Source organism: Oricola indica (genome assembly GCF_965227485.1).
Classification (GTDB): Bacteria; Pseudomonadota; Alphaproteobacteria; order Rhizobiales; family Rhizobiaceae; genus Oricola; species Oricola indica.
Map to the genome: position 1 here is coordinate 1 of NZ_OZ245747.1, position 112,437 is coordinate 112,437.

The window sequence follows — 112,437 nt, forward strand, 5'->3', positions numbered from 1 at the left end:
TCCGGGACACAGAAGGAGCCGGCGGAAAAGGTCATCAAGGACATCCGCCGTACAACCCGCAAACATTATTCGGCGGAAGAGAAGATCCGCATCGTGCTGGAAGGCTTGCGCGGTGAGGAGTCGATTGCCGCGCTGTGCCGGCGTGAAGGCATTGCCGAGAGCCTCTATTACAATTGGTCGAAAGAGTTCCTCGAAGCCGGCAAGAAGCGGTTGGCCGGCGACACCGCGCGGGCAGCCACCAGTGACGAGGTCAAGCATCTGCGTCGCGAGGCCCATGATCTGAAAGAGGTCGTCGCCGAGCAGGCGCTGGAACTGCGGCTGCTTAAAAAAAGCATGATCGCGGATGGGGGCGACGACGAATGAGATATCCCGCCTCCGAGAAGCTGGAGATCATCCGGCTCGTCGAGCAGTCGCATCTGCCGACCAAGCGCACGCTGGACAAGCTCGGCATTCCCCGCTCGACCTTCAATCGCTGGTATGACCGCTTTCTCACCGGCGGCGTCGATGCGCTGGAAGATCGCAAGCCTCAGCCCGGGCGGGTCTGGAACCGCATTCCCGACGACATCCGAGAAAATATCATCGACCTTGCGCTTGATGAGCCGGAGCTGTCACCGCGCGAACTGGCGGTGACGTTCACCGACACGCGAGGCTACTTCGTCTCGGAATCCTCGGTCTACCGCCTGCTCAAGGCGCAGGATCTGATCACCAGTCCAGCCTTCATCGTCATCAAGGCTGCCGATGAGTTCCATGACAAGACGACCGCGCCGAACCAGCTGTGGCAGACCGACTTCACCTATCTGAAGGTCATCGGCTGGGGCTGGTTCTATCTGTCGACCATCCTCGACGATTACTCGCGCTACATCATCGCCTGGAAGCTATGCACCACGATGAAGGCCGGGGATGTCACCGACACGCTGGAACTCGCCCTGCAGGCATCGGGTTGCGACAACGCCAAGGTGATGCAACGTCCACGGCTCTTGTCAGACAATGGTCCATGTTACGTCGCCGGCGAACTGGCCGATTGGCTCTCCGGCATTGGGATGGAGCACACCCGCGGTTCGCCTTGCCATCCCCAGACCCAGGGCAAGATCGAGCGATGGCACCAGACGTTGAAAAACCGCATCCTGCTCGAAAACCACTTCCTGCCGGGTGCTCTCGAAACGCAGATCGACGCCTTTGTCGATCATTACAATAACCGGCGCTACCACGAGAGCCTCGGCAATCTCACACCGGCCGACGTCTACTTCGGACGCAGCCAGACCATCCTGCAGACAAGAGAAAGGATCAAACGCGAAACTATCAATCAACGGCGCTTGCTGCATCGCAAGGCCGCCGCTTAGAATGAAATCCTGATGGGCCAGAGCCTCCACTAGATCAGGCCGCCGAACTGCTCAAAACCTCTGACGACGGACAGTCGATGCTAATGATGGCTTGCAGGCGCTAGTTACCCGATTAGACGACCTAAACGAGCATGCGGATGACATGCGGGCCACCATCGATCAGTTGTCAACTGAACGCACAGAGGCATTTTCCGAGGCCAGTGAAGTAATAGAAGCCGCAACCTCTGAAGCCGAGACGGTCATTGATGATGTTTCGACAACCGCCACCGGAGTCATTGAAGAAGCCGACGAACTCCTGAGCGCGGTGAAGGAAGAAGTCGCGGAACGGTTGTCCGATATGGTGGCCTTTCTCCAAAGCGAGGCCGCAGAACCTCTTGAAACTCTGGCCGATGCGCTTGATGAGCAGTTGCTCGAACTCCGTGAAAGGATGACAGAAGCTGTTCTCATCAACGCAACCGAAGTCATCGACGAAGAATTCGTGCAAGTTTTACATAATAGAATCAAATCGCTGGCCGAAGAAGTCATAGAGGTCGTGCGCTTACATCTCGCTGAACTCATTGAAGGTGGTGAGGAAAACAAGGCCCAGCGCGAGCAGACGGAAACGGCGATGGAGGCACTCGAAGCGGTCACCGAACCGGTTTTCTCTGCGCTGGAACATTTGCGAAGCCTAGCGGGTACGGTGGGGATAAGTATCTAATATGTCGTTCAACGATGCAAAATCCCAGTTGGAAGAAACGCTGGAAGCAATTCGTGCCCAGCGCGCGGCCGTAGATGACGTAAACAAGGAATTCGTCGAGTCTCGCGACGAGCTCAAGGCTTCGGCGCAGAACCTCATTGAGTTCTCGAATGAGGTAGGCGGTCAGCTGACTGCGGCGATCGAAAGGCTACGGAACCTTTCAGCCGATATCAATGCAGCGGACGATATCACTTCGGCAATAGCCGGTCGTATTGCCGATTGGGCCGATGACTTCCGCTCAAAACTCGACTCAATTGCCGGATCGACCGAACGGCTTGTGCCTGACTTCGAAGTCGATTCGGATCAGATCAAGGCTAATGTCGAAGAATTCGGTGCCGAACTCGCTACGCGTCGAGACAGATTCGAGACGCGCATGACGGAACAGTTGCGCGAAACAATCGGAGAGATCGAAGAAAACCTGAGCGAAGCCGCAAGCACTCTTGAGAAGAGCTATCGCGCTCTTGCCGAAGTTGTCAGCCAGATCATGGATGAAACGGGCGAACGTTTGAAGGAAGTGCTTGCGAGCAAAAAGGAAGCCATTGAGACAAACGATAAGGCGCTTGCTGACCACGCGGAACAAGTGCAGCAAGCGATGCTTGATGCGCTGCGGCGTACGATCGAAGAAACCACGTCCCGCTTGACCGGTCTGTATAACCGCTCAGTAGATTTGATAGCTGACCTTAGCGCTACGGTCTCGAGATTCAAACGCATACAAACGCTTGCCCAGCAAGCAATGGATACATCGGGGATCGGCATGCGGGCCGGCACGAAGTCACTAGAAGTAGTGACAGAAACGCTGAATGCTGTCGTGTAAACACAACACCGTATACCGGCCCCGTACTCATTCGGGGAAAATCGCGGAGTGAAATGAGAAACAGTAATTAAGGGAGCACGGAAGATGAAACCGAAGAAACATTTCTTGATAATACAGGAGTTTTTACGTATCAGCGGAAGAAAGATGCAGGCACCAGCAAAAAGGAAGGGATGCTCGAAACATATAACTAAACGTTACAGAGCAAGTATGATGACCACATTACTTTTCTGCGTATCCGCCCTGCTGCTAGTCACGACCGCAGTTCCCGCCCACGCCCAAGTTGTAATCACAGGGCACGGGATCTTCTCCAACTGCACGGAAGCCTTTGAGTACCGCGATGGCCCGCTCTTCGACATGTTTGACGCCGCTTTCGCGGACTACGACAATGAGGTGGAAAACCGAATTCAAGCGACGATCAGAATGTTCGAGCAACATCGTAAGGACGCCGAATCGGCCTACGCAGCTGCCGATGCGGACCAGAAAAAGCGCATTGCTTTTACGGTTGGCAAATGGCTCTTCTTCGAAACTGTGGGCGGGATGGACGTCTCCAAGCTACCCAAATCCATCACCGATGGCTATTCGAAAGCGCAACTGAAAGTTTTCGAGGAAACGATCAACGCGAGCAACAACCTCAAGGCCGATGTCGCTGCTTCCATCGCGACGGGGAATCCCCCCGACGACATACTCGCTGACCAAGCCACCAGTATTACGCTCAGCATCCTCGGGAAATACTTCGGCCCCGTTGGCGCCTTTCTTACTGGTCTTGGCGAGACGAGCGTGAATGTAGCGATCGACTATTGGCAGACTCAGCCGATCAAGGAGGTCGCCCAACAGGAGGTAGAGATCTTCGCAAAGGCGATCGAGAAAATGCATGCAAAATCGAAGGCAGAGAAGATCTCTGAGATCAACACGGTGAAGAACCAGATCGATGCGATCTGCGGAAATTAGACTAAGCCGTATAGACAGATTCAATCAATTTGAATGCGAAAGCGAGACGAAATTTCGCCTTCCCCGTCGCCGGGCGGCCAGTTTCATTTTGGTCAAATCCTTTATGAACCGCCCCGGGTTTGCCGGAAGCTGGTCGATATAAGCTACGCGGCTATTCCTGACGTTTCCATAGCCGCATACAAGTTTGCTTCGGTCTCTGCTGGCGGCACGTTTCCGATGGGTTCCAGCAGACGGCGGTTGTTGAACCAGTCGACCCATGCGAGTGCGGCATATCCCATGACGTCGAAGCTGCGCCATGACCCACGGCGATGAATGACCTCTGCCTTGAATAGACCGTTGATCGTCTCGGCGAGCGCGTTGTCATAACCGTCGCCGACGCTGCCGACCGACGGTTCGATGCCGGCCTCGACCGGTCGCTCGGTGTATTTGATCGATAGGTATTGCGATCCGCGATCCCAGTGATGCACCAATCCCGCTCCCGGCCGTCGTTGATGAACGGCCTGTTCCAGGGCATCCAGGACGAACCCGGCGTAGGCCGTGCGGCTCACTCGCCATCCGACAATGCGGCGCGAAGGCGTCGATGACAAAGGCGACGTAGACGAAGCCCTGCCAAGTCGCGACATAGGTGAAATCACTCACCTGTTACCCGATAGGCGACGCTTGCACCGCCGTTAGGGCAAAGCATGTCCGGCGCCGGCACGCGGAACTGGCAATTCACTTTGTCCAACGGACATGGCTGGGCCTTGTCGGGAAGCGTGGTCCTGGTCCTTTTGCCACGAATGACGCCTTCGAGGCCCATGTCCTTCTGAGCCTACCCAACTGAATTGATCCACCCTTATGTTTAGAAAACGGAGGACCAACGATGGCGAACAAGCGACACAAGCCGGAAGAGATTGTCACGAAGCTACGGCAGGTTGACGTACTCGTGGGGCAAGGAATGGCCCGGATTGATGCGATCCGGGAAGTGCGCATTATGGAACAGACCTATTACCGCCCCCTCTCGGCATTTGCTGTGCAATTGCCTGCCGGGCAACGGGACGCAAGCAGTATGGCGGTATCCGACACTCCGCACTCCGATCACGTCGCTGTGGCCCATGAAAGCCAAAGGACGGCCAGAAGCGGTGAGCGCCTGGCCGTCCAAGTCACTTGGGGAACGTCACCTCCGAGGCGACGATATTCCCGCGCATTTCCGGTTCAGCTTAAAGGCCGAGTTTCGGCTTGATCCAAGCCGCCTGATCGGCGATCGCCTTGTCTGCTTCAGGTGCTGTTCCGGCGAGGAAATGGAAGACGTGCTGCATTTCCGGGTAGACGTCAAACTTGATCTCGCCGCCCGCAGCTTCGACCTTGGCCACGAAATTGCGGCTGTCATCGAGCAGCGTTTCGTCTCCGCCCACCTGGACATAGAAGGGCGGCAGACCCGAGAGATCCGCGTAAAGCGGCGTCGCCAGCGGATCCTTGCGGTTGCCGTTCTCGCCGAGGAAAGTGGCCGACATGTGCTCGATCACGGCACGCTTCACGAAGTGATCCTTTTCTTCATTGGTCGTCACGGTTCCACCCGTGATTTCCATGTCGGTCCAGGGCGAAATGGGCATTGAGGCGACGGGCAGCGGCAGTCCCCGATCGCGTGCACAAAGCAATGTGGTGATGGCCAGCGCGCCACCAGCACTGTCGCCCGTGAAGGCGATGTGCTCGGGCTTCAACCCCTGATCCAGCAGCCAGGCATAGGCGTCCGTGCAGTCGTTCACCTGACGCGGATGCAGGCTTTCGGGCGAGCGGGTGTAATCCACGATCAGAGCCGGGCACCCGACCGCCTTCGCGATGTGGCCGAACATTTTCCGATGCGAGTACATGGAGCCGACCATATAACCGCCGCCATGCGTGCAAAGCAGCGCGCGGCTCTCGTCCCCGCCCTTCGGCTTCGCCCACATGCAGGGCACGCCATTCGCGACGACCTCGATATAGTCGATGCCGCCGGGCTCTCCCGTCACATCGCCCCAGTGTTCGAACATCGCCCGCGTTTCCTCGAGCGTCATATCCGGGTTGTCGGCCATCGCCGAAACCCATTTCTTGTATTGTTCGCCGAGTACGACGCTTTCCTTGCTAGCCATTAAATGCCTCCTCCTGGTCAAGCCATTGGAAATGAATGGAAATATTACCGAGGCCGCGCCTCGGAACCGGTCTAGTTGTCACCCGCCCATGTGAAGGGTCCAAAGAGACCCTGCGCCATGTCCATGCGGTCGCGCTCAGCGCCGCCAAGCCACATCTGCACGATCTTGTAGTCGCGCATGTATTTCTCGATGTGGCTCTCATACGCATAGCCCGCGGAACCCATCAGCTGCATGGCCCGGTTGGTCACCATCATCGCCGTGTCCCCGGCAAAGGAGCGCGCGGCCGAGAACTTGGCCTTCATCTGCGCTTCCCAGGGCATGCCGTACATGTCGGGACGGGTGACCTGCACGGTGACAGAGAGGTAGTACTGGCGGCTCATCTCAATCGAGCGCCACATCTCCGCCAGCGTGGCGGCAAAAAGCGAGCGTTCGCGCATCGGCTTGCCAGCGATGATGCGGTTCTGCGTCCAGTCCATGCAGGTCTCGAGTACGGCTTCGGACAGGCCCGTCAACCGCGCCGCGCCCGCGAGGCGGCCAAGCCCGATCACATAACCCTTGATGAGCTTGGAGCCCTGTCCCGGCTCGGTGTCGATCCGGTAGCGTTTGGGGATACGGACATCGCGGAACCAGATGTCTGTATTCGCCTCAGAAAAGCAGAAGCCCATCTTCTCGTAGGGCTGCGAGAACTCCAGCCCCTCGGCATCGGCGGGTACGTGGAAAATGCCCACATTTTCCTCGCCGCCGCCGGATTTGGTGATGGCGCAGACCCAGTATCCCATGTGGCCCTTGAGGTGCTCGGACTGGAAATTCTCGGCCGGACCCGCCGGACCCGGCCACAATTTGTGGCCGTTAATCACGTAATGGTCGCCGTCCTCGCGAGCGTTGGTGTTCATCGTCTTGTAGGCCAGCGCCGGGTCTTCGACATTCGCGCCGCCTGCCGGCTCCGTGATGGCGAAACAAGCGGTCCATGCATCGGGACCGGTGATCTTCGGTGCAAATTCCTCAAGCAGGTCATCGCGGCCCGCCGCAACCATGACCGAAATCGCCCAGTGCAGCTTGCCCACCTTGGTCGCGAGCCCGATGTCGGCGCGGGAGAGTTCCTCGTTGATCATCTGGCGCACAACCGGGGAGAGACCCGGCCCGCCATGCTTTTCCGGCAGGATCGCCTTGGTCACGCCGAAATCGTGCAGCTTGGCGTAAAGCCGGTGGATCGTCGCCTTGGCAAGCTTCGGGTCGCGATGCCAGCCACCCTCGATATCGTGACGGTGGGGCATCAGCTCTGCGTCGACGAATTCGCGGAAATGCTCGGCAATCGCGATCTCGTCTTCGGTGCAGAATGCAAGATTGTATTTCTGGCGCGGCTCGAGAAGCTTGTAGCCTCCCGTTCCGCTCGCGCCCGGATTATGCATGCGTTCAAGCATGTTCATGATCGAACTCCTCCTCAAGCCTCAGGCAATGCGTCGTCTTTCGATCGGATGACAGCAGCGCCATCACGAATTCCGTCGACATGGTTTTCCTCACGCACCACACGCCAAGTGACCCGTTGCGTTGTGTTTTCGGTTCTTGTTTGAAAGTGTTGAATGCCGACCCGAGATCGACCGATATATTTAAATATCCATGTATTCTTAGTGTTTCCGCTTCGGAATTTGGTCTCGCAAATATTTTATTTTACAATACATAACTTCATGACTCTCGATCAAAAGCATCATGCGTTTATCGGCTCTTGTATTGACTGTCCGAAAGTATCGCGCCCCACGCCCTGCTTGCAACTGATTTTTCGGCGCTCTCGATTGAGTTTTGCTCACGTGAACTAGGCGCCCACCTCAATTCGGAGCCCCCTTGCAGCCACTCATGCGAAGCTCATTTCACAGCGATGAAGGCTCGACGATACCGACACCACGACTGTCGCCGGGCAGCACAGGACCGTAAGCCAATACTATCAGAAACAGCGTGCGTTCGCCGTCAGTGGGATCCGCCGGCGGCGGCCTGAAACCGGGTGCGCGCGGAGCGCAGCGCGCCGTCGTGGCCGCCGCGCTCCAATGCCGACAAATACCGGTCCCAGTTGCGCTGATCGCCTTTGCGCATCCGCGACCGGGTTCCATAGAAGGCGATCGCATCCGCGCCGCCGGGCTCCGCATTCCACAAGGCATCGCCGGCGATCTCCCGGAACAGATCCCGTTGCGCGTGGCTGCCGCCAATCGCCTGGATCCTGTCCAGAATCGCGCTCATAACGCTCCACGTATCGGCATATTTGTTTTCCCGGTAGCTGACGATGGCCTGCGCCAGCGCCCCGCCAACGTCGCGGTAGGTGGCCGCGTTGTCGTCCGTGCTCGACGCCCCGTATTTGTTCATGGCATCCGCCAGCGATCGCGCGCGGGCGCGATGGTCCGGTTCCTCGCTGCTGGCCAGGGCAAGCACGAAATGGACATCGACGAAGGGCAGCATCAGCTCCTCCTCGCGCTTTGCGGCCTTGGCGGCAATCTTCTGCCAGCGATCACCGACATCGACGCCTCCGAGTTCTATCCTCAAGAGCAGCGACGCATCGTTGCAGACATCCAGATCTTCGGTCGCCTCCTCGTTGAAAACATCGGCATCGAAAGCGGCCAATGCCGCTTCCGCGTCATTGTTTTCATAGTGGAACAGCGCCCGATGCCAGGCGACATGGTAGCGGAAATTGTTCGCGGGCTTCCAGTTACCCTCCATCTCGGTGATGGCGCATACGCCCTCGCCGAACCGGTCGGTGGCCTCGAAGACATGCGCCATGGCGTGAATGCCCCACGGGTCGTTCGGATTCCGGTCGAGCGCATCGCGCACGACACGCTCTGCCTTGTCGTACTCACCGCTTTCCTCCAGACCGAAGGCGTACATGCTGCCGAGGAACGAATATTCCGGGTCGGCCGGGCTCCAGAAGTCCAGCGCTCTGGCCACGCCGTCGCGGATCATCGTCGATCGACCGGTGTAGAAATACCCGAAATGCGCCATCTTGAGCGCGAGCATGTCGCGCGGATACGCACGCGCGATCTCGTCCCAGATCGATGTCGCGCGGTCCAGTGAGCCGTTCGCCCAGGCGAGCAGTGCATTCAGATGCATGACCTCGCGTTCTTCGAGATCGGCCTTCCGCTCAAGGCCCGTCCGCGCTTCCTGCAGCGCCCGTTGAACAAGCGCGCGCGCGCCCATCAACATCATGAAATAGCCGCGCAGGCAGTGCGCCATGGGCATTTCGGGATCGGACTTCAGGAGGCCCTTCAGATGGCCACCGGTCTTGTTGTCAAACGCGAGATACGCCAGCACCGTCCTGTCAAAGCCGCCGGCGGCATCCGGATCGGCACAGGTGAACAGCAAACCGTGATTGTTTTGCGCCTTGGTCATGTTTCTCTTCCCGCTGGTGCTCAGTTGGCAAACGCCTGCATGCCGGTTATCGCCCTGCCGAGGATGAGTGCATGCATGTCGTGGGTCCCTTCATAGGTGTTTACGGATTCCAGATTCATCATGTGCCGTATGACATGATACTCGTCCGAAATTCCATTCGCGCCGAGCATGTCCCGCGCCACCCGGGCGATATCCAGCGCCTTGCCGCAATTGTTGCGCTTGACGATCGAAATGGCCTCCGGCGCGGCTTCTCCGGAATCCATCATGCGCCCGACCCGCAACGTCGCCTGCAGCCCCAGCGAGATTTCGGTCTGCATGTCGGCGAGTTTCTTCTGCACAAGCTGGTTGGCGGCAAGGGGCCTGCCGAATTGCTTCCGGCCAACCACATAATCACGCGCGTAATGTAGGCAAGCCTCCGCAGCGCCCATCGCACCCCATGAGATGCCGTAGCGAGCCTTGTTCAGGCAGCCGAAGGGACCGCGAAGGCCGCGCACACCGGCGAGCATGCGGTCAGAGGGCACCCTCACATTATCGAGCGCGATCATCCCTGTCAGGGAAGCGCGCAGGGAGAACTTGCCGGAGATCTTCGACGTCACGAGGCCCTTCATGCCGCGGTCGAGAATGAAGCCGCGAATGACATCGTCCTCGTCCTTGGCCCAGATGATGAACACATCGGCGATCGGCGCGTTGGTGATCCAGTTCTTCGCTCCACTCAAGACGTAGTCATCGCCATCGCGAACCGCGCGGGTGCGCATCGAACCGGGATCGGAACCGTGGTCGGGTTCTGTCAATCCGAAACAGCCGACCCACTCGCCACTGGCGAGCTTGGGAAGAAACGCCTCGCGCTGCGCTTCCGAGCCATATTCGTAGATCGGAAACATCACGAGACTGGACTGAACCGACACCGCCGAGCGAAATGCGCTGTCGGCCCATTCGGTCTCGCGGCCGATCAAGCCGTAGCAGACATGGTTCACGCCGGCGCAGCCGTAACCCTGCAAGGTCGGACCGAGGAAGCCCAGCTCGCCAAGCTCGCGAAAGACACTGCGATCGAACGTCTCGTGCCGGTTGGCCTCGACCACCATCGGCAGCAGGCGTTCACGGGCGAACCGGCGGGCAGCGTCCTGGATCAGCCGCTCTTCCTCGGAAAGCTGGCGTGACAAGAGAAACGGATCATCCCACTCGAAAGGCCCGTATGTGCTCTTCTCCAAATTGTCGCCAGCGTCTTCCGGGCTGTTGGGCTCAATTGTCGTTTTCTCGCGCATGCTCTTACTTCCTCCATTCAGGCAACCGCAACCGCCGGACCAAACCCGCCGGGCCTCCTTGGGCGACCTTTTGATTTCCGGTGCCGACCATGCGGCAGGTGACTGCCGGCCAAAGCAACAATCAGCGATTTTCCGGTTTCGTTGCGCTTGACGTCAAACGACTTTTATCGATGCTTGATTGAGTTTTTATCAGTATAAACCGCGAAGCGGGCAGGTACGGAACCGGGTCGCGCATGCTCTTACAGGCAACGGAGACGGATCATCATGCGCGGCCGCCGCCTACCGCCACTCAACGCCATACGGACTTTCGAAGCCGCTGCCCGTCACGGCAGTTTCCTGAAAGCCGCAAGCGAGCTCAACGTGACGCCCGGTGCGGTGAGCCGCCTGGTAAAAAGCCTTGAGGAACACCTCGATGTCGAATTGTTCACGCGTTCCCACCGCACGGTGAAGCTGACGGAAGACGGCGAGACTTATGCCGCCAGCATCACACAGGCACTGGATACGATCAGCCTGGCGACGGACCGCCTCGTCCTCGGCAACCAGGCCAATGTTCTCAGCGTATGCTGCCATCCGACCGTCGCGGTTCACTGGCTGCTTCCGCGCTGGGCGAGTTTTCATTCCACCCATCCCGACATCCAGATCGACCTGAAAACGACGCTGATGCCGGAGTCCGTCACCATGGACGCATTCGACGTCGTGATCCGCATCGACCGGAACAGCGACCCAGAAGAGGAACAGGGCTATGTGAGCGAGCGGCTGCTCGACGTGGAGTCGTTTCCGGTCTGTGCGCCCAAGATCGCCGAACATGGGGCATTGGACACGCCAGAAGACCTGAAGAATCATGTCCTGATCCACGCCGCGCTTCGGCCGCATGACTGGAGCAGGTGGCTGGAATCCGCGGGAGTGGAAAACGTGGCGTCGGACAGGGGCCCGACCTTCGAAAGCCTTACCTTGGCCTACAATGCGGCGATTTCCGGCGCGGGTGTCGCCATCGCCATTCGAACCTTCGTCGCCAATGATCTTGCGACCGGCCGCCTGATCAAACCTTTCGAACATGTCCGCAAGTCGACAAGCGGATTCAACATGGTCTACAGCGCCGAGCGCCTTCAGAAGTTCAAGAAGATAAAAGCCTTCCGCGCATGGCTTCTCGAGGAACGGGCGCAGGAGATTGCGGATGAGTTGGCACCGGGAGCGACCTGAAGGCCCGCAATAGCGGCGCGATCCCACCGGCGACTGTGCAAACCTGGATCTGACACTCCGCACCCCGATCAAGCTCTCCGGAGCCTGTCAGATCTGCTAGAGCATCGAGTATCCGAGGCTGTGGAAGTCCGAGGCGCAGGCCCGGTTTATTATCTGGACGTTTTCCTCCGTCAGATAATGATCCAGGGGCTTCTTCTCCGAACTGTTAAGCCGCCCGCCCGTGGGCAGCGCGACATTTGCACGAACCTCCGACAGGAGACCGTTCAGATCGTCATGCAACGCTTCGAAGCGGATGATCCGATCGACCATGACGCCGCTTCCGTCCGGTGCCTCGATGAAGCTCATCTGGGACAGTCGCCTGGTGTTGCTGCGCAAATAGCTATTGAAATCCAAACGTCGTGCTTTTTCGTGGCGATGATGCTTCGGGTTCTGACGAACATTTTCATACTCCGAGACAAGCCGCTCGTATGAATTTCGGACAACGGCGAAGCTCGTCGCATTGCCATAAGTATCGGCTCCGAGCGTCCGCCTGTGCCAGGCCGTCGTCGAGTGACCGGGAATATAGGCACGCATCGGATCCTGTCGCACCGGAAGATAGCGCAGAAACCGGCGTAGCGGTGTCTTGTTACCGGGCGCCCTGTAAGGCCGCAGCAGTTCCTCGATCGCTCCACCCGCCGGTTTGGGAATATGGATAAAAATGAGATTGAGTTCGGGATAATAGGGCAAGGCTCCAATTACCTTCTGTTTGATCCAGGCGAGACCCGCAAGCCGCCGCCACCGGGCGACTGGTCACCGACTGGCTTTCGCATGCGGCGTATGGCGAACAGCCAAACCGCATTTCTGTCACTTGCCCGAATCTGCGCCGAAATCCGAAACCGCGATGGAGAAGCCGGGTGGCGTAGCAGTACGGCGACGAGAGCGCATTCGTCGCCATCCGGGATCGATATCGCCCGAATTCCAAAGCCGCAACGGTACCGATGTCCGGCAGAGTTTTCGTCACGACATGCTGACGGACCTCACTATTAAGCCAAGGCGAGCTTCGGCCCGGCTCCCTTTCGGTGATCAGCGTGCTTCTGTCGCGCTGATAAGGAAATCTCGCGAGATATCGCGCCATTTCTGCAGCTTCGGTCTGACTTCGTCCCAGTCGATTCCGGCCATTAGGCGGTCCGCCAAGGCATCGAAATCGCCGGAATATAAAAGGTCCATCCCGATCGCCCTGTCCTCGAGCCCAAGGAAGCGGAGCATGTTGGTGATGCGTTCGTTTTTACCAACTCTTTTCCCGTCCTTGAGCAGTACCGCGAATGGCCTTTCCATCAGAATGGCGAATGCCATGCCATGAAAGGAGTTCGTGAGAACGAATTTCGATTTGTCGATCGCGTTCAGCCATTGTGTGGGCGTGGGATTCATCAGCCGGTTTCGCGGCATGTGCTGCGCGGCATTCGAGATGAAATCCGCTTGAAGATCCCATCCTTGTCGCGCCGAAAATCGCTCCAGAAATGCGACCGGCAGTTCCTTTGGGTTCTCCAGGCTAACGAAATAAGCCATCAGGAAAGGGCTATCATACGGCGTGTCGTCGCCTTCATTCCGCACAAGATCGATGTAATGGGTCTTTTCCATGAGGAAGACCGGATCGAGTACGAGGGTGGTGTCCTCCCGTCCCGCCCTCCGGCAAACATCGACACCCGCGGCCTCTCGCACCGAAACCTGATCGAAGCGAGCGAGTTTTTCGCGTGCCGCCAACAGCCATTCATCTGTCAGTCCGTCCCACCTCGCGCTGGCTGCATAGGCAATGCGTCTCGACGACGTTGGAACGAAGTCCAGAAAGAAGTGCGGCACCATTTTCGTCCAGATCTGGTCGCTTCCCGCAATATAGATGTCTGCCGCCGGAGGATCGTTCAGGAGATCGTTGCGCGTATAAACTCGCGCCGTGTGATCGACGTGCCTCTCGAAGAAGGTTTCGTAGGGGCGAGCACTGTCTCCTGAGGGCTTGCGCGTCTTGTGGGCGCCCTTTGCAAGCGCGATGGTCGAGTCGAGCGCGTAGAGGTAGAGATTATAGATGCTCTTAATGTATCGAATGTCGCTCAGGCTTTTGGTTCTCACCCAAAAGGGTTCGTGACCAATGTTTTTCAGATAAGCCTGAAGTGCGTAATTCTGGAAAAGGGTGCCATAATTTCCCCCGCGGTAAAGCGCCGAATAAAGAGAAATGATGGCGATTTTCATTGTCAGAACCGGCTTGAAAAGGTGCTTTTGGCAAAGTTGACGACAGAATCAAGGTGTTTGGTACGTTTCCCTGTGATCAGCCGCACCTGACGTTACGTCAGACCGGCCTCTGCCAAATCGGCAAGCACTCCATCCACAGTCGATGGACGCGTGGCCCTATGAACGATGCGATTGTCGGAAGCGGTCACGGCGTTCCAGAGAACCGGCCGGCGGCCGTTTCGGCGCCATTCTCCATCAGGTCGGCGAGCGCCTCGGCCAGACCGCCCCGCATGGCAGGATCGCGCGCAAGCGACGGCAGGAAGACCTCTTCGATGTCGAGATAGCCCGAGACGGTGTCTTCCAGGCTTCCGCCACGGTCCCAGATAGCGCGCAGGCGGTCGGCCATCGGGTCGCGCACATCGATCGGCTGGCCGTCCTCGCCGGTCCCCGACGTGTAGCGCATCCAGGCGGCGACGACGAGGAGCAGGCCCTTCGGCACTCGCCCCGCGGAAAGGTTTTCCGCGATCGAGCCCAGCAGGCGCTGCGGCAGTTTCAGCGAGCCGTCCATGGCGATCTGCCAGTTCCGATGGCGAATGCCGGGATTGGCATAGCGCTCCATCAGCTTGTCTGTATAGGTATGCAGATCGACGCCCGGCGGCGGCGTCAGGACGGGAATGATCTCGTTTGCCCAGAGATGGCGAATGAATCTGGTCAATGCCGGTCGCGCCACCGCCTCGGAGACGGTTTCCGCGCCTGCCAGGTAGCCAAGATAGGCAAGTGCCGAATGGGTGCCGTTGAGGCACCGCAGTTTCATGTGCTCGTAAGGCCGGACATCGTCCGTCAGTTCGACGCCGACCGCGCCGAGATCGGGTCTCGTTCCATCGACGAAGCGTTCCTCGATCACCCATTGGCGAAACGGTTCATGGAAAACGGGCGCGGCGTCGTAAACCCCGGTCTGTTCGGCCAGGCGAGCGATGTCGGCATCGGTGGTGGCGGGCACGATGCGGTCCACCATCGTGCACGGAAAGCTGCATTCGGCCTCGATCCAGCCGGCCAGATCGGCATCCATGCGCCCGGCGAGTTCCAGAACGAGACCGCGCAGCATCGCCCCGTTTTCAGGAAGGTTGTCGCAGGTCAGCACCGTGAAGGGGCGCAGCCCCGCCATTCGCCGGCGGTCAAGCGCGCGGCACAAAAAACCGATGGCGGATACCGGTTTCGCCGGATCCGCGAGGTCCGCGACAATATCGGGATGGGCGAAATCGAGCCGGCCCGTCGATGGCGCGTGACAGTACCCCTTCTCGGTCACTGTGAGCGACACGATGTGCGTTTGCGGGCGCGCCATGGCGTCGAGAACCGCTTCGGGATCCTCCGGCGCGACGAGGACCGATTGCACGGCGGTGCCGACGTGAAGCGTCTCGCCTTCGGGGCCCAGTTCGCACGCGGTGTAAGCGCAGTCCTGCGGCATGAGGCGGTCGCGCAGATCTGCATGGCGCAGGCTGACGCCGACAACGCCCCAATCGCCGCCGGACTTCGCCATCGCCTCTTCGAGATAGATCGCGCCATGGGCGCGGAAGAATGCGCCGAGGCCAAGATGGACGATACCGATTCCCGGCTGCGGCGCGTCGCCCGGTCGGTTCAGGCGCGGCAGATCATCCGGTTTCCCGCTCACAGACGATACGCCTCCTTCGCGAGGGTTGAGGTCATCTCGTGTGCCATGATTTCCGCCTCGTCCATGTCGAGCCGGCCGTCTCCGACGAGATTGGCGAGCCAGGCACAGTCGATACGCCGCGCGACATCGTGGCGGGCGGGGATGGAACAGAAGGCGCGCGTGTCGTCGTTGAAGCCGACCGTGTTGTAGATGCCGGCGGTCTCGGTGACGATCTGGCGGAACCGCATCATGCCTTCGGCGCTGTCGTAGAACCACCAGGGAGGGCCGAGTTTCAACGCCGGGTACACGCCGGCAAGCGGCGCCAGTTCGCGCGCGAAGACCGTCTCGTCAAGCGTAAAGAGGATGATCGTCAGGTCAGGGCGCAGGCCAACGGCGTCGAGCAGCGGCTTGAGCGCGCCGACAAAATCGGTGCGCACCGGAATGTCGAACCCCTTGTCCCGGCCGAACTTCGCCAGCACGCCCGGCGAGTGATTGCGCCAGGAGCCGGCATGGATCTGCATGACCAGCCCATCGTCCAGGCTCATGCGCGCCATCTCGGTCAGCATGTGACCGCGGAACGCATCCGCCTCGTCCGCCGAGAGATCGCCCCCGAGCGCGCGGGCGAAGAGGGCTGCAGCCTCGGCCTGCGGCAAATCCTCGGTGCGTGCCGTGGGGTGGCCATGGTCGCTTGCCGTTGCGCCATGCTCCTTGAAGAAGGCGCGGCGGACCCGGTGGGCTTCCAGATAGCCGGCCCATGTCGTCGTATCGCATCCGGTCAGTTCGCCGAACTTTTCGATATTGGCGGCGAAACCGTCGGCTTCGGGGTCGATCACCGTGTCCGGCCGATAGGTGGTGATGACGCGGCCGGACCAGCCGGATTCGGCGATCTTGCGATGCCATTGGAGGTCGTCGAGCGCGCCTTCGGTGGTCGACAGCGCCTCTATGCGGAACCGTTCGAACAGCGCGCGCGGGCGGAATTCGTCGGATGTCAGGCGCTCCGAAATCGCGTCGTAATAGGCATCGGCGGTCTCCGCCGAAAGGCGCTCGGTCATGCCGAACAGGGTTTCGAAGGAGTGATCGAGCCACAGCCGCGTCGGCGTGCCCCTGAACAGGTGATAGTGGCCGGCAAAGAGGCGCCAGATCGTGCGACCGTCGGTCTCCACCGGTCCGCCATCGGCCCGGGCGACGCCGAGATCGGCGAGGTCGATGCCCTGCGAACACAGCATGCGGAACACGTAGTGGTCCGGCGTGACGAAAAGCTGGGCGGGATCGGGAAAGGGTTCGTTCTCCGCAAACCAGCGCGGATCGGTATGGCCGTGCGGGCTGACGATCGGCAGGTCGGCAATGCCTTCGTAAAGGTGTCGCGCGGTCGCGCGGGTCGCCGGATCGTTCGGGAACAGCCTGTCGGGATCAAGCAGTGGCATGTCGTCTCCAGTAATGAACCATCATGACCTAACCGAAAGCGAGGTTGGGAAGCCAGAGCACGATGGACGGGAAGAACAGAAGCGTCAGCACGAGCACGAGGATCGCGGCCAGGAACGGCACCGACTCGCGGACATAATCTTCGATGCGGCAATCGAGCAGGCTGCACACCGTGTACATCGCCACGCCGACCGGCGGCGTCATCGAACCGAGCGTGACGATGGTCATCATCAGAATGCCGAAATGCACGGGATCGACCCCGACCTTTTGGACGATCGGGACGAAGATGGGCGTCAGGAGCAGAACGAGGATCGTGCTTTCGACGAAAAGGCCCGCGACGAAAAGGCTGACCAGGATAACCGCGACGATTGCGACCGGATTGGTCAGGCCCTGCAGCATGGCGCCCGCAATGCTCTGCGGGACCTGCAGGAAAATGATCGCAAAACCGATCATCCCGGACATCAGGATGATCAGCATGATCAGGCCGATATCGGATATGGCGTGCCCGAAGGCGCGGCCCATCTTTTCGAGTGTCAGTTCACGGTGCGCGAGCGTGCCGACGAGAACGGCATAGACCACGGCAAAGGCGCCGACCTCGGAGGGTGTGAACAGGCCGCCGCGAATGGAGACGATCAACAGGACGGGAAACAGCAAGGCCCATTTCGCCTGCCAGGTCGCGGTCCCCAGCGCGGCGGCTGTCGGCTTGGCGCTGCCCTCCACACGATAGGAGCGCTTGCGGGCGACGAGCCATGCCGTCGTCATCAGGAAGAGCATCATCAGGATGCCCGGTACGATGCCGGCGAGAAACAGCCGTCCGATCGAGACCTGCCCGACATAGCCATAAAGGATCAGGCCGATGGAGGGCGGGATGGTTGCCGTGATCAGCGAGGAGAGCGCGATGACGGCCGCAGAATAGCCTTTGGAATAGCCCTGCGAAATCATTTGCGGGCCGAGAACGCGGGCTTCCATCGCGGCGTCGGCGACGGCGGACCCAGAGACGCCGCCCATCAGCGTCGACAGGATGATCGAGACCTGCGCCAGACCGCCGGCCATCCATGCGACGGCGATATGGGAGAATTTGAACAGCCGGTCGGTGATCCCGCTTTCGTTCATCAGGTGGCCGGCCAGCACGAAGAAGGGCACGGCCAGAAGCGGGAAACTCTGGGAGACCGTCGCGATCTTCTGAACGCCGATCGACATCGGCATGATGTCGGAGGTGGCGAAGAACACGAAACCGGACAGACCAATGGCAAACGCCACCGGCGCGCCGACGACCAGCAGGACGATGAAGACGAGACCGATCGCCAGCATGGTCAAAGTTCTCCCGGTGCGGCGTCCTGCCCCTGCGGGCGGGAAAGGATCAGCATCTGGCCGCCGGCGCGGTTGCGCCACGCCTCGCGCGCATTGGCGAGGATCGCCAGCGTCAGGAAAATGCAGCCCACCGGGACGGCGATCGTGACATAGGCGTAGGACAGGCCGCTATCTCCGAACTGGCGTTCGCGATTGAGCATGGTCAGCTCGTAGCCCTCCCAGGCCAGCACGGCCATGAAGGCGATGAAGATCGCCGCCAGGACGGTCTCGACAATCAACCGGTTGCGATGGCCGGCATAGCGGATGAGCAGATCGACGCCAAGATGGGCGCGTTCGCGCATGGCGCGGGTCGCGCCGACGAAACAGAGCCAGATGAACAGGAGTTGGGCGAGGTCGACGGACCAGATCAGCGGGTGACCGAAGAACCGCATCACCGATGCGATGAAGACGAGCACCACGATCACCGCAAGGAGCCCCGCTCCGGCCGCGAATTCGATGCGCGCGAAGAGGCGCCCCATTGTCTGTCTCCTCCCGTAAAAAGACAGGGACGGCATGCCGCCCCTGTCCAGTCGCTTCCCTGCGGATGCGGGTTCTACTCGGCAGCCATCGCGCGCAGCGTATCACGCAAATCGCCATAGCCCAGCATGTCGTAGACCCCGGCAGTCGCTTCCCGGTAGGGCGTGACATCGGGAGCGGATATCTTGATGCCCTTGGCGGTCAGGTCGGCCTCGATCTGCTCGAGCGAATCGCGCGTTCCGTAGGAGGCGATATCGCCGGCTTTCAGCGCCTCATCACGCAGGATCGTCTGCAGGTCGTCCGGCAGGGAATCGAACCACTGCGCCGAGGTCACCATGCCGGTGATCAGGTTGATGTGCCCCGTCTTGGTGATGTGGGTGATCACCTCGTCCAGCTTGGCGCCGGTGATGGCGGGGAACTGGGCCTCGGCAGCATCGATGACATTCTGCTGCAGAGCCGAATAGACCTCGCCCCAAGGCATCGGCGTCGGCGTCGCGCCCATCGCCTTGATCGTCTCGACCCAGACGGGCGCGCCCGGTGTGCGCATGCGGACGCCTGCGAGATCTTCGGGACCGTTGATTTCCTTGTTGGTCAGGAGGTGGCGCTCACCCTGCCACCAGTTGAAGCTCAGCACCTGGTGTCCGGATGCGTCGTGCAGCTTGGAAACCCAGTCCTCGAACATGTCGGACGTGACGACCTTGCGGATGCCGTCATAGCCGGATGCGAGAAAAGGCGCGCCGAGGACACCGAACTCCTCCTGGAAAACGGCGAGGCGTCCGCCATCGACGATGACCGCGACCGGTGCGCCGGCGCGGGCCTGTTCGAGGACGTCCTCATCGGGGCCGAGCTGCGAGTTGGGGAACAGCTTGACTTCCAGACGGCCGCCCGAAGCCTCGGCGACGTTGGACTGGAAGGCCTCGAGGCCCTTGTAAAGCGGGTCCGACTGCGCGAGCGCCGTGTTGACGCTGAGCGTATAGTCGGCGGCCAACGCGCCGCCGGCCGCAAAGGTCATCGCCGCAGCGGCAATGACGGACTTGATCTTGAAGTGTTTCATCGGTCTTCTCCTCCCTGACAACGCCGGATGCGGCGCATCTTCGTTTGACGGGAGACTAGTATGGTAGTATATCTTGAGTCAAGATGACAGTTAAACCAGACCTAGAATACAGCCTCGAATTGGGGGCGCCTCCACGCCAGGCGACCATGGGAAGCCATGTCTTCGACGTGTTGCGCCAGGCGATCGTGCAATTGAAGCTGAAGCCGGGCAACGCCGTTTCGGAAACGGAAATCGCCCGCCAGCTCGGCGTTTCGCGCCAACCCGTACGCGAGGCGATCATCAAGCTCGCCGATGCCGGGCTGGTAGAGGTTCGCCCGCAACGCGGCACCTATGTGCTGCTGATTTCGAAACGCGAGGTCGAGACCGCACGCTTCCTGCGCGAGGCGATCGAGGTGGCGATCGCGCGCAAGGCGGCGGAACGGATCGACGCCAAGGCCGCGTCCGACCTCAGAGCCTGTCTCGAACACCAGAAAATCGCCGAACAGAGCGGCGTCTACACGGAATTCCTGCGCCTCGACGAGCAGTTTCACCAGACCATCGCACGCACCGCGGATTGCGAAAGCGCCTGGAAAGTGCTTGAGGGACTAAAAGCCCAGATGGACCGGGTCCGGTTCCTGTCTATTCCGATGGCGACTCCGGTCGCCACGCTGATCGCCCAGCACGGCGCCATCGCCGAGGGCATCATTGCCGGCGATCCGGACAAGGCGGAAGCCTCGATGCGCGTTCATCTGCGCGAGATCTTGAAGTCGCTGCCGAAGCTTTCGGCGGAACATCCCGACCTGTTCGTGGAGTAACTGCCGGGTCACCGGCCAAGAAAGACCGCGGGGGACAAGCCGCGAGGGGAGAGGAACGGGAATGCGACGCACTTGGCGCTGGTTCGGGCCGCAGGACAGAGTGTCGGTGGACGACATGCTTCAGGCGAGCGTCGAGGGAGTCGTATCCGCCCTCCACCACGTGCCGACCGGAACGGTCTGGTCCAGCGAAGAGATTTCCAAACGCCAGGCCGAGATCGGCCGAAAGACCGATGGCAGTCCGTCCGGGCTCGCGTGGGAGGTGGTGGAAAGCCTTCCCGTATCCGAAGACATCAAGAAGCAGAGCGGCGACTGGCGCGCCCATATCGAGACTTACAAGGAAAGCCTCGCAAACCTGGCGGCGGCCGGTATCTCGACCGTCTGCTACAATTTCATGCCGGTTCTCGACTGGACCCGCACCGATCTCGCATGGCGATTGCCGACAGGCGGAACATGCATGCGATTCGACTACGCGGATTTTGCTGCCTTCGACATCCACATCCTCAAGCGCGACGGTGCGCGCGACGATTTCCCTTCCGGGATCGCCGATGAAGCCGACGCGCGCTTCGCCGCGATGAGCCAAGAGCGCAAGACGCAGCTGGCGACGAATGTGGTTTTCGGCCTGCCCGGCGCGGCGGAACACATGACGCTGGACCAGGTGAAGACGCATCTCGGCGAATATAGCGACGTCACGCCGGAGCGGCTGCGCGCGCACTTGATCGACTTCCTGTCGGAGGTCGTACCGGTCGCGGAAAAGCTCGAAATCCGGATGTGCTGCCATCCGGACGATCCGCCCTTCGGCCTGCTCGGCCTGCCGCGCGTGATGTCGACCGAGGCCGATTACCGAACGGTCCTCGAAGCCGTGCCGAGCCTGTCCAACGGCATCACGCTGTGTTCCGGTTCGCTTGGCGCGCGCCCGGACAACGACCTTCCGGGGATGATGGAACGGCTCGGCGACAGGGTGCACTTCCTGCATCTGCGCAATGTGAAACGCGAGACCGACGCGATGCGCGGCTCGTTCCACGAAGCCGAGCATCTGGGTGGCGACACGGACATGGTTGCGCTGATCGCGGCGGTGCTCGCCGAGGAATCAAAACGGCGCGCGGCGGGGCGCGCCGACCAGTCGATCCCGTTTCGCCCCGACCATGGCCAGGACATCATGGACGATCTCGGCCGCCGCGCGCAGCCCGGCTATCCGGCGATCGGCCGCATGAAGGGGCTCGCCGAATTGCGGGGCATCGTCACAGCGCTGTCGCATGACCGTTTCGGCGCCGCGAGAACGGACCGAAGCTGACGGTCAGGCCACGCGTTCGTAAACAAGCCCGGCGCTGTCGTGGAGGACGATGGGTCCACCGACATAGGCGTCGTCGATGGAGGGCGTCTTGAGAACGAGACGCCATCCCATCCCCTGAATGCCCGGAACCGGCAGCGTGAGCGGATCGAACTCGCCGGTTTCGCCGCCTTCCATATGCGTTACGGTGAAGACCTGTTTGCCCTGGGGACCATGCCGAAGGCAGGAGAAAACGGTGCGCCCGTCCACCGGTCGCAGATAGTCGAACGTGTCGTTTGTTCCCAGATTGTCACGCAGCCATGAATTGGATCGCCGAAATTTGCGCAGCGCCAGCATGAAGCCTGTCTGGCTCGGATCGAGCAGCGGCAGCGAGTGGGCGACATTGCAGTATTCGTGCATGTCGTCCATCCACGCCCGCGCGATCGCCTTCAACTCGTCAGGCGTAAAGGTTTCCGGCCCCGCGAGTTTCGGCTCGACCGCATTCAGGAGGCTCGAAATCTTGTCGAGGTCGTATTCGGTGACCTCCACCAGCGCCGGCAATATCTCGAAGAAGCGCACGAGTTCCTCGCGCGTCGTGAAGCCGATCTCCTTCAGGCGGCGAAAGTTGGACGGCACCGAGTAGGAATATTCGTCCACCTGCCATTTCAGCGAGATCGCCTCCTCGGCAACCACCTTGACGCCATAGCGGTCGTCCTGGTTGCGGATGAAACCCCAACTCGCCCGCGCCGCCGCGTTCAGGAAATCCATCGGCACGCCGGGCAAGGCCGCATAGGTGAGCATCGAGACGGCCGGATTGTCATAGGCCGTATCGAGAATTTCCATGCGTGTCCGTCCGAGGCGGGTGTTGATGTTGAGCTTCGGATTGACCTGCGTTCCGCGGCGCAGCGTGTCATGGTTGGCGGTTCCCGAAATCCAGTTCGCCCCGTATTGCGCGATCTCGCGGATTCGCCAGTATTTCGACAGCCAGAAGCCGTAGATGAACGGCGTGTTGTGGGCGAAGGTGAGCGGGCCCCACTGGAAAATGTCCTCGTCACCCAGATTCTCGATCACGGCGCGATAGGTGGAGGACAGTTCCCAGTCCTCCTGCGGCCAAGGCCGGCCGTCCTCGAAAATGAACCAAGGCCGGAACCGCGTGCCTGCGACTTCCTGCTCCACCTCCGTCATCTGGCGAAGATAGTCGTCGTCATGCTTGAGGGACTGGGTGTGCGGATCCCACCATTTGAAGTCCTGCGCCCCGTCGATACGCACGCCGTCTGCGCCGAAATCGACCTTGCGGCGCTGCATCTCCAGCAGGATCGCGCGAACCGCCGGATTCTTGTATTCGAGATTCTGGCCGTACATGTTCGGGCCGGCGAAGAAATGCGGATTGAGCGCGTCGAGGCCCTGATTGTCGGCATGGCCGAAGACCACGTCGAGCACCATCATCTTCGGCTTTCCCGGGAAATTGTGCAGCACGGCGGCTAGATCGGCCAGTTCATCCGGCCGGCCGCTTTCCAGAAGCACCGGATTGACCGCGCCCATCCCCGAAATGACGACGTCATATCCCCAATTGGTCGTGTCCGGCCGTGTCAGGCCAACGGTTACGGACTGGTCCGTTCCGTCGGCCTCCTGCCAGAAATCGGGCCCGGTCTCGTAGACCGTCGTCGGCTCGACCGGCAGCAACTGGACCGCGTCGTAGCCGAGGTAGAGCGCATCGCCCTGTTCCAGCGGCAGCTCGGCACGCAAGCGATCGGACAGACGTTCGAAATGCCGCGCGAGGCTGGCCAGCGTTCCACCCGCCGTGGCGGTGGGAACATGGATCTGCAGGATGTTGGTCGGTGGGCCGAAACGATGCGGTTCGTCACCGGCGAGCGCCTCGTAATAGGCCCGGTCCGCGCGCGCCGCCTGCATGGTTCCCAGGTCGTAAAGCTCGGCGGGCGCCATCGTGCCGAATGGCAGCGACGCGGCCAGCGGATCGAGAATACGGTGCCAGTCGCCCGCTGCATCACGCCATGCGAGCGCATAAAAATCCCCGATTTCGCCACGCGTGCCTGCCTTGAGACCGGCGACGCTGGCGAAGGTATGGGCCTCGTAGCGCATTACCGGGAGATAGACGCGCTCGAATGTGACGGTCTGGTGCGCGCGGGTGAGATCGATATCGCCGACCGGAGACAGGACTTCGAGGAACACATCTCCATCGGGAACCCGATGATCGAGCAGTTCCGGTGTCCAGAATCCGAACTCGACGCGGTCGCCGACCTTCTGCGCTCCGAGCCGGCGCGCGATGAGCGCTTCGGCGTCGAAGGCGGTCGGCTGCGTCGTCAATTGCTCCCGGCACCATGCGACAAGTCTTTCTGTAGCCTCCGTATCGAGGCTGGCGCGGTCCTTCAGGGACATGGTTGTCTCCCGTGCTTTTCGGGCCGTGGAGACCCCTTTTCCTCAGGTCTTCACATCCGGCGCGGTACGGCCGGTGTGACGTGTGATGCCGGCGATCGTATCGGCGGCGGCGATGACGTCTGCCAGGGCCTCCTGCGCGTCACGATGCATGCGCGAAGGGTCGGATTCGACGTCCTCAAGATACACACGCAACGTCGCACCGACGGTTCCTGTTCCCGACAGGCGGAAAACGATGCGCGCGCCGCCCTCAAAACCGATGCGTATGCCCTGTTTATCAGCGCGCGAGCCGTCGACGGGATCATCATAGGCGAATTCGTCCGCCGTCTCGACCGTGAGCCCCGCAAAATCCTTGCCGGGCAGATCGGCGAGCTTGACGCGCAGTTCATCGACCAGCGCATTCGCCTTGTCGGCGTCGACGCCCTCGTAATCGTGACGCGAGTAGTAGTTGCGTCCGAATTCGCGCCAGTGTTCGTTCATGATCTCGGCGACGGACTGGCGTTTGACGGCGAGGATGTTGAGCCAGAGCAGCACCGCCCAAAGCCCGTCCTTCTCGCGCACATGGTCGGAGCCCGTTCCGGCGCTTTCCTCGCCGCAGATCGACACGCGGCCGGCGTCGAGCAGATTGCCGAAGAACTTCCATCCGGTCGGCGTCTCGTAGCAGTCGAGGCCCTTCGCCTCGGCCACCCGATCGAGCGCGCGGCTTGTCGGCATCGACCGGGCCACGCCTTTCAATCCGTCGGAATAACCGGGCGCAAGATGGGCGTTGGCGGCCAGAACCGCGACGCTGTCGGACGGGGTGACGTAGATGCCGCGCCCGACGATCATGTTGCGGTCGCCGTCGCCATCCGAGGCCGCACCGAAATCCGGCGCATCGTCGGCGAACATCACGTCCATCAATTCCTTCGCCCAGATCGGGTTCGGATCCGGATGTCCGCCGCCGAAATCCGGCAGCGGTTCGGCATTGACGACACTGCCGGCCGGCGCGCCGAGATTTTCCTGGAGAATCGCTGTCGCGTAGGGACCGGTCACGGCGTGCATCGAGTCGAAACGCAGGCGGAATCCCGACGCCAGCAAAGCGCGGATCGCATCGAAGTCGAACAACGTCTCCATCAGAGCCGCATAATCGGCCACCGGATCGACGATCTCGATTTCCATACCGGCGAGGTCCGTCGTGCCAATGCGCGACAGGTCGATATCCTGCGTCTCGGCAATATCGTAGGCGGTGAGCGTACCGGTCGCGGCGAAGATGCGGTCGGTGACCTCCTCTGGCGCCGGACCGCCATTCGGCATGTTGAACTTTACGCCGAAATCCTCATCCGGACCGCCGGGATTGTGGCTGGCCGACATGATGATGCCGCCATCGGTGCCGCGCAGCCGGATCAGATTGGAGGCGGCGGGTGTCGACAGGAGCGCGTTGCGCCCGACGATCATCTTCCTGGCGCCGGAAGCGGCCGCCATGCGCAGAATCACCTGAGCGGCGCGGTCGTTGAAGTACCGGCCATCGCCGCCGAGGACGAGCGTCTTGCCCTCGACGCCACCGATGCCGATCCAGATCGACTGGATGAAATTCTCGAGAAAATGCGGGCCCATGAAGACATGCGTCTTCTTGCGCAAGCCGGAGGTGCCGGGTTTCTGGCCCTCGATGGGCGTCGTCTGAACAGAGATGCGTTGCATGGCTTGCCTCCTATCGGCCGGATTGTCGCATGATGTCGGCCGCGCGCGCAAAGCGATCGTCCGACGAGAATGCTGAGGCGGGAACCGGCAGGCGCCGTCGCCAGTTCGGATGCTCGAAAACGGTGCCCGGAAGATTGGCCTGTTCCTCCAGCCCCAGAATATCCTCGGCCTGAAGCGCGACAAGCCGGGAAGCCGAACGTCCGAGGAAAGCGTGAAGCGCGTCCAAGCAGCCCTCGTGATTTTCGATCGTCCGGCCAAATGCCTCGACATCGTCGTGGCGGGCGTGCCGCTCCCGCTGCGCCGCCTCGCCATCCATGTGCCCGATCCTCGCGCGCCAATCGATATCGAGCCCCTTGCGCCAACCACGCCAGGTCGGCAGGTCGTGCGACGCGAAGGATGCCAGCGTCTGGGGATCGTAGGTCGAGGAGTTACGGAAACCACGGTCGCCCTGCCATTCGCGCTCGAAGACGGCGACGCGGCATCCGAGAATGCCGGAAGCGTCCAGATCGGCGCGCAGCCCGTCGGGAATATTGCCGAGATCCTCGCCGACGATCGATGCGCCGGCGCGCGCCGCCTCGATACGCGCGACGGCGAGCATCGCCCGTTTCGGCATCATTACATAGAGACCAGGCAGGCCTTCCGGACACCAGAAGGCGCGATCGAACCCCAGTATGTGATCGATCCGCAAGAGGCCGGAAAAGCGGAACTGCTCGCGCAGCGTGTCGGCAAGAACCGAAAAGCCGCTTTGGGCAAGCGCCAGCGGCGATAGCGGCGCGACGCCCCAGACCTGACCATCAGCGGAGAACGCGTCGGGCGGCGCACCGAGCGACACGCCGCGCGCGAAATGCTCCGGATCGGCCCAAGTCTCGGCACCCGAGGGATGGGCGCCGACCGCCAGGTCGAGATAGAGCCCATAATGCATGCCGGCGCCATGCGCTTCCCGCTGGGCGTCGGCAAGCTGAGTTTCGGCACGCCATTGCAGCCAGGCATGAAAGCGCACGCGGTCGTCATTGGCGGCGGCGAATTCGCGCACAGCGGTCCCGTCGCGATCGCGGTACTCCTGCGGCCAGTCCGTCCAGTACGCGCCATGCACGTCAGACAGCGCCTGATGGATCGCGAAGCGTTCGAGTTCCTCGCCGCGCGCCGAGCGCCAGGCGTCGAAGGCCGGATCAGCCGGGCCGGCGCGGTAAAGCGCATAAGCGTCATTCAGCGCCTTGCCGCGCCGCGCGAAAGCCTCGGGATATTCGATCAGTTCGCTTTCGTCGGAAGCGCCTTCCTGACCCGTCTCGATATGCATGACGTTCAGATGGCGGCGGCTCGACGGCGCGTAGGGGCTGTAGTTCAGCGGATCATTCGGAAAGCCGGCATGGACCGGATTGATGCCGAGAAAGCCCGCGCCAAGTCCGCCCAATGCACCGGCCGCGCGCCCAAGGTCGCGATAGGTGCCGAGGCCGCCTCCGGCCTCAGGCCGCAATCCGTAAAGGGGCAGCGTGACGCCCCAACCGCGCGGCGGCTCCGGCAGGCGGTCCGGCGCGGCCAGCAAGGTGGTGACAGTGCCGCCGACAAAAAGCCGGTGTCGCCCCAGGGGAAGATGCCCCGGTTCAAGCCGGCCTTCCGCCCTGCCCTCGCGCAGCGAACCGTCAGCGCATTCAAGCCGCCATTCGACCGCGTCCTGCGCGGCCATTTCGAGGGCGGGCGCTTCGTCAGCGCGAACAACCATCCATTCGGGCAGGATGCGGCGTTGCCGCGCCTCGGAGAGTGATCGAAGGGTATCGGCGGCATCGCCATCGGTTTCAGCGGCGAGACCGAGCGCCGCAAGCACGGCGCGAATGCTGTCGTCGGGCGCTTCCCGCCACTGCCCCGCGCCGTCGTGAAAACGCCAGACAAGGCCCGCGGTCTCCGCCAACGCCTCCAGCGCCTCACTCATCCGGTCTTCTCCAAAACGAGAACCACGACCGACGCCGCCGACACGGAGACCTTGCCGCCATGAACCGTTTTCGGTTCAGTTTCGGGATGGGCTGTGTCGATCTGCAGGCTCCATGTTTGTCCGGCGGGATCATCGGGAACCGCGACCTCGACATCCGGCCCTGCGTTGAACACGGCAAAAACCGCCGCCTCGAGCGCCGCATAGGGCGGCGTGCCGGACGCCGTGCGCAACTCGGCGCAGACGAGGCGCAGATCCGGGTCATCCCAGTCCTCGCTCGTCATCGGCGTACCGTCGGCGCGGCTCCAGAAAAGGTCTTCCTTGCCGTCCATGGCGCGTTCGCGGGCGTGCAGGAAACGCTTCTGGCGCAGAATCGGATGCGCCTTGCGGAAGGCGATCATGCGCTTCGTGAAATCGAGGAAAGCGTCGTCGCCGTTCTCCCAGTCAATCCAGCTGATCTCGCTGTCCTGGCAATAGGCGTTGTTGTTGCCGCCCTGGCTGTGGCCGATCTCGTCGCCGGCGAGAATCATCGGCGTGCCCTGGGCGAGGAGCAGCGTCGCCATCATGTTGCGGCGGCGGCGCTCCCGAGCCGCGAGGATGCCGATGTCGTCGGTCTCCCCCTCGACACCGAGATTGAAGGAATAATTCTCAGAATGGCCGTCGCGATTGTCCTCGCCATTCGCCTCGTTGTGCTTGGAATTGTAGGCGACCACATCCGCAAGCGTGAAGCCGTCATGGGCCGAGACGAAATTGACCGAAGATGTCGCCGGACGTCCGGAGTGATCGAATTGCAGCGCCGACCCGGTCAGGCGATCGGCAAGGTCGGGCGCCCGGCCGGGATCGCCGCGCCAGAACCGGCGAACGCCGTCCCGGAACCGGTCGTTCCATTCCATGAAGGGTGGCGGAAAAGCCCCGAGCTGATAACCGCCGGGGCCGATATCCCAAGGTTCGGCGATCAGCTTGACCTTTGTCAGGACCGGATCCTGACGCACCGCGTCGAAGAAGGCCGCGCCGCGATCGAACCCGGCGGGCGTACGCCCGAGTGTGGAGCAGAGATCGAAGCGGAAGCCGTCGACATGCATTACCTCGACCCAGTAGCGCAGCGAATCCATGACCATGCGCAGCACCATCGGATGGTCGAGATTGAGCGTGTTTCCGGTGCCGGTATCGTTCACGTAGTAACGCGGGTTTTGTTCCAGCCGGTAATAGGACCGGTTGTCGAGACCGCGGAAGCTGAGCGTCGGACCGAGTTCGTTGCCCTCTCCGGTGTGGTTGTAGACCACATCCATCAGTACCTCGATGCCCGCCGCGTGGAAGCGGGCGACCATGGTCTGGAACTCGGCGATGTCGCCCTCGTGCAAATAACGCGGCTCGGGCGCGAAGAAGCCGATGGTCTGGTAGCCCCAGTAATTGGTGAGGTTGCGCTCGACTAGGAAGCGGTCGTTGAGGAAGGCTTGCGAGGGCAGGAGCTCGATCGTCGTGATTCCGAGATCGACGAGATAATCGAGCATCGGTTCCGAGGCGAGGCCCGGGAACTTGCCCCGCGGCTGCGCATCGGGATGCAGCTGCGTCATGCCCTTCACATGCGCCTCATAGACGATCGTCTCCGCGACCGGCGTGTCCGGTGGCGCGTCGTCGCCCCAGGAAAAGGCCGGATCGACGACGACGCATCGGGGCATGAAGGGCGCGCTGTCGGTCTTGTCGTAGCTCAGATCGTCACGCTTGCGGCTGCTCTCGTATCCCATCAGCGCGTCCGACCATTCCGGATGGCCGGTCAGGCGCTTGGCGTAAGGATCGATCAGCAGCTTGTTGGGATTGAAACGATGCCCCTCGTCGGGGCGATACGGACCGTATGCGCGGTAGCCGTAGAGCTGTCCCGGGCGCAGGCCCGGAATGTAACCATGCCAGACATCGCCATCGCGTTCGGGCAGATCGAGGCGCGCAATTTCCTTCTTGCCGTCTTCCGAGAAGAGGCACAGCGTCATGCGGCTGGCGTGTTCGGAAAACACCGCGAAATTGACGCCGTCGCCGTCAAAGGTCGCGCCAACGGGCGCCGGCCGGCCGGCGCAGATCGAGAAGTCTTGCGTCATGGATGCTTTCCGAGGCTTTCGTAGAGCGCCGCATAGCGCGGCGCGGAGGCGGACCAGCCGACGGGGTGGCGCATCGCGCGGCGCTGCATGCGCTCCCAGGCGGGCTTGTCCGCAAAGAGGTCACACAGCCGCCCGAGCGCGTCGGCAAGCGAATCCGCTGTTACGGGGAAGAACTGGAATCCGGTTGCGACATCGGCAACCAGCGCCGCGTCATTGGCGCGGATAACCGTGTCGGCCAGCCCGCCTGTCATAGCGACGACCGGGATCGCGCCGTAGCGAAGCCCATAGAGCTGGGTCAGGCCGCAGGGCTCGAAGCGGGACGGCACGATGACAGCGTCGCCGCCCGCCATCATGCGGTGCGACAGCGCCTCGTCGTATCCTATGCGGACCGAAACCTGCGGCATGCCGTCGGCCGCGTTTTGCCACGATGCCTCGAGCGCGGCGTCGCCCGATCCGAGCAGTGCGACCTGGCCGCCGCGCGCGACAAACGCCGGCAGCGCGTCGAGCAGCAGGTCGAGGCCCTTCTGTTCGGTCAACCGCGAGATCACCACCGCAAGCGGGCCTTCGGTATGGGCGAGGCCGAATTCCTCGATGAGCATGGCGCGATTGACCGCCTTTTTCTTCGGCGATTTGAAGGGGGAGATTTCGGGATCGGTCTGCGGGTCCCAGAAGGTCTCGTCGATGCCGTTGAGAATGCCGACCAGATCGGCGCGACGGCTGCGCAGGACGCCGTCGAGCCCCATGCCGAATTCCGGCAGCATCAATTCGCGCGCATAGGTCGGGCTCACCGTCGAGAGCTTGTCGGCATAGACCAGCCCCGCCTTGAGCGCATTGATCGCGCCGTAATATTCGAACCCGTCCGGCTGGAACCCCGACGGCGGCAGGCGCAGCCCTTCCAGCCGTGACGCCGGGGCCATGCCATGAAACGCGATGTTGTGGATGGTCAGCAAACTGGGAACGTGGGCCGGCGCGTCCATTTCGCGCAGATAGACCGGCGCAAGCGATGCCTGCCAGTCATGCAGGTGCATGACTTCCGGACGCCAGTCACCGACGCCGTCGGCCGCGATAGCGGCGGCGATCCAGCTCAGCGCGGCGAAGCGTTCTGGATTGTCCGGCCAGTCTTTCCCGTCGGGTCCGAGATAGATCGCGCCCTCGCGGTCGTAGAGATGGGGCGCATCGAGGACCAGCAGGTCCAGCCCGGCGACCGTCGCTTCGAGCAGGCGCGCCGGACCGCCCATGAGGTCGGCATCCTCGCGAACCACACGTTTTCGTTTCAGAGCGGCCATGACGGAAGGATATCCCGGCAACAGCGTCCGAAGCTTCCACCCGGTCTCCAGCATGGCTGCGGGTAGCGCGCCCGCGACGTCGGCCAGTCCGCCAGTCTTGATCAGCGGCGCGCATTCCGACGCCACGGACAGCGCTTGCCTCATCCGGCGGCTCTCCGATCGAGCATTTGCTGGGTGATCAGGGTGATGCCGTTTTCGCTGACGCGGAACCACTTGGCGTCTTCCTCCGGATCCTCGCCGACGACGAGACCGGTCGGGACCACGACGCCGCGGTCGATGACCACATTGCGCAACCGCGCATTCCGCTCGATGACCGCGTAGGGCAGCACAACCGCATGTTCGAGGACCGAGAAGGAATTCGAATGAACCCCGGTGAACAAGAGCGAGTTGCGCACTTCCGTGCCGGAGATGATGCAGCCGCCGGAAACGAGGCTCGAGACGGCCGTACCGCGCCGCGCTTCCTCGTCATGGACGAATTTCGCGGGGGGTACGCTCTCCGAATAGGTCCAGATCGGCCAGTTGCGGTCCCACAGGTCGAGATCGGGCGTGAAATCGGTCAGGTCGATATTCGATTTCCAGAACGCATCGACCGTACCGACATCGCGCCAATAGGCCGGTGCCTCGGGCGTGTGCTTGACGCAGCTTTCGGAGAAGCGGTGCGCCATGGCCTTGCCGTTCTTGACGATGTCGGGGATCAGGTCGCCGCCGAAATCATGCCGCGAATTCGGATCGGCGGCATCGGCGAGCAGCAGTTCGCGCAGAAAGGGCCAGGAAAAGACATAGATGCCCATGGAGGCGAGCGCGACATCGGGATCCTCCGGCGTGCCCGGCGGGTCGGCCGGTTTTTCCAGGAAATCCGTGATGCGATCATTCGTGTCGATGGCCATCACGCCGAAGGCCGTCGCCTCCTCGCGCGGCACCGTCAGGCAGCCGACCGTGACATCGGCGCCCGTTTCGACATGCTGGCGGATCATCACCTCGTAATCCATCTTGTAGACGTGATCGCCCGCCAGGATCAGCACATAGTCCACATCGTAGCTGTCCACGATGTCGATGTTCTGCGTCACCGCGTCGGCGGTTCCCATGTACCACATGTTCTCATCGACGCGTTGTGAAGCCGGCAAAATATCAAGATATTCATTGCGTTCCGGCCGGAAGAAGTTCCAGCCCCTCTGGCAATGCCGTATGAGCGAATGCGCCTTGTACTGGGTGGCGATCGCCATCTTGCGAATCCCGGAATTCAGGGCATTCGAAAGGGCGAAGTCGATAATTCGGGTCTTGCCGCCAAAATAAACGGCGGGCTTGGCGCGGCGGTCGGTCAATTCCTTTAGCCGGCTACCTCTTCCACCCGCGAGCACAAATGCCATGCTCCTGTTCGTTAACCGGGAAATTGCCATGGTTGCGTCTCCTCCCTTGGTCACGCCTCGAATGCCAGAATAACGGTCGACAGCGGAGGCAGTGTGACACGCGCCGAGGCCGGCTGGCCGTGGTGTCCCTCGCCTGTCGCGGTCACGCCGCCCATATTGCCGCGATTTCCGCCGCCATAGATATCCGCATCGGTGTTGAGCGCCTCGCGCCACCGCCCGGCTGCGGGCAAGCCGCACAACCAGTCCCGGCGCTCGACCGGCGTGAAATTGCAGATCGCGACAACCGGCGGATCATCGGGCCCGCCGAGGCGGATCCACGCATATATGGAATCCTCGCTCGCATTGGCTTCGATCCACTGGAAGCCGTCGCTTTCGCAATCCTTGACGTGCAGTGCGGGCGTCGCCCGGTAGAGCGTATTGAGATCGCGCACCAAGCGCTGCACGCCCTGATGGTTGGGATACTGCGTCAGTTCCCAGGCGACCTCGCCTTCGTGGTTCCATTCCGTCGGCTGTGCGATCTCGCAGCCCATGAAAAGGAGCTTCTTTCCCGGATGGGCCCACATGAAGCCGTAATAGGCCCGCAGATTGGCGAAGCGCTCCCACTCATCGCCCGGCATGCGCCCGAGCATCGAGCCCTTGCCGTGCACGACTTCGTCATGGCTGATCGGCAGGATGAAGTTCTCCGAAAAGGCGTAATGCAGGCCGAAAGTCATCTGGTGGTGATGGAACTTCCGGTGGATCGGCTCGCGCCCGATATAATCGAGCGTGTCGTTCATCCAGCCCATGTTCCACTTGTAGCCGAAACCGAGGCCGCCACTATCGACCGGCCGCGACACGCCGGGAAAGCTGGTGCTTTCCTCGGCCACGGTCATGATGCCTCCGACTTCGCCATAGACTGTGGTGTTCATGCGCTGAAGCATGGCGATGGCCTCGAGATTCTCGCGTCCGCCGTGCTTGTTGGGAACCCACTCGCCTTCCTTGCGCGAATAGTCGCGGTAGAGCATCGAGGCGACAGCATCCACGCGCAGCCCATCGACGTGATATTCCTCCAGCCAATAGAGCGCGTTGGACACCAGATAGTTGGCCACTTCGACGCGGCCATAGTTGAAGATCAATGTGTTCCAGTCTTGATGGAACCCCTCGCGCGGGTCAGCGTGCTCGTAAAGCGCCGTGCCGTCGAAACGGCCGAGACCGTGCGGATCGGTCGGGAAATGCCCCGGCACCCAGTCAAGGATAATTCCGATATCCTTTTCATGCGCCGCCTCGACGAGGTCGCGAAATTCATGCGGCGGACCGTGGCGGATGGTCGGTGCATAGAGCCCGACGGGCTGATAGCCCCATGAACCGTCGAAAGGATACTCGCTGAGCGGCAGGAACTCGATATGGGTGAACCCCATATCATGCACGTAATCGACGAGTTCGACCGCCGCTTCCTTGTAGGAGATCATCCGGTTGTCTTCGTCGTGGCGGCGTTTCCAAGACCCAAGATGCACTTCGTAAACGGATATCGGCGCGGTCCGGGCGTCGCGGCCGGCACGTTCCTCCATCCAGCTATCGTCTTTCCAGCCATAGCCCCCGATGTCGCGGACGATGGAGGCATTTTCCGGCGGATGCTGGGACCCGAAGCCAACCGGGTCGGCCTTGAGCGGCTGTACCGTGCCGTCGGGTCCGACGATGCGATATTTGTAATGGGTTCCTTCGCCGACTCCGGGAATAAAAATTTCCCAGACGCCGGTGGAGCCGCGTCGCCGCATGATATGGCGGCGGCCATCCCACCAGTTGAACTCACCCACCACGGAAACGCGTTGAGCGCTTGGCGCCCAGACCGCGAAATGCGTGCCGTTCGTGCCCTCATGCGTGATCACATGCGCGCCGAGCACCTTCCAGAGACGGCGATGGGTTCCCTCGCCGATCAGGTATTCGTCCATCTCGCCGATCACCGGTCCGAAGCGGTAGGGATCGTCGAACTCCCAGCTTTTTCCATCGGCCGAGCCGCGCAGGCGATAGGGCTCGCCGGACGGGATCTCGCCGTAGAAGACCGTCGGCGCGCCGGGAAGGGGCGAAAGTTCGACGGTGGCGGATGGTGTTTCGGCAGCCAGGGACTGCGCGCCGGGATCGTGCGCGATCAGCCAGGTCTTGCCGTCTGTTTCATGTGGCCCAAGCACGGAGAACGGATCATCATGCGTGCCGTCGGCAATGCGACGCGCCGTCTCCTCTGTGATCAGGCTTGCGATCGGTTCGGGTCTGGATTTCATGGCCTAAGGCTATCTGGCTCGCACCGAATAGCAATAGCCAAGAACGCTTAGCCGCTATGATCCGATCGGGACGGAGTGCGCCGACCAGACGTCTTGCATGTAGCCGCGGATGGTTCGGTCGGAGGAAAACCAACCGGTACGCGCCGTGTTGAGCGCCGCCATCCGCATCCAGCGTTCCTGGTCCAGATACACGCCATCGACCTCGCGCTGCTTGTCGTAATAGGACGCGAAATCGGAGCAGACGAGGAAGTAATCCGACCAGCGCAGGTTCTCCACCACGTCCGCGTAGCGGTCGGGTTCGCCGGGCGAGAAGACGCCGCTCTCGATATCGGCGATGGCGCCTGCGAGTTCCGGGCTCGCCTCGATGGCCTTGCGCGCGTGTTCATCGACCGCACGACGCTCGATGACTTCCGGTGCGGTCATGCCGAACAGGAAGAAATTGTCTGCGCCGACATGGTCGCGGATTTCGACATTGGCGCCGTCCAGCGTGCCGATGGTCAGAGCGCCGTTGAGCGCGAATTTCATGTTGCCGGTGCCCGACGCTTCCTTGCCGGCGGTCGAAATCTGTTCCGACAGGTCCGCGGCCGGAATCAGCCGCTCGGCAAGCGTGACGTTGTAGTTCGGAAGATAGGCGACCTTGAGGAGATCGGATGTCGCCGGATCGGCGTTGACGGTGCGGGCGACGTCGTTGATCAGGTGAATGATCTTCTTGGCGAAGATGTAGCCCGGCGCGGCCTTGCCGGCGAAAATCTTGACGCGCGGCGTCCAGCCGGCGTTCGGATTCTCGCGCATCGCGCGCCACAGCGCGATGGTCTCGAGGATGTTGAGATGCTGGCGCTTGTATTCGTGGATGCGCTTGATCTGGATGTCGAACATGGCATCCGGATCGAGCATGATGCCCTCGGTCTCGCGTACGAAATGCGCCAGCGCAACCTTGTTCTTCTTCTTGGCCTCGGCGTATTCGTGGCGGAAACCGGCATCCTCGACATGCGGCTCCAGCTCCGACAGCCGGTCGAGATGGCCGACCCAGTCATTGCCGATCGACTTGTCGATCAGGCCGGAAAGCGCCGGGTTGCACGACAGCAGCCAGCGCCGCGGCGTCACGCCATTGGTCTCGTTGACGATGCGGTCCGGATGCAGACGGTTCAGTTCGGAGAAGACCGTCTGCTTCATCAGGTCGGTATGCAGCGCCGACACGCCGTTGATACGGTGCGCCATGATGAAGGACAGTTCGCCCATCTTGACGTGACCATGCTCGATGGCGGTGACCTTGCGGGTCGGATTGCGGCGCGCATGCAGATCGTCGATCCGCTCGATCAGGCGAAGATGGCGCGGCAGGAGCGATCCCATCAGCCCTTCCGACCAGCGTTCCAGCGCCTCGGGCAACAGCGTGTGGTTCGTGTAGGACAGGCAGCCGCGCGCGATATCGACCGATTCCTCGAAATCGAGCCCCTTGTCGTCATGCAGCAGCCGAACGAGTTCCGGGCCGGCGATCGCCGGATGAGTGTCGTTGAGCTGGATGGCGACCTTGTGCGGCAGTTTGCGCAGGTCATCATACTCGGTCAGGAAGCGGCGAAGGATGTCGCGCAGCGAAGCGGCGGTGAAGAAGTATTCCTGCTTGAGCCGAAGCGCCTTGCCCTGCTCGGTGGTGTCGTCTGGATAAAGAACGCGCGAGATGGTGCGCGCCAAAGCCTCGGGTTCTGCCGCGGCTGCATATTCGCCGCGATTGAAGCGCTCCAGGTCGAAGATGCGCGTCGGCTTGGCGTTCCAGAGGCGCAGCGTGTTCGCCCATTTGCCCCGCCAGCCGATGATCGGCGTGTCGTGGGCGGCGGCGATGACACGCTCTTCGGGCTGCCAGACGGCCTGATCGCCGGATTCGACAACCGAACCGCCGAAGCCGATCTCGAAGGTCGCCTCGGGACGCTCGAACTCCCATGCATGCTTGCCCGACAACCAGGTCTCCGGCTCTTCGACCTGGCGTCCATCGACGAAGCGCTGGCGGAAGAGGCCGTGTTCGTAGCGGATGCCATAGCCATGGGCGGGGCAGGCGACTGTCGACAGGGAATCCAGGAAACAGGCTGCGAGGCGGCCGAGGCCACCGTTGCCGAGGGCGGCGTCCGGCTCGTTTTCCAGCACTGCCTCGAAGGAGATGCCGAGTTCCTCGAAGACTTCCTTCGACCGGTCGAGCAGGCCGAGATTGACGATCGCATCCTCCAGCAGGCGGCCGATCAGGAATTCCATCGACAGGTAGTAGACCCGTTTGTGCTGACCGGCATAGGTGGCGCGCGTGGCGTTGAACCAGGGATCGACGATCCGGTCGCGCACGGCCAGCGACAGGGCCACCCGCCAGTCATAGATATGGGCGTGGGCGGGATCCTTGCCGAGGGAATATTTGAGATGGTGCAACAGGCTGTCGCGCAAGTCGGCTTCTGTCATGGTCTGTCCCCTGCCGATAAAAGCAATGATCGGCGAAATCGGATGGAAATGGTCTTGGGAGGCCAAAGCGGTTTAAACGATTGTATCGTCAATCGTGGTTTCGACTGCAACCCGAATGATCGGCGACGGAGGCTCCATCGCGCAAAAAACTGTTTGTGAAAGCCCGGTGTTGCGCGCCCGCAACTTTTCCGCCGCCGCAACGGTTTCCATTTGCACGGAAAACGCACTAGAAGGCGGCAAAGAGACATATTCACAGAGGCGCCGCATGGCCGACAAAACGATACGATTGCACCAGGGAGACCTGTCGGACGAGGCGGCCTCGCGCTACAGCGACAGTATCGCCATCGATACCGAAACGCTCGGTCTCAACCCGCATCGCGACCGGCTGTGCGTCGTCCAGCTTTCGCCCGGCGACGGAACGGCCGATGTGGTCCAGATCGCCAAGGGCCAGAAGAAGGCGCCCAATCTCGTCAAGCTCCTGCGCGATACGAAGAAGACCAAGATCTTCCATTTCGGCCGGTTCGACATCGCCGTCCTGAAACATGCCTTCGGCGTGTCGACGTCGCCCGTCTTCTGCACCAAGATCGCCTCGCGGCTGACGCGCACCTATACCGACCGGCACGGGCTGAAGGATATCTGCCGCGAACTGCTCGGGGTCGACCTGTCCAAGCAGCAGCAATCGTCGGACTGGGCGGCGGAGCAACTGAGCGACGCGCAACTGGAATACGCGGCCTCGGACGTGCTTCACCTGCATGCGCTCATGGCTGTGCTCGAGGAGCGCCTCGAGCGCGAGAACCGGACGAAGATGGCGCAGGCCTGTTTCCGCTTCCTGCCGACCCGGTCCGAGCTCGACCTTGCCGGCTGGGACGAACAGGACATCTTCTCGCACAGCTGACGCGACAATGGCCGAACCCCTTCTGATTTTCGACTGCGACGGTGTCCTGATCGACAGCGAGGTGATCTACCTCGATGTCGAATTGACCTTCCTGCGCGATCTCGGCATCTCGGTCGACTGGGCCACCTATGTGCGCGAGTTCATGGCGCTTGGACCGGCGGAATGGCGGATCAAATATGCCGGGCTCATCCTTCGGGAGACGGGCGAACCGCTGCTCGACGCCGGCTTCGAGAAGCTCAAGGCGGAATCACGCCGCCGCGTCGCCGAAGGCATGAAACCGGTCGAGGGCGCGCAGGCGATGCTGGAAGGACTGACGCAGAAACGCTGCGTCGCCTCGTCGACGCAACTGGCTTTCCTGCACCGAAAGCTCGACCTCGTGGATTTCTCGCGGTTTTTCAGTAAAGGCGTGTTTTCCGGCGACATGGTCGAACACGGCAAGCCCGCGCCGGACCTCTTCCTGCATGCGGCGCAGGCGATGGGTCATGAAAACAGCGACTGCATCGTCATCGAGGACAGCGCCAACGGCGTGCGCGGCGGCAAGGCGGCCGGGCATTTCGTGATCGGGTTCACCGGCGGAAGCCATTGCCGCAAGGGCCATGGCGACATGCTGGAGGAGGCTGGCGCGGATCTCGTGATCGAGAGCCACGACGCGCTTTCGGACTGGATATCAGCCGAATTGCGGGCTGCCTGATCTCAAGACGCGCCGGACCGGGCGAAATCTGCTTCAAGCTCCTCCGGCGAAAGGCTTCCCGGTTCGATACCCTCAACGACGAGTCGGCGCCCGAGATCGCACAGGAACCGGTTGACCGGCACGGGCACGCCGTTCAAACGACCGAGCAGAACGATTTCGCCATTGAGGTAATCGGTCTCGATGGACCCGGTCCCGCGCAGGAGACTTTGTGCCGAAGACGAACCGGTTCGCTTGACGCCCTCAACCTCGACGATGCGCATCAGGTCGTCCTGGCGATAGTCATCCGAGACTGCGATGCCGGCCGCGGCCAGTACCGCCTCGGCCTCGGTGCGGGCAGCCTTTCCCAGAGCGGATTGCCGACCTTCGCGCCCGCATGCGGCATCGAGCACGTTTGTGAGATTCATCAGCAGCTTGCCGTATTTTCCGGCCATCACGTCGTCATCGGGGAAGCCGGCGAAACCCGCGCCGTCAAGCGCCCGGCAGACATCCGTGACGACCTGGTCCACGCCGGACGGGTAGCGCCCGATATTGAAGACACCCCGCTTCGGCGCGCCGTTGATCACGACCTCGCCCGGCCGGACATAATCCGCCGGCATCATCACCACGGCTGCGTAGACATTCTCGAACAGGCGAAGGGCGAGACGCTCGTTTTCGATGCCGTTCTGCATGCAGATGACGGGCTGGCTCCGAACACCGCAAATCTGCAGCGCCTCAAGCGCGGCTTTCGTGTCTTGCGTCTTCATCGTCAGGAAGATCACGTCATCGGAACGGAATTCGATCTCCTCGGGCGACGCGACGCAGGCGAAGCGAACCACCTCGTCGCTGTCCGGCGTGCGCAGCCGCAGGCCGGTGCCGCGGATTGCTTCCAGTTGAGCCCCGCGCGCGATGCCGACGACCTCTCGGCCGGATTGCGCAAGGCTTGCCGCAAGACCGCCGCCGATCGCGCCGACGCCGTAAAACACGAACCGCATTCAGATACTCCCGATTTCGATCATTTTTCCGACCCGGGCTTGGCGAAGACACCGACCCGCGCCATCACCTCCTGCGGGATGTCGTAGGTCGACCTGAGATGGTGGTCGGTCTTCAGGCCAAGATAGTCGCGCTGGATGAACAGGACCCATGCCCGGTCGGCGGCCTCCTGAACGAGTTCGTCGCGGTCTCGGTTCGACCCCGGCGTCGCGTCATGCCGGCGCAGCGCCTCCAGCGCTTCCTCCAGCCGCCTGCCGATACGGCCAAGAGCGGAGGCTGTTTCCTGCATGATTTCGTAGCCGAAGGCGTCGAATCCCTTGTCGGCATTGACGTTTCGGCGGGCGAGAGATCTCGGCGGGCGCATGTTCGAACTGGATCGCGATTGCTTCTGCGACGAAAAATCGGTCCATGCGCCGCGCCCGTCAACCGCATGGCACGAAAAAACCCGCCGGACGCTGCCGTCCGGCGGGTTCGTGTCAGCTATCGCGGGAGGCTTAGTTGCCTTCGCGGTTCTTCAGTGCGGCGCCGAGAATGTCGCCGAGCGATGCGCCGGCGTCGGTCGAACCGAACTGTGCCACGGCTTCCTTCTCCTCGGCGATTTCCAGCGCCTTGATGGAGACGGAGATGCGACGCGTCTTCTTGTCGAACTGCGTGACGCGGGCATCGACCTTCTGGCCGACAGCGAAGCGTTCCGGACGCTGTTCGTCACGGTCACGCGACAGATCCGAGCGGCGGATGAAGCTGTCGACGTCGTGGTCGACCAGTTTCACCTCGAGGCCACCATCGGTCACCGCAGTGACCTCGGCGGTCACGACCGCACCCTTGCGCAGTTCACCCGACGCGGCGGCTTCGCCGATCGCATCGCGGCCGAGCTGCTTGATGCCAAGCGAGATGCGCTCCTTCTCGACGTCGACGTCGAGAACCTGCGCCTGGACCACGTCACCCTTGTTGTAGGTTTCGATGGCCTGTTCGCCCGGCATGTTCCAGTCGAGATCGGACAGGTGAACCATGCCGTCGACATCGCCGTCCAAGCCGATGAACAGACCGAACTCGGTCTTGTTCTTGACCTCGCCCTCGACGACAGCGCCCGACGGGTGGCTGTGCGCGAACGCTTCCCACGGATTTTCGAGCGTCTGCTTGAGGCCGAGCGAGATGCGGCGCTTCTGCGGATCGACCTCGAGCACGACAACCTCGACTTCCTGGGAGGTCGAAAGGATCTTGCCGGGATGCACGTTCTTCTTTGTCCAGGACATTTCGGAAACGTGGATCAGGCCCTCGATGCCCGGCTCGATCTCGACGAACGCACCGTAGTCGGTGATGTTCGTGACCGTGCCGTTGATCTTCTTGCCGACCGGGTAGTTGGCGCCGATGCCGTCCCACGGATCGGCCTGAAGCTGCTTCATGCCGAGCGAGATACGGTGGGTTTCCTGGTTGATGCGGATGATCTGGACCTTGACGGTCTGGCCGATCGACAGGATTTCCGACGGGTGGTTGACGCGACGCCATGCCATGTCGGTGACATGCAGCAGGCCGTCGATGCCGCCGAGATCGACGAACGCACCGTAATCGGTGATGTTCTTGACGACGCCCTCGACCGTCTGACCCTCTTCGAGGTTCTGGACGATTTCCGAACGCTGCTCGGCGCGGCTCTCTTCGAGAACGGTACGGCGCGAGACGACGATGTTGCCGCGGCGCTTGTCCATCTTGAGGATTTCGAAGGGCTGCGGGTTGTGCATCAGCGGGGTGACGTCACGGACAGGGCGGATATCGACCTGGGAGCGCGGCAGGAAGGCCACGGCGCCGTCGAGATCGACGGTGAAGCCGCCCTTGACCTGGTTGAAGATGACGCCTTCGACGCGCTCGCCGGCCTCGAACTTGGCTTCGAGCTTGACCCAGCTCTCTTCGCGGCGTGCTTTCTCGCGCGAGAGAACCGCTTCGCCGAGGGCGTTCTCGACGCGCTCGACATAAACTTCCACGGTGTCGCCGACATTCAGCGTACCGTCCTTGGCCCTGGCGCCGAATTCCTTCAGCGCGATACGGCCTTCGACCTTCAGGCCGACATCGACAATCGCCATGTCTTTTTCGATTGCCGTGATGACGCCCTTGACGACGGAACCTTCCGAGGTGTCGCGATCTTCAAAGGACTGTTCGAGGAGGGACGCGAAGTCCTCCTGACTGGGATTCATATCCGACATTAATACTCCTGGGAGCCCGGGATTATGCTTCGGGCAAAGCGCCGGCGGGTTGGTGTTTCGGTTCTCCAAACTGCGATCCGGCCCTGAAACATCTCGTGGGCCAAATCCGGCGCGGTGATCGCTGTTCGGAATTTGCTAGCTGTTTTCGTCCAAAGCCGCGTCGACATAGCGTCTCGCGGCCCGGAACGCGGCTTCTATAGTCATTTCCGACGTATCAAGCAAGTGCGCGTCCTCCGCCGGTTTCAGAGGCGAGTCGGCGCGGTTCATGTCGCGTTCGTCGCGCTTGCGGATATCGGCGAGAATGACGTCTTCCTGCGCCTGGCCGCCATTGCCGAGAATTTCGTGATAGCGGCGGCGCGCGCGCACCTCCGGCGAGGCGGTCACGAAGAGCTTCACCGGCGCATCCGGACAGACGACCGTGCCGATATCGCGGCCGTCGAGCACCGCGCCGTCGCCAGTGGCGGCAAAATCGCGCTGGCGATCGACGAGGATGCGCCGCACGCCGGGCATGACGGCCACTTTCGAGGCCGCCTCGCCGATCTCGTGGGCGGCGAGCACGTCGCGATGCATGTTGGCAATATCGAATGTGCGGGCCGCCTGCATCGCCGCCGCCTCGTCATCGAGCGGCAAGCCGGTGTCGAGCATCGCTTTGGCGACGGCGCGATAGGTCAGGCCGGTATCGAGATGGCGAAAGCCGTAATAGGCGGCTAGGCGGCGCGACAGCGTGCCCTTGCCGGATGCGGCCGGCCCGTCGATGGCGATTGCAAATGTCACGGCGAGACCTCCATCCCCGCGCCCAGCCCGGTCATCAGATCGACGAATCCGGGAAAGCTGGTCGCGATAATGGAGGCGTCGTCTATGCGCGAACCGTGTTCGGCCGCAAGGCCGAAGACCAGGAAGCTCATGGCGATGCGATGGTCGAGATGCGTCTCGACGACGGCTTCCTCCGTCATTGCACCGAGGCCCTTGCCGCCGGGATGGCCGCGGACCTTCAGCCAGTCGCGCCCGGCGGAGCAGTCGACGCCGTTGACCTCGAGGCCGTCGGCCATGGCGGCCAGCCGGTCGCTTTCCTTGACGCGCAACTCCTCGATGCCTTCCATAACCGTCTCGCCCTCGGCGAAACTCGCGGCGACCACGAGGACCGGGTATTCGTCGATCATCGAGGGCGCGCGGTCGGACGGCACCAGAACGCCCTTCAGATCCGACGACCGGACACGCAGATCGGCGACATCCTCGCCGCCCTCGTTGCGCTCGTTCGTCACATCGATCACCGCCCCCATCTCCAGAAGGGTGGTGATGAGGCCGGTGCGAGCCGGATTCATCATCACGTTTTCGATGGTCACGTCGGAGCCGTGCGTGATCAGCGCCGCCACGATCGGGAAGGCGGCGGAGGACGGATCGCCGGGCACCGTGACGGTTTGGCCCGCGAGATCACCCTGCCCCTCGATCGCGATACGGCGCGCGCCGGAGGAGTCCGTCTCGATTTCGATCTGCGCGCCGAAAGCCCGCAGCATGTTTTCCGTGTGGTCGCGCGTCGCAACCGGTTCGACCACGGTCGTCAAGCCGGGCGTATTCAGACCGGCAAGCAGCACGGCCGACTTGACCTGGGCCGATGCGACCGGAAGCGTATATGTCACGGGATTGGCGGCGCGCGGACCGTGAAGGGAAAGCGGCAAACGATCGCCTTCCGCCGCCTCGACCTGAACACCCATCAGGCGCAGCGGTTCAAGCACGCGGCCCATCGGGCGACGCAGAAGCGAGGCGTCGCCGGTAAACCGGGTGCGCATGTCGTAGACGCCGGCCAGGCCCATGACGAGGCGAACGCCCGTGCCCGCATTGCCGAAATCGAGGGTATCCTCGGGCTCCAGAAGGCATCCGTTGCCGACGCCGCGGACGACCCATTCCTCGCCAGACTTGCGAATGCCGGCGCCCATGGCGCGCATGGCGGCAGCGGTGGCCATGATGTCGTCGCCTTCGAGCAGGCCCGATATCCGGGTCTCGCCGGAGGCAAGCCCCCCAAGCATCAGCGCGCGATGGGAAACGGATTTGTCGCCGGGCATTCTCACCGCGCCGGACAGGGCGGAGGAGGCACGCGCGGAGGCGGGTTTGGCAGGGCCGGATTGTGACACGTTTGAGATTCCGGTGGCTTCGTGCGGTCGGTTTCCGCGCCTAGCACAGGATCAGACCAAAATCACCTCGCGCGGACGCTTCGGCGAAGCAAGCGCCGTATCGTCAATTGGCCTTTGACAGGCAAATTCTTTGCCGCTATGGACCGGCGACATTTTTCAGGACAAAAAGCCCCTGTTATCGCCGCCGATCCGTGCGGAACACGAGAATTCACAAGGACGCGACCGTGGCAAAACCGGAACTTGGAACCAAGCGCATCTGCCCCGAAACGGGCCGCAAATTCTATGACCTGAACAAGGACCCGATCGTCTCGCCCTATACCGGCAAGACCTATCCCCTGTCCTATTTCGAAGATACGAAATCCGAGATCATCGAGGAAAAGGCCGAGGAAGCCGAAGAGACCAAGGCAGAACCGGCCGACGAGGAAGAAGACACCGGGACCGCGGAAGTCATTTCTCTGGAGGATGCCGAGGAAGACGAGTCCGGCAAGGACGATAACCTGCCCGACCTCGGCGACAACACCGATGACGACGACCTCGATATCGACGACGACGACGATGACGACACCTTCCTCGCCGAAGACGAGGACGACGATGATGACGACGTCAGCGACATTATCGATGTCGCCGGCGGAGACGACGACGAAAGTTGACGAAAAGCGCGTCGCGGGGACTTGATCTTGCCGCGGCGCGATTGTATCTGACCGCGATCCGCGGGCTCCCCAAGCCTGCCGCGATATTGACGGGGCCATAGCTCAGCTGGGAGAGCGCCTGCATGGCATGCAGGAGGTCAGCGGTTCGATCCCGCTTGGCTCCACCAATCCAATCCACTAAGTTACTGAAATCGAACGAGTTTGGAGTGCCGACACTACGGGTGCCTACTTCCGTGCCTACTTTTGGTTTGGTCTTCGCTCCGGTAGGCCTCAATCACGCTTCCGTGATAGGCCTCCGTTTCCGCTCTTGCGTTGCGCGCGCTTCGTCCAGCATTGTCGGTTGACGGCAATCACGGTCGCGTGCTGATTAACGGTCGCGGCGAGACATACCACGGATCAGGAGATCCGATGTCTAATCGCCGCAAATCCCTCATCGAAGCCGACCGCCTGCAATTCGTCCAGGACGCCACGGACGCGCATCACAGGCTTGCACCGCATCTGATCGCCCTCTCGCCCCTCAGCGATGACTACAAGGCTGTTCTGCGGCTTTCCAAGGCGCTACGGGCGGCAATCCGCGACGTGACGGGCGATGATCCAGAATGGTGCAAAGTGAAGCCGGGAGCGTATCCGGGGCGCTAGTCGGGCCGTTCCCATGCGAGCCTGATCTGCCGTTCCGTCTTCCGGTTCGCTTCAACCGATCGCTTGTTGTTCTCGGCAAGGCTCACGATTCCATTTCCGACCTCTGCGGCACGCCATCCCGCCTGTTTCGCCCATGCCGCTATCTGGCGAAGATCATGCGCGAATGGATGATCAGGATTAGCGGCGGCTTCGATCAATTCGTCCGCTGCCTGTTCCGGTGTCATACCGGCCACCTGGAGGCGATCAAACACATCGAGGAACGCGTCCTCCATCGCTTCCTCGCATTCGAGGGCACGGTCGGGAAAGTCGCCGTCATGTCGCGGGGCGCGGATCATTACCCCGTGAGTTCATTCCGCAGTTGAGTGAGCAATTCAGCGAGTTCGGCAATACTCTTGTCGATTTGGTCGCGTTCGTTTTGAAGCACAGCCAAACGGATCTCACCAATCTTCAGCGCGGCAGATAGCTGGCGGCGATTGTCCTCCGGATCGTACATTTCGATCAATCGCTTGATGTCGAATAGCGAGAGGCCGACGCGTTTGCCTAGCGTTATCAGCTTCAGCCGCACTCGATCCTTGCATGAGTACACGCGAGTCCGGCCTATTCTCGTCGGGGACAAGAGACCTTTGTCTTCGTAGAAACGCAGCGCGCGCAACGTCACTCCGAATTCGGCGGCAAGTTCACCGATGCGGTAGGTCTTATTCTGTTGACTACGCGGTGTTGTCATGGCGACAGATAAAACCGCCCGGCGCGTGAGGGCAACCGGGCGGCTTATGCGAAAAGGAGTGGGGGAACTCCTTGGCCTCTATTTAGAACCACGCGGACGTTCGTTCAAGCCGATGCCGAATCCGTTTGGCTCTCTCGGGTGGAGTCTCAGTGTCGTCTGCCCGGCGCCTTACGCGCCGCACTCTTCGGAAAGTCTATTTCGAAGACGGCTCTTGTGGCGTTCGGCTATGCCGGGAATGGCAATCAGATCCCAGAGAAGCCAAAGGGCCGGCCAGTCGGAGCGTGTTGCTCAGATGATGGTGGCGCGGATAGTTACGGCTTGCGACATGCCAGCTTTCAAACTGGAATAAATCTTAGTCGCCAAACGCAGGCAAAATCTTGCTCTGTAAAATTATTGTGCATCCTGCCTGCATCATTACCCTAAGGAAATGCGACTCGCGTCGTTCTTCGAAACCCAATGTGTTCAGGGATACTCTCGTGGCGACTGACATATCCGGAACTGTGCAGTTCAGGCTGGGGGAAACTTTAGCGGCAATTGAGAGGGCGACGACAAATTTCGAGATTTTCAAGCAGTTGAAGGCGACGGGGATAGCCTATGAACTGCCGAATTTCCTCGTTGCGCTGAGCCCCGGAGACAGGCGACAGCACTTTAGCCGGCGCGTAATCCTGACAAACTGGAATCCCGAGCTTCTCGTGCTCATGGTCGAAAAAAATCAATGGGGCATTTCAGAAGCTGCCGGTGTCATGTACCGCAGCGGCGTCCCCATCTCGCTGCTTATCTCGGATTTCATTGCTACAGACGACAAAGAGAAGCAGTCAAATCTGCGGTCAATGGTGGCGTATGGAATCGACCGAAAGGTGTATTGTCCTGTTCAGGTAGGCGACGGATTGCGGGGGGCAGTTTCATTCGCAGGTACGCGCGCGCCGGTTCAACCAAATGAAATCGCGGAATTGTTCCTGGTCGCAGCGAATGCGTTCGCCAAGGCTATAGAAATGCGAAGCGATGAACAGCCAGACACCCCGCTGAATAGCCGAGATTTAAGAATCCTTGGATTGCTTGCAATAGGATTGACGGCGGATGCCGTTGGCGAGGAGGTCGGGATCACCAAACACACGGTGACGTTCCATTCAACCAATATCATGCGTAAGCTGGGCGCGAAGAACAAAGCCCACGCGGTTGCAATTGCATTGGCAAACGGCTGGCTCTCGGCGGACGCAATCAGTGCCTAGTCGGTGCGACTCACTGTGAAAACCGAAACATCAAGAGGCCGGCAACGATAAAGGCCAACGCGATTGCGCCGACAAACATGATTGTTAGATGCTGTCTCCGGTTCTTTGATCCGTCTTTAGATAGCCGTTCCCGATCAGTCACTCGCGCAGAATGGGCCGTCCAGCGTGATGCCGAGCGCCGACAAGGAAGGGCTGATCGCTCAAAGGAAGGGTGAGAAGCAGGCTATTGAGGCACGCATACGCGAAACCGGCTGCGAATCGCCGTACCTGTCTGGTTGACCGGAAACCAGCACGGCACGACGCAAGGCGATCTACGAGGAACTGCACCCGGAGACGAAACCGACGAGTGAAGGAGGCGGCGGTCGGAATAACGCAACTCGTCGCCAACTTGGCGACGATATAGCCGACCGCTTCACCTCCGACACGGCCAAGGCCACGGGCAAGAGCGAGCGGGCCATCCGCAGTGCCGGGGAACTGTTGAAGCAGATCGAACCGGCGCACGGTGCTAACCAGAACATTGGGGGAGGCGACTCTCCTAAAGTTCAGACAAGGAAATCCGCAGCGATCGCCGCAGGCATGTCGCCAGATCAGGCAAAGCAGGCCGTCCGCGTCGCCAACGCGCCGAGGGGCTTTTATCATTCGCGCATTATCTGACTGCACGAGCGCAAAGAAAAGCCGCCGGCATAATAGGGGGGGCGCCGGCGGCTTTGTGGGGGAAGGGGGAAGTTCCCTTGCGATTTATCTGGTGAGAAGCGGGAACGAGTTCAAGTCCTCTCCCCGCGCTCGGCAGTGTCAGTGGTGAAGCGGCTGGCGGTTTTCTGGGTCGCAAACTTTGCGAGCCAAGCCGCCGTTTCGTGTTTCCGAATGCCTCGTCTCCGGATGCATTCGTGTTACGTTTCGGCGGTTGCCTTCCATCCTGCCATGAGCGCGTCCATTTGCGGGTCTGTGAAATCGTGCCAGTGGTCAAACGCCTCCGCTATCCATCGGGCCTTGGCGCGAACGTCATCCGGATCGGTGACGGGGTAGGACAGTATCTGACATTCAATGTCATGCACCTCCCGGAACAGAGGCATGGCCTCTGCTTCCAGCGCCGCCACGGTAGGCGAATCGCCGCCTTCGGCGTCAAAAACCCGCTCTGTCTCCGCCATGTTCGCGCGATAGATTGCACTGCGTTCCCGCCAAGCGGATATCAGCTTTTTGAAAGCGCCGGTCATATGCCTGCCCTCCGAAGGATGGCGTTTAGGTTTTCGTCGGCCTGCCGTTGGCGTTCGATTGCATCGGCGGGGAATGTTCCGGGCGGAGCCATGCCGACAATTAACGCGGTGATTTCGTGCGGCTCCTGCACGTTGTCCCGGATGGCGCTAAGGCCGTTCAGATGTTCGGCCTTGATCCGTGCCGCCTCGGCGCTGGTCGGATAGCAGGACAGCATGGCAAGGAATGCCCGTTGTGTGGCCTCCTGCGCCGCGTCGGCTTCCTGCTTGGCCGTCTCGAATGCGAGGCGCGCATGGCTGCTGATAACCGCGTCCAGCGCATAGCGCGCGCGCTCCTCGATTTCGGCAAGGTCGCCATAGCGGGTTTGCGCTTCATCGTGTGCGGCGATCAGCCGTTTGATTTCGGCTGTGTTGCCTTCCGCGCGGGCGGGGCCGGCGGTCGCGATCAGTGTTGCGGCTGTGCCTGCGATGGCTTTGCGTCGTGAAATGGTCATTGGTTCAATCTCTCGAAGATCTGGAAAGGGGAAGCCGCCAGCCGCATGGGCCAGCGGCTCGGCGCGTCAATCGGTCGTGTTCGCGATGGTGAAGAACGAAGCCCAAAGCGCCGCCGCGTCGGTCGGCAAGAAATCCTGCTGCTGCGGATAGCGATCCGCCAGCCACTTGGCCTTTGCGATCAGGTCGCACCGTTCGATAGCAGGGAAGGCAAGAACGTTCTCTTGCGCTTCCGCCCATGCGTCGATGCTGTCGGCCTCGGCGGCTTCGATCCGCTCCCATTCTTCATCGGAAACTGTCGGACGCTTTTCGGAACGGGCGCGATCCTCCGCGTGGAAGGGCGCGCTGACTGCCTCGTAAGCCGCCTTGGCTTCCATTTCGATCGCGATAAGGCGGGTCAGTTCGGGATTGATCGCGGGGATTTCTGCCTTGGCTTTGGCCGACGTGGTGGCGCCGCCGAGAGCCGCAATTATTCCGCTTGCAGATAACGTAATGGCATCGCGGCGCGTGCTGTTCAGTGATAACTTTGATTCTGCCATGTTCGGAGTTCCTCTCTGGTTGATGGCCGGGCGGGTGAGCGGATTTCCAAGGCCAACTCCCCGCCCGTTTTCATGCTGCTCAGGGGCGCTTGCTCTCTTCCATGCGATGGTGGATGAAGTCTTCAATCTCTTCCCGTGTGAAATACTGGATCTGGATATCGACGGGTTGGATCCACTTGCGACCGGGCCATGGAGCGACTTCAAACCATTCTTCTCCGGCGCATTCGCGTCGAATAATTTCATGCACGGTACAGGTGCCGAGTGGGATTTGATGTGCGTACCAACCATCACCGGTAAACTTGGAGGAGGGCTTGAGATACTCCCACAAGTCCCGCGTGGTGATGCCGGCGGTCTCTGCTTTCCGCGACGCGTTATATTTGGCTTCAACGTCAACACCATCGACATTCATCATTACGCCGGATGAAAACCATTTCGGATTGGCACCCGCGTCGCGAAGGTCAGCGGCGAACATGTCAACAGTGTATGCCTCGGAATGGGCCGCTGTCGGCCCGTACGCGGCGAGCGCGGGAACGGCGGACATGGCCTTGAGAAGCGTTCTCCGGTTCATGTTACGCCGCCTCCAGTTCTCGAATTTGCGCTTCGATGTGGCCCCGTTGGCGGCTCGCGCTCATGCCGAACGGCAGATATTGCGTGTTGACCATTTCCTCGCGGAGCCGTGCCACGCGGCGGGCCTTTTCATCGGCTGGAATGGCCGTGATCCGGGCGGCTGCCTTCGCCTCGCGCCATGCCTCTGACAGGCACCATGCGAAGCACTTCCGGCCAATGTCGTTGAATGTGAAGGGATTGCCGAGGCGGTATTGCGTGCGCATCAGTTCCCATGCGCGGGTCATAATTGCCTTGCGGTCGAACGGAATGGTATTGGCGTGATTAGCCATACGATGATCCTCCTGTGATCGTCGTTTCGGTTAGGGCCGTTGGGAAGTTGGCGCTTCCCTTCGGTCTGTTTTTTTGATATCAAATAATCATGGCCAAGGCAATATCTGATATTAAAAAATCGAGAGGCAGACCGAAGTCGGATACGTCGCCTTTGATGGTCCGCGTCGCAGCAAGAGATCTCTCCGCATTGGACGATGCCTTGGCAGATGAACCGGACAAGCCGTCCCGCCCTGAAATGGTGCGGCGCATCCTCCGGGATTGGCTGATCGGCGCGGGTTATTTGAAGGCCGGCGAAGAAAGCGACGGCAACGGCCGATAGGCGGATTTGAAAAAGGCGCATGGAACAGCCGCGCAACCGCTAGCGTTTTGGAACTGACCCCGTTCAGATCGCCGCGAAAGCTCAACGGCTGGAAGGAGGGCGAGTTATGGTTGATGAAAAGAAGGTCGTCGACGAAAAGAGCGCCAAGCAGGGCGGGTCAGGCAGGCGTGCCCTGTATATCCTTGTGGCCTCAGTGATTCTCGCAGTCGCCGCCTACGTGCTTTTGGTTCCGATGGGCCCTGACGGGGAAGACATCGACGCCGGCAGCACCGAAGCGGTCGTAATCCCGGAAACCGAATAGCGTCAGACCAGGAACGCCGTCACAATCGCCCCAGATTGACTCAGGACGCGCGTTTTCCGCTGACGGGTATCAGAAGCCGGAAAGCCGAGACGGCGCTGTGTGACTCGCTGCGAGTCAAATCGGCCACAATCTGAATATGGTTCCTGGGCTTCGTCGACCGAAGTCAGTTGTCAGAAGTCGACGAGCCGCTATCGGCAGGTTCCTCTGTCGTGGCGGTTGGCTGCTCTGCTGGCATTTGCGTCGAAGAGCCGCCGAACACACCACCTCGCCAAGAGGCGACGACAACGAGCACGATGATGATTGCACCGATAATGATAGTGTTTCTGCTCATCAGAAAATCCCTCCCGACGTCCGGCACTGAGTGCCATTTCGTCTGGTCAGTAATTCTTGGCAGAATCGATGGCGAAAACGTGACGTCTAGTTTCGAGACGTCGCCGTTCAGAGCGTAGGCAAGAATTCGAAAGTCGTAAGGTGGCCCCTCTCTTTCATTCCTGCTAGCCTCAAATTGGTTACTACCCCAGAAAACGGGACCCGATATGCGCTGCGCTCTATTTGTTTTTGTGTGTCTGTCACTGGCGGGATGTGAGACAGTCGAAGAAGCAGCCGCAAGAGACGACGCATATTGTCGAAGCCTGTCAGCGCAGCCGGGAACCGAAGCATACGTGAATTGCCGTTTCATTTTGGATCAACGCCGCAAGGCCGCCCAGAACAAGGCAGCCGAGGCTTGGGGCCAAGCGCTCGGCGGGGCTCTAATGCAATAACGGTCGCGCTACACAACGCGCCTTCAAGGTTCCGGGCGACGATCAATGATCGTAATGCGAAAACGGCACAAAGTGAGACAGAGGACAGATTGCGGAAATGGAAGCGCTTCGGAGATTTACGCAGACCACATCGGAATACAGTTCCGAGATCAGACGGATCGCCTACGTGGTGGATGTCGATCGGTTCTTTCAAGCCATGGGCCACGATTGGAAAGAGGAAAAGACCGATTTCGCGAAGGAGCGCGCCGAAATAAGTTTCGCCACGGTCGAGCAGTCCGCCCGGGAGCACGGGTATGCGATTGTCGAGATTCCTTAATCCGCCATCTGGCAGGACTGACGTATGCGGCAGCTGATTGCGATTTCGCTGGTCTGCTATGCCAACGTGGGGTGGGCTGCTGATTTCTATGAGATCGAGGTCGCCCACAATGATGAGGTTTTCGTCATCAACGGCGAGGTCTACGAGGCCCAGACTTACTGCCTAGGGTGGGAGGAAGGCGAAAGCGTGATGTTCCTTTCCGGGAGTCCATACGGCGTGTGCGTTTCCGCCGAACTGCTGAACCTGGATCGGCGTGAAACCTGCAACGTCTGGTGCGAGTAAAGACCGAAGGGGACAACCTTCGACTATCTGGCGCCCGCAATCGCTCGTATCGTTCTGGAGACGCAAATTTAGGCGTTCTACGGTCAAGCCCCGGCCCTTTCGTCAAATAACCGCTTTCCAAGGCTATCTAACGGCTGCTCGAGAGGCCCGCTCGGTCTGCAGGCCGGAAATGGTGTGATCGTAGGTTTCCGTTCTCGCTCGTCCCATGCTGTTATTCTCCGCTCAACCCAAGGGAGGAACGCATGGAGATCACGCAAACGACGATACGAACCATTGAGAATGGCTACAGCGTCGAAATGCATCTGGGTGATGCTGAGGACACTACGCAGCCCTTTCTGGCCTTTCGAGTGCATCTCGAAGCGCATCGAGCGGGACACCCGCAGTTTCGAGAATTGCAACAAGGAGCCCTTCATCGTTTGCGAGACGAAGTAGATCAGCAAATCCGGGGCCTTTGATTTCCTTGATCTTCAAGGCGTGTATGAGGCCCGGAATTGTACCGTCTGGGTTTTCGATCTTCTCCATGACGTATTTCCTTTCCTGATTATGGGAAATCGCCGGAATTTCGGCTAGTTTCGGCTTGGTGCGTTTGCTATCGAATGCCGTTTTTGTTCCGGTGTCAGCCCTCGGAATGCTCAGTCAGAAAACGCTGAAGCAGGGTTTCGAACCTGACCAGCGTTCCTGTCGTCAACAGCGCCGACGCGTTGAGGCCATCTTCCAGTGAATCGGGGATTGGTTCGTCACACCAATCACGGAAAATCGCGTAACCTGCGTCCGGATTGCCTTCGCCTATAGTCTCGAAAATTTTCCGGTTCAATTCCGCGAGTTGCGCTTCCAGTTCGTCGTCGGTCAGGTGCGCATACGGTTTGGCAGTATCCGTCTTGCGCTCAAGGCGCTGTAGCCGGGTTTCTATGCTGCTGATCGTTGCCATTTCGAGAGTCCTTTCTGTTGCTCTAGACGTTCCAGCCGTTCGAGAATTTCGCCTGTCGTTATCGCGTCCTTCTGCGCGTTGACGATCGAGACCAAGGATTGCGCCTCCGCCGGCGCCAGTTTTCCGGCCGCGACCTCTTTTGCAATTTGAGCAATCGCCTGCTTCACACCTTCTGTGCTGGAGATGTCTGGCAGATCAAACTCGACCGTGCGAGGAACCGGTGCCGGGCGCGGATGAACAAACGGCGCTGCCTTTTCGGCCGCCCAAGCACGATCTTTCGCGTCGGCGGCCTCATCACGCATGATGCCGAGCATATACTCAACCGGCGTGACGCCTTCCTCCAAAACCGCAGAAAGCACCTCCGCCGTTTTCTTGTTCGGGCTGCCAGGTTTGCGACCTGAGCCGGGTCTAGCTCCGCCTTGCTTAGCCATGGTTTCTCCTGATTTCTTTCAATTGCCCTGTGTCGCCCATATGACTCTCAGGACGCGCGTTTTCTCTGGCCGCACTTCGGGACTCGGAAAAGCCTCGTGCGATTCTGGGGGCTTTCTGGGGCGATTGTGGGCGCATTACTGTTCTGCCGCTCCGTCTCGGTTTGGTCGGACAGTCAATTCGAGCGGTTTCTTCTGTTCCGGGCCGAATTCCTCGGAGTCGCCGGGGGCAGTCGCGACAATGCCGTTCGAGATCAGGAAGGCATAGATACGCTTCAATGCCCGCTCGCTGGTAGTCCCCAGTTCGATCGTGTTCGCGAGATCTCGGGCAATCTCCGGATCATAGAGTGCGTCGCGAAGCGTGTCCCGCGCCTGCCTCGCCGTCATCGTCCGGAACGCTCTTCCCGCGATATCCGCCAACGCATAGCGGCTGGAAGTGCGCCCACTCTTCACGGCAAAGACGCGCGAGGAAATCTGGTTGAGTCCGGTACCGAGATAGGATTCCACATCAGCGAGAGGATTTGTGTCCATGGATTGACCCGATGGCCTGGGAACGATCCTGTTCTTCTCGATCGCACGCGCCAGCTTCTTCGCCGCCGCGAACCGCTCATTGCCGAGGGCAAGCTTGAGCGCAGCGGCGTTTTCTTCGAGGTATTTTCTCGGATTTGTGGATTCCAGTGCCGTATCCCAAACGTTGCGGGCCAGAGCCGTCTGCGCGTCCTCGGTCTTGAACCCGTTGACGATCCGCTGCATCCGTTTCGGGTTCTTGATCGCTTGCGCCACTGCCTGTTCCGGCGTGGCGTTCAGGTTTTCGATCCGCGCCACTTCACGGGCAAATACCGAATTCTCGATGGCTCGCTTGCGGGCAATAAGCGCCGAGCGACGTTCGGCAACGGCCGAAAGCGCCCGTTCCGTGTCCGAGACACGCTGCCTGATTTCCGGGAAGTCGTTTAGGACGCCGGCATTCTTTCGCACCCAGGAATTGATCAACCCCGGCTGGACTACCCCGTCACGCACCGCAAAATGGTAGAGATCATCGAGCGCAGCACGCTCCATCGCGACGCGGGCAGTAGCGCTTTGCGGGAATATTTTCTTGAACTGGTTCGCCGCTGTCTCATTCCAACCACTGAAGAACTCGCGCGCTACTTTCTCGTCGGGAACAGCATAGGCTCCCGCTACATCGGTCTTCAACACCCGCGCCGCTGCACCCTGCTCATAGGGCAATACATAATCCTCGCGATAGAGCCGCCTGAACTGCTGTAGGTTCCGCGCCAGGTCGGGATCGCCAACCTCCTCGATAAGCTGGTCCGTCGCGGCGTCGATCTCTTTCTTGAGCTTCTGGAGATACGGGAGACGCTTTTCGCCCGTTGGCGTTCGAGCGGCTTCGCGTATGTCGGTGGTGACGCGCGTCCTCAGCTCCATGAGATCGACGATCGATGCGGTATCGTCCATGTTGCGAATGTCGTCGACGATGCCACTCGGCACGGCGGACGTATCGGAAAGCTTCGAGCGAGGCTCCACGCTCTTGACCAGCCGTTCCTTGACGCTAGCGAACGGGAATCTTGCATCGGTTTCGTTGAGACCCATCTGGCGGGCCGTGAGCGCCATCTCTTCGCGCATGTCGCCACGACGCAGGATCAAATCATCACGGATCGCGCGTCCAAGCTCCCGTTGGCGCTTGCCTGATCGCAGACTGTCACTCACGGCAGCTTGCCGTTCATCAAGTCTCAGAAGCTGATCGTCGGCTTTCGCGGTCAACCCGGAAACTCGTCTCTTCCCGGCTGCGAATGCCTCGTCCAGGTCCGTTCCGCTATTGGGTGCCATATCTCGCACGGCTCGCGAGATCGCTGCGTCATTGCGGCTATATCGTCTTGCCGCATTGTCGAGATCAGGGCCGGACAACCCCGCCTCGAACTCACGTTGCGTGGCGATAAATGAAGGGTTCTCGGTCGCCTCGGCTACCGATGGCCGATAGTCGGGCGCCACATCGAGGATCTCCAGGGTTTCGTCGACCGCCCTCCGGCTTTCCGGCGTCATATTCCGTTCGACTTCGCTGACGATCTGTCGTTTCTGTCGCTTTGCCAGTGCCTTCGGCGAGAAGCGCTTGCGGGCGGCTGACGCCACCCTGCGCGTGGGACCGCCGGTCAATGCCCAAAGCGTTCCCGGAGCTGCAATGCCTCCGGCTGTCGCGCCAAGGAATTCGGCAATGTCACTTCCCGGTGCGACGTCCTTTGCAAGCTGTGCGCCCATGCCGGCCCCGACAGTCGAAACCAATTCGCCGGTTGCAGCCGTTCCAGGTGCCGCGGTTACGCTCGTGGCCATTCTGTTGGCGGTCTGCCCGAGCAGGCCGGTACTGCCAGCCGTAGCGGCGGCGATGCGAGGGGCCATCGCGATTGTCACGCCTGCCGGGATGGTATTCGCGCCGACATACTCACCAACGGTGCCGGCCACATGTCCAACCGCTGTCTGAGCTTCCGGCACTTCCATGATCTCCCGATCAATGCCGGGTGCTGCGGCCTCCAGGGGGCGCTTGAACTGGTAGTCTATACCGAGCGCTTTGGTCGCCGCGTTCGCCAGCGTTGTAGGCGCGTTGACGGTGGCATAGAGTCCGCGATTGAAATTCTCGCCGAACTGCTGGATTACGTCCGTGATTGCGCCACGATCTTGTCCAGCCTCGGTCTTGCCGCCCCGGTACGCGCCAAGCGACTGTACAGCCGTGTCTATGTCCGGCGCATCGATCTCAAGGGTGCGCCCGTCTGGGGTCTGAAGTTCAAAAATCGGCATTGGGCTTCTCCCGAATACGGGTGCCATCTGGAAGCACTGTCCAGCCGTCAGAATCAGCTTCTGGTGTCGGCTCCATTGTTTTCCGTTCTTCCGCATTATTCGGAACGCCTAAGCGCGCTCTGGCGGCTCTGACGCTGCGAAGTGTGGCGGTGTCGGCCTGGCGCTGTTCGATCGGCGCGCGAGGATCATCCGTGCCGGCTTGCGCCTCTCGTTCAATACGCGCCAATTCGCGGTCGAGGCTGCGAAGAGACTGCTTCAGGGTATCGGGTGCCGTGAGCGCGCCGCGCGGGACAAGGTTTTCGATACGCTGCTGTTCGGCGACTGGAAACCGCGGGTTGAGGCTGAGAGACCGGACCAAGTCGCGCTTGAACAGTTCGAATTCCTGCCCCGCCTGAACCTGATCCGGGAATGTCGCCATATCCCCTATATTGCCGGGAACCTGACCGACGGTGTTCGAAAGCCCGGTTGCTACGGTCGAACCGACGCCGGTTGCCTCATCGGCCATATCGTATAGGCCGGAACCGCCGGTCGTGTTCTGCGCGGTCTCGCCGCTTGCCGGATTATCCTCGTTGGCGTTGCCATAGTCGGGCTGTTTGAGCGGAACGATTTCGTCGGTCGCGAGATCGACAATCACGCGCTCCCCGGTCTGCGGATTGACGGAAATCGACTTACGCCCGGAAGCCAGTGCAAGTGCCGTATCCGAATCGAAGCCCTGAAGCTCGAATGCACGGATCTTCTGCGAGATGGCGCTGGACGTTGGAAACCCAAATCTGTCCATTCCGCCTTCCGCTTTCCCCTCAGCCAGTTCCATCTGGAAGTCCTGGGAAGCAAGGCGCTCTTCGCGCTGGAATTCACGGGAATCGGTTTCGCGCTCCCGTAGCCAACCACTTCGGATTTTCTCCATCATGATTTCACGCTTTGCCTTTGCGCGCTCAACCATGCTCGTTCCGACGCCTTCAGCTGCCCCGGCCGCCATGAATGCTAGTAATCCGCCTGCCATCGGTCAGACCCCTTTTCTGTCTTGAATGTCGTTTGTCCCTGCCGGGAAGAAGTACTCGACCGGCTGATGCCGGATCGGAGATTTCGTGCTCGCGAGGTATCTGAGCGCCCGGCTCTGCAGTTCCGCAGTCGTATCCGCGATTTCCTGAATGACAGCGAATTCGTCGGCGTCCGGCGAAACAACGAGACCGGCCATACCGCCACGGATGCCCCAGAGAGCGCTCTCGACGATCGAGAAGAACGCAAGCGCATCCTCGACGCTGGCGCACTCGACAGCGGATGAACGCCTACAGGCGATTGCGAGAAGGTCGACAGCCTCTTGCGGGTTCTCGCATTCGACGACAGCGGTGAGGTAGTCGCGCGCGATTGACTTAGCGGAGGGCCCAATCATGCGGCACCGTCCGGCTGGCAATCACGATCCGCAGGAACAAGGCGAGAAATTTCAATCTCGACCAATTCACGGAAGGCGACAATCTCGCGGTCAATCGTGCCCGCATCGACACCGGCCGTAGCCAATCGCCTGCGAAATGTTGCGATCTGCCTTCGCCAATATGCCGCTTGGGCCTTCTCGGAAGGCTGCCGACAGAATACATCAGCGACGTGCCGTGCTTCCCCAACCCGGGCTGTGGCCGGGAAAGCGATCACCGTCGCTGAAGACGTCCATTCGATCAGGTTCAATTGCTTCATCTCAGTAACCTCCACTTGCTCGCGCGTAAGCACTGGATTCTGATCCTTCAGAGCCCTTTGAATCTTCAGGTGTTCTATTCAGGTAGTTCTGAGTCAGGTGTTTAGGTCGCACGGGTGCAACATCGAAACTGAGCAGATTTGCAACATCGAGAGTGTCACCATTTGCAACATCGAGGCTTTTTCGATGTTGCAGGTTTGCAACCTCGGCGGCACGATCCCGACGCTCGATTAACGCGTCTTTGGCGTCTTCCTCTCGGAGGATCTTTGCATCCATGACTGCGCCGATCCGGTCCTCCCGGAAAGTGTAGAAATACGGCTCGCGCCTGTTCCTGCGACCGCGATCAATCCAGACTGGACCACTACGATCTTTGCGCTTTAACTCGCCGGTGAGCCACTTGAGGCTGCGCATGACCGTATGCCGGGAGACCCCAATCTGAGCGGCTATCCGGTCGATGGAAGGATGCGCTTGGCCAGTCCGGGCGTTGACGTGCTGCATGACGCGGAAGGCGACACGGAAGTCGATATCCGAGACTTCAATATCACAGGACATGGCGTCGAGGATTCGGAGCTTCCACGAGGTGAATGAACGGCGTTCCTCTTCGGTGATTTCGGGCTCTTCCATCAGCCGGCCCTCCGAGCGAACTCGCCAAAATAGTGTCGCTCAGCAGCACACCGCGCTTCGATAGCGGCTTCTTTGCACTCGAACCGTCCGAGCTTGATGTTCTTGCCGCCAACGCCGATCTCCGCGCCCCAGAGCAAGCCCGTGAGCGGGTGCACGCCAACCTTGCCGGAAGTGTTGCGGCTGCACTTACCGCGATTGCGGGCGTTCTCCGCCGGAGTGCAAAGCCTGAGATTTCCCCAGCGGTCATCATCACGGATGCCGTTGATGTGGTCGATGACTTTGCCCTTGGGCGGCAGCTCTCCGGTGACGAAAAGCCAGATCAAGTGGCTCGCTTTGTAAGGCCAATAATCGACAAAGACGACGTTATATCCGTTGCTGATCGTGCCTGCGATATCGCCGGCACGCTTCCCGCCACGCGATTTTGCATGTCGAATTTCGCCCTTCTGTGGGTCTATTTCGAGCAACTCAATCTCTCGGTCGCGAGTGAGCTTCGGACGCCCCTTTGCGCGCTCTCGCCGAATGCGATCTGCCTTGTTCTTCCCCGGCAGTTCGCATTGCCTTATTGTTCTGGAGGCGATATGTTCGCTTTGTTCCGAAGCCCCGCCCAGAGCTATGGAATTTGAAGCCCCGGCCGTTGTGCCGGGGTTTTGCTTTTCGTGATACATGGCAGCCTCCCGTCACGCGGCTTCCGGCAGGGAGTTCAGCCAAGCCTCAGCCTCAGCCCTGAGAATGAGAGTCCGGCTTCCGGCCTTACGGGTTTGGATTCGTCCGGCCGCAATCTCGCGATAAAGGGTCGAACGACTGATGCCCGCCCATTCGCAGAAGCTGGTGACGGCGAACGCGCCGTTCGTAGCGGGGGAGTCAACCGGCGGGCCGGTTATGCGGGGAGTGTGGCCACTGGTCTGGTTAACGACCTTTGTTTCTCTCTCGTGGTCCGGCTTGGTTACGCAGGAACGTTCGTTCTGCCAGTACTGCTGGCTCTCGGTCCCTGCCGTGCTGCTTAGAAGTGTCTTCATTGTCGCTTGTCCTCGTGCTGCGCCGCCGTGAAGCGGCATGGAACAAGCGGGAACGTGCCCTTTTTTGTGTGGATGGTCTTCCGGTAATACCAGTAATTACAATGGCTTAATTATCGGAATTATCGGAATTATCGGAATCAAAAGATTCCTCGTATCGGCGTAATGCTTCATTGATGTGGGTGGCGATTGTTGACGGCGCCGGCTCTGTACGCCATTCACGTGCGCACCACTCGGCCATGCGCTTCGAAAGGGTGGATTTGTTGAAGCCATATGGCTTGTAGGATGACACGTTTCCTTCATTAGCAATCTGTTCTACCGCCTCGGAATAGAACGATTCCCAGTCGTATCCATGAGGCCGTCCGGGTTTCGCACGAGCACGATTTCGGGTCTCCGCACATTCGGCTTCCGATTCTGGTGCACCACTCTCTTCATTGATATCCAGTCTTGCAGTGCCGCCGTTTCCCTGAGATCTGCGGCCCCCTGTTACTCGCTGAGCCCACTGGTCAAGTTCACTGCTGTCGACGAAAGGGACTTCGTCTTGGTACCTCTCCCATTTCTTAGAGTGTCCCGTGAGGTCTATGGGATGCCCTTCCATGATCAGGCCGAATTCGAATTTGTCTGCCCCCCATCCTCCTGCCGGCAACGACATACTCTCATTGTCACCGTCAAACCGAACTCTGACTTGAACTTCGTTCCGCCTGAAAGCGCGGCGCAATTCAGCGGACGCCCGCATCTGTCGCCATGCTTTGTTTTCTGAATTGTCCCGGTGTTCCGGAACGCCGAATCTCCGCTCGTAGTACGCGTCGAACGCTTCCTTGAGATCGATACAGCCCTCGGGGATTTTTCCAGGCATCGCTTCACCTCGCGTACGCACCTCTGTGGATCGTAGGGAAACCGGTGGTGCTCCCGGCTTGTCGGAAAATCGTCCTATCCCTGCGAGTTTGTTCTATCCGTGAAGGGCAATCACCTTCGCGCCGGTCTGCCCGGTGCAGTATCTCGCCCATGCTTCCATCAGGTCACGGCGCTTGTTGAGCGCATCGCCGCGCCGGTAGGCCTGTTCAACGGCATTGCCTACCAAGTGCGCGAGTGCCGCCTCCGCAACTTCGCGCGGGAATGAAGTCTCATCGCCCGCCCAATCACGGAAGCTCGACCGGAAGCCATGAACGGTAATTCCAGTCGCGCCCATGCGCCGTAAGAGCAACTCCATCGCCATGTTCGAAAGGGGCTTGCCGCGTTTCATGCCGGGGAAAACCCAATCGCTTATCCGAGCCTCATGAAGCGGGTAAAGAATTGCCATCGCCTCATTGGTGAGCGGCACGGTATGAGCGCGGCGCAACTTCATTCGTTCTTTCGGCACGTTCCAAGTTCGGGCTTGAAAATCAATTTCGTGCCACTTTGCGTTGATGACTTCGCCGGTTCTGGCCGCTGTCAAAATCAGGAATTCCAGCGCACTTGCCGAAGTGGCCTCGCGCTCGCGCAACCGGCTAAAGAATTCCGGAACGTCTGCATAAGGGAGAGCGGCCAAGTGCGTCACGGTCTCCCGCTTCCGGCGCTTGGGAAGAACGTTATCAAGATTGCCGCGCCAGACCGCAGGGTTTTCGCCAGTGCGCCAGCCCTTCACTTTGGCATAGTTCAACACCCGCTCGATTCGTCCGCGCAACCGTGTCGCCGTCTCGGGCTTTTCGGTCCAGATTGGTTTCAAGACATGCAACACGTCAGCGAAAGTGATTTCTGAAACGGGCTTGCTTCGGATCGCCTTGCAATAGGCGTCGCCGAGCGTTTGCTCCCACTGGTAACGATGCTTTGCATTTGTCCAGCCGGGCGACATCGCGTCAATATACGCGTCTACACATTCGGCGAAGGACATTTCCCGTTCTTTGGAGTGTTCCGCCACCAAGTCGCCGCCCTTGGCGGCAATCGCCCGATAGGTGGACGCAACGTCCCTCGCATCGGCCAAGCTGATTTCAGGATAAGGGCCTAACCCGATCTCTTTCCGGCTCCCGCCCTTGGGCGTCCATATGAATGACCAAGACTTAGCCCCGCTCGGCTTGATCCGCAGATACAGCCCGCCACCATCGCTAATCCGACCCGGCCCGGTCGCTCCCTTGGCTTCTCTGTCTTTGAGTTTATGGATGGAGCGGGCCATTTGAATTCCCCTCAGTGCCTACTTCCGTGCCTACTTTTGGACCGGGATAGCCCGACACGTCCTGAAACAACATAAGACGGAGAAGGCAGAAAAGCTATGGTATGCAGGGCATTTGGCGAGACGGCTGGGGATTACCTGAAACAGTGGTTCGGTGGCGCTTGGCTCCACCAAATCCCTCCGGGGACGACGATTTTCCCGACATTACTATAACCGGACGTCGTGGCAGCGCCGCTGTTCACCGCGTGTTCGAGAGCATGCATTCCCGAAATACAATTCGGCTCACAAGCTCCGGCGGCATGTACCGAGGCGTGCGCATGGCCGATCGACGGCGCAGCGGATAACCCGGATTATCGCGCGTGCAGAAAAAATCCGGGACATCTTCAATTTTTCGTTTCCATACTGTAACATTTCGCGAGTAAGAGTTTGCCAGCGTACGGATTTGGCCCATGCAAGACGACATGCGAGTACTTCTTCATCCCGCCCGCGCCGAGCAACTCATGATGCTGGCGGAGAAATGGCGGTGCAACTCCAGCGAAGCCGTCGAGCGGCTGATTCGCGATAGCATCGCCCAGGGCAACCTGCCGGACACGACCCCAGGGCTTGAGGTCGCGGCGTTCGGAAATCTCGTCGCCTTCAAGATCGATTTCGACCGGACTCCGCCAATGTCCTGGCAACAGGCCATGAAGATCAGCCATGCGCTCGGCCAACTCGTCAACGGCAAGAACGACGGCTTTCGGGCCGCCTACAGCGCCGATACGAGCCTTATCTTCACGCGCACCGATGACGGTTTCGCCATCAGCTTCACCGCACCCGACAACAGGAAGACTGTGACGGTGACGACGAGCATTCTCGACGACCTCTCGCGCCAGTTCAACGCCGCGGCGATGAAGGCGCAGGCGAACAAGACAGGCCGCCCGGGAAAGCTGCCCTCAGCGGATCAATCGGCCGAAATGCGTGCCTAAGAGGTCGGATCGCGACCTCTAGCGACCCGAACCGCCGTCGCGCGCGCGCAACCTCGCATAAAATACTTCCGACAGTGTCAGGAAGGCCCGGTCGACCTCGCCCGGCTCCCATCCGGCATGGATAGCCCAGTCCCGAACTGTTTCCATGTCATCGGCAAGCGCGCTGTCCGCGCGTGATGCGTCCAACGCGTTTTCGAGCATCGCGACGACCTCCGCCTCATCATGGCCGGACTTCAGCAGGTTCGAAATCAAATCCTCGAACGCGGCCATGATCGCCGCTTCGCAGTCGCGGTCACGTCCCCTGTAGGGCGCTACTTGTTTCGGCGGTGAAATCGTCATTCTTCGCGGCCGCGCAAATCCAGCTCCTTGTCGTGACTGCGAAACCGCGCGCGACAAAGCCAGATAATGCTCGCAAGATTTTGCCATTACGTAAAGTCCACCTGCCTGTCCTGCAGCGGTTTTCAAAAGGAATGACAGGGCCTTTTCGGCCTTTTGCCGAGTCGCACCCTTGCCCGTTGCGATCGACGGAGATTGCACGAAACGAAAATATCCGAAAAGAAATCGTGACAAATCGATGATTTTCGCGGATAAGCGCGCTGAACATTTTCGGATCCACCGATGACGCCGCTACCGCCACGACATTTGGACATTCTGGAGATCGCCCGGCGTGACGGGCGGGTCGACGTTGAAACGCTCGCGGAACGTTTCAACGTTACGGCGCAGACAATCCGCAAGGATCTGAACGAGCTCTGCGAGGCAGACAGGCTGCAGCGCGTGCATGGCGGTGCGGTATTTCCGTCAAGCACGGTCAATCTCGCCTATCTCGCCCGGCGCGAGATCGCGGCACCCGGCAAGACGCACATCGCCGACCACGTCGCCAGCCTCGTGCCGGACGGGTCCTCGCTGATCCTGAATATCGGCACCACGACCGAACAGGTCGCCCATGCCCTGCGCCGGCACCGAGACCTGATGGTGGTGACCAACAACCTGAATGTCGCCATGATCCTGCACGATGCCGAGGGCGTCGATGTGGTCGTGTCCGGCGGCATGGTGCGGAAGACCGACGGCGGCATCATCGGCGAGGCCGCGGTCGATCTGATCCGGCAATTCAAGGTCGATTTCGCGGTCATCGGCGCCTCCGCCATTGACGAAGAGGGTACGCTGCTCGATTTCGACTACCGGGAAGTCCGGATCGCCCAGGCGATCATGCATCAGGCGCGCAAGACGATCCTCGTCGCCGACACGACCAAGTTCGAGCGGCGCGCGCCGGTGCGGATCGGCCAGCTGACGGACATAGACATATTCATCACCGACGCGCCGCCGCCGCCTTCGATCGCGGAAATCTGCGCGGCCGCGGAGGTGGAACTCATCATAGCGGGAGACACCCATGACTGACGCCACACCGCATTACGACATCCTCGTCATCGGCGGAGGCATCAACGGCGCGGGCATCGCGCGCGACGCCGCCGGACGGGGCTTCAGCGTCTGCCTTTGCGACAAGGGCGACTTCGGCGGCGGCACGTCATCGGCATCGACCAAGCTGATCCATGGCGGATTGCGTTATCTGGAGCATTATGAGTTCCGGCTCGTGCGCGAGGCGCTTACCGAGCGCGAAATCCTGTGGTCGATGGCACCACATATCATCCGGCCGCTGCGCTTCATCCTGCCCTATCACTCCGGCCTGCGGCCGGCATGGTTGCTGCGCCTCGGCCTGTTCCTCTACGACAATCTCGGCGGGCGAAAGCTCTTGCCGGCGACGCGGACGCTGAACCTCGAAACGGATGTGGCCGGCAAACCGCTGAAGGGCAATTTCCGCAAAGCGTTCGAATATTCCGACTGCTGGGTGGAGGATTCGCGTCTCGTGATCCTCAATCTGCGCGACGCGCAGCACAAGGGCGCGACCATTCATGCGCGCACCGCAGCCGAGAATGCGCGGTTCGATGATGGCACATGGCATGTCACGCTCCGCGACACGGAAACGAACGCGACGCGCGAGATTACGGCATCGCTCGTCGTCAACGCGGCCGGTCCATGGGTGGACGAAGTGCTCAAGCAGGTCTTCGGCCTCAACGACGCGCATAATGTGCGCCTCGTGCGCGGCAGCCATATCGTCGTGAACCGGATCTTTGACGACGATCGCCCCTATATCTTCCAGAACGCGGACGGGCGGATCGTCTTCGCGATCCCCTACGAGGAGGACTACACGCTGATCGGGACCACCGACTCCGAACAGGATGCCATGGACGGTCCGCCACGGATCACGCCGGAGGAGACGTCCTATCTTTGCGCGGCGGCAAGCGAATATTTCTCCAGACCGGTGACGACCGACGATGTGGTGTGGACCTATTCCGGTGTGCGCCCGCTTTACGACGACGGCGCGTCCAAGGCGCAGGAAGCGACGCGTGACTACGTGATCCGGCGCGAGAAGACACTCGGCGGCGGCACGTTGATCAACATCTTTGGCGGCAAGATCACCACCTATCGCAGGCTCGCGGAATCGATGATGGACGAGATCGAGGAGACGATGGGTGCACGCCGCGCGGCGTGGACGAAAGGCGCGACGCTGCCCGGCGGCGACTTTCCCGTCAAAGGGTTCGGCGATCTCGTCGCCCGGCTCGGCAAAGGACGCGACGGGCTGGATGCCGAGCTCATCCGCCGACTTGCCCGGCTCTACGGCACCGATGCGGCGGACATTATCGGCGATGCCAAAACGCCGGACGGCCTCGGGCTCGACTTCGGCCATGGCCTCCATGAAGCCGAAGTGCGGCACCTTATGCAGAAGGAATGGGCCCGCACGGCCGACGACGTCCTTTTCCGGCGCACGCGCCTCGGCATCCGCATGAGCGAGGCGGAGCGAGAGGCGCTGGCGGACTGGATGGCAAATCAGCGCACGGGCGGATAACCGTCTTGCCTTGCGGTCAGCCCGCATTGCAGAAATCAGTGCCAAAAACGCTGTCCGGAGGGAAAATGAGGATGAAGAAGTGCTTTCTTGCCGCGCTCCTGCTGCTGACCGGCGTTGTTTCGGCACATGCACAGCCTGGCGATCCGATTGCGGGTGAGAGCACCTTCGCAGCGGATTGCTCCCGCTGCCACCGGACGCCTGACAGGATCCTCCGCAAGATCGATGGTGACACTGACGAGGAAAAGGGCGCATGGCTGGACGTCTTCCTCGATGATCACCACCTGCAGGACATAGGCGGCAAGGACGATCTGATCGCCTATCTCGTCGGCCTCTAGCGCATGACAAAGGCAATCATCGCGATCGCTATTCCCAAGGCCAGCAGCCTGAAATTCCGGATGATCAAGCGATCCTTGGCGGTTGCAGGTCCCGCGCGGTAGTCGAACCTTTCGTAGCGAATGTTGCGTGGTGGAACGCCGAGCCCCGTCAAGCCACTGCACACGGCGCTCATCATGCCCCCCGGACCGCAGATCATCACAGCCGTGTTTTTCGGATCGATTCCGTCGAGAATCTCGACAAGATGCTCCCGGCCAATCGGCCCCTGCCTGTACGCGGCGCCGATCGGGCCCCGGTCGAGCAGGATCATGGCCCGCGCATCAAGTTTTTCCAGATACGGCACAAAGCTTTGCGGGTCGACAAGCGCATCGGCATCCCGTGCAGCATAAGCGAGCCGCACCGGTCGAGGGTCGGAGCGTTCCGCGAGGTTTTCAAGCATGGAAAGGATCGGAGCAAGGCCGACACCGCCAGCAATCAGGACAATCGCATCGCAATGCCTGTTGGCCAAAGTGAAGCTGCCATGCGGACCGTCGATGGCGGCACGGGTCCCGAGTTCGATGGCGCCTATGCCGCGCGTAAAATCGCCCGCTTCCTGGATAATGAAACGGACTTCCCCCTTGTCGTTCGGCGCGGATGCAATCGAAAAAGGGTGGTCGAACAGCGGAAAGCGGCGCGGGGCGAAAGCAATCCAGGCAAATTGGCCGGCGTCATGCTCGAGTCTGCTTGCCGTCACGCTTCGTAACGTGATTTCCCACAGCCTGTCGGCGAGTTTGCGTTTGTTCGAAACCACCCAACCCTCCCCGCGCATCCGGCGCACCCGCACCGTGTAGACCCCGACAGCCAGCCCAAGAGATCCCAGCGCAAGGGCAATCCAGTAGATGCGCGAAGACAGGCTCGCTGCGTAGGTCCCGACGTGCAGGAGGTGCATGAGCGCAACGATTGCGGCTGCGACGGCCATCAAGCCGTGACTTGCGCGCCAATACTCGTAGGAAACCGGCAAGCGGTCGCGGAGCATTCCAAGCGGCACCATCAGAACCACCAGCACGAATGCGATGACGCCGGTCGTGTTCGAAGGCGCCGTGAACAGCGCGACAAGGTGGTTCAGGATTGAATGCGGCCGCGTCGGATCGGGCGGCAGGAGGAAGAAAATCGGATGTGCGATCACAAGGACAACGAGCAGGCGCGCCGTCCACTTGTGAAACGCCATGGTGATATCTATGCCGATGCGGCCGGACAGGAATTCGAAACGGCCGCTGGAGACCAGTTGCAGGAACAGCATCACGGCGGCCACGATGCCGAGGGCGGACGCCGTTTCGGCCCATACACCGACCGGCTTCTCGGTCAAGGCGGCCAGCAGCAGTGGCAAGGCCGCAACGACGGAATAACCGGCAATCAGCGCCAGTGGAGATATTCCGGGCCTTTTTTCACGGCCACCATTCGATTTCATGTCGTGCGGCGCCATTTCTCTTCCGGCTGTCAATACGCGCGATTCTTATCGCGATGGCTGCCAAGCGACAGACCATAAAATGTCGCAAGGTCAGTTTGTAATATTCCGCTCCATCAGCCTGACATAAAGGCCGGGGGCGAGGCGGCTGATCCACCAGGCGATGCGGGCGACGCGCCCGACCGGGATCATGGCGCGGCCGCGGCGAACGCCATCGAGTATGACACGGGCGGCCTGATCGGCATTCATGTAGTCGATCCCGTCGGCTGCGGAGCCTGGGCGCGCGATACCGCCCGGGCGGTTTTCCGGGTTACCGAGATTGGTGGCGACGAAGGACGGCGCGGCGATATGGACGGAAACACCATGCGGCTTTTCCTCCGAGGCGAGCGTGCGGAAGAAGCCCTCCAGCGCGTGTTTCGACGCCGAATAGGCGGAGCGGCGATGCAATGGCGCGAAACCGGCTACCGAGGAGATCGCCAGATGCGCGCCTCCAGCTTCGCGAACCGCGCGCAACAGCCCGGCCGCGACCTCGACCGCCCCGAAATAGTTCACGTCGAAGACCTTGCGGTGAACTTCGGCCGGCATGTCGGCGAAGAGGCCGATTTGTGTGATGCCGGCATTGTAGATCACAAGATCGATCGAGGGGCGCGAGGCGACGATCGCCGCGCAGGTCTCGCTGACCTGATCATGCTCCGTCAGGTCGCAAGGCCAGACGCCGACAGCATCGCCGAGATCCTTCGCTTTATCGAGTTCCGCACCCGGAAGGTCGAGGATCGCGACATGCCATCCTTCGCCGAGCAGACGTTGCGCCAAGGCGCGCCCGAGCCCGCCCGCGCCGCCGGTGATGACAGCCGTCTTCAAAGCCCCACCGCCTTGCGCCAGAGATCGAAGACCTCCGCACTGGTCCGTTCGGGCACGTAGCCGAATTCTGTTTTCAGTTTCGTGTTGTCGAGTACCGGACGGAACTGCAGAAATCGCACCTGTTCAGGACCGTAGCGCGACAGGCCGAGCGGCCGGGCGATGCCGAGAGCAAGCTTCAGCAGGCCCGGCGGCAGCCAGCGCACCCTCTTGCCGAGGGCGCGCGCCAGATCTCGGGTCCCGAGCGCTCCGTCGCCCGCGACATTGAAGATACCGGGCGGCCCGTCGGTCGCGGCGCGTTTCAGGATGCGGGCGAGATCCCGCGTCCAGATGAAGACGAAGGGGCTGTCGGAGCCGCGAATGCCGAGCAAGGGATCACGCCGGAAGAGCGCGGTAATCTGGTTCTCGATGCCCTCGCCCAGTACCGTGCCGACGCGCAACACGACCTGCTCAAGCGCGGGATGGTCATGCCGCGTCTCGGCCAGCATTTCCTCGACCAGCCGCTTATGATGGGCATAGGCGAATTCCTCATTGCCGCGCAGGGTGTCTTCCTCGCGCAACGGCACCGGATTGTCGGCATGGTATCCGTAAGCAGCCCCTGACGAAGTTACCACGATGCGGCGCACGCCATGCGCGATGCAGGCGTCGACAACCTTGCGGCTGCCTTCGACATCGACGGAATATTCGAGTTCCCGCGTCGAGCCCGTTGGCGGCGTGACGATCGAGGCGAGATGGACGACGACCTCGGGCTTCCAGTCGCCGATCACTGCGAGCGCATCATCGCCGCGCACGTCCAGCGGCCGGTATTCGACGCTTTCGGGCAGTGTCTTCGGCGGGCGAATATCCGTCGCCAGAACGTCGTCGCCATCCTGCATTTCGGCGAGCAGGGCCTGGCCGATCCCTCCGGCGGCCCCCGTGATCAGAATGCGTGTCATCGCGCCGCCTCGGTACGGGCCGTCAACCATGCGAGGCCAAGGCCAGATACCGCGTGCCAGATGCCCCAGAAGGCCGCGACGACCGCCATGCCGCCCAATCCATGGAAAAAGGCGAAGATCAGGATCAGGCCGAGCCCGGAATTCTGGATACCGGTCTCTATGGTGATGGCGCGGCGATCATAGGGGCTGACACGCGCCAGCGTAGCGGTCGCAAAGCCGCCGCCGAGCGCCAGCGCATTGTGCGCGATGACCAGCGCCGCGACCGCCCCGATATAGGCGAGGAAGAAGCCCCAGTTCGCGGCAAGAGCGATGACGATAAAGGCAATGAAAATCACCATGGAAAGCATCTGCATCGGCCTGCGGATGCGCGCCGCGATATCCGGCTTGCGGGCGTTGAGCAGGATGCCGAGGCAAAGCGGCAGGACCAGCATCAGGAAAACCGTGACGGCCACGGTCACCGGGTCGATTGCGGTTTCCTGCAGGATCTTGCGCGTCGGCGCGTAGAGGCTGCCCCACAGGCCGATATTGAAAGGCGTCATCACGATGGCGGCGACAGTGGCGACCGCCGTCATTGAAACCGACAGGGCCGTGTTGCCGCCGGCGCGGTGGGTGATGAAGTTGGAGATATTGCCGCCAGGGCAGGCCGCGACAAGGATCAGGCCGAGCGCGATGGACGGGCGCGGCCCGACCGCGAGAATGAACAGGAAGGTCAAGACCGGCAGGACGACGAATTGCGACAGCAGGCCCGCCACAAGCGGTTTTGGCGCCCTCAGGAGCGCGTGGAAATCCGCAGGCCTCAGGTCGAGCGCGATGGAAAACATCACGATCGCCAGGATCGCATTCAGCAGGGTCAGCGAGCCGGGGCTGAAATTCAGGAGAACGGTATCGATATCGCCCGACATCACGCGGCTCCCTTCAGCCTGGCGATGCGCGACGTAACCGCGTTCCTGAACGTCGCCTTGTCGACGTAATAGGCCATGCGCGGCAGATCGATATAGTTCATCCCGCCGGTCGCCCGATCGAAGCCGCCTGCCTTTTCAGCCTGCATCGCCTTCGCCGCCGCCGTGCCGTCGCGCAGGCCGCGTATGTAGCGCGCGACCATTTCGGCCTGTTCGTGACGGCCCTGCCAGCCGAGGCCGGATGCCTCGACCATACCCATCAGGAACAGGTCGTCACGGTCCGGATGCATGCAGTTGAGGAAGAGATGCGGCGCATCGCCCCGCCAATTGAGCAGGGCGTCGTCGATGAAGGGGTAATGGAGCTTGTAGCCGGTGGCGGCGAGGACCATGTCGTACTCGCCGCTCGTCCCGTCCCGGAAGTGCACGGTCCGACCATCGAAGCGCTCGACATCGGCGCGGATCCTGATGTCGCCGTGACCGGCGTGGAACAGGATCAGCGAATTGACCACCGGGTGGGATTCGTAAAGCTGGTAGTCCGGTTTCGGGAAGCCGTATTTCTGCGGGTCGCCGACGAACCATTTCAGGATCATCGCGTCGACCTTGCGCTTGAGCCACATGGGGAGCTTTATCGCGCCGCCCATCGTGTCGGCAGGCTTGCCGAAGACGTATTTCGGGACGAAATAATAGCCCCGCCGCATCGACAACTCGCATGAAACGCCGTGATGGATCGCGTCGACGGCGATGTCACAGCCGGAATTGCCCGCTCCGATGACGAGGACGCGCTTGCCGTCGAACTGGCGCGGCGAGCGATACCGGCTCGAATGGATCAGTTCGCCGGTAAACTCGCCCGGAAAGTCCGGCATGTTCGGTTCGGAAAGCGTGCCGTTGGCAATCAGGACGCCCGCGAACAAATCGTCATGCGTCTCGCCAGCATTGTCGCGCCATGTCACGCGCCAGCCCTCGCCATCGCCGCCCAGGGGCTCGACGCGAAGGACCTCGGTCTCGAACAGGAAATGCCGCCGCAGATCGAACCGGTCGGCGAAGTTGCGGAAATAGGATTTCAGTTCGCGGTGCGACGGGTACTCGGCGACCGCGTCGTCCATCGGGAAATCGGCGAATTCCGTCATCGTCTTCGACGAGATCAGATGCGCCGTCTCGTACATGGTCGAACGCGGGCCATCGATATCCCAGAGACCGCCAACATCCGAATGCAGTTCGAATCCCCGGAACGGGATGCCCTGCTCGACGAGCGTCTTCGCCATGGCGAGGCCCATCGGGCCGGCACCGATCAGCGCGTAGCTGTCACGGTTGCGAACGCCCTCCTCCGGCGTCCGGCTTTCAGCTTGCGTCATGTTTCCTCCCCGGGCTTTCGCGTCCCGATCCAAGTCTAGTATTGAACGATCGTTCTATTTAATGCAAGCTGGATTTCATGACCGACGCCAAGGCCCCGCCGCGCAAGCGCGCTCCCTCCAAGCGCTCCCTCGAAACGCGCGCCCGCATTCTCGATGCAGCGGAAGTGCTGTTTGCCCGAGGCGGCTTCGACGGCGCATCGATGCGCGATATCGCGACGGCTGCCGATGTGCCGGTGGCGCTGGTCAATTTCCACGGCGGCGCGAAGGAGGACCTTTTCGCGACCATCGTGGCGCGGCGTGCGGACGCGTTGTCGCAACGGAGACTTGCCGCGCTTGCAACTGCAAAGGAAAAGCAATCCGCCCCTGACCTGCGCGACGTGCTCGATTGCTTCATCCGGCCCTATATCGATCTCGCGAGGACCGGCGGACCGCAATGGACCGCTTACGCAAGGCTGATCGCCCATGTGTCGGCGGATGAACGCTGGCGGCCAATCAGCGAACGCTGCTTCGACCCGACGGCGGCCCTCTTTACGACCGAACTCGCAAGGCTTTTCCCCACCGCCGCGCCGTGCCGGATCGCGGGAGCTTTCGTCTTCTCGATCTCGGCGATGCTTTCGCTCGCCACTTCGCGCTGGCGCATCGAAGCCATGGCCGGCGTGCCGCAGGGCGGGAATGGCGGCATCGACGACTGGGCGGATGTCCTCATCAATTTCAGCGAAGGCGGCTTCCGGTCCGTGATGGCCGGCGCTTAAACCGCAGTCTCAGGCGTCGTCGCCTTCGGCGGCGCGACGGTCGGCGGCCAGTTGCGCGCTGATTTCGGCCGACACCTCTCGCACACGCTTTCCGATGCGTTCAACCACATCCCGCGCGGCCGACTCGTCGGCGATCGTGACACAAAAGGTGCCGATCGGGCTGGTGCCGCCGTCGAAGATCGGCGCGGCAATGCCGGTAACGCCTGGCGTCACTTCGCCGGACGCGACGGCATACCCCCGGCGGCGGATCCGACGCAGTTCCGCCTGCACCTCGTCCAGTGTCGCGCCGAGGCCGACAGCCTCCATTTCGGACCGGTTGGCCTCGACGATGGGTGCGAGCTTGCGCCTGTTGAGGGCCGACATGACTGCCCGCGAGATCGCGCCGCGCGCCAGCGGCAGCGGACGGCCGCGCGGATAGTCGTTTTCAAGGTCCGGCGTCGCGGATTCCGATGCAACGACGAGAAGCTTGTTGCCGTACCAGCGCACGAGAAGCGCCGCGCAGGGCCAGGCCGCGGCGAAGGACTCCATGTGGGGGCGGGCATAGCGTTCCAGCGTATCGGACTTGCGCACCAGGAAATCGAGTTCGACGACGCGCGGGCCGAGCGCGAAACCGCCGGTGGGCATCGATGTCACGAAGCCCGCTTCCCTCAGGATCTTGAGATAGCGATAGAGCGTCGGCCGGCTGTAGCCGAGTTCCTCCATCATTTCGTCAGGCGTCCATTCAAGACGGTCCTCGCCGAACACATCGAGCAACGCAAGGATGCGCTCGAGACTGTTCTTTCTTTCCAAGAATCGCCCCCCTTGTCGCTGCGCGCCGCATTCATCTCCGGCTTCGCGCGCATCGGAATTCCCGCGTCTTAGCGGGGAACGTCAGGCGATGAAAGGGAATGTTCAGTCAGCCCTTGGCGTCGAGCAGGAGTCCCGGACGATGAGGTCGCCGTGCAAAAGTGTCGATTCGGCGGGCACGGTGCGCCTCGGCAGATAATCGAGCAGGTGCGCCATCGCCAATTCGCCGATCTGCCCTCGCGGCTGACGGATCGTCGTCAGGGACGGGGAGATGTTGTGCGCGAAAGGTATGTCATCGAATCCGATCACCGAGAAATCGCGCGGCACGTCGTATCCGCGCGACTGCAGCGATCCGATGACGCCGATGGCCGTGCTGTCGTTGTAACAAACGAAGGCGGTCGGCAGGCTGTCGCGGATGAACAGACGCTCAATCGCCGAGCGCCCGCCCTCGCTGGTGCCATCGCCCTGGATCTTCCAGAAGGAACTCTGGTCGGAGGATTCCGACAGCGCCATGCAATATCCCCTGTAGCGGTGATCGGACGCGATTTCGCCGGAGGGTCCGGAGATGAAGGCGACCCGACCGTGCCCGAGCGAGATGAGATATTCCGTTGCGACTTTTGCGGCGGCGACATCGTCGACGCCGACATAGGCGATGGCTTCCGTACTGACCGGGCGCAGCACCGCAACCATCGGCGGCAACGCCGCCTCGGGGTTCTTCGGCCATCCGGCAACGGGTACGTGGCCGGTAAGGAGGACGAGACCGTCGGCCATGCCCGTCGACAGGAAGCTGAGATACTTCTCCTCAAGGCCGACATCGCCCTCGGTGTTGCCGATCAGCACGCCGTAGCCGCGGCCATTGGCGACCTTCTCGAGCCCCGTCAGGATGCCCGGAAAATTCGGATCGGAAATCGATTGCGCCAGCACCATGACCATGCGCGAGCGCTGCATGCGAAGGTTCTGCGCCATGGCGTTCGCGGTGTAGCCGGTGCGCGCGATTGCGGCCGTGACCTTCTTGCGCGTGCTTTCGGCCACTTTTTCCGGCGAGCGGATGGTTCGACTGACCGTGGCGATCGAAACGCCGGCAATCTTGGCGACGTCCTCGATCGTTGCGGGCCTGAGTGGCTGGGTCTTCAAGTCTTGTGATGTCATGTGCTCGCGAACCGCGCACAAGAGGCGCCGGGAATCGGTGCCGGGAATGCGCACAATAGCCAACCTTCATGTCCATGATAAGGTTCACAGGCGCTAATGAAAAGGTTTACATAATTCGTGAAAAGGTTTACAGAAGATACGCCGATTGGGAAGTCGGCCTGCTTTGGGAGGAGCGCGCCGTGCTGACGACAGCCAGCGGGAACACATCTGTGCTAGCCGCCGAGCGCGTCAGCAAATCGTTCGGGAGCGTCCCCGTCCTTTTCAGCGTCTCGTTCGACATCAGGGCTGGCGAGGTCCACGCGCTGATCGGCGAAAACGGCGCCGGCAAATCCACTCTCATGAAAATTCTGTCGGGTTTCCACGACACGACGTCGGGCACAATCCGCCTCGATGGCGAAACCCTGACCCTGCCGCCGAACGGACAGGCGGAAGCGCTGGGCATCGTGCTGATCCACCAGGAGCTCAATCTCGCCGAACAGATGACGGTCGCCGAGAATATCTATCTCGGACGCGAACTGACGAAGAACGGTTTTCTGAACCGGGCCGAGATGGCGCGCAGGGTGAGCGACATGCTCGCGGAAGTCGGCCTCGATATTTCTCCAGGATCGCGCATCTCGGAGCTTTCGATCGCGCAGAAGCAGATGGTCGAAATCGTCAAGGCAATGAGCCGCAACGCCCGCGTCCTCATCATGGACGAGCCGACCGCGGTGCTCACCGAGGCGGAGACCGAACTTTTCTTCAAACAGGTCCGCAAACTCAAGGCGGGCGGAACCGCCATCGTCTTCGTCTCGCACAAGCTCCACGAGGTCAGCGAAATTGCCGACCGGGTCACAATCCTGCGCGACGGTCAGTGGATCACGACCAAACCGGCAGGCGAATTCACGCTGGACAGCATGGCGCAGCTGATGGTCGGCCGCGAATTGTCGGACTTCTATCCGCCGCTCAACGAGGCCGATGTCGATGCCGACGTGGTGCTGGCGGTCCGCAATCTTTCCACGCGCAATCTGCGCGATATCTCTTTCGAGCTGCGCAAGGGCGAAGTGCTCGGTTTTTCAGGCCTGATCGGATCCGGCCGCTCCGAACTGTTCGAGGCGATCTGCTGCCTGCGGGACCGGGACAGCGGTACGGTGCTGGTCGACGGCCGGGAGACGAATTTCTCTTCCGTCGCCGAAGCCCGCGATGCGGGAATCGTCTACCTGACCAAGGATCGCAAGGAAAAGGGCCTCCTGATGGAACAGGGCATGCGGCCCAACATGACGCTGCTCGCCCTGCCGAAATTCACGCGGCATTTCATGCTCGACCGGGCCGCCGAACAGGCCGCCCTAGAGCGCGGCATCCGCCGCTTCGACATTCGCACGCGCAATCCGGACATCAAGGCGCGCGAGCTCTCCGGCGGGAACCAGCAGAAACTGCTGCTCGCCAAGATCATGGAGGCCGATCCACGCGTCGTCATCATCGACGAACCGACACGCGGCATCGATGTCGGCACCAAGCAGCAGATCTACCACTTCATCGCGGCGCTCGCCGCCGAAGGAATGTCGGTCGTGGTGATCTCGTCGGAAATGCCGGAAATCATCGGTGTCTGCCACCGCGTCCTGGTGATGCGCTCGGGACGGATCACCGGCGAGTTGACCGGTGACGCCATCAACGAAAACGAAATCGTGCGTTACGCCGCCGGATTGAAAGAGGAAAGAACCCGTGTCTGACACCGCAGCGCCCCGGTCCGCCAGGCTCCGCATGACCGCCATCGATTTCAAGACGCTCGGCCCGGCGATGGCGCTGATCCTGCTTTGCGTCATTGGCTTCATGCTGAACCCGGCCTTCCTGAGCGAGGGCAACATCACCAACCTGCTGACCCGCTCGGCCTTTATCGGCATCATCGCCGTCGGCGCGACCTTCGTCATCACCGCAGGCGGCATCGACCTGTCCGTGGGCTCCATGGCCGCGGTGATCGCCGGCGTCATGATCATAGTGATGAACAATTCGATCGACACGTTCGGCGCCGGTGTGACAACCGTGCTGATCGGCTGCGGCTGCTCGGTCCTGCTCGGGCTCGGCGCCGGCTGGATCAACGGAACGCTGACCACAAAGGGCAAGATCGAAGCCTTCATCGTCACGCTCGGAACGATGGGCATCTTCCGGTCGCTGGTCACCTATTTCGCCGATGGCGGAACGCTGTCGCTCAATTTCGAAATCCGCACGACCTACAGGCCGGTTTACTATGACAGCTTCTTCGGCCTGCCCTTCCCAGTCTGGGTGTTCATCGCGGTCTCGATCGCCGGTTGGGTGCTGCTCAACCGCACAGCGTTCGGCCGTTACTGCACGGCGATCGGCTCGAACGAGGCCGTGGCGAAATACTCCGCGATCAAGGTCGATCGCATCAAGACCTGGACCTATGTGCTGCAGGGCCTCTGCGTCGCCCTGGCAACGATCATCTATGTGCCGCGGCTGGGGTCCGCCTCCTCGTCGACGGGCGTCTTGTGGGAACTGGAAGCCATTGCCGCGGTGATCATCGGCGGAACCGTTCTGAAGGGCGGTTACGGGCGCATCGGAGGGACCATACTCGGGGCGCTGATCCTGACCACGATCGGCAACATCCTGAATTTCACCGACATGATCTCGAACTACCTGAACGGCACCATGCAGGGCCTGATCATCATCGTCGCTGTGTGGCTGCAGCGTGGCGACTGGACGAGGCGAGGTCCGCCGAAAACCTGACCAAGAATTCGCGCGTCGAACCAGGAAGCGAACCGACGTCGTGAAGAGCCGGGCGTTCCCGGAACGGGGAAGCTCACCAAAGAAAAGTCAATGGAGGAGTTAAAATGAAATTGAAATCGGCCTTGATGGCCCTGGCTGTGGGCGGCGCCCTCGGTCTGGCCGGCGCGGCGAACGCGCAAGAGAAGATCAAGATCGGCGTGTCCTACCCGACGCCGACCCATGCATGGGCGGCGGGCATGAACTGGCACGCCGAGAAAGCCGAGGAACGGCTCGAGGCGCTCTATCCCGATATCGACCTGATCCTGGTCAACTCGCCCGATCCGGGCGCCCAGGCCAGCGCACTCGAAGACCTCGTTTCGGTTCACCAGATCGACGCGCTCGTCGTCCTGCCGTTCGAATCCGAGCCGCTCACCGACCCGGTTCTCAACGTCAAGAAGACCGGCGCGCTGATCACGGTCGTCGATCGCGGATTGAGCCAGCCGGGCATCGAGGACATCTATGTCGCCGGCAACAATCCGGAGATGGGACGCGTCTCGGCGGAATACATGAAGGGCCGGCTCAAGGACGGCGACAACATCGTCATCCTGCGCGGCATCCCGACCGTGATCGACAATGAGCGCTTCGACGCGTTCATGGCCGGCATCGAAGGCTCCGGCATCAATGTGCTCGACCACAAGCACGCCAACTGGAACCGCGACGACGGTTTCGAGGTCATGCAGGACTTCCTCAGCCGCTTCCCCGATATCGACGCGGTCTGGGCGCAGGACGACGACATCGCGATCGGCGTGGTCGCCGCCCTCAAGCAGGCGGGACGTGACGGCGACGGCATGTTCGTCGTCGGCGGCGCCGGCATGAAGGAGACCATCAAGGGCATCATGGACGGCAACGAACTCGTGCCGGTCGATGTGCTTTATCCGCCGGCAATGATCGCGACGGCGATGGACGTGACGGTTGCCGCGTTCAAGTCGAACGGCCCGGTCGCCGGCCGCTACATTCTCGGCGCGACGCTGATCACGCAGGAAAACGCGGATTCCTTCTATTTCCCGGATTCCCCCTTCTGATCCGGACCTGAAAACTGCTACCACTGTGCGGGGGAAGAGCGATCCTCCCCCGCACACCAAACAGAGGAAAAGTTCCATGAAGACCATCAAGGGCCCGGCCCTGTTCCTTGCACAGTTCGCCGGAGACGAGGCACCGTTCAACTCCTGGGCGTCGATCACGAAATGGGCTGCCGATTGCGGCTACAAGGGCGTGCAGGTTCCGAGTTGGGACGGACGCCTGATCGATCTCGAAAAGGCTGCCTCCTCGAAGGACTATTGCGACGAATTCAAGGGCGTGGCCGCCGAAAACGGCGTCGAGGTCACCGAACTCTCCACCCATCTCCAGGGCCAGCTCGTCGCCGTACATCCCGCCTATGACGAAGCCTTCGACGGGTTCGCGGCGCCGGAAGTGCACGGCAATCCCAAGGCCCGCCAGGAATGGGCCGTCCGGCAGGTCATGATGGCGCTGGACGCCTCGCGCAACATGGGTATCGGCGCGATGGCCAGCTTTTCCGGCGCGCTCGCATGGCCGTTCATCTATCCCTGGCCGCAGCGGCCCGCTGGGCTTGTCGAAACCGCATTCGACGAGTTGGCAAAGCGCTGGCGGCCGATCCTCGATCACGCCGATTCGTGCGGCGTCGATGTCTGCTACGAGATCCATCCGGGCGAGGATCTGCATGACGGGGTGACATTCGAGATGTTCCTGGAACGGCTCGGCGGACATGCCCGCTGCAACATGCTCTACGATCCGTCGCACTACGTGCTGCAGTGCCTCGATTATATCGACAATATCGACATCTATGCCGACCGGATCAAAATGTTCCATGTCAAGGACGCGGAGTTCAATCCGACCGGCCGGCAGGGTGTCTATGGCGGATTCCAGAGCTGGGTCGATCGGGCCGGGCGGTTCCGCTCGCTCGGCGACGGCCAGGTCGATTTCGGCTCGATCTTCTCGAAGCTGACGGCCAATGATTTCGACGGCTGGGCCGTGGTGGAATGGGAATGCTGCCTGAAGCATCCCGAGGACGGCGCGCGCGAAGGCGCACAATTCGTCTCGGATCACATCATCAGGGTGACGGAGAAGGCGTTCGACGATTTCGCAGGCGCCGGCACCGACGAGGCCGCCAACCGCCGCATGCTCGGCATATCGTAAGGACAACAGGAAGGACAGAAACATGACCGAACGCATTCGGCTCGGCATGGTGGGCGGCGGACGCGACGCCTTCATCGGCGGCGTGCACCGCATCGCATCGCGCATCGACGACCGCTACGAACTGGTCGCCGGCGCGTTTTCCTCGACGCCCGAGAAATCGAAGGCGTCTGCCGCCGATCTCGGCGTTGCGCCGGACCGCGCCTATGGCGATTTCGTCGAGATGGCGAAGCGCGAGGCACGGCTGAAGAACGGCATCGAGGCGGTTGCCATCGTCACGCCCAACCACATGCACTATCCGGTGGCGCGCGAATTCCTGAAGCGCGGCATCCATGTGATCTGCGACAAGCCGCTGACCTCGACGCTGCCCGATGCGCGCAAGCTGGCCAAGGCCGCCGAAAACTCCGGCGCGCTGTTCGTGCTGACGCACAACTATACCGGCTACCCGATGATCCGGCAGGCCCGCGAGATGGTGGCCAAGGGCGAACTGGGCAAGATCAGGCTCGTCCAGGTGGAATATGCGCAGGACTGGCTGTCGGAGCCGCTGGAAAAGACCGGCTCGAAACAGGCCGGCTGGCGCACCGACCCGGCGCAAACCGGCGCCGGCGGCTCGACCGGCGATATCGGCACCCATGCCTTCAATCTGGCGAGTTTCGTTTCTGGCCTCGAACTGGAGCAGCTTTGCGCCGATCTCGACAGCTTCGTCGAGGGACGGCAGGTCGATGACAACGGCCATGTGCTGATGCGTTTTTCAGGCGGAGCCAAGGGCATGCTGTGGTGCAGCCAGGTCGCGCCAGGCAACGAAAACGCATTGAAGCTGCGCATCTATGGCGAAAAAGCCGGACTGGAATGGGCGCAGGAAGACCCGAACTATCTCTGGTACACGCCGCTCGGCGAGCCGAAGCGCCTGCTCACCCGCAATGGCGCGGGCGCGACCGAGGTCGGCCAGCGGGTCAGCCGCGTGCCGGGTGGTCATCCGGAAGGCTATCTGGAAGGTTTCGCCAACATCTACACGGAAGCGGCGCTCGCCATCGCGGCGCATCGCGAAGGCAAACCCGTTCCCGGCGAGGTTACCTTCCCCGGTATTGCCGAGGGTGTCGCGGGCGTCGCTTTCGTGACCGCCTGCGTCGATTCCTCGAAGCGCGGCGGAAGCTGGGTCAGTTTCGGCAATTACGTGAAATAGCCCGCGTCGCGAGGAATGGGCCGCGAGCGGAGGCCTCGGGGTGAGACTGCGGTCAGTCGGTTGTGAAACCGACGCGCAGTCCGCCCCAGTGACGTCCCTTGACCATGATCGGCGAGGAGAGGTCTTTCATCAGCTGAAACTTGCCGCCGCCCATGTCGCGGCGGTAGGTCTGCAGCAGGAATGTCTTGGTGTTGCGGCCCGCCGCCAGCCCGGTCCGGTCGCTGAAGATCCGGCGATTACGGCAGTTCGCCGCGTTCCACACGGGATCGTCCGACTGCGGGCTGGAATATTTCCTGTTGTGCGTGGGCAGATAGCCGTTCCGATCGATGGCTGCACAAAACACGACGCGCGGATCGACGCCGAGAAAGGCTTCCTGGATCGGCGGCATCACGGCGTCGGTAAACTGCGTAAAATCGGTCAGGACCTGCTGCGGGTTCGATCCCGGAATCGGACGATAGCGCTCGTCGAACAAAGCGGACATGGAAATCCGGCCCGCATTGACGGCATCCTCGAAGATCCTGGCCGTTTTCGCCGCTTCGGCGATGCAGGCGCGAATGATCGGCGTGTCCGCCGTCTCGATCCCGCTTTCCTCCACCAGCAGGATCATGTCCTCGGAGAACGAGACGAGATGCTCGAACTTCGTCGTGGTGTCGGCGAGCTTGGCGGCATTGTCCTGGGCCATGCGGTCGAGGTCGGTCACCTTCTCGAGGACGGAGCCACAGATCATGTTGGCGCGTTCCACCGGTTCGCAAATACCGGATATATCGGCAGTCATCGCGGCGACGTTCTCGCCGAATACATGGAACTTGCGCAGATCAGCATCGATCGTGGCCGACCGGTCGACTGCGGCGGCAGCCTTTTCGGCGTTCGACCGGTTCTGCTTCTGCAGCACCTGAACGGATGCGCTCAGATCGCGCAGCCGGGTTATGATGTCGCGCGAGACCTGTTCGGTCTGGTTCGCCAGCTGGCGCACAGATTCGGCGACGACAGAGAAGCCGCGCCCGGCATCGCCCGCATGGGCCGCCATGATCCCGGCATTGATCGCCAGCATCTGTGTTTCGGTGGCAATCCCCTGGATGGATTCGGAGAAACCGTAGACTTCCCTGAGCTGATCGACGACGGCATCGAATTCGCCGAAGACCTCGTTCGAGGACTCCGCCATGTCCTTGATGTCGCGTATGGCGCCTTCCAGCGCTTTTTCGATCGAGCCCGTCGTGTCGGTCAGTCCGTCGCGTACCGAATTGGCGGAATTGGCTGCCTCACGGGCGACGCTCGCGGCCTGCCCGCTTGTCGAGGCGATCTCGTGCAGCGACCCGGTCAGCTCGTGAAAGGCCTGTGCCTCCTTGGCGATATCACCTGCGACATCGCCGACCGTTCCGGACGTATCCGCGATATTGACCGACAGGTTTCCGAGCCGCGCGCCGACCAGCGACACGGCGCGCGCGAGCTTGTCCGTGTCGGTAACGTCGGGAGACTGTGCGTCTTCGCCCCGCTGCGGCCCGTCAGCCGCGAGCCTGTCATCGTCGTTCAGGACCACGCGGACGCCGGTCTGATAGTGATTTGCCATCGGTTCCTCCCGAAATCGACCCATCCGTGGGCCGGTTCGCATCCGCCCGCGCATGTCGGGTCCTTGCCCCCAAAAGTATACCTGCAAATTGTTGCGTGAATCTTGACCGGGATTTCTCGCAGTGAGCTTTCGCCCATTAACCGTGAATTATCCGTTCACCGGGATAATCCGCGAAATACATGGGGCGAACATGCAGACGAAACCGGTGACAGCACAGGAAGACGACGTGACGCGGCTCAAGCGCCTGGTGTCCCGGCTGGGCCGTCAGCAAGCGCATATCGAGGTCATTCTCGCCTGTATGTCGCAAGGCATCGCGCTCTATGACAGCCACCGCCTCCTGCTTGTCGCAAACCGGCGCTACATGAACATCTACGGGCTGCGCGAGGAAATGGCCGTCGCCGGAACCCCGCTCGATACGATCGTGCAACTTCGCAGCGATAACGATGCCTATCCGGCCGAGGAGCAGGCCGACAGCGCCGCGCGCTATATCGCGATGACGCGGGGCGACACGCCCTCTCCGCAGATATTCCGGCTTCGCGACGGGCGCATCATCTCGGTCAATTGCCATCCGCTGGAGGGTGGGGGATGGCTGAGTACGCATGACGACATCACCGAATTGTGGACGCTGCAGCGCGAAGTCGAGCACATGGCGTTTCACGACCAGCTTACCGATCTCGCCAACCGACGCCTGCTGCAAAGCCGCCTCGACGCAGCCGGCGGGGAGGCTGACAACGGCCACCCGTCGGCGCTGATCCTGATCGACCTCGACGAGTTCAAGGCGGTGAATGACAGCCATGGCCACATGGTGGGAGACGAATTGCTGCAGGCGGTTGCCGGAAGACTGCGGGACGCCGCAGGCGCGGATTGCCTGGTCGCGAGGCTCGGCGGCGACGAGTTCGCCATTCTGTGCGCTCAAGCGGATCTGGAAAGCCCTGCTGCGCGGGCGGAACACATCGTCACCGCGCTGCGCAAACCCTATGACGTGGCCGGGCTGGAACTGCGCATCGGCGCCAGCGCCGGCGTGGCGCTGATCGAACACGGAATCGACGATACCGGACGATTCATCGCGAATGCCGACAAAGCGCTCTACACCTCGAAGCGCACCGGCAAGGGATGCGTAACGGTTTTCGGGTCGTAATTTCCGTAAGCTTATACTTACTTAATGAATATCCGACTGCAAAATCGTGCGGATCAACCGGTGCGCAGAAACGCGTCCAGCGTGTGCTCGAGCCCGACATCCACGAGAATTTCCTCGAGATCGTGCAATGTCGATGGCGACGCCCCACCGAAGGCGTTTTGCATGATCTTGGTGACTTCCATCAGGCGCTGGCGGCAAAAATCGATCTTTTGCATCGCGACGATCTGTTGCGGCGTCAGATCCTCGCCACCAATCGGCAGGTCCTCGATCTCACCCGCGATCAGGGCAAGCTCCTGAACGAGCAGACCCACCAGTTCGGACTGGTGAATTTCGGCCTGCTCCCGGAGCTTTCGGACCGGGTTTTCGTCCCGGTCAAATTCATCAAAAGAAATCGACATCGCCGACGCTCTCCAGCTCCCGTTTGATTTTCTTGGGTTCCGGCTCGGGAACCGCCATGCCTATGAATTTCTGGCGCGCCTTGCCGGAAACAGGGGCGAATTCGACCCGCCGTCCCTGCAAGCCGCCGAGGCTGGTCGAAACCAGCGTCAGGCCCTCATTCGTGACGAAATTGGTCGCGAATTCCGCATTCTTGGCGCCGGCATCGCTGCGTGCATCGAGCACGCGGGCTCCGCCGAAAAGCTTGACCTGCAGGCGGCTGCGCAAGGCACCGCGCTCGAACAGGCCATTGAGCAGTTTCTCCATCAGGAACACGCCGTATCGGCGCGACTGATCGGACCCGTCGCGATCGGGATTTCCAGGCAGGAGGAAATGGTTCATCCCTCCGACCCGCGCGACCGGATCGAAGATGCAGGCGGCCACACAGGAGCCAAGCACCGTCGAGATCACCGCACCTTCAGCGTCCGAAACGGCGAAATCGCCCTGGACGATCGGGATCTTCTGGGTCGTACCGGTAATCAATGGAGGCGTCCCACCACCGATTCGATCGACTTCTTGAGGACATCCGGCGTGAACGGCTTCGCAATGACGTTGTTGACGCCCAGCTTGACCGCGTTCTGAACCACCGCGCCGTCCTTGCGGCCGGTCAGGATGATGAACCCCGTCTTGGCCAGCTTGGGATGAGCCCGGATCGCACGCAGCAACTGGAACCCGTCGATATCAGGCATGTACAGATCGGAGATCGCCAGATGCACCGGTTCGGCGTTCAGCTTCTGGAACGCCTCCCGCCCGTCCTTGGCGACACTTATGTGTTTCACGCCCATTTGCTGGAGAGCTTCGACCGTTACCATGCGACTGGAAATATGATCGTCGACGACCATGATCCTCAAGACGTCAAGCACAGACATTTTGTTTTACCTCCATACGAGCGCCGAACAGGGCATTCGCGATTTCTTTCAAGGGCAGGATCTGAATGGCGGCGCCGATTTTGGCTGCGGCAGCCGGCATTCCGTAAACAAGACTGGTCGCCCGATCCTGGGCAACGGTGTGAGCGCCGGCATTCCTGAGCGCCAGAAGACCTTCAGCGCCGTCGCTGCCCATGCCGGTCAACAGCGCGGCGGCGCATTTTCCGCCATAGGCGGCGGCGACCGATTCGAACATCACATCAACCGAGGGACGATGGCCGGACCGCAGTTCGCCGGCAACGATGCGGCATACCCGCTCCATGCGGCCCGCGACCGTCAGGTGGCCGACCGCGCCGGGTGCGATGTAGACATGGCCCGCGCGGAGCGGCATCCCGTCCACGGCCTCGAAGACATTCGGGCTGCACAACCGGTTCAACCGCTCTGCGAAGCTGCGGGTGAAATGTTCGGGCATGTGCTGGGTCACCAGGGTCGGCGGGCAATCCGCCGGAAAGCCGGTCAGAACCTCGGTCAGTGCTTCCACACCGCCCGTCGATGCGCCGATGGCAACGACATCGGGACCGGAGCGTGATGCGCCGCCCCCCGGATTCGAAACCGGCACCTGCGCGGCAGGCGCCCCAACCGCCTTGCGCGCCTTGATGATCGCTTTGGCGGCGGCTGCCGCCTTGACGTTGTCGCACATCTCCTTGAGCGCCGCCTCGTCATCCATGCGAGGCTTGGGGAGACAGGAAAAGGCGCCGAATTCGAGCGCGGCGACCGTGGCGTCGGCCCCCTTGCGTGTCCAGCTTGAAATCATCACGACCGGCATCGGGCGCAGCCGCATCAGACGCTCGAGGAAATCGAGGCCGTTCATGCCCGGCATCTCGATATCCAGCGTGATCACGTCGGGATTGAGCGCCTTGATCATCTGGCGCGCCTCTTCGGGATTGGCGGCCGTTCCGACAACACTGATATCGGGATCGTTTTCGAGCACCGCCGCGATCAGCTTCTGCATGGACGGCGAATCGTCAACGACGATCGTGCGTACGGTCATCGAACTCCCCCTGACGGCTCATGGATGTAGCTGGTGATCCCGATCTGCCGGAGATCCTTCGACACCGGGCCGCTGACCCGTTCGGAATGGCCGATATAGAGATAGCCGCCCGGCTTCAGCACGGAGCAGAAACGCGTGAAGATACGGGCCTGCAAATCCTGTTCGAAATAGATCAGCACGTTGCGGCAGAAGATCACGTCGAATTTCTGCTTGAACGGCCAGTCGGCGAGCAGGTTGAGATAACGGAATGCGATCAGTTCGCGCAGTTGCGGACCTGCTTCGGCCTCGTCGCCGGCACGCCGGAAATAGCGGTCGCGAACGGCCGGCGGCATGCGCGAGACCATCTCGGCGCTGTAGCGACCCTGTTTCGCCTTCTCCAGAGAATTATGGTCGATATCGCTCGCTAGGATCTTCAAATTGTGCCTGGCAGCGTCAGGAAATGCCTGCAGGACAGTGGCTGCGATCGTGTAGGGTTCGCGACCGTCAGAGCAACCAGCGGACCACAGACGCACCGATTCACCATGGCTCAGGCGACTGGCGAGGTCGGGCATGACGTCGCGTTGCAGATGCTCGAAATGATGCGGCTCGCGGAAGAAATTCGTCACGTTGGTCGTGATGGCGGAGATAAGCTCGCGCCGCTCGCCGTCGCCGGTCGGCGATCCGACATGGTCGAGATAGGAGCCGAAGTCGGGCATATGCAGCCGGCGCAGGCGCTTGACGAGGCGCGAATAGACGAGGTCGCGCTTGGCATCGGACAGGTTGATGCCGGACTCGTCGCGCACGAGCCTAGATATGGCCGCGAACTGCTTGTCCGTCAGGACATATTCGCGGCTCGGATCGGGGCTCGCTACCGCCTCATTGACCGCCGGCATCATGCAGCTTGCAACTCCATGTCGGGCGTAATCGCATCGAGGCAGATTTCGCAGATGATGCGCTTGTCCATCACGATGACCCTTCGGAACATCTCGCTTGCCATGGACGGACTGACCTCCGGCACCGGGCGCAGGTGATCCGGTCCGACATCGAGGATGTCGGATACGGAATCGACCAGCAGGCCGACTGTCTTTTCGCCGACCTGAACGACGATGATGACGTGGCGCTCGCTGGGCGTGCTGGATCCCATGCCGAGCCGGGCGGACAGGTCCATGATCGGCAGGATCGTGCCGCGCAGATTGATCACGCCAACGATGTATTCCGGCGAATGGGGAAGCCGTGTCGCCTGACTCCAGCCGCGGATTTCACGGGTCGAGGTGATCTCGACACAGAACTCCTGGTCGCCGACGCGGAATGCAATGAACTCCTCGCCGCCGACCGTCGTCTGTTCATGTTCGTCTTGCATAGTGTTCACCCTGCCATGGATTGAATGATGGGTGCGCCAGGATCCTCGGCCTGGTGCGAAACGATATGATCGCAGTCCAGGATCAGCGCGATCTGACCGTTGCCGAGAATGGTGGCGGCGGCGATGCTGGGCACGCGCTTGTAGTTGGATTCGAGGCTCTTGATGACGACCTGCTGCTGGCCCTCGATCGAATCGACGACGAAAGCGCCCATGCCGTTCTTGCCGCCCTCGACCACCATGATCGTGCCCCTGGTATAGTCGCTGCGCGGTTCGGCGAAGCCGAGCTGGGACCCGACGTCGATGATCGGGATCAGTTGATTGCGCATCTTCACGACACGGCTGTTCCTGCCGACCGTGTAGACATCGCCCGGCTTCAGCGTCGCCGTTTCGAGCACCGCCGAAACGGGGAGCACCAGCGTCTGGTCCGCCTCCTTGACGATCATGCCGTCGAGGACGGCGAGCGTCAGAGGCAGGCTCATCGAGAAGAGCGATCCGTTGCCCGGATCGGACGAGATGTTGACGCGGCCGCCCAGCGACTGGATCGACTGGCGCACGACATCCATGCCGACACCGCGGCCCGAAACGTCGGTGATCGCTTCGGCCGTCGAAAAGCCCGGCGCGAAGATCAGGTTGTCGATATCGTCGTCGGAGAGCTTCGCGTCGCGGGCGACGATTCCCTTCTCCATCGCCTTGTCGAGCACGCGTTCGCGATTGATGCCGGCGCCGTCATCCCTGATTTCGATGACGATACGACCGGAACTGTGATAGGCGGACAGCCTGACCGTGCCCTGGACCGGTTTTCCCTTGGCCTCGCGGGTTTCCGGATCCTCGATACCGTGATCGACGGCATTGCGGATCATGTGCGTCAGCGGGTCGATCAGTCCCTCGATGACCGTCGTATCGACCTCGGTGTGCTCGCCTTCGAGTTCCAGCATGGCCTTCTTGCCAGTAGCGGCGCAGACCTCGCGGATGATGCGCGACATGCGCATGAAGACCGGTTTGACCGGCTGCGCGCGGATCGCCATGACACCACTCTGGATCTCGCGCGTCAGATTCTGCAACTCGACCAGAGCGAGCGCGGCGGGAGACGCATTGCCGAAGCCGGCCTGGCCGATGCGTTCGGCCAGCATGGCCTGGTTGATCACCAGTTCGCCCATCAGGTTGATCAGGCGATCGACCTTCTCTGATTCGACCCGGATCGTCTGGCTCGCCTTCTTGACTTCCTTCTTCTCGGCGCGCTGCCCCGCGGCTGCGACGGCTTCCACGATGGCGGGGTCCACAACCCGCTCCTGCGGTTCGTCCGCACCAGCGGCAACAGTGGCGGGAGCACCGATATCGGCAGCCTCAAGCGACCCGATCAGGTCGGCGACGGGGTTTTTCGGCTCTTCGACTTCCGGCTCGGGATCCTGTCCGAAATCATCGATATCGGCACTCGGCTCGGTTTCATCGAGCGTTTGCAGGAACGCATCGAGATCCACGCCGTCATCCATGGCAGCTGCGCCTGTCTCCTCGATGGAAAGGGCGCATTCGCCGTCCACCCAGTCGAACACCGCCTCGATATCCTCGCGCGAACGGTCCGTCTCGATGTCGACCTGCCATTTGAGATAGGTCTCGTCGGGTGTCAGTTCGCTGAGCTTCGGCAGTTCGGCGCTGTCGCAGGTCACGCTCAGCGTTCCCATTTCCGCCAGTTCGCGGAAGAGACGCAACGGATCGTGCCCCTTCAGATAGAGGCTCGCATGCGGCATGAACGAGATGCGGAAGCTGTCGCCGGACGGTGCGTCGCTGACACCCAGATCGCCGAGGTCGATCATGACCGGCGCGAAATCCGCCAGCGCATCTTCTTCCGCAGCCGCCTCTTCGGCATCACCGAGACCGAAAGATGCCTCCAGTTCGCCGGCCAGAGCCGAATTGTCCTGCGGCTCAGCACCGGTACGCTCCGCCTCGATGACGTCGGACAAGACGTCGACCGAGCGCAGTAGCAAATCCATCCGGGTCTCGTTGACCTGGGAAAGATCGTTGCGGATCACGTCCAGCGCGTTTTCGAACACATGCGCGAAGGAGACCAACGCGTTGTAGCCGAAGGCGCCGGCACCGCCCTTGATCGAATGAACCGCGCGAAAGACGGCGTTGACGGTGTCCATGTCGGGGCCCGACGACTGGATCTCGTGCAATCCCGTCTCAAGCTCCGCCATCTGGTCGGCGCATTCGGCGAAGAATGTTTCCTTGATGTCGTCCAGGCTCATGGGTTCCGTCCTACGGCATCACGCGGTTGACGGCCCGTGTCAGCTTCTCGGGATCGAAGGGCTTGACGATCCAGCCGGTCGCGCCGGCACTCTGGGCGCGCTGTTTCTTCTCAGGCGCGCTCTCCGTCGTCAGGACGAGGATCGGCACGCGGTTGTACTGTTCGGAACTGCGGACGTTCTCGATGAACTCGAAACCGTCCATGACCGGCATGTTGATGTCGGTGATGACGACATCGGGCTGGGATTCGCGCAGTTTCTCGATCCCGTCGGCACCATCCTCTGCCGTCACGACGTCGAAACCGGCGCCCGAGAGCGTGTGGCGAAGCATTTCCCGCATCGTCCGGGAGTCATCTACTGTCAAAATCTTCTTAAGCATGATTGGCGTCCCCTACTTCCAAATCAGCGGCCGAAAGGCCGAGCGTATCCAGATTTTCCTCGAAAATTGTCGATCGTCCGCTCCAGGTCAGCGGCATGCCGTCCTCGCGCCATAGGCGGGCGGCGGACATCAGGACCTGGATGCAGGGCGTGTCGATGCGTTCGACGGCGGTTGCATCGACAATAAGCGCGTTGGTGCGGGCGGACAGGATCGCGTCCGCGATCTGCGTGGCCGTTTCGCCCTGCATGCTCGCCGGCAGTGTCATCACGTAGCCGGCTTCGCCTTCTGCGATGCAACTGGCCATCGGATTTGCAGCTGATTTGCGTGCCATGATCTAGAACTCTCCCCATTCGTCCTTGAGAGCGGCGTTGCCGACGGTGCGTCCGCGATAGGCGGCCGGCGCCCGCTGCGGCGAACGGTCGGCGGACCGTACGTGCCTCGTTTCCCGATGCGCGCGATATGGCTCGCGCGGGGCGATTTGTTCCGAAACCCGAAATACCGAGATCAATTGCGCAAGATGCTCGATTTCCTCGGTCAGCGAATGACTCGCCGCGCTGGCCTGTTCGGCCATCGCCGCGTTCTGCTGGGTCACTTCATCCATTTCGCCGACGGAGACATTTAGCTGCTTGAGCGCGACGGACTGCTCGATCGCGCCATTGGCGATCACCTCCACGGCGCCGGAAATCTCTACGACCTGCCCGGCAATACGATGCAGCGTGTCGCCGGTCTTGTTGACCAGTTCCGAGCCGGTCGCGACCTGGCCGGATGATTTGAAGATCAGCTGCTTGATTTCCTTGGCCGCTGCGGCTGAACGCTGGGCCAGTTCGCGTACTTCCTGCGCGACCACGGCGAAGCCCCTGCCGGCATCGCCGGCGCGCGCCGCTTCGACCCCCGCATTGAGCGCCAACAGGTTGGTCTGGAACGCGATCTCGTCGATCACCGAGATGATCTGGCTGATTTCGGTCGCCGATTTCTCGATGTCGGCCATCGCCTCAAGGGCCTTGGTGACGATGCCGCCGCTTGCTTCCGCATCTTCGCGCGCCGTGTTGACGAGCTTCATGGAGCTCTCGGCGCCTTCCGACGATTTCTGGACCGTTGCGGTGATCTGTTCGAGCGTCGTGGCCGCTTCCTGAAGGGACGCGGCCTGCTGCTCGGTGCGCCGCGACAGGTCGTTGGAGGCGGTAAAGATCTCTTGCGACCCGGATTCGATGCCGGTCGCGGTCATGGCGATCTTCTCGAAGGTGCCGGAGATCTTGCCAAGCGCCATGTTGAAATCGACGCGCAGCCGTTCCAGCTCGCCATCGAAGGGCTCTTCAATGTCGCAGTCGAGATCACCTTCGGATAACCGGCTCAGCGCCTCTGCGAGGGCGGAAACCGCAATGTTCGTCTGCTCGGCCCGATCCGCCAACTCGGCGTCGCTCTGCGCCTTGATATTATCGGCGCGCTGGCGGTCCATCGCTGCCTGACGTTCGGTTTCGAGCTTTTCGGCTGCCGTTTCACGGAAAATCGTCAAGGCCTTTGCGATGCTCCCGACCTCATCGCCGCGATGGGTATAGGGCACCTCCTCGTCGCTTTCGCCATGCGCAAGATCGGCGGTGTAGCCGGCGATATTGACGAGCGGGCGAACGACGGTGCGGTGAAGCGCAATCAGGAAGCCACCGATCATCAGCAATGCGACGCCGAAGGCGGCATGGAAGACCCATCCGAAGGCCGCCATATCCGCTTTGCTGTCGCGTTCGACCGAAGCGAGATAGGTTTCGGCATCCTCGGAGGCGCGCACCATGATCGCCTTGTGCTGGAGGAAGCGCTCCTTGAGGATATCGAGGGACTGCTTGATCTCGGCTGCGCCGAGACCGATTCCGCCGGAGTTTTCCAACTTGGGAAAGAAATTGTTCTCCGCCTCGATCCAGAAACGGTCGAGGACCGTCGGCGAATCGACAGTGATGAGCTTGCGGATGTGTTCGGGAATCTTCGCCTTCTCCCAGCGCTGGAGCTGGTCGAAATAGGCGTCCTTGTGCGTCCGGTATTCCGCGAAGTAGCGGTCCCGGTTCCAGGGTTCCTGCGAGGCCTGCACGATCGTCAGAAAGGCTTCGACGATGTAGGAGGAGGGCGGCAGGATGTCGGCGATCAAATCCTTAACGACAGTGATGCTGTCGTAGGCGGCGCTGCCGATGCTGGTCCGGTTTTGCCGATAGTCGGAAACAGCGAGCAGGACGAGAAAATTGACCGCAATGACGACGGCGAAAAGCTTCAGCCCGTTGGACAGGTTCCAACGGCTTTTCGCTGGCGCGCGGCCACGCGTCGCAGAATTGGCGGGATTTCCCATGCCCAAGCGGTCCCAAGAAATGGAAGTAGATCGCACATTCCGGATCTGCCGGGACTTGGATGGGCTTCATGCCGGGCTATAACGCCACCAAGCACGACTAGGTAATCCCATTTACGTTAACGAAAATTAAATTTCCTAAAGGACGCTATTGATGTCCAGGATACCCAGCCGCACCGCCGTCGTGATCGCATGCATCCGATTGACGGCATTGAGCTTTTTCGTCGCGCTGATCAGGTAGTGATTGACCGTGTGGGTCGACAGCGAAAGGATGATCGCGATCTCGTCGCTTGTCTTGCCCTCCGCGCACCAGCGCAGGCATTCGCGTTCGCGGACCGTGATGCGAATTTCCGTTTCAGGGCGGGCTCTTGCGCCAATCGTGACCTGATCGAAAACGACTTGCAGAAGCCCCTGGCAATGCAGCACTTCCTCGGCGCGCGGCAGGTCCTCGTCCGATGCGGACTGGGCGACGTACAGGAGCGTTTCGGCCGGCGTGCTTCGGCGGAAGAAAACATGGAAGCGAGACCGGGCCAGTTCAAGCCAGGCAGGGTCGGCCTTGCGCGCGGTGTGGCGGATGACGACCGGATCGCTCGAGAAATCCCATATATAAGGGACGGCGCGGTCCAGCAATGCGCGCGAGAAATCTGAGCTCTCGTCGGACAGGATGTCGGACATGAAGGCGGAGACCTGCGGATCGAGGGTCGATTCCGTCAACTCGACGCGAAGCCCGTTGATTCTGATCAGGCGATAAATCGCATATCGCCTCGAGCTGACGATCGTGTTTATGTCCGCGACAATTCGGCCGCAATCAACAGTCTCATTGGATAAGCCATCGATTACGGAATCCGGAATTCGAGCTGTCGACATTGAAGCGTTCCGCGTGTTTTCAATTCGCTCAGGAGTACGCTTCGCCGGGAGCGGCGAACAGGTAACTTCCCATATGTTGCCGTAACGGTTTCGACCGTAACCCGAAGCGAACTGTCTTTCCAGCCAATCGGCGAAACATACCGTTTCAACTCCTTCCGAATAGCTCCGCGCAAGCGAATAGCGGCACAATGGCGGTCGAACTGTTCAGCCGACCGGAGGAAAAAGCGTGGCCGCACCCAGCAGTCTTGTCCGGTACTCCGTCACCGGGGCGACCGCCTGTGTCGCGGCGGTTGCCGGGGTTTACCTGCAAATCATGCTCGCGCAGCCGTCGAACTCGGCGACCGATCCACATGGCGCCTCGCATGCGAGCGGTGACGGGGTCAAGTTTCCGCCCATGGCGGTGCCGATCTACTCGCAATCCGGCAAGGTCGGCTATTGCGTGATGCGGGTGGAATATGACGACGCGCGCGGCAACGCCGATGAATGGCGCATGGCCGTGTCCCAGGTGACCAACGACCTCTATCTTCAGTTCACCGCCGTTCTCGAGAAGAATGCCGACGGACCCGAAGTGTGCGCAACACGTGTCGGCATGCGGACCGACAAGTTCGTCATCTACAAGGCGGAGTTCTACGAACAGATCGACCCCAACAAACTCGAGTGATCACGTTCAGCGGTTTTCCGAGGATTCGAAGCGGGAATCGCCCGGCACGCGCACGGAATTCTTGTCGAAGAAATCGAGCTGTTCGATGAGCACGTCAGCCACGACCTCGCGCCCCGCCGTCTCGTTGGCGATTTCGCGCAACCGCTGCATGGATTCGCGCAAACGCGACCAGCCGTCCGGGTGGGCAAGCTTGTCCGCCTCGGCGTAGAAATGCCGGCTGAGGGCATCCAGCATCACAGTGTTGAGCGGCAGGCCCAAGGCCGCCTCTTCCCTGGCGATCGTCTTGACCGTGAACCGCCCGGTCACATAGCCGACGATACCGGTTTCGTTGACATAGGGAATGGCGAACAGGTCGGTCTTGAAATCGTTGTAGCGCGTGTGATCGACCGCGACCGTCCCGTCGGCGGCCGGTTCCGGCGCCATCTGCTGGCCGAGATAGATGCCGCCGAGCGTGACCGCGGCAACCCACAGACCGAAGACCACCTGACCGATCATTCGTAACCGGCCGGCAGTCGCGAGACGGAGGTATAGGTGCCATCGGATTCGGCACGCTCGATCGCGTCACCGAGAATCCCGATGACATCACGCGTCGCCGTCATTTGGGCGCGCAACGCCGCGGCGTTGCCCTCGACCTTCTTGCGCAAAGCACTCAGCTCGGCGCGGATCTCGTCATCGATCTCGAAGCGCGCCAGTTCGCGCGAGACGATGTTCAGTTCGTAGAGGCAACGGTTCTTGCGCGTGTTGGCGGCAGTCAGGTCGATCACCGGGTTGGACCGCAGCATCCTCGTTTCGGCCTCGATGGTTTCGCCGATGCGCGCAAACAGGAGCTTGAGCTGCTTTGCGCCGAGAACGCCCTTGCGCTGAGCGGGCCGCGTAGCTGTCGTCATGCCGGTCTTCCTTTCATCGCCATCCTGGCGGTCAGCCCTTCTCATCCGGCGTGGCGAGCTCCATCATCTTGCGGATGAAGTCGCGGCTGATCTCGTTGGTGCCGGTGCGCGCCGCATCGATGGCGCGGTTTTCTTTCGGCGTGGCCTCGGCGTCGTTGATGCCGGAAATCGCTGCGACATCCTCGCCGGAGCGCACGAAATAATTCGAGATCTTCTCGGCGACGCCGAAATCGGCCGTCTTGACCACCTGGCTGGCGATCTGCTCGGCCATCATGGATTTCCAGACGCCGCCGGCAAAGCCGCCGCCAAAGAAGCTCTCACCTTCCTCGCCCATCATGTCGGTGATCATGTTGGCCACGAGCAGAGCTTCGAATTCCTTCGCCGCTTCATGCGCATCCTTTCCCTGATGCACCCGCGAAAGGTGCCTGCCGATTTTCGAGACTTCGGAAAGGATGCTCGACGCGTCGGTGCCTCCGGCGGCACCCGCAAGGCGCGTCTCCACATTTCGCGCGCGCTGCGGATCGGCCGCGCGCGCAACGTCGAGAATGAGATCCGATGGAAAATCGACCGCCATGCGTCTCCTGCCGCCGGACATTGAACTGCCTGACGATCAGCCTAACCCGCCAATCTTGCTTGAAGCTGACAGATAGCGCGCGAGCCGCTGGTCGATCGTCTCGGACTGGGCTGCGTTTTCGCCGGCGCGCGCATCCGTGGCGCGCTGTTCCGCGTGACGCTCCTCGATCGCCTCCAGCTTTTTCTTCTCGCGCAGAAGCTTGCGACCCGCCTCCCCGGCATGCCGTTCGGCGTCGGCCTTTTCGATCATCGTGTTCTCGAGGCGACGCGCGACGAGATCCGGGAACAGGTCGAGGACGGGATTGCCGCCGGAAAGAGCGCGTTGGAGCTCGCGGATCGATTGTTCCGCCGACGCGACGCGGTTTCGCGCATCGGCGAGGTCGCGTTCGCAGACGGCCTTGACCGCGCGCTGCAAGCGCAGGAGCCGGCCGAAATCCGTCCTCTGCCCGTCCATCTCAGCGCAGCCCGTACATCCCGGAGAACCCGTCGCCGAAAAGGCTCAGCATGTAGGGCACCGAGAAATACATGATGGTGAGCCCGATCGCGAGCACGAAGGGCAGCGATATGAAGTAGATTGGAATCTGGACCGACAGCTTGTTGAGAAGACCGACGCCCAGATTGATGATGATGGCGAAGCCGATGAAGGGACTGCCGAGGCGCAACGCGACAAGGAAGCTCTCGCGCAGAACATCGACGAGATCGACGAGCAGGATGCGGGTATCGGGGAAACGGTCCAGCGGCATGATATCGTAGGAGCCGAGAAGCGCGCCGATGACGACGTGATGAAAGTCCAGCGTGAAAAGGATCATCAGGGCGGAAAGAGACAGGAAGGCGGTGAGCGCCGACTGCATCTCGAAGCCGTCGATATTGACGCCGAGCATGCCGCCATAGCCGATCGACATGCCGACGCCGGTTATGATGAACTCCAGGGCGAGCAGATAGTAGCGCGCGATCAGGCCGAAAAAGGTGCCGATGATCGTCTCGCTGACGATCAGGCGCAGCAAGGTCGCCGGGCTTGGATCGGCCAGGAAATCGCGCATCTGCACGCCGATGATGGACGAAACGGCGACGGCCACCGCAAGCGCCGCCAGGATGCGAATCTGCGGCGAAACACGGGCGCTCGACATGCCCGGCAAAACCATGAAACACGCGCCGACGCGGCAAAAGACGAGAAACGCGGCGAGGATATCCGCCGACAGCGCGGCGATCACGAGACGGTCCCGAGGATTCTGATCTCCATGCCCTTGCCGATTTCGAGATGCGACAGGACCGGGGTGTCGGGGTGCATGCGCTCGACGATCATGCGCACATAGGGGCGTGCCTCGGGCGAGGTGACGATGGCGAAGCGCCGGTTCTGCTTCTTGTAGCCCTCGATCACCTTGTTGATGTCGTTGCCGAACTCCTCCAGCAATCGGGGATCGATGTCGAACTGGTGAATGTCGCCCTTGGCGTCGCGCTTGAGGCTTTCGCGGAACACCATGTCCCAGCGATTGCCGAGCCTCAAAACATGAAGCACGCCATGCTCGGTGATGTCGCCACACAATTGTTGCGCGATGCGCCCGCGCACATGCTCGACGATCGTTTCCGTGCGACGCGTCGACGGAGCGATCTCGGCGACGGCCTCGATGATCAGAGGCAGATTGCGGATCGACACGCGCTCGGCGAGCAGCAGCTTGAGAACCGCCTGTAGTCCCGGATAGGAGGAATGGGTCGTGCAGATTTCCTCGGTCAGCTTGCGATATTCCGGGTCGAGCCGCTCTACGACAGCCTTCATGGTCTTGTAGGAGAAGAGCTGCGGCAGGTTGTTGCGGATGACCTCGCTGAGATGGGTCAGCACCACCGCGACATTGTCGGCGGTCGCGATGCGCGCGGTCTTCAGATCGTCGGCGAAGGTCTCGGGCACAGACAGCGCATCGATCCCGTAGGCGGGTTCCCTGACCTTTTCGAAGGGGATGCCCTTGAGCTGGGCGGGTTCCGCGAACACCATCAGTTCACCGATCCTCAGATCGTATTCGGCGACGACGGTGCCGTGAACCTTGATCTGATAGACCTTCGGCGAGATCCCGTAATCGTCGGTGATCTGGATATCGGGAACGATGAAGCCGTAATCGGTGGCGAAGCGCTTGCGCATCTTCTTCATGCGGAACGCCATTTCCTGCCGGCTGGGAACGAGCTTGGCCGCCAGTTGCTTTCCAAGAACGAGTTCGAGTTCGGTGGCGCGAAGCGATTCCTTGATCGAATCGCGCTCCTCTTCCTCGCGCTGGGTGCGGGCGTCGTCGACTTTCTGCTGTTCCTCGGCCGCGCGGCGCTGGGCGGCCAGCGGGCGCATGTACCCGATCCCGGCGAGGATACCGGCGAGCGCCATGAAAGGAATAAAGGGCAGCCCCGGCATCAGGCTCAGGGCCGCGAGCATCGCCGCCGCCACGAAAAGCGCGCGGGGATACTTGCCGAGCTGGTCCAGCACCGCCTTGTCGGCGGAGCCGATCGTGCCGCCCTTGGAAACGAGAAGACCGGCGGCAAGCGAAACGATCAGCGCGGGTATCTGCGACACGAGGCCGTCGCCGACCGAAAGCTTGGTGAAGACGTCCACCGCCTCCGAGATCGACATGCCGTGGCGGGTGTAACCGATCACGATGCCGCCGACGATGTTGATGGCGGTGATGATCAGTCCGGCGATCGCGTCGCCACGCACGAATTTCGATGCGCCGTCCATCGAACCGTAGAAGGAACTCTCCTCCTCCAGTTCCTTGCGCCGGGCGCGGGCCTCCTCGTCATTGATCATGCCGGCCGACAAATCGGCGTCGATCGACATCTGCTTGCCTGGAATGGCATCGAGCGTGAAGCGCGCGCCGACTTCCGCGATACGCGTGGAGCCCTTCGTGATGACCAGGAAGTTGACGACCACCAGGATGAAGAAAACCACCAGCCCGATAACGAAGTCGCCGCTCATCACGAAGCTGGAGAAGCCCCCGATCACATGCCCCGCAGCCTCGGTGCCGTGCTGGCCTTCCGAGAGGATGGTGCGCGTGGTCGCGATGTTGAGCGACAGGCGTAGCATGGTGGCGATCAGCAGGATCGTCGGGAAGGACGAGAAATCGAGCGGTTTCGAGATCCACAGCGCCACCATCAGGATCAGCACCGAGAAGGCGAGCGACAGCGCGAGGCCGAAATCGATCAGGAAGACGGGTACGGGAAGGAACAGGATCGCCAGCATCACGACGATGCCGATGGCGAAAGCAACATCGCGCCCGTTGGCTATCTCGGGCTTGCTGGCGACATCAATGCTGGCCAAGGAAACTGTCTCTGCCGGGGCTGGAGTGGCGGTTCATCCATCCGCGATATCACGCCAGCCTTGCGCCAGGCTTTGGTCGCGTGGCGAGACGGGTCAGAAACCGGTGGCGATGCGGCTGAAGACAACGTCCGTAAGTCGCCCGATCTGCGAGCCGATGAAGGGCGCCGACACGGAGACGGTCAGGAAGATCGCGATGATCTTGGGCACGAATGTGAGCGTGATTTCCTGGACCTGCGTCAATGCCTGGACCAGCGCGATGCCGACGCCGACGATCATCGCGATGAGGACGGCCGGCGCCGATGTGACGAGGACCGTCCAGATCGCGAATTGCACGATGTCGAGGGCGTCGGCCTCACTCATCAGCTGATCGTGACGCCGCCGCCGATGACCACCTGCTCGCCATTTTCGAGCACGGCGGCGATGCCGTCGTCGAAGACGCGCACTTCCTTGATTTCGCCCGTAACCTCGCCGTCGGGCGTCGTCAGCGTGCGCCCGATGATCGAGCCGGCCTGCTGGAGGTAGCTCATCTGGATCAGGTCATCGAGTTTGTTGTTGGTCTGGATTCCCTGCTCGACATTCGAGAATGTCGCGAGCTGGGCGACATATTCCGTGGAATCCATCGGCTCCGTCGGATCCTGGTGCTTCAGTTCCGCGACCAGGAGCTTGAGGAACGACTCGTAATCGACCTGGGACTTGGCGGTCGATACGGCGGCCGTCGATGTCGCGCTGGTGGCGCTGGTTACCTCGGTCATGCTGCTTACCCCGCTATCGCTTCCTTCACCGGCGCGGTTTCCTTCAGGACCCTGACTGCGGCCGGATTGTTTTGCAGGATCTCTTCTTCAATGGCATAGAGGCCGCGAATGGTTTTCAGCGCCTCGTAGTATTTTTCCTCGGTTACCAGCCGATCCACGTGTTTGAGCTCGGTGAGGATCTTCTGGTTGCTGAAGGCCGCGATGAGGGCGGGCAGGCTTTCGCGGAACAGCGGCATCGCCGCTTCCTTGTCGTTGGGCGACATCACCATCACCTGGACGATGAAATAGAGCTGGCGCAGCGGCGTGGTCGCGTCCTCGGCCTGCAGGACATGGTTTTCCAACAGGAACTGGACGTCGTTCAGCAACTCCAGCGAGACCTTGCGGTCAACACGGATCACCGCACCATTGATGAAGATGCGCTCATTCGCCTTCAGAAATATCTTGAAAGAACTCTTCATGACATTCCGCCCCTGATGATTTTCGTGATGTCCACGATCCCCTTGATGTTGTCGGACTCGTCTTTTCGGATCTTGTCTGATTCCCGAAGGATCCAAATGCCGATGGAGATCAGGTTTGCCCGCAATTCCTTGGGGAGCGCATTGTCCGGACTTGCAAGATCCTCGAGCAATGCCGACCAGAGCCGGATCGTGAAATGGATGGCGTCCACGCGCGCGAAGGATTTCGGTCCCTCCCGGTCGGCCTTTTCGAGAAGCTCGATCGACTGATCCAGCAGTTGCCGTTCGCGCTCGCGGGCGTCGGCGGGAGAATCTTCTTCGATCTCGGCGTATCGCAACATTATCATTTTGTACCGACCATGGTTGTTTGCTGACGCTACGTTAGAGGTAATTCATGAGAGAGAGCTGCTGGATGCGCGCGGTGACCGAATAGGACACCTCGATCTGCGTCAGAAGCGTGTTGAGCTCGATCGACTTCTCGTAGGGATCGACCGATTCGAGCTCGCTGGCGAATGTCTCAAGCAGCGATTTCTGCGAGATCAGCGCTTCGTTGGCGCGCTCGACGCGCTCCTGGACAAGACCGACCTGGCCCTGAAGCTCAGTCAGGCTGCCAGCGGCGGTTCCGGCATTGGAGATCACGTATTCCGATACGCCGGAAATTGCTTCGGCACCCATTGCGCTGTCATAGAGTTCGGTCGCGACGACGGACGCCAGCATCAGATGCCGAAACGAACTTTCATTGGCGCTGACGGACGTATTCGCGGTGACCTCCGCCGAAATCCGCGACACCATGACCTCGTCGGTCGCCGACGACATGTTTGTGTTCCAGCCGGCGCCGAGGAACATCGGCTCGACCTGCGTGGTCATGAAATCGTCGATCTGCGCACGGGTGATCGAGGCGGCCGCCGCGTCGTTCTTGCCAAAGCCGAAATAGGTCTGGAACGCGGTGTCGAACGCCGCCTTCGCGCCACCGGTTTCGTAGTCGCTCATCGGCTTTTCGTCGGCGTTGAGGCCGGAAAACACAAAAACGCCGTTGACCTGCGTGTTGAGAATCGAGGTCATCTCCGCGATGACGTTCTCCGCTGTCTGACGGGCCGCGTAATTCTGTCCGGAATGGCCCATCACGATACCGACCGCATTGGTCAATTCGTCGGCGAGGTTGTTCATCCGCGTCATGCTTTCCTGCGTCGCGGTCAACCTGGTACCGACCTGCTCGTTGGTATCGATCAGGCGCTGGGTATGGTCGATATCGGCAACGAAGGAGGCGAGTTTGCGGGTCTCGGCGCCAAGCGCCAGACCGACGTCGTTATGCTTGCCATTGACGACCTCCTGCTGCAGGCCCGGCAGGGAGCCTTGCAACCTCGCCGTGCTGTTGCGCAGAGCGAGGGATACGGCGAGCGAGGAAATGGCCGAGGTCTTCATGGCTAGTTCACCGCCGCCATGAGGACATCGAGCATCTCGTCGACCGCGCGAATGATGCGTGCCGAGGCCTCGTATGACTGCTCGAGATTGATCAGAATCGCCATTTCCTCGTCGATATTGACGCCGGTGGCGGATTGCAGCGCACCGTCCAGCCTCTCATAGAGGGCGGTCTTGGAATCAGCGGCTTCCGTCGCGGTCTTGCGCAGCGACTCCAGCCATCCGAGTGAGGATTCCGCGTAGCCGGAGACCGAATAGATGCCGGCGATGCCCGCGCCGATATCCGTCGGCAAGGGATCGTTCATGCGCTCGGCATAGTCGATCAACCGGTCTGCATAGCCCGCGCCGCCGGTGGTGTTGGCGACATAGGCCGCGCCGTTCGCGCCGCCGTCACGCAGAAGTTCGGGATCACCGCCAATGGAGGGGTCGAAGGCCGCGTTGACAGAGAGCGTCACGGCGATACCACTGCTCACCGTTCCCGTTGCAGGGATGGCAGGACCGCCCGCATAGGTGAAGAGACCGGCCATCGCCGGCGCCATGCCGCCACTTGTATCGGTTTCGGCGAAGTTCGTGACCAGACCGCGCGCGACCTCGTCGAGCTGGCTCTGCAATTGCACAGCAATGTCGTCGCGCATCTGCACCATGGCGGCGAGCGAGCCGACGGAATCGGTGTTGGCCCCGTCGCCGCCGATGATCGGCACGCCGTCGATGCGGATCGCGTTGCCGGTCATGCCCGGCGAATAGGAATTCAGCGGTTCGAAGGTGACCGAGCGAGGCACCGTCTCGAACAGGGTCACACCCTGCCCGGTGTAAAGCGCGTAGTCATTGCCGTCCCGCTGCACGACGGAGACCGGGACAAATTCGGAGATCCGCTTGAGTATCGTGTCGCGCTCGTCGAGGGCGTCATTGATGTCGGCGCCGACACGGGTTCCCTGGATGACCTCGTCATTGACCTGCTTGAAGGACACCAGGAGATCGTTCAGCGCGGAGACGGAGTTCGAGATGTCCTGGTCGATATCGCCGCGATACTCCTGGATGGCGAGCGACGCGCTGTTCAGCCCGTCTGCGACCTCCTTGGCAGAATAGACCGCCGAGGATGCGAGCAGAGTATTGGACGGATCCGACGAATAGAGCTGGAGCGCGTCCTCGAATGCGGCGAGGAGCGTTGAAGGCGCTGTCGAATTATCGGTCCCGTTGACCAGCCTTTGCAGGCGATCCGCGCCCGAACTGATGAATGATTGCGCGGTGCTGTTGGACAAGGCGCGCAGGCTGTCGCGAAGCAGGTCCTGGTCGCTGTTGCGGCGGACATCGACGACCCGCGCGCCGTTCAGGCTGCTGACCACAACGGCGTCGCGTCGCACATAGTTCTCGTTGGACGCCTCGGTGATATTGCGAGTCGTCACGATCGTCTGACGCGCGGTATTCATCAAGGAATTCTGCGCTGTCCTGATCGCCGCGGTGAGAGACATGGTCAGGCCACCCGAACGGTCCGGTCAATGCGCCGGCACGCGGATCGACCAAATATGGGTAAGCGAAAGGTGACCATCATCCATCAGCGCTTGAGGTTCAACAGGACGTCCATCAGGTCGGAACCTGTCTGGAACACCTTGGAGTTTGCCGTGTAGTTGCGCTGAGACTGGATCATCTCCGTGAGTTCCTCGGCGATATCCACATTGGACGACTCCACCGCACCCGACACGATCGAGCCGTACTCGCCCTGCGCCGCGAAACCGAGGCGGATTTCTCCTGAGTCCTCGCTGGCCTGGAACACGTTGCCCGACAGGGAATCGAGCTGGTCAGGGCTGTTCACGCTCGCCACGGGTATACGGAAAAGAGGCTGCGAGGAGCCGTCGGTGTATTGCGCGTAGACGATTCCGTCGTCGCTGAAATTGACACGCTCGATCGTCGCGGGCGCGTTGCCGTTGATCGTAATATCCACGTCCACGAAGCCGGTCGAAAGCTGGGTCAGTTCCGAGAGATCGATTTCGAGCGCCGCGCCGTCCGGGACGTTGACCGTGATCGATGTCGGGCTACCGGTGGCAAGATCGCCCGTCACCGGATCGAAGCTGATCGTTTCCGTTTGCAAGGCCGCGGAGGCATAGGGGAACGAAGTATCCGCCGCCGCATCGGCCTGGTCGTAGATCGCGACTTCCCAGGTGTTGTTCGCCGTCTTGGTGTAATAGACGTCGAGGATGACCTGTCCGCCGAGATTGTCGTAGGCGACCATCGAGGCCTTGTGCGAAAATTCGGCGCCGCTCGCGTTCGATGACGGCAGGCTGCCGGTCACGATTTCCGACGAGGACGGCAGGTTCGCTTCAAAGAGCGCCTCCGTCGAAGGGGATGCCTCGAGGTCGCCGCTGTTGATCTGCACCCGCTCAAGACCGGCGAAACCGTTGACCACGACGGACGGATCGCCATTGGCGTAGCTGTAGCCCGAGAGATAGTAACCAGCGGCGTTGACGAGTTCGCCTTGCGCATTGGGCACGAAGGAGCCGGCACGCGTCAGGAAGGAGTTTCCATCGTTGTCCTGGACAACGAAGAACCCGTTGCCGTCGATCGCCAGATCGGAGGAGGAATTCGAAGGCTGGAGGACGCCGTCCTGGGTCACGGCCTGCCGGACCGTGGTGACGACGCCGCCCGAATTGTATGTCCCGGTCGAGCCGTTCACCACCAGCGTCGAGAAATCGACGCCGAACCGCTTGTAGCCGTTCGTGTTTGCGTTGGCGATGTTATCGGCGATCGTCGATAGCTTGCTGGCCTGGCCCTGCATTCCGGACACGCCGGTCCGCATCATTCCGTAGAGGCTCATGAGGACATCCCTCCGTTTGCATTATCGAGCGATCGTAGCCTCCAAATCTTGTCCGAACCTGCCCGCGGCTGCCGAGACCTGCTGGCGCGCCTCTTCGGCAGCCTGCTGCTGCTCGATCGACGGCGCCTCAAGTCGGTATCCGAGGAAGCGCTTGGAATCGATGATCTCGTAGCCGAGCGTCTTGCGCAGCTTCTTGCGCAGTTTCGAGATGTGGCTCTCGATCACGCACTCCTCGACGTCCTGCTCGAACAGGCCGTAGACGGCGTTGTAGATCTGGCTGCGCGTCGCGCGGCGGTCGCCGTTGGACGCCAAATATTCGAGAATGCGGCGTTCCCGGCGCGGCAGCGGAAAGCTCTCGCCATCGATCTCGGGATCGCGGCCGTCCGTATGGACCCGGAGGCGGCCGAACTCATAGGCGGAACTGCTGGTGTCCTTGCGCCGACGTATCGCCGTGACCCTGGCCAGTATTTCACGGACGTGAACCGGCTTGCGCACGACATCGTCCGCACCGATTTCGAACTGATGCAGAATATCGGGTAGCGAATTCTGTTCCAGCAGCGAAATAATCGGCGCCTTGGTGGCAGACCTGATCTGGCTGACAGCACAAAAATCCCCGTCTGTACTTCCAACCAGGAAAGCTTCAATGCTGTTTAATTCACTTGAGCAAATCGATTCCAGCCAAGCCGGAAGTTCTTTTCCCAATACTCCAAATACAGGGTAACCGATACGTTGAAACATTCCGCCAAAACCTTCTAGCACAAGGCTTCGGTCGTCGATGACGACTATCATTTATCATCCCCCGCCCGAATCAGTTCATTGTTCGGCCTTTCCGGCATAACGGAGCCAAGAATCTATCCACAATCGCGATTTTTCGCGTATTGCGTCATTTGATTTTTTCTGAGTCAAAACGAATCGGTTGATATGGCGATCTGACTACCTGCCGCAGAAACTCTTCGCCGCGGGCGTCCAGTTTCCAACGCCCGTCGCCACCATGTTGGTGATCACGCGGCAGACATACCGTTTTTGCGCGGCATTGTTATCCGGGCCCGCGTGATATCGCGCGACGGCCATCGACCAGGTTTTATGCTTTTGTTTCAAAGATTTGAGGAATGCGGCGGCGTACATGACATTGCGGCCCGGATCGAACATCGCCTTGTCCGACGGAAAGTTCTCGCGGTGATAGTAATGGTTGATCTGCATGCATCCGACATCGATCAGGCGAGCACCATGGCGGCGTGCATCCTCGAATTCACGCATCGCATCGTCAACCGAAACGGGAAATTTCGTCTTGCCTTCAATGTTCATCGCGAAGGGATGCAGGCCGCCCTTGAGGCCCGATTCGGTCAATCCGACGGCATAAAGAACACCGACCGGAACGTCATATGCCCGCGCGGCCTCTGTGACGTAGCGTTCGCAGATGCCCTGATGCTGCACCGGGGAGGCGGCGCGGGCCTCAGATGAGAAGCCTGCCATCGTCGACGGCAGTGCCAGCATCGCCAGAATCGCGGCCCGAACGGCCGTTCGGCAGGTCGCCCTGGGAGCGCTGGCGATTGGATTGACCGGATTCATTCGACGTATTTCCGCGATTGTCATGGCCGCTCCATTGCTGGCCGGAAGCATCCCGGTTCTGGCCCGCGATCTGTTGCTGCTGGCCTGCCGTTTCGGGACGGTTGGTTGTGACGCTGATTTCGGATGTCTGGATGCCGGCGGCCCGCAATGCCGAGCGGATGGCGTCGGAATCGCGCGCGAGCATCTGGGCCGTCTGGTCGGATTCCGCACGGATCGACACCCGCATTTCGCCGTCCACGTGATGCAGCCGGACATTCACCGTGCCGAGTTCGACGGGATTGAGTTGCAGGCTGATCGCCCGCACCGGGCGGCCCTGACCGGAAGAAGTTGCGACGACGAGGCGCGACGGCGCGAGTTCCTGGAGATCACGGGCTACGGCGTCGGCGACCTGCCCTGCGGCCGAGCGCTCACCGCCTGTCGCAAGCGGCTGAGCCGACTGGACAATCGGAACGGTCGCCGGCTTGTCAGTCGCGGATGGCTGGGCGTTGCCGCTCATCGCCGTCGAAACGCGCGGCGCGGACGGCTCGCCGCTTCGCACACGTGTTTCACCGGCTTCCGCAGCTGCCGTTTTTCCGCGCGCTGTCACTTCCGCGCCAACGGACGGCGCCGCCTCGCCACTGCGCGCTTTCGGGGTTTGAGGCGCCACTGGCTTGGAGGCCGACGCGTCGTTTTGTAGCACAGATGATACCGGGGAAGACCTTCCGGAACCCTGAGTTTCCGGGGCCGGAGGAGGAACCTTGCCATCAACCGCAGCCCGTCCATCGTTGCTGGAAACAGGTGCGGCGCGTCCGGCGGCAGCGACCTGCTCATTGGAAACAGTGGCTTGCGCGGCGGACGCCTGGGTGGTCGGCGTCCGGTCATTCGCGGGCTGATCCGTCCGGGAAGAGGTCTTCCCGTCGCCGACGGATTGCGGCGACGCGGACTGCGCTGCATTGGCGTTATCCGACGCGTCGATCTCGCCCTTGCTGAATACGGGCGGCACGTCGCCGCTCTTCTTGTCGGCCTCCGCCTGCTTGTCAGTAGGTGCCACGCTCTCTTCGGAGTCGGTGCCTTCGGCGGCTTTCCCATCCGGCCCGGCCGCGACGTTGGCAATCACGTCCACCGGCGCTTTCGTTTGCCGGTTCGCCTCCGGCGACGCCGTGGCTTTCTCGTCCGCTTTGCTCAGGCCGAGATCCGCGCTTGCCTCGTCATCTGTATCCGCGCTCTCGGCATCCTTGGCCTCAGTAGCCGCGCTTTGCGTCGGCGTGCGCCAACCGATATCGGCGAACAGCCGGTCGCGGCGGGCATGTCCTGTGATGACCTGTTGCGGCTCGTCTTTCGGGGGCGTTTCAGAATCCGCTGCCTGATCGCCCGATCGCTGACCGTTCGACCCGATTCGGCCGAGCGTATCCGCGAAGTCGGCGGCCTTCCCACCAGAGGCCGGCGCTGCCGACGCCGTTCCCTTTTGCTGGAGGGCGGTGGTCGAGGCGAGCGCCGCAACGCCGTTGCCGATCATTGCATTTCCTCCAGCATCTGGTCGATATTTTCGAGCTTTTCGCGCGCGCCGCCGACGAATTCGTCGAAACCGCTCAAACCCTTGTCCTGTTCCTCGTGAACGGATTCACGGAAGATCTTCTCGCCGCCGGGGACCGGCTTCGAGGGGATTGCCGCCGTCACGGTCGGCTCCGGATCGGTGACCGCCCGGGCGATTGCGATCACAGCGTCGAGAAGGTTGCGGTCGCTATCCGCCAGTTCGGACCGGTCGATGCGCTGAAGTTCGTCGGCGACCTTGTCGACATTCTCCGACGTGACTTCCGAGATACGCGCATAGAGCACCTGCCGCGCGCCGATCTCCGGATCGATTTCCGGCGCGTCGGCCATTTCCGTTTCCGTTTCGGACAGTTCGGAAATCCTGCGAACGAGTTCGGTGTTGCCCTCAACCGTGGCCTTGCGCATCAGCCGGACGGTCACCGCGCCGCGGTAGGGTTCCGGCATGAACTCGATAATTTCGATGGTTTCCGTCATGTCCATGACATCGTCCATCTCGACGACGGCGTTGACGAACTCCTGGGCGAACTGGATCGCGTAGGGCGAGGCGATGTAGCGGCGCGCGTAGCGGCTCGCCACGCGCAGGAAGGAGACCGGGTCCTGCCGGCGCTTGTGGATCGTCATGAGGCGGCGCAGTGCGGCCTCCTCGACCAGCGTGCCGGGCGCCAGAAGCCGGGCGGTGTCGAAGTCGATACGCGCCTGCTCGTCGTCCTTGGTCACGAGGCCCCGGACAAGCGCGAGCGAGGCGCCGAAGAGGCCGCCGATGCCGACCGGATCCACATCCTGCAGCCGCGACGCGGCAGTGCGGCCCGCGCCTTTCTGATAGACCAGAACCGCGACCGCGAGACGAACGATCTCGTCGTCTTTCTGGCCGAGATCGGCGATGCGCGACTCCAGCGTCTTGGGGTTTCCGCCCGCCATCGCATAGGAAATCAACGCCCTGGCGTTTTTAGGGGCCCTGAAGGCGGCGGCCTCCATCGTGCGGAATCCCTCGTCGATCAGCTTCACCATCTCGCGCTGCATGCCGAGGGCCGACTTGTCGCCGTCGGCGATCTCGTCGTGCATCCGCTGCAGCGAGCGCACCATCTTGTAGGGTTCGAGCGCGAGCCCTTCGGCGGCCGCCGGGACGATGCCCGTCAGCATGCCGGCGCAGGCAGCCGAAAGCAGGAGACGTTGCGGCCCGGTCATCCCGTTTCGACCTCGACCATCACCTCGATGCGGCGATTTTTCGGCGAATAGGGGTCATCGGCATCGAGCAGCTTGCGGTCCGCGAAGCCCGAGATTTCACGAACACGCGTATCCTCGAGGCCGCCACGCAGCAGCATGTAATAGGCCGACTGCGCACGCGAGGCCGACAGCCGCCAATTGTCGTAATCCTTGGAGCGGAAGGGGCGCGCATCGGTGTGGCCGTGAATGCGGATGCCGCCTGCTTCTTCGGACAGGACGTCGCCGATCTTCTCGAGCGCGATGACCAGATCGCGCGACGGAACGGCGGAGCCGATCTCGAACATGGAGATTTCGAAGGCATCTGTCAGGGAGATCAGGACTTCGCCATCGACGGCCTTCACGGACAGCTCATCAAGAACAGCCGCATCCTCGCCGAGCGCTTCCGCGAGCTTTTCGGTTATGTTGACGCGCAGCTTCTCCGCAGCGGCCTCGATGGCATCGACCTTTTCCTGCGTGGCGATGGCCTTGGCCAATTCCTCGTCGGACTTGCCTTCGATGGCTGCCGTCTCCATCGCATCTTCGCCCGCCGCATCGACCTCGGCGACTTCGGTGGTTTCGTCCGTGATGCCCATCCGAGCATCGAGCAGGTCCTGGGCGTTTTCGCCGGTTGCGGCGACCTCTTCGGCGGCTTCGGCGGTCCCGGCCTCGTCGACGCCTTCCGTTTCGAATTGGCCGGCGAGTTGTCCCATATCGTTTGAGGGACGGACTTCCTCGTTCCAGAAATTCGGCGAGAACGGGTCCATGAAGGCTTCGCCGCCCTGGGCGTCGTTGACGGCGTCATTGCCGTTGCGGCCGCCCTCTTCCTCGATATTACGGATCTGTCCGGGGGCCTGATGGGTGGCGATCTCATCGAGCACGGAGAAAGGATCGGCAAACAATTGCGAATCCGTCGCCGACTGCTCCTCGACCTTTTCGGATTTCACAGTCTCTTCTTCCGGAAACTGCTCGTTGGGGGCCTGAACCTCGATTTCCTGGACGCCCTCGGCGTCATGCAGGCCCTTCACGCTTCGATTGCGGTCAACCAGCTTGACCGGATTGAAGTAGCTGGCGACGGCTTTCTTGGTTTCCTCGTTGGCGGCATTGATCAGCCACAGAACGAGGAACAACGCCATCATCGCGGTCATGAAGTCGGCGAAAGCGATCTTCCAGGCGCCGCCGTGATGGGCGTGTTCGCCCTCACCACCACGCTTGATGATGATGATTTCCTGAGCTTTTTCCTGGTTTTTCTCCTGGCCGTTCACGTCAGCGCCTCCGCTATGAGACGATCCGCTTCGGCGAGCCGTGTCGCGATCACGGTCTTGTCGATCCGGGCGACCAAATCGACGCTTTCATCCGGCATCGGATTGATCTGGGCGGCATCGCCCTCCCAGGCGTTCTGGAACGCCAGCACCAGATGCTCGGGACCGTGCAGATCGAATGTCACCGCGTCAGTGTCGTCCAGAAGCCGGGCGACCATGTCGGACAGGGCCGCGACCGACTGTTCCACGAGACCTTCGCGCAAGCGGCCAGCCAGAAGCGGCGCAAGTTCCGACGCCAAGGTTTCCACGATCTCCTGCTTTGCCTTTGGCAGCGATTCCTTGAGCAGAAGATCGAGCGCCTCGCGATGCGCCATCTGAAGGCGTTCGATCTCCTCGCGATGCGCCTCCTCCAGCGCGGCCTGCGCGGCTACGCCGTCGGCGGCGGCCTGGTCGATATCGTCGAGGCCGGTTTCCGCAGGCGAATCACCGGCGGGGTGTTGCGGCAGATCCGGAACGGACTGCCCGGACGCGCCTGCCGCCGGAATGTCGTCGAGGTCCGGAAGGTCGAGGTCTTCGAGCGAGCCGATGTCGAGATCTTCCAGATCGCCGATTTCACCATCGTCGGCGAGCGGCGCGGCGGCGAACGGATCGATCTCCGTTTCGGTACCCGTCGCGGGTTCGAGGCCCATGAAACCGATCGGCATGTCGAGCGAGGAAAACTCTTCCTTCGACGACGCCGCATGCACGAGCGGCTCGAAACCCGGCGCACTGTAGACCGGCGGCGCCGGTTTCTCCTCGGCGAAATCCGGCAACAGGCTCATCAGGCTGGAGCGGGCCACGTTACGCCGCCTCCTGTCTCACCCAGCGCCGCAGGATCGAGGCGGCGCGCTCCTCGTCGAGATCGACGATCATGGTGAGGCGTTCTTCCGGCGAGGGACGCATGCGCGCCAGGAGGTCGCTCTGATCGGAGGATTGCGAGGATGGCAAGGGTGGCAGTTCCGGCAGGCCGTCGAGGCCGCCGATATCGTCGCTGCCATAGGACGGGCCGAGCGTGGAATCCTCCAGCGCCGGCAGGTCGTCAAGACCGGACGACGAGGAACCGGAAGGTAGCGCGGCGACGGGCGACTCGCCCCTCAGCACGTTGATCAACGGACGCAGCCCGAGGAAGATGACGAGCAATGTCGCGCCGACAAAGGCGAGCGCGTTGATGAAGGTGCCGAGATGCTCGCCCAGAACATCCATCGCGCCGGCCTCCTGGAGCGGGATGCCGTCTATTCCTTCCATGAAGTCAACGGCCGTCACCTGTACCATGTCGCCCCGGCTGTCGGACACGCCCGCGGCTGCGACAGCCAGCTGACGGATCTCGGCGAGCTTGGCGTCGATCTGAGCGGCGTCCGCGTTTTCGCCGAGCGTTTCGGCGATACGGGCACGATTGACCACCACGGCGATCGAGAGCCGATCGACGGAATAGCCACTGCTGACCGTGGCGATCCGCCTGGAGTTCAATTCGTAGTTCGTCGTTTCCTCGCGCCGCTCGCTGCGCTCGGACGATTGCGGTGAAGCACCGTCGCCCTGAGTCTCGTCTGGAAGATTCTCCTCGACGGATACCGGATCGCCGCCCGCCTTCTGGGACGAAGCATCCTCGCTGCGCACCACCTGTACGGACCGTTCGACGCGCGATTCGGGATCGAAGATGGTCTCCTCGACCTGGCGCTGATCGGTGTTGATGTCGGCCTGGACGGAGACGCGGAAATTCATGTCGCCGAGATAGGGGGCGAGCGCCTTGTAGACGCTGTCCGAAACCTCGTTCTCGACGGTCGACTTGATGCCCAGCGTGCTGGTCGCCGTGCTGTTGAGGGGATCCTCGCCGGCGGCGAGCAATCGGCCGGCGGCGTCCAGAACGGTGACGTTCTCGGCTTGCAGGCCCGGAACCGCGGCCGCGACGAGATGGCGGATCGAGAGCGCGCTCGATTCGGCATTGGCGCCCTCGTAGCGCACAACGACCGATGCGGTCGGGGTCTGTTCGGCGAAGCGGAAATTGCCGCGGTCGGCAAGAACGATATGAACGCGCGCGCCCTTGACGCCACGAATCGTCTGGATGGAGCGCGCGATCTCGCCTTCGAGCGCGCGCACCCGGGTCACTTCCTGCATGAAGGCGGTCAGGCCGAGCGAGCCGAGATTGTCGAACAGCTCGTAACCGGTGCCGGAACTGTTCGGCAGGCCCTTTTCGGCGAGGATCATGCGCGCCCGGCTGGTCTTGCCGGCAGGCACGAGGATCGACGTGCCGTCCTGATTGACGTCGTAGGAGATGCCGGCATCGGCCAGCGCCATCCCCATGCGCGTGATGTCATCGCGCTCGAGGCCGACATAGATCGGCTCGAAAGCCGGACGATTGAGAAAATAGGCGGCGGCGCCGACACCGATCATCACCGACAGCCCGACCGCGACCAGAATGGCCAGCTTGCGGGCGCCAAGCGCCATCAGATTGTTCGCGACCTGCTGAAACTGCTCAAGCACTGCGGCAACTCCATATCCCCTTACGGAGATAGACCGCGAAACTTGTGTGAGAGTGTCTTGACCGTTGTCAGGCGTGCCGCCTGGCCCGACTGCCAGCTCTGGAACAAAGCAAAGCGGGCGACCCGAGGGTCACCCGCCTTGAATGGATCCGCTGCGGCTGACTTTCGCTCTTACTGGAAGAGCGACAGGATGGTTTGCGCGTTGGAGTTGGCGATGGAAAGCGCCTGCACGCCGAGCTGCTGCTGAACCTGCAAGGCCTGCAACCTCGTCGATTCTTCGCTCATGTCAGCATCAACCAGCTGGCCGACGCCCCGCTCGACCGCATCCATCAGGCTGGACACGAATTGCTGCTGCATGTCGATGCGGGACTTGGCCGCGCCAAGGCTGGAAGCCGAGGTCGTCATGTCCTGGAATGCCGAGTCGACCCAGGAGATCATGTCGTCGATATCGTCATCGTCCACATTGGCGGCGGTGATATCGAGGGTGAGAACGGAAATCGTGGCCGTACCGGCGCCGGTGGTGGTCGTCGTCGTGTCGAGGATACCGGTGTCACCGGAAGCGTTGACGAGTTCCGTGG

At 61.4% G+C, this 112,437-nt stretch carries 114 protein-coding genes, 1 tRNA gene and 2 pseudogenes (1 of these 117 only partly in view); 31 read left to right on the forward strand and 86 right to left on the reverse strand.

Going from position 1 to position 112,437, the window contains the following annotated elements:
• From ACQK2M_RS00005 to ACQK2M_RS00020, 4 genes are all read left to right on the forward strand, one after another.
• Window positions 1-1,340 (forward strand): IS3 family transposase gene (locus ACQK2M_RS00005; RefSeq protein WP_425416083.1). Its coding sequence is split into 2 segments (ribosomal slippage), with 1,341 coding nucleotides annotated over them: window positions 1-325 and window positions 325-1,340; the frame shifts between segments, so codons are not numbered across the junction. This gene is flagged as partial in the annotation.
• A gap of 142 nt (window positions 1,341-1,482) precedes the next feature.
• A complete protein-coding gene (locus ACQK2M_RS00010; RefSeq protein WP_425416084.1) occupies window positions 1,483-2,037 on the forward strand; it encodes a hypothetical protein in 555 nt (184 codons plus the stop codon).
• A 1-nt stretch (window position 2,038) separates the two neighbouring features.
• Window positions 2,039-2,890: a hypothetical protein gene (locus tag ACQK2M_RS00015; protein ID WP_223479202.1), complete on the forward strand. Its 852-nt coding sequence runs from the start codon at window positions 2,039-2,041 to the stop codon at window positions 2,888-2,890.
• 84 nt (window positions 2,891-2,974) lie between these two features.
• Entirely contained in the window at window positions 2,975-3,838 is an 864-nt protein-coding gene (locus ACQK2M_RS00020) for a hypothetical protein (protein WP_425416085.1), read from the forward strand.
• Between the two features lie 143 nt (window positions 3,839-3,981).
• On the opposite strand, the pseudogene ACQK2M_RS00025 reads toward ACQK2M_RS00020, so the two are convergent.
• Window positions 3,982-4,643, reverse strand: a pseudogene (locus ACQK2M_RS00025) (IS3 family transposase); the annotation flags it as partial.
• A gap of 57 nt (window positions 4,644-4,700) precedes the next feature.
• Here ACQK2M_RS00025 and ACQK2M_RS00030 point away from each other — a divergent pair.
• Window positions 4,701-4,829 (forward strand): annotated as a pseudogene (locus ACQK2M_RS00030) (IS3 family transposase); the annotation flags it as partial.
• Between the two features lie 208 nt (window positions 4,830-5,037).
• Here the strand turns inward: ACQK2M_RS00030 and ACQK2M_RS00035 are convergent.
• The 4 genes from ACQK2M_RS00035 to ACQK2M_RS00050 all read right to left on the reverse strand — a co-directional run bounded on the left by ACQK2M_RS00035 (window position 5,038) and on the right by ACQK2M_RS00050 (window position 10,577).
• On the reverse strand, window positions 5,038-5,946 hold the full coding sequence (locus ACQK2M_RS00035; RefSeq protein ID WP_425416086.1) for an alpha/beta hydrolase: 909 nt from the start codon (window positions 5,944-5,946) through the stop codon (window positions 5,038-5,040).
• A gap of 71 nt (window positions 5,947-6,017) precedes the next feature.
• A complete protein-coding gene (locus ACQK2M_RS00040; protein WP_425416087.1) occupies window positions 6,018-7,373 on the reverse strand; it encodes an acyl-CoA dehydrogenase family protein in 1,356 nt (451 codons plus the stop codon).
• 535 nt (window positions 7,374-7,908) lie between these two features.
• Window positions 7,909-9,315, reverse strand: coding sequence for a tetratricopeptide repeat protein (locus tag ACQK2M_RS00045; RefSeq protein WP_425416088.1), 1,407 nt, complete (start codon window positions 9,313-9,315; stop codon window positions 7,909-7,911).
• A gap of 20 nt (window positions 9,316-9,335) precedes the next feature.
• Window positions 9,336-10,577: an acyl-CoA dehydrogenase gene (locus ACQK2M_RS00050; RefSeq protein ID WP_425416089.1), complete on the reverse strand. Its 1,242-nt coding sequence runs from the start codon at window positions 10,575-10,577 to the stop codon at window positions 9,336-9,338.
• A 264-nt stretch (window positions 10,578-10,841) separates the two neighbouring features.
• On the opposite strand from ACQK2M_RS00050, the gene gcvA reads away from it, so the two are divergent.
• Window positions 10,842-11,777 (forward strand): transcriptional regulator GcvA, encoded by a 936-nt coding sequence (gene gcvA, locus ACQK2M_RS00055; RefSeq protein WP_425416090.1) that lies wholly within the window; start codon window positions 10,842-10,844, stop codon window positions 11,775-11,777.
• A gap of 96 nt (window positions 11,778-11,873) precedes the next feature.
• Here the strand turns inward: gcvA and ACQK2M_RS00060 are convergent, their stop codons facing one another.
• The 7 genes from ACQK2M_RS00060 to ACQK2M_RS00090 all read right to left on the reverse strand — a co-directional run bounded on the left by ACQK2M_RS00060 (window position 11,874) and on the right by ACQK2M_RS00090 (window position 19,927).
• A complete protein-coding gene (locus ACQK2M_RS00060; protein ID WP_425416091.1) occupies window positions 11,874-12,503 on the reverse strand; it encodes a hypothetical protein in 630 nt (209 codons plus the stop codon).
• Between the two features lie 336 nt (window positions 12,504-12,839).
• A complete protein-coding gene (locus tag ACQK2M_RS00065) occupies window positions 12,840-13,997 on the reverse strand; it encodes a polysaccharide pyruvyl transferase family protein (RefSeq protein ID WP_425416092.1) in 1,158 nt (385 codons plus the stop codon).
• 184 nt (window positions 13,998-14,181) lie between these two features.
• Window positions 14,182-15,645 carry a mannitol dehydrogenase family protein gene (locus ACQK2M_RS00070; protein ID WP_425416093.1) on the reverse strand — a complete coding sequence of 488 codons (1,464 nt, stop codon included), beginning with the start codon at window positions 15,643-15,645 and terminating at the stop codon, window positions 14,182-14,184.
• Window positions 15,642-17,048, reverse strand: coding sequence for a glucuronate isomerase (gene uxaC, locus ACQK2M_RS00075; protein ID WP_425416094.1), 1,407 nt, complete (start codon window positions 17,046-17,048; stop codon window positions 15,642-15,644). The genes ACQK2M_RS00070 and uxaC overlap by 4 nt, the downstream gene beginning before the upstream one ends.
• Window positions 17,049-17,076: 28 nt before the next feature.
• Window positions 17,077-18,357, reverse strand: a complete 1,281-nt coding sequence (locus ACQK2M_RS00080; RefSeq protein WP_425416095.1) for a TRAP transporter large permease — start codon at window positions 18,355-18,357, stop codon at window positions 17,077-17,079.
• Window positions 18,358-18,359: 2 nt separating this feature from the next.
• Window positions 18,360-18,875 (reverse strand): TRAP transporter small permease, encoded by a 516-nt coding sequence (locus ACQK2M_RS00085; RefSeq protein ID WP_425416096.1) that lies wholly within the window; start codon window positions 18,873-18,875, stop codon window positions 18,360-18,362.
• 74 nt (window positions 18,876-18,949) lie between these two features.
• Entirely contained in the window at window positions 18,950-19,927 is a 978-nt protein-coding gene (locus tag ACQK2M_RS00090) for a C4-dicarboxylate TRAP transporter substrate-binding protein (RefSeq protein WP_425416097.1), read from the reverse strand.
• Between the two features lie 83 nt (window positions 19,928-20,010).
• Between ACQK2M_RS00090 and ACQK2M_RS00095 the strand changes: the two genes are divergently transcribed.
• On the forward strand, window positions 20,011-20,721 hold the full coding sequence (locus tag ACQK2M_RS00095; protein WP_425416098.1) for a GntR family transcriptional regulator: 711 nt from the start codon (window positions 20,011-20,013) through the stop codon (window positions 20,719-20,721).
• A gap of 61 nt (window positions 20,722-20,782) precedes the next feature.
• Complete coding sequence (gene uxuA, locus ACQK2M_RS00100) at window positions 20,783-22,012, forward strand: mannonate dehydratase (RefSeq protein ID WP_425416099.1); 1,230 nt, start codon at window positions 20,783-20,785, stop codon at window positions 22,010-22,012.
• 3 nt (window positions 22,013-22,015) lie between these two features.
• Here the strand turns inward: uxuA and gghA are convergent, their stop codons facing one another.
• From gghA to ACQK2M_RS00140, 8 genes are read right to left on the reverse strand one after another with little or no spacing between them, the layout of a single operon-like run.
• The gene (gene gghA / locus ACQK2M_RS00105; protein WP_425416100.1) at window positions 22,016-24,385 is read right to left on the reverse strand and encodes a glucosylglycerol hydrolase; all 2,370 of its coding nucleotides are present in this window, start codon (window positions 24,383-24,385) and stop codon (window positions 22,016-22,018) included.
• A gap of 42 nt (window positions 24,386-24,427) precedes the next feature.
• Entirely contained in the window at window positions 24,428-26,059 is a 1,632-nt protein-coding gene (locus ACQK2M_RS00110; RefSeq protein ID WP_425416101.1) for an alpha-D-glucose phosphate-specific phosphoglucomutase, read from the reverse strand.
• 10 nt (window positions 26,060-26,069) lie between these two features.
• Window positions 26,070-27,986 (reverse strand): 4-alpha-glucanotransferase, encoded by a 1,917-nt coding sequence (gene malQ / locus ACQK2M_RS00115; RefSeq protein WP_425416102.1) that lies wholly within the window; start codon window positions 27,984-27,986, stop codon window positions 26,070-26,072.
• Entirely contained in the window at window positions 27,983-30,073 is a 2,091-nt protein-coding gene (gene glgX, locus ACQK2M_RS00120) for a glycogen debranching protein GlgX (RefSeq protein ID WP_425416103.1), read from the reverse strand. The genes malQ and glgX overlap by 4 nt, the downstream gene beginning before the upstream one ends.
• Window positions 30,070-31,503, reverse strand: a complete 1,434-nt coding sequence (gene glgA / locus ACQK2M_RS00125) for a glycogen synthase GlgA (protein WP_425416104.1) — start codon at window positions 31,501-31,503, stop codon at window positions 30,070-30,072. Before glgA ends, glgX begins: the two co-directional genes overlap by 4 nt.
• Window positions 31,500-32,756, reverse strand: coding sequence for a glucose-1-phosphate adenylyltransferase (gene glgC / locus ACQK2M_RS00130; protein ID WP_425416105.1), 1,257 nt, complete (start codon window positions 32,754-32,756; stop codon window positions 31,500-31,502). Before glgC ends, glgA begins: the two co-directional genes overlap by 4 nt.
• Window positions 32,757-32,776: 20 nt before the next feature.
• Window positions 32,777-34,981 (reverse strand): 1,4-alpha-glucan branching protein GlgB, encoded by a 2,205-nt coding sequence (gene glgB / locus ACQK2M_RS00135; RefSeq protein WP_425416106.1) that lies wholly within the window; start codon window positions 34,979-34,981, stop codon window positions 32,777-32,779.
• A gap of 54 nt (window positions 34,982-35,035) precedes the next feature.
• Entirely contained in the window at window positions 35,036-37,417 is a 2,382-nt protein-coding gene (locus ACQK2M_RS00140; RefSeq protein WP_223479225.1) for a glycogen/starch/alpha-glucan phosphorylase, read from the reverse strand.
• Between the two features lie 265 nt (window positions 37,418-37,682).
• Here ACQK2M_RS00140 and ACQK2M_RS00145 point away from each other — a divergent pair, with 265 nt between their 5' ends.
• The gene (locus ACQK2M_RS00145) at window positions 37,683-38,312 is read left to right on the forward strand and encodes a ribonuclease D (protein ID WP_223479226.1); all 630 of its coding nucleotides are present in this window, start codon (window positions 37,683-37,685) and stop codon (window positions 38,310-38,312) included.
• A gap of 7 nt (window positions 38,313-38,319) precedes the next feature.
• Window positions 38,320-39,003 carry an HAD family hydrolase gene (locus ACQK2M_RS00150; protein WP_425416107.1) on the forward strand — a complete coding sequence of 228 codons (684 nt, stop codon included), beginning with the start codon at window positions 38,320-38,322 and terminating at the stop codon, window positions 39,001-39,003.
• A 2-nt stretch (window positions 39,004-39,005) separates the two neighbouring features.
• On the opposite strand, the gene ACQK2M_RS00155 is transcribed toward ACQK2M_RS00150, so the two are convergent.
• From ACQK2M_RS00155 to aroA, 5 genes are all read right to left on the reverse strand, one after another.
• Entirely contained in the window at window positions 39,006-39,974 is a 969-nt protein-coding gene (locus ACQK2M_RS00155) for a ketopantoate reductase family protein (RefSeq protein WP_425416108.1), read from the reverse strand.
• A 20-nt stretch (window positions 39,975-39,994) separates the two neighbouring features.
• Window positions 39,995-40,336, reverse strand: a complete 342-nt coding sequence (locus ACQK2M_RS00160) for a DUF6665 family protein (RefSeq protein ID WP_425416109.1) — start codon at window positions 40,334-40,336, stop codon at window positions 39,995-39,997.
• A 130-nt stretch (window positions 40,337-40,466) separates the two neighbouring features.
• Window positions 40,467-42,167 (reverse strand): 30S ribosomal protein S1, encoded by a 1,701-nt coding sequence (gene rpsA, locus ACQK2M_RS00165; protein WP_223479230.1) that lies wholly within the window; start codon window positions 42,165-42,167, stop codon window positions 40,467-40,469.
• 135 nt (window positions 42,168-42,302) lie between these two features.
• Window positions 42,303-42,941: a (d)CMP kinase gene (gene cmk, locus ACQK2M_RS00170; protein ID WP_425416110.1), complete on the reverse strand. Its 639-nt coding sequence runs from the start codon at window positions 42,939-42,941 to the stop codon at window positions 42,303-42,305.
• Complete coding sequence (aroA, locus tag ACQK2M_RS00175) at window positions 42,938-44,296, reverse strand: 3-phosphoshikimate 1-carboxyvinyltransferase (protein ID WP_425416111.1); 1,359 nt, start codon at window positions 44,294-44,296, stop codon at window positions 42,938-42,940. The genes cmk and aroA overlap by 4 nt, the downstream gene beginning before the upstream one ends.
• A gap of 224 nt (window positions 44,297-44,520) precedes the next feature.
• Between aroA and ACQK2M_RS00180 the strand changes: the two genes are divergently transcribed.
• The 3 genes from ACQK2M_RS00180 to ACQK2M_RS00190 all read left to right on the forward strand — a co-directional run bounded on the left by ACQK2M_RS00180 (window position 44,521) and on the right by ACQK2M_RS00190 (window position 45,585).
• On the forward strand, window positions 44,521-44,946 hold the full coding sequence (locus ACQK2M_RS00180) for a TIGR02300 family protein (RefSeq protein ID WP_223479233.1): 426 nt from the start codon (window positions 44,521-44,523) through the stop codon (window positions 44,944-44,946).
• A gap of 91 nt (window positions 44,947-45,037) precedes the next feature.
• Window positions 45,038-45,113, forward strand: a tRNA-Ala gene (locus tag ACQK2M_RS00185).
• A gap of 241 nt (window positions 45,114-45,354) precedes the next feature.
• Window positions 45,355-45,585, forward strand: coding sequence for a hypothetical protein (locus ACQK2M_RS00190; RefSeq protein ID WP_425416112.1), 231 nt, complete (start codon window positions 45,355-45,357; stop codon window positions 45,583-45,585).
• On the opposite strand, the gene ACQK2M_RS00195 is transcribed toward ACQK2M_RS00190, so the two are convergent.
• Together ACQK2M_RS00195 and ACQK2M_RS00200 are read right to left on the reverse strand one after the other, a co-directional pair.
• Window positions 45,582-45,920, reverse strand: coding sequence for a hypothetical protein (locus ACQK2M_RS00195; protein ID WP_425416113.1), 339 nt, complete (start codon window positions 45,918-45,920; stop codon window positions 45,582-45,584). The genes ACQK2M_RS00190 and ACQK2M_RS00195 overlap by 4 nt on opposite strands.
• A complete protein-coding gene (locus ACQK2M_RS00200; RefSeq protein WP_425416114.1) occupies window positions 45,920-46,309 on the reverse strand; it encodes a MerR family transcriptional regulator in 390 nt (129 codons plus the stop codon). Before ACQK2M_RS00200 ends, ACQK2M_RS00195 begins: the two co-directional genes overlap by 1 nt.
• A gap of 476 nt (window positions 46,310-46,785) precedes the next feature.
• Here ACQK2M_RS00200 and ACQK2M_RS00205 point away from each other — a divergent pair, with 476 nt between their 5' ends.
• Window positions 46,786-47,538, forward strand: a complete 753-nt coding sequence (locus tag ACQK2M_RS00205) for a LuxR C-terminal-related transcriptional regulator (protein ID WP_425416115.1) — start codon at window positions 46,786-46,788, stop codon at window positions 47,536-47,538.
• Window positions 47,539-48,015: 477 nt separating this feature from the next.
• Entirely contained in the window at window positions 48,016-48,192 is a 177-nt protein-coding gene (locus ACQK2M_RS00210; RefSeq protein WP_425416116.1) for a hypothetical protein, read from the forward strand.
• 236 nt (window positions 48,193-48,428) lie between these two features.
• On the opposite strand, the gene ACQK2M_RS00215 is transcribed toward ACQK2M_RS00210, so the two are convergent.
• The 5 genes from ACQK2M_RS00215 to ACQK2M_RS00235 all read right to left on the reverse strand — a co-directional run bounded on the left by ACQK2M_RS00215 (window position 48,429) and on the right by ACQK2M_RS00235 (window position 50,676).
• The gene (locus tag ACQK2M_RS00215) at window positions 48,429-48,752 is read right to left on the reverse strand and encodes a hypothetical protein (protein ID WP_425416117.1); all 324 of its coding nucleotides are present in this window, start codon (window positions 48,750-48,752) and stop codon (window positions 48,429-48,431) included.
• Complete coding sequence (locus ACQK2M_RS00220; protein ID WP_425416118.1) at window positions 48,749-49,243, reverse strand: hypothetical protein; 495 nt, start codon at window positions 49,241-49,243, stop codon at window positions 48,749-48,751. The genes ACQK2M_RS00215 and ACQK2M_RS00220 overlap by 4 nt, the downstream gene beginning before the upstream one ends.
• A gap of 66 nt (window positions 49,244-49,309) precedes the next feature.
• On the reverse strand, window positions 49,310-49,906 hold the full coding sequence (locus ACQK2M_RS00225) for a hypothetical protein (RefSeq protein ID WP_425416119.1): 597 nt from the start codon (window positions 49,904-49,906) through the stop codon (window positions 49,310-49,312).
• Window positions 49,860-50,348 (reverse strand): hypothetical protein, encoded by a 489-nt coding sequence (locus ACQK2M_RS00230; RefSeq protein ID WP_425416120.1) that lies wholly within the window; start codon window positions 50,346-50,348, stop codon window positions 49,860-49,862. The genes ACQK2M_RS00225 and ACQK2M_RS00230 overlap by 47 nt, the downstream gene beginning before the upstream one ends.
• A gap of 1 nt (window position 50,349) precedes the next feature.
• Window positions 50,350-50,676, reverse strand: coding sequence for a hypothetical protein (locus ACQK2M_RS00235; protein WP_425416121.1), 327 nt, complete (start codon window positions 50,674-50,676; stop codon window positions 50,350-50,352).
• Window positions 50,677-50,765: 89 nt separating this feature from the next.
• On the opposite strand from ACQK2M_RS00235, the gene ACQK2M_RS00240 reads away from it, so the two are divergent.
• A complete protein-coding gene (locus tag ACQK2M_RS00240) occupies window positions 50,766-50,996 on the forward strand; it encodes a hypothetical protein (RefSeq protein ID WP_425416122.1) in 231 nt (76 codons plus the stop codon).
• A 106-nt stretch (window positions 50,997-51,102) separates the two neighbouring features.
• On the forward strand, window positions 51,103-51,297 hold the full coding sequence (locus ACQK2M_RS00245; RefSeq protein ID WP_425416123.1) for a hypothetical protein: 195 nt from the start codon (window positions 51,103-51,105) through the stop codon (window positions 51,295-51,297).
• A 163-nt stretch (window positions 51,298-51,460) separates the two neighbouring features.
• Here ACQK2M_RS00245 and ACQK2M_RS00250 read toward each other — a convergent pair whose 3' ends face one another.
• The gene (locus ACQK2M_RS00250; protein ID WP_425416124.1) at window positions 51,461-51,628 is read right to left on the reverse strand and encodes a hypothetical protein; all 168 of its coding nucleotides are present in this window, start codon (window positions 51,626-51,628) and stop codon (window positions 51,461-51,463) included.
• Between the two features lie 527 nt (window positions 51,629-52,155).
• Between ACQK2M_RS00250 and ACQK2M_RS00255 the strand changes: the two genes are divergently transcribed.
• Window positions 52,156-52,374, forward strand: a complete 219-nt coding sequence (locus tag ACQK2M_RS00255; RefSeq protein WP_425416125.1) for a hypothetical protein — start codon at window positions 52,156-52,158, stop codon at window positions 52,372-52,374.
• A 24-nt stretch (window positions 52,375-52,398) separates the two neighbouring features.
• The gene (locus ACQK2M_RS00260; RefSeq protein ID WP_425416126.1) at window positions 52,399-52,656 is read left to right on the forward strand and encodes a hypothetical protein; all 258 of its coding nucleotides are present in this window, start codon (window positions 52,399-52,401) and stop codon (window positions 52,654-52,656) included.
• A gap of 321 nt (window positions 52,657-52,977) precedes the next feature.
• Here ACQK2M_RS00260 and ACQK2M_RS00265 read toward each other — a convergent pair whose 3' ends face one another.
• The 12 genes from ACQK2M_RS00265 to ACQK2M_RS00320 form a co-directional block, all read right to left on the reverse strand.
• The gene (locus tag ACQK2M_RS00265) at window positions 52,978-53,178 is read right to left on the reverse strand and encodes a Clp protease N-terminal domain-containing protein (RefSeq protein ID WP_425416127.1); all 201 of its coding nucleotides are present in this window, start codon (window positions 53,176-53,178) and stop codon (window positions 52,978-52,980) included.
• 94 nt (window positions 53,179-53,272) lie between these two features.
• Entirely contained in the window at window positions 53,273-53,584 is a 312-nt protein-coding gene (locus tag ACQK2M_RS00270) for a hypothetical protein (RefSeq protein WP_425416128.1), read from the reverse strand.
• Window positions 53,563-54,015, reverse strand: a complete 453-nt coding sequence (locus ACQK2M_RS00275; RefSeq protein WP_425416129.1) for a hypothetical protein — start codon at window positions 54,013-54,015, stop codon at window positions 53,563-53,565. Before ACQK2M_RS00275 ends, ACQK2M_RS00270 begins: the two co-directional genes overlap by 22 nt.
• Window positions 54,016-54,150: 135 nt before the next feature.
• The gene (locus tag ACQK2M_RS00280) at window positions 54,151-56,796 is read right to left on the reverse strand and encodes a hypothetical protein (RefSeq protein ID WP_425416130.1); all 2,646 of its coding nucleotides are present in this window, start codon (window positions 56,794-56,796) and stop codon (window positions 54,151-54,153) included.
• Window positions 56,783-57,736 carry a hypothetical protein gene (locus ACQK2M_RS00285; protein ID WP_425416131.1) on the reverse strand — a complete coding sequence of 318 codons (954 nt, stop codon included), beginning with the start codon at window positions 57,734-57,736 and terminating at the stop codon, window positions 56,783-56,785. Before ACQK2M_RS00285 ends, ACQK2M_RS00280 begins: the two co-directional genes overlap by 14 nt.
• A gap of 63 nt (window positions 57,737-57,799) precedes the next feature.
• Window positions 57,800-58,186: a hypothetical protein gene (locus tag ACQK2M_RS00290; RefSeq protein WP_425416132.1), complete on the reverse strand. Its 387-nt coding sequence runs from the start codon at window positions 58,184-58,186 to the stop codon at window positions 57,800-57,802.
• Window positions 58,183-58,482 (reverse strand): DUF6074 family protein, encoded by a 300-nt coding sequence (locus tag ACQK2M_RS00295; protein ID WP_425416133.1) that lies wholly within the window; start codon window positions 58,480-58,482, stop codon window positions 58,183-58,185. Before ACQK2M_RS00295 ends, ACQK2M_RS00290 begins: the two co-directional genes overlap by 4 nt.
• 1 nt (window position 58,483) lies before the next feature.
• Complete coding sequence (locus tag ACQK2M_RS00300) at window positions 58,484-59,104, reverse strand: helix-turn-helix domain-containing protein (protein ID WP_425416134.1); 621 nt, start codon at window positions 59,102-59,104, stop codon at window positions 58,484-58,486.
• Window positions 59,104-59,769 (reverse strand): HNH endonuclease, encoded by a 666-nt coding sequence (locus ACQK2M_RS00305; protein WP_425416135.1) that lies wholly within the window; start codon window positions 59,767-59,769, stop codon window positions 59,104-59,106. Before ACQK2M_RS00305 ends, ACQK2M_RS00300 begins: the two co-directional genes overlap by 1 nt.
• Before the next feature lie 12 nt (window positions 59,770-59,781).
• Window positions 59,782-60,120 carry a helix-turn-helix transcriptional regulator gene (locus ACQK2M_RS00310; RefSeq protein WP_425416136.1) on the reverse strand — a complete coding sequence of 113 codons (339 nt, stop codon included), beginning with the start codon at window positions 60,118-60,120 and terminating at the stop codon, window positions 59,782-59,784.
• Window positions 60,121-60,226: 106 nt separating this feature from the next.
• Window positions 60,227-60,973, reverse strand: coding sequence for a hypothetical protein (locus ACQK2M_RS00315; protein ID WP_425416137.1), 747 nt, complete (start codon window positions 60,971-60,973; stop codon window positions 60,227-60,229).
• A gap of 93 nt (window positions 60,974-61,066) precedes the next feature.
• The gene (locus ACQK2M_RS00320; RefSeq protein ID WP_425416138.1) at window positions 61,067-62,266 is read right to left on the reverse strand and encodes a tyrosine-type recombinase/integrase; all 1,200 of its coding nucleotides are present in this window, start codon (window positions 62,264-62,266) and stop codon (window positions 61,067-61,069) included.
• 446 nt (window positions 62,267-62,712) lie between these two features.
• On the opposite strand from ACQK2M_RS00320, the gene ACQK2M_RS00325 reads away from it, so the two are divergent.
• Window positions 62,713-63,228, forward strand: a complete 516-nt coding sequence (locus ACQK2M_RS00325; RefSeq protein WP_425416139.1) for a hypothetical protein — start codon at window positions 62,713-62,715, stop codon at window positions 63,226-63,228.
• 18 nt (window positions 63,229-63,246) lie between these two features.
• On the opposite strand, the gene ACQK2M_RS00330 is transcribed toward ACQK2M_RS00325, so the two are convergent.
• Window positions 63,247-63,567 (reverse strand): hypothetical protein, encoded by a 321-nt coding sequence (locus ACQK2M_RS00330; RefSeq protein ID WP_425416140.1) that lies wholly within the window; start codon window positions 63,565-63,567, stop codon window positions 63,247-63,249.
• A 279-nt stretch (window positions 63,568-63,846) separates the two neighbouring features.
• Here ACQK2M_RS00330 and ACQK2M_RS00335 point away from each other — a divergent pair, with 279 nt between their 5' ends.
• The 3 genes from ACQK2M_RS00335 (at window position 63,847) to ACQK2M_RS00345 (ending at window position 66,465) form a co-directional block, all read left to right on the forward strand.
• Window positions 63,847-64,623 (forward strand): DeoR/GlpR family DNA-binding transcription regulator, encoded by a 777-nt coding sequence (locus ACQK2M_RS00335; protein WP_425416141.1) that lies wholly within the window; start codon window positions 63,847-63,849, stop codon window positions 64,621-64,623.
• Complete coding sequence (gene glpD / locus ACQK2M_RS00340; RefSeq protein WP_425416142.1) at window positions 64,616-66,130, forward strand: glycerol-3-phosphate dehydrogenase; 1,515 nt, start codon at window positions 64,616-64,618, stop codon at window positions 66,128-66,130. The genes ACQK2M_RS00335 and glpD overlap by 8 nt, the downstream gene beginning before the upstream one ends.
• A 71-nt stretch (window positions 66,131-66,201) precedes the next feature.
• The gene (locus tag ACQK2M_RS00345) at window positions 66,202-66,465 is read left to right on the forward strand and encodes a hypothetical protein (RefSeq protein WP_425416143.1); all 264 of its coding nucleotides are present in this window, start codon (window positions 66,202-66,204) and stop codon (window positions 66,463-66,465) included.
• Here ACQK2M_RS00345 and ACQK2M_RS00350 read toward each other — a convergent pair.
• The 5 genes from ACQK2M_RS00350 to ACQK2M_RS00370 all read right to left on the reverse strand — a co-directional run bounded on the left by ACQK2M_RS00350 (window position 66,462) and on the right by ACQK2M_RS00370 (window position 71,951).
• Window positions 66,462-67,925: a ferredoxin reductase family protein gene (locus ACQK2M_RS00350; RefSeq protein ID WP_425416144.1), complete on the reverse strand. Its 1,464-nt coding sequence runs from the start codon at window positions 67,923-67,925 to the stop codon at window positions 66,462-66,464. The two genes, ACQK2M_RS00345 and ACQK2M_RS00350, sit on opposite strands and share 4 nt — an antisense overlap.
• Before the next feature lie 75 nt (window positions 67,926-68,000).
• The gene (locus ACQK2M_RS00355) at window positions 68,001-68,768 is read right to left on the reverse strand and encodes an SDR family NAD(P)-dependent oxidoreductase (RefSeq protein WP_425416145.1); all 768 of its coding nucleotides are present in this window, start codon (window positions 68,766-68,768) and stop codon (window positions 68,001-68,003) included.
• On the reverse strand, window positions 68,765-69,700 hold the full coding sequence (locus ACQK2M_RS00360) for an SDR family oxidoreductase (protein ID WP_425416146.1): 936 nt from the start codon (window positions 69,698-69,700) through the stop codon (window positions 68,765-68,767). The genes ACQK2M_RS00355 and ACQK2M_RS00360 overlap by 4 nt, the downstream gene beginning before the upstream one ends.
• Entirely contained in the window at window positions 69,697-70,602 is a 906-nt protein-coding gene (locus tag ACQK2M_RS00365) for a bile acid:sodium symporter family protein (protein WP_425416147.1), read from the reverse strand. Before ACQK2M_RS00365 ends, ACQK2M_RS00360 begins: the two co-directional genes overlap by 4 nt.
• Entirely contained in the window at window positions 70,602-71,951 is a 1,350-nt protein-coding gene (locus tag ACQK2M_RS00370) for a flavin-containing monooxygenase (protein ID WP_425416148.1), read from the reverse strand. Before ACQK2M_RS00370 ends, ACQK2M_RS00365 begins: the two co-directional genes overlap by 1 nt.
• Before the next feature lie 77 nt (window positions 71,952-72,028).
• Between ACQK2M_RS00370 and ACQK2M_RS00375 the strand changes: the two genes are divergently transcribed.
• Window positions 72,029-72,703, forward strand: a complete 675-nt coding sequence (locus tag ACQK2M_RS00375) for a TetR/AcrR family transcriptional regulator (RefSeq protein WP_425416149.1) — start codon at window positions 72,029-72,031, stop codon at window positions 72,701-72,703.
• Between the two features lie 9 nt (window positions 72,704-72,712).
• Here the strand turns inward: ACQK2M_RS00375 and ACQK2M_RS00380 are convergent, their stop codons facing one another.
• Both ACQK2M_RS00380 and ACQK2M_RS00385 read right to left on the reverse strand, forming a co-directional pair.
• The gene (locus ACQK2M_RS00380; RefSeq protein WP_425416150.1) at window positions 72,713-73,492 is read right to left on the reverse strand and encodes an IclR family transcriptional regulator; all 780 of its coding nucleotides are present in this window, start codon (window positions 73,490-73,492) and stop codon (window positions 72,713-72,715) included.
• Window positions 73,493-73,594: 102 nt separating this feature from the next.
• Window positions 73,595-74,638, reverse strand: a complete 1,044-nt coding sequence (locus ACQK2M_RS00385; RefSeq protein ID WP_425416151.1) for a LacI family DNA-binding transcriptional regulator — start codon at window positions 74,636-74,638, stop codon at window positions 73,595-73,597.
• Between the two features lie 179 nt (window positions 74,639-74,817).
• Between ACQK2M_RS00385 and ACQK2M_RS00390 the strand changes: the two genes are divergently transcribed.
• From ACQK2M_RS00390 to ACQK2M_RS00410, 5 genes are all read left to right on the forward strand, one after another.
• Window positions 74,818-76,344: a sugar ABC transporter ATP-binding protein gene (locus ACQK2M_RS00390; protein ID WP_425416152.1), complete on the forward strand. Its 1,527-nt coding sequence runs from the start codon at window positions 74,818-74,820 to the stop codon at window positions 76,342-76,344.
• A gap of 31 nt (window positions 76,345-76,375) precedes the next feature.
• Window positions 76,376-77,356, forward strand: coding sequence for an ABC transporter permease (locus ACQK2M_RS00395; protein ID WP_425419960.1), 981 nt, complete (start codon window positions 76,376-76,378; stop codon window positions 77,354-77,356).
• Window positions 77,357-77,460: 104 nt separating this feature from the next.
• On the forward strand, window positions 77,461-78,417 hold the full coding sequence (locus ACQK2M_RS00400; protein WP_425416153.1) for a substrate-binding domain-containing protein: 957 nt from the start codon (window positions 77,461-77,463) through the stop codon (window positions 78,415-78,417).
• A 76-nt stretch (window positions 78,418-78,493) separates the two neighbouring features.
• Window positions 78,494-79,549 carry a sugar phosphate isomerase/epimerase family protein gene (locus ACQK2M_RS00405; protein ID WP_425416154.1) on the forward strand — a complete coding sequence of 352 codons (1,056 nt, stop codon included), beginning with the start codon at window positions 78,494-78,496 and terminating at the stop codon, window positions 79,547-79,549.
• A 22-nt stretch (window positions 79,550-79,571) separates the two neighbouring features.
• Entirely contained in the window at window positions 79,572-80,729 is a 1,158-nt protein-coding gene (locus ACQK2M_RS00410) for a Gfo/Idh/MocA family protein (protein ID WP_425416155.1), read from the forward strand.
• A gap of 52 nt (window positions 80,730-80,781) precedes the next feature.
• Here ACQK2M_RS00410 and ACQK2M_RS00415 read toward each other — a convergent pair whose 3' ends face one another.
• On the reverse strand, window positions 80,782-82,296 hold the full coding sequence (locus ACQK2M_RS00415) for a methyl-accepting chemotaxis protein (protein ID WP_425416156.1): 1,515 nt from the start codon (window positions 82,294-82,296) through the stop codon (window positions 80,782-80,784).
• Window positions 82,297-82,486: 190 nt separating this feature from the next.
• Between ACQK2M_RS00415 and ACQK2M_RS00420 the strand changes: the two genes are divergently transcribed.
• The gene (locus ACQK2M_RS00420; protein ID WP_425416157.1) at window positions 82,487-83,434 is read left to right on the forward strand and encodes a diguanylate cyclase domain-containing protein; all 948 of its coding nucleotides are present in this window, start codon (window positions 82,487-82,489) and stop codon (window positions 83,432-83,434) included.
• Window positions 83,435-83,487: 53 nt separating this feature from the next.
• Here ACQK2M_RS00420 and ACQK2M_RS00425 read toward each other — a convergent pair whose 3' ends face one another.
• From ACQK2M_RS00425 to ACQK2M_RS00475, 11 genes are all read right to left on the reverse strand, one after another.
• Window positions 83,488-83,832 (reverse strand): hypothetical protein, encoded by a 345-nt coding sequence (locus ACQK2M_RS00425; RefSeq protein ID WP_223478915.1) that lies wholly within the window; start codon window positions 83,830-83,832, stop codon window positions 83,488-83,490.
• Window positions 83,816-84,352, reverse strand: coding sequence for a chemotaxis protein CheD (locus ACQK2M_RS00430; RefSeq protein ID WP_223478916.1), 537 nt, complete (start codon window positions 84,350-84,352; stop codon window positions 83,816-83,818). The genes ACQK2M_RS00425 and ACQK2M_RS00430 overlap by 17 nt, the downstream gene beginning before the upstream one ends.
• Window positions 84,349-84,738, reverse strand: coding sequence for a response regulator (locus tag ACQK2M_RS00435; RefSeq protein WP_223478917.1), 390 nt, complete (start codon window positions 84,736-84,738; stop codon window positions 84,349-84,351). Before ACQK2M_RS00435 ends, ACQK2M_RS00430 begins: the two co-directional genes overlap by 4 nt.
• Window positions 84,725-85,786 carry a protein-glutamate methylesterase/protein-glutamine glutaminase gene (locus ACQK2M_RS00440; protein WP_425416158.1) on the reverse strand — a complete coding sequence of 354 codons (1,062 nt, stop codon included), beginning with the start codon at window positions 85,784-85,786 and terminating at the stop codon, window positions 84,725-84,727. Before ACQK2M_RS00440 ends, ACQK2M_RS00435 begins: the two co-directional genes overlap by 14 nt.
• A complete protein-coding gene (locus ACQK2M_RS00445) occupies window positions 85,783-86,661 on the reverse strand; it encodes a CheR family methyltransferase (RefSeq protein ID WP_425416159.1) in 879 nt (292 codons plus the stop codon). Before ACQK2M_RS00445 ends, ACQK2M_RS00440 begins: the two co-directional genes overlap by 4 nt.
• The gene (locus ACQK2M_RS00450) at window positions 86,658-87,125 is read right to left on the reverse strand and encodes a chemotaxis protein CheW (protein ID WP_223478920.1); all 468 of its coding nucleotides are present in this window, start codon (window positions 87,123-87,125) and stop codon (window positions 86,658-86,660) included. The genes ACQK2M_RS00445 and ACQK2M_RS00450 overlap by 4 nt, the downstream gene beginning before the upstream one ends.
• 5 nt (window positions 87,126-87,130) lie before the next feature.
• Window positions 87,131-89,368 carry a chemotaxis protein CheA gene (locus ACQK2M_RS00455; protein ID WP_425416160.1) on the reverse strand — a complete coding sequence of 746 codons (2,238 nt, stop codon included), beginning with the start codon at window positions 89,366-89,368 and terminating at the stop codon, window positions 87,131-87,133.
• A gap of 10 nt (window positions 89,369-89,378) precedes the next feature.
• The gene (locus tag ACQK2M_RS00460; protein WP_223478922.1) at window positions 89,379-89,744 is read right to left on the reverse strand and encodes a response regulator; all 366 of its coding nucleotides are present in this window, start codon (window positions 89,742-89,744) and stop codon (window positions 89,379-89,381) included.
• Window positions 89,737-90,075 carry an STAS domain-containing protein gene (locus tag ACQK2M_RS00465; RefSeq protein ID WP_425416161.1) on the reverse strand — a complete coding sequence of 113 codons (339 nt, stop codon included), beginning with the start codon at window positions 90,073-90,075 and terminating at the stop codon, window positions 89,737-89,739. The genes ACQK2M_RS00460 and ACQK2M_RS00465 overlap by 8 nt, the downstream gene beginning before the upstream one ends.
• 3 nt (window positions 90,076-90,078) lie before the next feature.
• On the reverse strand, window positions 90,079-92,070 hold the full coding sequence (locus ACQK2M_RS00470) for a methyl-accepting chemotaxis protein (RefSeq protein WP_425416162.1): 1,992 nt from the start codon (window positions 92,068-92,070) through the stop codon (window positions 90,079-90,081).
• A 135-nt stretch (window positions 92,071-92,205) separates the two neighbouring features.
• Window positions 92,206-92,781, reverse strand: coding sequence for a helix-turn-helix transcriptional regulator (locus ACQK2M_RS00475; RefSeq protein WP_425416163.1), 576 nt, complete (start codon window positions 92,779-92,781; stop codon window positions 92,206-92,208).
• Window positions 92,782-93,160: 379 nt separating this feature from the next.
• Here ACQK2M_RS00475 and ACQK2M_RS00480 point away from each other — a divergent pair, with 379 nt between their 5' ends.
• Complete coding sequence (locus tag ACQK2M_RS00480) at window positions 93,161-93,595, forward strand: hypothetical protein (protein WP_223478926.1); 435 nt, start codon at window positions 93,161-93,163, stop codon at window positions 93,593-93,595.
• Between the two features lie 6 nt (window positions 93,596-93,601).
• Here the strand turns inward: ACQK2M_RS00480 and ACQK2M_RS00485 are convergent, their stop codons facing one another.
• From ACQK2M_RS00485 to ACQK2M_RS00585, 21 genes are all read right to left on the reverse strand, one after another.
• Window positions 93,602-94,090, reverse strand: coding sequence for a hypothetical protein (locus tag ACQK2M_RS00485; RefSeq protein WP_425416164.1), 489 nt, complete (start codon window positions 94,088-94,090; stop codon window positions 93,602-93,604).
• Window positions 94,087-94,482, reverse strand: a complete 396-nt coding sequence (locus ACQK2M_RS00490; protein ID WP_425416165.1) for a hypothetical protein — start codon at window positions 94,480-94,482, stop codon at window positions 94,087-94,089. The genes ACQK2M_RS00485 and ACQK2M_RS00490 overlap by 4 nt, the downstream gene beginning before the upstream one ends.
• A gap of 31 nt (window positions 94,483-94,513) precedes the next feature.
• A complete protein-coding gene (locus tag ACQK2M_RS00495) occupies window positions 94,514-95,056 on the reverse strand; it encodes a rod-binding protein (protein WP_425416166.1) in 543 nt (180 codons plus the stop codon).
• A gap of 36 nt (window positions 95,057-95,092) precedes the next feature.
• Complete coding sequence (locus tag ACQK2M_RS00500) at window positions 95,093-95,509, reverse strand: hypothetical protein (RefSeq protein WP_223478930.1); 417 nt, start codon at window positions 95,507-95,509, stop codon at window positions 95,093-95,095.
• A gap of 1 nt (window position 95,510) precedes the next feature.
• Entirely contained in the window at window positions 95,511-96,266 is a 756-nt protein-coding gene (locus ACQK2M_RS00505; protein WP_425416167.1) for a flagellar biosynthetic protein FliR, read from the reverse strand.
• On the reverse strand, window positions 96,263-98,347 hold the full coding sequence (gene flhA, locus ACQK2M_RS00510; RefSeq protein ID WP_425416168.1) for a flagellar biosynthesis protein FlhA: 2,085 nt from the start codon (window positions 98,345-98,347) through the stop codon (window positions 96,263-96,265). Before flhA ends, ACQK2M_RS00505 begins: the two co-directional genes overlap by 4 nt.
• A gap of 93 nt (window positions 98,348-98,440) precedes the next feature.
• The gene (locus ACQK2M_RS00515) at window positions 98,441-98,707 is read right to left on the reverse strand and encodes a flagellar biosynthetic protein FliQ (RefSeq protein ID WP_223478933.1); all 267 of its coding nucleotides are present in this window, start codon (window positions 98,705-98,707) and stop codon (window positions 98,441-98,443) included.
• Window positions 98,707-99,099, reverse strand: a complete 393-nt coding sequence (gene flgD, locus ACQK2M_RS00520) for a flagellar hook assembly protein FlgD (RefSeq protein WP_223478934.1) — start codon at window positions 99,097-99,099, stop codon at window positions 98,707-98,709. Before flgD ends, ACQK2M_RS00515 begins: the two co-directional genes overlap by 1 nt.
• Before the next feature lie 5 nt (window positions 99,100-99,104).
• Window positions 99,105-99,557 (reverse strand): flagellar biosynthesis repressor FlbT, encoded by a 453-nt coding sequence (gene flbT / locus ACQK2M_RS00525; RefSeq protein ID WP_425416169.1) that lies wholly within the window; start codon window positions 99,555-99,557, stop codon window positions 99,105-99,107.
• Entirely contained in the window at window positions 99,554-99,901 is a 348-nt protein-coding gene (gene flaF, locus ACQK2M_RS00530; protein ID WP_223478936.1) for a flagellar biosynthesis regulator FlaF, read from the reverse strand. The genes flbT and flaF overlap by 4 nt, the downstream gene beginning before the upstream one ends.
• 34 nt (window positions 99,902-99,935) lie before the next feature.
• On the reverse strand, window positions 99,936-100,976 hold the full coding sequence (locus ACQK2M_RS00535) for a flagellar hook-associated family protein (protein WP_223478937.1): 1,041 nt from the start codon (window positions 100,974-100,976) through the stop codon (window positions 99,936-99,938).
• 2 nt (window positions 100,977-100,978) lie between these two features.
• Entirely contained in the window at window positions 100,979-102,442 is a 1,464-nt protein-coding gene (gene flgK / locus ACQK2M_RS00540) for a flagellar hook-associated protein FlgK (RefSeq protein ID WP_425416170.1), read from the reverse strand.
• An 83-nt stretch (window positions 102,443-102,525) separates the two neighbouring features.
• Window positions 102,526-103,782: a flagellar hook protein FlgE gene (locus ACQK2M_RS00545; RefSeq protein ID WP_223478939.1), complete on the reverse strand. Its 1,257-nt coding sequence runs from the start codon at window positions 103,780-103,782 to the stop codon at window positions 102,526-102,528.
• 21 nt (window positions 103,783-103,803) lie between these two features.
• Window positions 103,804-104,571, reverse strand: a complete 768-nt coding sequence (locus ACQK2M_RS00550; protein ID WP_425416171.1) for a response regulator transcription factor — start codon at window positions 104,569-104,571, stop codon at window positions 103,804-103,806.
• Window positions 104,572-104,715: 144 nt separating this feature from the next.
• The gene (locus ACQK2M_RS00555) at window positions 104,716-105,276 is read right to left on the reverse strand and encodes a transglycosylase SLT domain-containing protein (protein ID WP_425416172.1); all 561 of its coding nucleotides are present in this window, start codon (window positions 105,274-105,276) and stop codon (window positions 104,716-104,718) included.
• Window positions 105,236-106,846 (reverse strand): flagellar hook-length control protein FliK, encoded by a 1,611-nt coding sequence (locus ACQK2M_RS00560; RefSeq protein WP_425416173.1) that lies wholly within the window; start codon window positions 106,844-106,846, stop codon window positions 105,236-105,238. The genes ACQK2M_RS00555 and ACQK2M_RS00560 overlap by 41 nt, the downstream gene beginning before the upstream one ends.
• A complete protein-coding gene (locus tag ACQK2M_RS00565) occupies window positions 106,843-108,066 on the reverse strand; it encodes a hypothetical protein (protein ID WP_425416174.1) in 1,224 nt (407 codons plus the stop codon). The genes ACQK2M_RS00560 and ACQK2M_RS00565 overlap by 4 nt, the downstream gene beginning before the upstream one ends.
• Window positions 108,063-109,346: a MotB family protein gene (locus ACQK2M_RS00570; protein WP_425416175.1), complete on the reverse strand. Its 1,284-nt coding sequence runs from the start codon at window positions 109,344-109,346 to the stop codon at window positions 108,063-108,065. Before ACQK2M_RS00570 ends, ACQK2M_RS00565 begins: the two co-directional genes overlap by 4 nt.
• Window positions 109,343-110,182 (reverse strand): hypothetical protein, encoded by an 840-nt coding sequence (locus ACQK2M_RS00575; RefSeq protein WP_425416176.1) that lies wholly within the window; start codon window positions 110,180-110,182, stop codon window positions 109,343-109,345. The genes ACQK2M_RS00570 and ACQK2M_RS00575 overlap by 4 nt, the downstream gene beginning before the upstream one ends.
• A 1-nt stretch (window position 110,183) precedes the next feature.
• Window positions 110,184-111,860, reverse strand: a complete 1,677-nt coding sequence (gene fliF, locus ACQK2M_RS00580) for a flagellar basal-body MS-ring/collar protein FliF (RefSeq protein WP_223478946.1) — start codon at window positions 111,858-111,860, stop codon at window positions 110,184-110,186.
• A 170-nt stretch (window positions 111,861-112,030) separates the two neighbouring features.
• Window positions 112,031-112,437 carry the end of a flagellin gene (locus tag ACQK2M_RS00585; protein WP_223478947.1) on the reverse strand. 514 nt of this gene lie beyond the right edge of the window, so only the last 407 of its 921 coding nucleotides appear in the window; its start codon lies off the right edge, out of view; its stop codon occupies window positions 112,031-112,033.

Bases quoted from the DNA above. Each gene is read 5' to 3' on its own strand.
- ACQK2M_RS00305 (WP_425416135.1), bottom strand. From the start codon at position 59,769: ATGTATCACGAAAAGCAAAACCCCGGCACAACGGCCGGGGCTTCAAAT.
- ACQK2M_RS00360 (WP_425416146.1), bottom strand. From the start codon at position 69,700: ATGACACGCATTCTGATCACGGGGGCCGCCGGAGGGATCGGCCAGGCC.
- ACQK2M_RS00455 (WP_425416160.1), bottom strand. From the start codon at position 89,368: ATGAGCCTGGACGACATCAAGGAAACATTCTTCGCCGAATGCGCCGAC.
- ACQK2M_RS00045 (WP_425416088.1), bottom strand. From the start codon at position 9,315: ATGACCAAGGCGCAAAACAATCACGGTTTGCTGTTCACCTGTGCCGAT.
- ACQK2M_RS00490 (WP_425416165.1), bottom strand. From the start codon at position 94,482: ATGACGACAGCTACGCGGCCCGCTCAGCGCAAGGGCGTTCTCGGCGCA.
- ACQK2M_RS00445 (WP_425416159.1), bottom strand. From the start codon at position 86,661: ATGATGCCGGCGGTCAATGAGGCGGTAGCGAGCCCCGATCCGAGCCGC.
- ACQK2M_RS00010 (WP_425416084.1), top strand. From the start codon at position 1,483: ATGCGGGCCACCATCGATCAGTTGTCAACTGAACGCACAGAGGCATTT.
- ACQK2M_RS00020 (WP_425416085.1), top strand. From the start codon at position 2,975: ATGAAACCGAAGAAACATTTCTTGATAATACAGGAGTTTTTACGTATC.
- ACQK2M_RS00050 (WP_425416089.1), bottom strand. From the start codon at position 10,577: ATGCGCGAGAAAACGACAATTGAGCCCAACAGCCCGGAAGACGCTGGC.
- ACQK2M_RS00195 (WP_425416113.1), bottom strand. From the start codon at position 45,920: ATGATCCGCGCCCCGCGACATGACGGCGACTTTCCCGACCGTGCCCTC.
- ACQK2M_RS00450 (WP_223478920.1), bottom strand. From the start codon at position 87,125: ATGCAAGACGAACATGAACAGACGACGGTCGGCGGCGAGGAGTTCATT.
- ACQK2M_RS00235 (WP_425416121.1), bottom strand. From the start codon at position 50,676: ATGGCTAATCACGCCAATACCATTCCGTTCGACCGCAAGGCAATTATG.
- ACQK2M_RS00350 (WP_425416144.1), bottom strand. From the start codon at position 67,925: ATGGCGCCGCACGACATGAAATCGAATGGTGGCCGTGAAAAAAGGCCC.
- ACQK2M_RS00085 (WP_425416096.1), bottom strand. From the start codon at position 18,875: ATGGGGCGCCTCTTCGCGCGCATCGAATTCGCGGCCGGAGCGGGGCTC.
- ACQK2M_RS00565 (WP_425416174.1), bottom strand. From the start codon at position 108,066: ATGACCGGGCCGCAACGTCTCCTGCTTTCGGCTGCCTGCGCCGGCATG.
- glpD (WP_425416142.1), top strand. From the start codon at position 64,616: ATGACTGACGCCACACCGCATTACGACATCCTCGTCATCGGCGGAGGC.
- ACQK2M_RS00385 (WP_425416151.1), bottom strand. From the start codon at position 74,638: ATGACATCACAAGACTTGAAGACCCAGCCACTCAGGCCCGCAACGATC.
- ACQK2M_RS00155 (WP_425416108.1), bottom strand. From the start codon at position 39,974: ATGCGGTTCGTGTTTTACGGCGTCGGCGCGATCGGCGGCGGTCTTGCG.
- glgC (WP_425416105.1), bottom strand. From the start codon at position 32,756: ATGGCAATTTCCCGGTTAACGAACAGGAGCATGGCATTTGTGCTCGCG.
- ACQK2M_RS00095 (WP_425416098.1), top strand. From the start codon at position 20,011: ATGACAGTTAAACCAGACCTAGAATACAGCCTCGAATTGGGGGCGCCT.
- ACQK2M_RS00405 (WP_425416154.1), top strand. From the start codon at position 78,494: ATGAAGACCATCAAGGGCCCGGCCCTGTTCCTTGCACAGTTCGCCGGA.
- ACQK2M_RS00110 (WP_425416101.1), bottom strand. From the start codon at position 26,059: ATGCAACGCATCTCTGTTCAGACGACGCCCATCGAGGGCCAGAAACCC.
- ACQK2M_RS00310 (WP_425416136.1), bottom strand. From the start codon at position 60,120: ATGAAGACACTTCTAAGCAGCACGGCAGGGACCGAGAGCCAGCAGTAC.
- ACQK2M_RS00015 (WP_223479202.1), top strand. From the start codon at position 2,039: ATGTCGTTCAACGATGCAAAATCCCAGTTGGAAGAAACGCTGGAAGCA.
- ACQK2M_RS00345 (WP_425416143.1), top strand. From the start codon at position 66,202: ATGAAGAAGTGCTTTCTTGCCGCGCTCCTGCTGCTGACCGGCGTTGTT.
- ACQK2M_RS00460 (WP_223478922.1), bottom strand. From the start codon at position 89,744: ATGCTTAAGAAGATTTTGACAGTAGATGACTCCCGGACGATGCGGGAA.
- ACQK2M_RS00220 (WP_425416118.1), bottom strand. From the start codon at position 49,243: ATGACCATTTCACGACGCAAAGCCATCGCAGGCACAGCCGCAACACTG.
- ACQK2M_RS00395 (WP_425419960.1), top strand. From the start codon at position 76,376: ATGACCGCCATCGATTTCAAGACGCTCGGCCCGGCGATGGCGCTGATC.
- ACQK2M_RS00090 (WP_425416097.1), bottom strand. From the start codon at position 19,927: ATGAAACACTTCAAGATCAAGTCCGTCATTGCCGCTGCGGCGATGACC.
- ACQK2M_RS00440 (WP_425416158.1), bottom strand. From the start codon at position 85,786: ATGACCGTACGCACGATCGTCGTTGACGATTCGCCGTCCATGCAGAAG.
- flgD (WP_223478934.1), bottom strand. From the start codon at position 99,099: ATGACCGAGGTAACCAGCGCCACCAGCGCGACATCGACGGCCGCCGTA.
- ACQK2M_RS00515 (WP_223478933.1), bottom strand. From the start codon at position 98,707: ATGAGTGAGGCCGACGCCCTCGACATCGTGCAATTCGCGATCTGGACG.
- ACQK2M_RS00145 (WP_223479226.1), top strand. From the start codon at position 37,683: ATGGCCGACAAAACGATACGATTGCACCAGGGAGACCTGTCGGACGAG.
- ACQK2M_RS00285 (WP_425416131.1), bottom strand. From the start codon at position 57,736: ATGGTTGAGCGCGCAAAGGCAAAGCGTGAAATCATGATGGAGAAAATC.
- gcvA (WP_425416090.1), top strand. From the start codon at position 10,842: ATGCGCGGCCGCCGCCTACCGCCACTCAACGCCATACGGACTTTCGAA.
- ACQK2M_RS00035 (WP_425416086.1), bottom strand. From the start codon at position 5,946: ATGGCTAGCAAGGAAAGCGTCGTACTCGGCGAACAATACAAGAAATGG.
- rpsA (WP_223479230.1), bottom strand. From the start codon at position 42,167: ATGTCGGATATGAATCCCAGTCAGGAGGACTTCGCGTCCCTCCTCGAA.
- ACQK2M_RS00080 (WP_425416095.1), bottom strand. From the start codon at position 18,357: ATGCTGGCGATCGGTCTCGTCTTCATCGTCCTGCTGGTCGTCGGCGCG.
- ACQK2M_RS00230 (WP_425416120.1), bottom strand. From the start codon at position 50,348: ATGAACCGGAGAACGCTTCTCAAGGCCATGTCCGCCGTTCCCGCGCTC.
- ACQK2M_RS00255 (WP_425416125.1), top strand. From the start codon at position 52,156: ATGGAAGCGCTTCGGAGATTTACGCAGACCACATCGGAATACAGTTCC.
- ACQK2M_RS00535 (WP_223478937.1), bottom strand. From the start codon at position 100,976: ATGAAGACCTCGGCCATTTCCTCGCTCGCCGTATCCCTCGCTCTGCGC.
- flaF (WP_223478936.1), bottom strand. From the start codon at position 99,901: ATGATAATGTTGCGATACGCCGAGATCGAAGAAGATTCTCCCGCCGAC.
- ACQK2M_RS00290 (WP_425416132.1), bottom strand. From the start codon at position 58,186: ATGATTGGGCCCTCCGCTAAGTCAATCGCGCGCGACTACCTCACCGCT.
- ACQK2M_RS00330 (WP_425416140.1), bottom strand. From the start codon at position 63,567: ATGACGATTTCACCGCCGAAACAAGTAGCGCCCTACAGGGGACGTGAC.
- ACQK2M_RS00295 (WP_425416133.1), bottom strand. From the start codon at position 58,482: ATGAAGCAATTGAACCTGATCGAATGGACGTCTTCAGCGACGGTGATC.
- ACQK2M_RS00040 (WP_425416087.1), bottom strand. From the start codon at position 7,373: ATGAACATGCTTGAACGCATGCATAATCCGGGCGCGAGCGGAACGGGA.
- ACQK2M_RS00250 (WP_425416124.1), bottom strand. From the start codon at position 51,628: ATGAGCAGAAACACTATCATTATCGGTGCAATCATCATCGTGCTCGTT.
- ACQK2M_RS00400 (WP_425416153.1), top strand. From the start codon at position 77,461: ATGAAATTGAAATCGGCCTTGATGGCCCTGGCTGTGGGCGGCGCCCTC.
- ACQK2M_RS00335 (WP_425416141.1), top strand. From the start codon at position 63,847: ATGACGCCGCTACCGCCACGACATTTGGACATTCTGGAGATCGCCCGG.
- glgB (WP_425416106.1), bottom strand. From the start codon at position 34,981: ATGAAATCCAGACCCGAACCGATCGCAAGCCTGATCACAGAGGAGACG.
- ACQK2M_RS00365 (WP_425416147.1), bottom strand. From the start codon at position 70,602: ATGTCGGGCGATATCGATACCGTTCTCCTGAATTTCAGCCCCGGCTCG.
- ACQK2M_RS00495 (WP_425416166.1), bottom strand. From the start codon at position 95,056: ATGGCGGTCGATTTTCCATCGGATCTCATTCTCGACGTTGCGCGCGCG.
- ACQK2M_RS00420 (WP_425416157.1), top strand. From the start codon at position 82,487: ATGCAGACGAAACCGGTGACAGCACAGGAAGACGACGTGACGCGGCTC.
- glgA (WP_425416104.1), bottom strand. From the start codon at position 31,503: ATGAGGCAAGCGCTGTCCGTGGCGTCGGAATGCGCGCCGCTGATCAAG.
- ACQK2M_RS00545 (WP_223478939.1), bottom strand. From the start codon at position 103,782: ATGAGCCTCTACGGAATGATGCGGACCGGCGTGTCCGGAATGCAGGGC.
- ACQK2M_RS00560 (WP_425416173.1), bottom strand. From the start codon at position 106,846: ATGATCGGCAACGGCGTTGCGGCGCTCGCCTCGACCACCGCCCTCCAG.
- ACQK2M_RS00245 (WP_425416123.1), top strand. From the start codon at position 51,103: ATGGTTGATGAAAAGAAGGTCGTCGACGAAAAGAGCGCCAAGCAGGGC.
- flgK (WP_425416170.1), bottom strand. From the start codon at position 102,442: ATGTCTCTCACCGCGGCGATCAGGACAGCGCAGAATTCCTTGATGAAT.
- ACQK2M_RS00150 (WP_425416107.1), top strand. From the start codon at position 38,320: ATGGCCGAACCCCTTCTGATTTTCGACTGCGACGGTGTCCTGATCGAC.
- ACQK2M_RS00375 (WP_425416149.1), top strand. From the start codon at position 72,029: ATGACCGACGCCAAGGCCCCGCCGCGCAAGCGCGCTCCCTCCAAGCGC.
- ACQK2M_RS00190 (WP_425416112.1), top strand. From the start codon at position 45,355: ATGTCTAATCGCCGCAAATCCCTCATCGAAGCCGACCGCCTGCAATTC.
- ACQK2M_RS00425 (WP_223478915.1), bottom strand. From the start codon at position 83,832: ATGTCGATTTCTTTTGATGAATTTGACCGGGACGAAAACCCGGTCCGA.
- ACQK2M_RS00485 (WP_425416164.1), bottom strand. From the start codon at position 94,090: ATGATCGGTCAGGTGGTCTTCGGTCTGTGGGTTGCCGCGGTCACGCTC.
- ACQK2M_RS00555 (WP_425416172.1), bottom strand. From the start codon at position 105,276: ATGCTGGCACTGCCGTCGACGATGGCAGGCTTCTCATCTGAGGCCCGC.
- ACQK2M_RS00320 (WP_425416138.1), bottom strand. From the start codon at position 62,266: ATGGCCCGCTCCATCCATAAACTCAAAGACAGAGAAGCCAAGGGAGCG.
- uxuA (WP_425416099.1), top strand. From the start codon at position 20,783: ATGCGACGCACTTGGCGCTGGTTCGGGCCGCAGGACAGAGTGTCGGTG.
- ACQK2M_RS00260 (WP_425416126.1), top strand. From the start codon at position 52,399: ATGCGGCAGCTGATTGCGATTTCGCTGGTCTGCTATGCCAACGTGGGG.
- ACQK2M_RS00065 (WP_425416092.1), bottom strand. From the start codon at position 13,997: ATGAAAATCGCCATCATTTCTCTTTATTCGGCGCTTTACCGCGGGGGA.
- ACQK2M_RS00200 (WP_425416114.1), bottom strand. From the start codon at position 46,309: ATGACAACACCGCGTAGTCAACAGAATAAGACCTACCGCATCGGTGAA.
- glgX (WP_425416103.1), bottom strand. From the start codon at position 30,073: ATGACGCAAGACTTCTCGATCTGCGCCGGCCGGCCGGCGCCCGTTGGC.
- ACQK2M_RS00215 (WP_425416117.1), bottom strand. From the start codon at position 48,752: ATGACCGGCGCTTTCAAAAAGCTGATATCCGCTTGGCGGGAACGCAGT.
- ACQK2M_RS00470 (WP_425416162.1), bottom strand. From the start codon at position 92,070: ATGGGAAATCCCGCCAATTCTGCGACGCGTGGCCGCGCGCCAGCGAAA.
- ACQK2M_RS00270 (WP_425416128.1), bottom strand. From the start codon at position 53,584: ATGGCAACGATCAGCAGCATAGAAACCCGGCTACAGCGCCTTGAGCGC.
- ACQK2M_RS00500 (WP_223478930.1), bottom strand. From the start codon at position 95,509: ATGGACGGGCAGAGGACGGATTTCGGCCGGCTCCTGCGCTTGCAGCGC.
- gghA (WP_425416100.1), bottom strand. From the start codon at position 24,385: ATGTCCCTGAAGGACCGCGCCAGCCTCGATACGGAGGCTACAGAAAGA.
- ACQK2M_RS00370 (WP_425416148.1), bottom strand. From the start codon at position 71,951: ATGACGCAAGCTGAAAGCCGGACGCCGGAGGAGGGCGTTCGCAACCGT.
- ACQK2M_RS00435 (WP_223478917.1), bottom strand. From the start codon at position 84,738: ATGTCTGTGCTTGACGTCTTGAGGATCATGGTCGTCGACGATCATATT.
- ACQK2M_RS00550 (WP_425416171.1), bottom strand. From the start codon at position 104,571: ATGATAGTCGTCATCGACGACCGAAGCCTTGTGCTAGAAGGTTTTGGC.
- uxaC (WP_425416094.1), bottom strand. From the start codon at position 17,048: ATGCCACTGCTTGATCCCGACAGGCTGTTCCCGAACGATCCGGCGACC.
- ACQK2M_RS00265 (WP_425416127.1), bottom strand. From the start codon at position 53,178: ATGGAGAAGATCGAAAACCCAGACGGTACAATTCCGGGCCTCATACAC.
- malQ (WP_425416102.1), bottom strand. From the start codon at position 27,986: ATGAGTGAGGCGCTGGAGGCGTTGGCGGAGACCGCGGGCCTTGTCTGG.
- ACQK2M_RS00325 (WP_425416139.1), top strand. From the start codon at position 62,713: ATGCAAGACGACATGCGAGTACTTCTTCATCCCGCCCGCGCCGAGCAA.
- ACQK2M_RS00140 (WP_223479225.1), bottom strand. From the start codon at position 37,417: ATGACAGAAGCCGACTTGCGCGACAGCCTGTTGCACCATCTCAAATAT.
- ACQK2M_RS00240 (WP_425416122.1), top strand. From the start codon at position 50,766: ATGGCCAAGGCAATATCTGATATTAAAAAATCGAGAGGCAGACCGAAG.
- ACQK2M_RS00160 (WP_425416109.1), bottom strand. From the start codon at position 40,336: ATGCGCCCGCCGAGATCTCTCGCCCGCCGAAACGTCAATGCCGACAAG.
- ACQK2M_RS00410 (WP_425416155.1), top strand. From the start codon at position 79,572: ATGACCGAACGCATTCGGCTCGGCATGGTGGGCGGCGGACGCGACGCC.
- flbT (WP_425416169.1), bottom strand. From the start codon at position 99,557: ATGAAGAGTTCTTTCAAGATATTTCTGAAGGCGAATGAGCGCATCTTC.
- ACQK2M_RS00275 (WP_425416129.1), bottom strand. From the start codon at position 54,015: ATGGCTAAGCAAGGCGGAGCTAGACCCGGCTCAGGTCGCAAACCTGGC.
- ACQK2M_RS00300 (WP_425416134.1), bottom strand. From the start codon at position 59,104: ATGGAAGAGCCCGAAATCACCGAAGAGGAACGCCGTTCATTCACCTCG.
- ACQK2M_RS00280 (WP_425416130.1), bottom strand. From the start codon at position 56,796: ATGCCGATTTTTGAACTTCAGACCCCAGACGGGCGCACCCTTGAGATC.
- ACQK2M_RS00415 (WP_425416156.1), bottom strand. From the start codon at position 82,296: ATGGCAAATCACTATCAGACCGGCGTCCGCGTGGTCCTGAACGACGAT.
- ACQK2M_RS00315 (WP_425416137.1), bottom strand. From the start codon at position 60,973: ATGCCTGGAAAAATCCCCGAGGGCTGTATCGATCTCAAGGAAGCGTTC.
- ACQK2M_RS00465 (WP_425416161.1), bottom strand. From the start codon at position 90,075: ATGGCACGCAAATCAGCTGCAAATCCGATGGCCAGTTGCATCGCAGAA.